Source organism: Cohnella pontilimi (assembly GCF_005049045.1).
GTDB lineage: Bacteria > Bacillota > Bacilli > Paenibacillales > Paenibacillaceae > Cohnella > Cohnella pontilimi.
This window is the reverse complement of record NZ_SUPK01000008.1, coordinates 115344-230686: the sequence shown is the minus strand read 5'-3', so window position 1 is coordinate 230686 and position 115343 is coordinate 115344. Positions and strand designations below refer to the sequence as shown.

121 protein-coding genes, 1 tRNA gene and 1 riboswitch (2 of these 123 cut by a window edge) are annotated in these 115343 nt (G+C 53.7%); of the genes, 41 read left to right on the top strand and 81 right to left on the bottom strand.

All coding sequences use genetic code 11. From position 1 onward, the window contains the following. The 4 genes from E5161_RS16875 to E5161_RS16860 form a co-directional block, all read right to left on the bottom strand. Positions 1-2355 carry the 5' portion of a vWA domain-containing protein gene (locus tag E5161_RS16875; RefSeq protein WP_136779003.1) on the bottom strand. It extends 465 nt beyond the left edge of the window, so 2355 of the gene's 2820 nt are visible here — the first part of the coding sequence; the start codon lies at positions 2353-2355; its stop codon lies off the left edge, out of view. Positions 2356-2566: 211 nt separating this feature from the next. Then, a complete protein-coding gene (locus E5161_RS16870; protein WP_136779002.1) occupies positions 2567-3781 on the bottom strand; it encodes a hypothetical protein in 1215 nt (404 codons plus the stop codon). Beyond that, positions 3762-4322, bottom strand: coding sequence for an RNA polymerase sigma factor (locus tag E5161_RS16865; protein WP_342773881.1), 561 nt, complete (start codon positions 4320-4322; stop codon positions 3762-3764). The genes E5161_RS16870 and E5161_RS16865 overlap by 20 nt, the downstream gene beginning before the upstream one ends. A gap of 105 nt (positions 4323-4427) precedes the next feature. Next, on the bottom strand, positions 4428-5213 hold the full coding sequence (locus tag E5161_RS16860; RefSeq protein WP_425456536.1) for a VanW family protein: 786 nt from the start codon (positions 5211-5213) through the stop codon (positions 4428-4430). Between the two features lie 434 nt (positions 5214-5647). On the opposite strand from E5161_RS16860, the gene E5161_RS16855 reads away from it, so the two are divergent. Genes E5161_RS16855 through E5161_RS16845 form a run of 3 tightly spaced genes read left to right on the top strand, consistent with a single transcriptional unit; the run spans position 5648 to position 8854 of the window. Further along, the gene (locus tag E5161_RS16855) at positions 5648-6283 is read left to right on the top strand and encodes a succinate dehydrogenase/fumarate reductase transmembrane subunit (protein WP_211246754.1); all 636 of its coding nucleotides are present in this window, start codon (positions 5648-5650) and stop codon (positions 6281-6283) included. Beyond that, entirely contained in the window at positions 6280-8103 is a 1824-nt protein-coding gene (locus tag E5161_RS16850) for a fumarate reductase flavoprotein subunit (protein ID WP_136778998.1), read from the top strand. Before E5161_RS16855 ends, E5161_RS16850 begins: the two co-directional genes overlap by 4 nt. Before the next feature lie 22 nt (positions 8104-8125). Next, positions 8126-8854, top strand: coding sequence for a fumarate reductase iron-sulfur subunit (locus tag E5161_RS16845; RefSeq protein ID WP_136778997.1), 729 nt, complete (start codon positions 8126-8128; stop codon positions 8852-8854). Between the two features lie 275 nt (positions 8855-9129). Here E5161_RS16845 and E5161_RS16840 read toward each other — a convergent pair whose 3' ends face one another. From E5161_RS16840 to E5161_RS16815, 6 genes are all read right to left on the bottom strand, one after another. After that, on the bottom strand, positions 9130-10728 hold the full coding sequence (locus E5161_RS16840; RefSeq protein ID WP_136778996.1) for a xylulokinase: 1599 nt from the start codon (positions 10726-10728) through the stop codon (positions 9130-9132). A gap of 440 nt (positions 10729-11168) precedes the next feature. After that, the gene (locus E5161_RS16835; protein WP_136778995.1) at positions 11169-12431 is read right to left on the bottom strand and encodes an ABC transporter permease; all 1263 of its coding nucleotides are present in this window, start codon (positions 12429-12431) and stop codon (positions 11169-11171) included. Beyond that, positions 12424-13326 carry an ABC transporter ATP-binding protein gene (locus tag E5161_RS16830; protein WP_136778994.1) on the bottom strand — a complete coding sequence of 301 codons (903 nt, stop codon included), beginning with the start codon at positions 13324-13326 and terminating at the stop codon, positions 12424-12426. The genes E5161_RS16835 and E5161_RS16830 overlap by 8 nt, the downstream gene beginning before the upstream one ends. Beyond that, a complete protein-coding gene (locus E5161_RS16825) occupies positions 13313-14245 on the bottom strand; it encodes an ATP-binding cassette domain-containing protein (protein ID WP_136778993.1) in 933 nt (310 codons plus the stop codon). The genes E5161_RS16830 and E5161_RS16825 overlap by 14 nt, the downstream gene beginning before the upstream one ends. Beyond that, positions 14232-14651 carry a GntR family transcriptional regulator gene (locus E5161_RS16820; RefSeq protein ID WP_136778992.1) on the bottom strand — a complete coding sequence of 140 codons (420 nt, stop codon included), beginning with the start codon at positions 14649-14651 and terminating at the stop codon, positions 14232-14234. Before E5161_RS16820 ends, E5161_RS16825 begins: the two co-directional genes overlap by 14 nt. Positions 14652-14684: 33 nt before the next feature. Next, on the bottom strand, positions 14685-15410 hold the full coding sequence (locus tag E5161_RS16815) for a hypothetical protein (protein ID WP_136778991.1): 726 nt from the start codon (positions 15408-15410) through the stop codon (positions 14685-14687). A 194-nt stretch (positions 15411-15604) separates the two neighbouring features. Between E5161_RS16815 and E5161_RS16810 the strand changes: the two genes are divergently transcribed. Together E5161_RS16810 and E5161_RS16805 are read left to right on the top strand one after the other, a co-directional pair. Then, on the top strand, positions 15605-17164 hold the full coding sequence (locus E5161_RS16810; protein WP_136778990.1) for an S-layer homology domain-containing protein: 1560 nt from the start codon (positions 15605-15607) through the stop codon (positions 17162-17164). Continuing rightward, positions 17157-18107, top strand: coding sequence for an RluA family pseudouridine synthase (locus E5161_RS16805; protein WP_136778989.1), 951 nt, complete (start codon positions 17157-17159; stop codon positions 18105-18107). The genes E5161_RS16810 and E5161_RS16805 overlap by 8 nt, the downstream gene beginning before the upstream one ends. A gap of 449 nt (positions 18108-18556) precedes the next feature. Here the strand turns inward: E5161_RS16805 and E5161_RS16800 are convergent, their stop codons facing one another. The 3 genes from E5161_RS16800 to E5161_RS16790 all read right to left on the bottom strand — a co-directional run bounded on the left by E5161_RS16800 (position 18557) and on the right by E5161_RS16790 (position 20403). Further along, on the bottom strand, positions 18557-18925 hold the full coding sequence (locus E5161_RS16800) for a hypothetical protein (protein ID WP_136778988.1): 369 nt from the start codon (positions 18923-18925) through the stop codon (positions 18557-18559). Positions 18926-19075: 150 nt separating this feature from the next. Continuing rightward, positions 19076-19738, bottom strand: coding sequence for a hypothetical protein (locus E5161_RS16795; protein ID WP_136778987.1), 663 nt, complete (start codon positions 19736-19738; stop codon positions 19076-19078). A gap of 362 nt (positions 19739-20100) precedes the next feature. Beyond that, entirely contained in the window at positions 20101-20403 is a 303-nt protein-coding gene (locus E5161_RS16790; RefSeq protein WP_136778986.1) for a hypothetical protein, read from the bottom strand. A gap of 252 nt (positions 20404-20655) precedes the next feature. Between E5161_RS16790 and E5161_RS16785 the strand changes: the two genes are divergently transcribed. The 4 genes from E5161_RS16785 to E5161_RS16770 are packed head-to-tail and all read left to right on the top strand — an operon-like array spanning position 20656 to position 23302. Continuing rightward, positions 20656-21342, top strand: coding sequence for a glycosyltransferase family 2 protein (locus tag E5161_RS16785; protein WP_136779086.1), 687 nt, complete (start codon positions 20656-20658; stop codon positions 21340-21342). Between the two features lie 17 nt (positions 21343-21359). Beyond that, on the top strand, positions 21360-21719 hold the full coding sequence (locus E5161_RS16780; protein WP_136778985.1) for a DUF2304 domain-containing protein: 360 nt from the start codon (positions 21360-21362) through the stop codon (positions 21717-21719). Further along, on the top strand, positions 21716-22063 hold the full coding sequence (locus tag E5161_RS16775; RefSeq protein WP_246042358.1) for an EamA family transporter: 348 nt from the start codon (positions 21716-21718) through the stop codon (positions 22061-22063). Before E5161_RS16780 ends, E5161_RS16775 begins: the two co-directional genes overlap by 4 nt. Positions 22064-22093: 30 nt before the next feature. After that, the gene (locus E5161_RS16770) at positions 22094-23302 is read left to right on the top strand and encodes a glycosyltransferase family 39 protein (protein WP_136778984.1); all 1209 of its coding nucleotides are present in this window, start codon (positions 22094-22096) and stop codon (positions 23300-23302) included. Between the two features lie 37 nt (positions 23303-23339). On the opposite strand, the gene E5161_RS20900 is transcribed toward E5161_RS16770, so the two are convergent. From E5161_RS20900 to coxB, 11 genes are all read right to left on the bottom strand, one after another. Beyond that, positions 23340-23501, bottom strand: a complete 162-nt coding sequence (locus tag E5161_RS20900; protein WP_169306724.1) for a hypothetical protein — start codon at positions 23499-23501, stop codon at positions 23340-23342. A 14-nt stretch (positions 23502-23515) separates the two neighbouring features. Further along, a complete protein-coding gene (locus E5161_RS16765) occupies positions 23516-23824 on the bottom strand; it encodes a ferredoxin family protein (protein ID WP_136778983.1) in 309 nt (102 codons plus the stop codon). Next, positions 23821-25116, bottom strand: coding sequence for an FAD-dependent oxidoreductase (locus E5161_RS16760; protein ID WP_136778982.1), 1296 nt, complete (start codon positions 25114-25116; stop codon positions 23821-23823). Before E5161_RS16760 ends, E5161_RS16765 begins: the two co-directional genes overlap by 4 nt. After that, a complete protein-coding gene (locus E5161_RS16755) occupies positions 25100-26134 on the bottom strand; it encodes an electron transfer flavoprotein subunit alpha/FixB family protein (protein WP_136778981.1) in 1035 nt (344 codons plus the stop codon). The genes E5161_RS16760 and E5161_RS16755 overlap by 17 nt, the downstream gene beginning before the upstream one ends. Further along, positions 26131-26961, bottom strand: coding sequence for an electron transfer flavoprotein subunit beta/FixA family protein (locus E5161_RS16750; protein WP_136778980.1), 831 nt, complete (start codon positions 26959-26961; stop codon positions 26131-26133). Before E5161_RS16750 ends, E5161_RS16755 begins: the two co-directional genes overlap by 4 nt. Before the next feature lie 154 nt (positions 26962-27115). Beyond that, positions 27116-27574, bottom strand: a complete 459-nt coding sequence (locus E5161_RS16745) for a DUF420 domain-containing protein (RefSeq protein WP_136778979.1) — start codon at positions 27572-27574, stop codon at positions 27116-27118. A 54-nt stretch (positions 27575-27628) separates the two neighbouring features. After that, complete coding sequence (ctaG, locus tag E5161_RS16740; protein WP_136778978.1) at positions 27629-28528, bottom strand: cytochrome c oxidase assembly factor CtaG; 900 nt, start codon at positions 28526-28528, stop codon at positions 27629-27631. Between the two features lie 94 nt (positions 28529-28622). Then, entirely contained in the window at positions 28623-28937 is a 315-nt protein-coding gene (locus E5161_RS16735) for a cytochrome C oxidase subunit IV family protein (RefSeq protein ID WP_136778977.1), read from the bottom strand. Between the two features lie 4 nt (positions 28938-28941). After that, complete coding sequence (locus E5161_RS16730; protein WP_136778976.1) at positions 28942-29559, bottom strand: cytochrome (ubi)quinol oxidase subunit III; 618 nt, start codon at positions 29557-29559, stop codon at positions 28942-28944. Then, on the bottom strand, positions 29556-31355 hold the full coding sequence (gene ctaD, locus E5161_RS16725) for a cytochrome c oxidase subunit I (RefSeq protein ID WP_136779083.1): 1800 nt from the start codon (positions 31353-31355) through the stop codon (positions 29556-29558). The genes E5161_RS16730 and ctaD overlap by 4 nt, the downstream gene beginning before the upstream one ends. A gap of 105 nt (positions 31356-31460) precedes the next feature. Further along, on the bottom strand, positions 31461-32504 hold the full coding sequence (gene coxB, locus E5161_RS16720) for a cytochrome c oxidase subunit II (protein WP_246042356.1): 1044 nt from the start codon (positions 32502-32504) through the stop codon (positions 31461-31463). A gap of 354 nt (positions 32505-32858) precedes the next feature. Here coxB and E5161_RS16715 point away from each other — a divergent pair, with 354 nt between their 5' ends. Next, positions 32859-33605 (top strand): hypothetical protein, encoded by a 747-nt coding sequence (locus tag E5161_RS16715; RefSeq protein WP_136778975.1) that lies wholly within the window; start codon positions 32859-32861, stop codon positions 33603-33605. A gap of 20 nt (positions 33606-33625) precedes the next feature. Here E5161_RS16715 and E5161_RS16710 read toward each other — a convergent pair whose 3' ends face one another. The 5 genes from E5161_RS16710 to E5161_RS16690 form a co-directional block, all read right to left on the bottom strand. After that, positions 33626-34603: a TIGR03943 family putative permease subunit gene (locus E5161_RS16710; RefSeq protein ID WP_136778974.1), complete on the bottom strand. Its 978-nt coding sequence runs from the start codon at positions 34601-34603 to the stop codon at positions 33626-33628. Then, the gene (locus E5161_RS16705) at positions 34600-35517 is read right to left on the bottom strand and encodes a permease (RefSeq protein ID WP_136778973.1); all 918 of its coding nucleotides are present in this window, start codon (positions 35515-35517) and stop codon (positions 34600-34602) included. The genes E5161_RS16710 and E5161_RS16705 overlap by 4 nt, the downstream gene beginning before the upstream one ends. A gap of 109 nt (positions 35518-35626) precedes the next feature. Beyond that, complete coding sequence (locus E5161_RS16700) at positions 35627-35815, bottom strand: hypothetical protein (RefSeq protein ID WP_136778972.1); 189 nt, start codon at positions 35813-35815, stop codon at positions 35627-35629. A 200-nt stretch (positions 35816-36015) separates the two neighbouring features. Further along, entirely contained in the window at positions 36016-36714 is a 699-nt protein-coding gene (locus E5161_RS21000) for an FHA domain-containing protein (protein WP_211246753.1), read from the bottom strand. Positions 36715-36929: 215 nt separating this feature from the next. Continuing rightward, a complete protein-coding gene (locus E5161_RS16690) occupies positions 36930-37493 on the bottom strand; it encodes a hypothetical protein (protein ID WP_136778971.1) in 564 nt (187 codons plus the stop codon). A 133-nt stretch (positions 37494-37626) separates the two neighbouring features. Between E5161_RS16690 and ilvA the strand changes: the two genes are divergently transcribed. Beyond that, complete coding sequence (ilvA, locus tag E5161_RS16685; protein ID WP_136778970.1) at positions 37627-38895, top strand: threonine ammonia-lyase IlvA; 1269 nt, start codon at positions 37627-37629, stop codon at positions 38893-38895. A gap of 3 nt (positions 38896-38898) precedes the next feature. Here the strand turns inward: ilvA and E5161_RS16680 are convergent, their stop codons facing one another. Further along, the gene (locus E5161_RS16680) at positions 38899-39876 is read right to left on the bottom strand and encodes an aldo/keto reductase (RefSeq protein WP_136778969.1); all 978 of its coding nucleotides are present in this window, start codon (positions 39874-39876) and stop codon (positions 38899-38901) included. A gap of 172 nt (positions 39877-40048) precedes the next feature. On the opposite strand from E5161_RS16680, the gene E5161_RS16675 reads away from it, so the two are divergent. The 5 genes from E5161_RS16675 to E5161_RS16660 all read left to right on the top strand — a co-directional run bounded on the left by E5161_RS16675 (position 40049) and on the right by E5161_RS16660 (position 42753). Further along, positions 40049-41239, top strand: coding sequence for an MFS transporter (locus tag E5161_RS16675; protein ID WP_136778968.1), 1191 nt, complete (start codon positions 40049-40051; stop codon positions 41237-41239). 19 nt (positions 41240-41258) lie between these two features. Further along, positions 41259-41885, top strand: a complete 627-nt coding sequence (locus E5161_RS16670) for a TVP38/TMEM64 family protein (RefSeq protein WP_342773880.1) — start codon at positions 41259-41261, stop codon at positions 41883-41885. Positions 41886-41897: 12 nt separating this feature from the next. After that, the gene (locus E5161_RS16665) at positions 41898-42221 is read left to right on the top strand and encodes a hypothetical protein (protein ID WP_136778967.1); all 324 of its coding nucleotides are present in this window, start codon (positions 41898-41900) and stop codon (positions 42219-42221) included. 90 nt (positions 42222-42311) lie between these two features. After that, positions 42312-42455, top strand: a complete 144-nt coding sequence (locus E5161_RS20895) for a hypothetical protein (RefSeq protein ID WP_169306737.1) — start codon at positions 42312-42314, stop codon at positions 42453-42455. Between the two features lie 19 nt (positions 42456-42474). Next, positions 42475-42753 (top strand): transposase, encoded by a 279-nt coding sequence (locus tag E5161_RS16660; RefSeq protein ID WP_136778966.1) that lies wholly within the window; start codon positions 42475-42477, stop codon positions 42751-42753. Positions 42754-42889: 136 nt separating this feature from the next. On the opposite strand, the gene E5161_RS16655 is transcribed toward E5161_RS16660, so the two are convergent. Beyond that, entirely contained in the window at positions 42890-43960 is a 1071-nt protein-coding gene (locus E5161_RS16655; protein ID WP_136778965.1) for an FUSC family protein, read from the bottom strand. Between the two features lie 195 nt (positions 43961-44155). On the opposite strand from E5161_RS16655, the gene E5161_RS16650 reads away from it, so the two are divergent. Further along, the gene (locus tag E5161_RS16650) at positions 44156-45070 is read left to right on the top strand and encodes a diacylglycerol/lipid kinase family protein (protein ID WP_169306736.1); all 915 of its coding nucleotides are present in this window, start codon (positions 44156-44158) and stop codon (positions 45068-45070) included. On the opposite strand, the gene E5161_RS16645 is transcribed toward E5161_RS16650, so the two are convergent. Beyond that, positions 45040-46794 carry an ATP-binding protein gene (locus tag E5161_RS16645; RefSeq protein ID WP_136778963.1) on the bottom strand — a complete coding sequence of 585 codons (1755 nt, stop codon included), beginning with the start codon at positions 46792-46794 and terminating at the stop codon, positions 45040-45042. The genes E5161_RS16650 and E5161_RS16645 overlap by 31 nt on opposite strands. 106 nt (positions 46795-46900) lie before the next feature. On the opposite strand from E5161_RS16645, the gene E5161_RS16640 reads away from it, so the two are divergent. Beyond that, positions 46901-47560 carry an NUDIX hydrolase gene (locus E5161_RS16640; protein WP_136778962.1) on the top strand — a complete coding sequence of 220 codons (660 nt, stop codon included), beginning with the start codon at positions 46901-46903 and terminating at the stop codon, positions 47558-47560. Positions 47561-47566: 6 nt separating this feature from the next. Here the strand turns inward: E5161_RS16640 and E5161_RS16635 are convergent, their stop codons facing one another. Together E5161_RS16635 and E5161_RS16630 are read right to left on the bottom strand one after the other, a co-directional pair. Continuing rightward, a complete protein-coding gene (locus tag E5161_RS16635; RefSeq protein ID WP_246042354.1) occupies positions 47567-48319 on the bottom strand; it encodes a DUF1906 domain-containing protein in 753 nt (250 codons plus the stop codon). A 145-nt stretch (positions 48320-48464) separates the two neighbouring features. Then, entirely contained in the window at positions 48465-48848 is a 384-nt protein-coding gene (locus tag E5161_RS16630; RefSeq protein WP_136778961.1) for a WGxxGxxG family protein, read from the bottom strand. A gap of 147 nt (positions 48849-48995) precedes the next feature. Here E5161_RS16630 and E5161_RS16625 point away from each other — a divergent pair, with 147 nt between their 5' ends. The 3 genes from E5161_RS16625 to E5161_RS20890 all read left to right on the top strand — a co-directional run bounded on the left by E5161_RS16625 (position 48996) and on the right by E5161_RS20890 (position 50087). Further along, a complete protein-coding gene (locus E5161_RS16625) occupies positions 48996-49349 on the top strand; it encodes a DUF2512 family protein (RefSeq protein ID WP_136778960.1) in 354 nt (117 codons plus the stop codon). Between the two features lie 71 nt (positions 49350-49420). Further along, positions 49421-49795 (top strand): 4-fold beta flower protein, encoded by a 375-nt coding sequence (locus tag E5161_RS16620; protein ID WP_136778959.1) that lies wholly within the window; start codon positions 49421-49423, stop codon positions 49793-49795. Between the two features lie 118 nt (positions 49796-49913). Next, positions 49914-50087, top strand: a complete 174-nt coding sequence (locus E5161_RS20890) for a hypothetical protein (protein ID WP_169306735.1) — start codon at positions 49914-49916, stop codon at positions 50085-50087. 57 nt (positions 50088-50144) lie between these two features. Here E5161_RS20890 and E5161_RS16615 read toward each other — a convergent pair. Beyond that, positions 50145-50220 (bottom strand) — tRNA-Thr (locus tag E5161_RS16615). Between the two features lie 361 nt (positions 50221-50581). Between E5161_RS16615 and E5161_RS16610 the strand changes: the two genes are divergently transcribed. Both E5161_RS16610 and E5161_RS16605 read left to right on the top strand, forming a co-directional pair. Then, entirely contained in the window at positions 50582-51016 is a 435-nt protein-coding gene (locus tag E5161_RS16610; RefSeq protein WP_136778958.1) for a universal stress protein, read from the top strand. 143 nt (positions 51017-51159) lie between these two features. Continuing rightward, positions 51160-52122 (top strand): SPL family radical SAM protein, encoded by a 963-nt coding sequence (locus E5161_RS16605; protein ID WP_136778957.1) that lies wholly within the window; start codon positions 51160-51162, stop codon positions 52120-52122. 81 nt (positions 52123-52203) lie between these two features. Here the strand turns inward: E5161_RS16605 and E5161_RS16600 are convergent, their stop codons facing one another. After that, positions 52204-53235 carry a phosphodiester glycosidase family protein gene (locus E5161_RS16600; RefSeq protein ID WP_246042353.1) on the bottom strand — a complete coding sequence of 344 codons (1032 nt, stop codon included), beginning with the start codon at positions 53233-53235 and terminating at the stop codon, positions 52204-52206. Positions 53236-53591: 356 nt separating this feature from the next. Between E5161_RS16600 and E5161_RS16595 the strand changes: the two genes are divergently transcribed. After that, complete coding sequence (locus tag E5161_RS16595; RefSeq protein ID WP_136778955.1) at positions 53592-54470, top strand: aldose epimerase family protein; 879 nt, start codon at positions 53592-53594, stop codon at positions 54468-54470. A gap of 46 nt (positions 54471-54516) precedes the next feature. Here the strand turns inward: E5161_RS16595 and E5161_RS16590 are convergent, their stop codons facing one another. The 10 genes from E5161_RS16590 to E5161_RS16545 all read right to left on the bottom strand — a co-directional run bounded on the left by E5161_RS16590 (position 54517) and on the right by E5161_RS16545 (position 65013). Next, a complete protein-coding gene (locus E5161_RS16590; protein WP_136778954.1) occupies positions 54517-54756 on the bottom strand; it encodes a hypothetical protein in 240 nt (79 codons plus the stop codon). Beyond that, positions 54753-56309, bottom strand: coding sequence for an FAD-dependent oxidoreductase (locus E5161_RS16585; RefSeq protein ID WP_136778953.1), 1557 nt, complete (start codon positions 56307-56309; stop codon positions 54753-54755). The genes E5161_RS16590 and E5161_RS16585 overlap by 4 nt, the downstream gene beginning before the upstream one ends. A 149-nt stretch (positions 56310-56458) precedes the next feature. Then, positions 56459-56761, bottom strand: coding sequence for a hypothetical protein (locus E5161_RS16580; protein WP_136778952.1), 303 nt, complete (start codon positions 56759-56761; stop codon positions 56459-56461). Position 56762: 1 nt separating this feature from the next. Next, on the bottom strand, positions 56763-56996 hold the full coding sequence (locus E5161_RS16575; RefSeq protein ID WP_136778951.1) for a helix-turn-helix transcriptional regulator: 234 nt from the start codon (positions 56994-56996) through the stop codon (positions 56763-56765). 151 nt (positions 56997-57147) lie between these two features. Beyond that, positions 57148-58113, bottom strand: a complete 966-nt coding sequence (locus E5161_RS16570; RefSeq protein WP_136778950.1) for an ABC transporter ATP-binding protein — start codon at positions 58111-58113, stop codon at positions 57148-57150. After that, entirely contained in the window at positions 58106-59134 is a 1029-nt protein-coding gene (locus tag E5161_RS16565; RefSeq protein WP_136778949.1) for an ABC transporter ATP-binding protein, read from the bottom strand. Before E5161_RS16565 ends, E5161_RS16570 begins: the two co-directional genes overlap by 8 nt. 12 nt (positions 59135-59146) lie before the next feature. Then, on the bottom strand, positions 59147-60061 hold the full coding sequence (locus tag E5161_RS16560) for an ABC transporter permease (protein WP_136778948.1): 915 nt from the start codon (positions 60059-60061) through the stop codon (positions 59147-59149). Positions 60062-60065: 4 nt separating this feature from the next. After that, the gene (locus E5161_RS16555; protein WP_136778947.1) at positions 60066-60995 is read right to left on the bottom strand and encodes an ABC transporter permease; all 930 of its coding nucleotides are present in this window, start codon (positions 60993-60995) and stop codon (positions 60066-60068) included. A gap of 115 nt (positions 60996-61110) precedes the next feature. Continuing rightward, complete coding sequence (locus E5161_RS16550) at positions 61111-62748, bottom strand: peptide ABC transporter substrate-binding protein (protein ID WP_136778946.1); 1638 nt, start codon at positions 62746-62748, stop codon at positions 61111-61113. Positions 62749-63501: 753 nt separating this feature from the next. Further along, complete coding sequence (locus tag E5161_RS16545) at positions 63502-65013, bottom strand: DHA2 family efflux MFS transporter permease subunit (protein WP_136778945.1); 1512 nt, start codon at positions 65011-65013, stop codon at positions 63502-63504. A 224-nt stretch (positions 65014-65237) separates the two neighbouring features. On the opposite strand from E5161_RS16545, the gene E5161_RS16540 reads away from it, so the two are divergent. Then, on the top strand, positions 65238-65849 hold the full coding sequence (locus tag E5161_RS16540; RefSeq protein ID WP_136778944.1) for a TetR/AcrR family transcriptional regulator: 612 nt from the start codon (positions 65238-65240) through the stop codon (positions 65847-65849). 204 nt (positions 65850-66053) lie between these two features. Here E5161_RS16540 and E5161_RS16535 read toward each other — a convergent pair whose 3' ends face one another. Both E5161_RS16535 and E5161_RS16530 read right to left on the bottom strand, forming a co-directional pair. Next, positions 66054-66722, bottom strand: coding sequence for a phosphatase PAP2 family protein (locus E5161_RS16535; protein ID WP_136778943.1), 669 nt, complete (start codon positions 66720-66722; stop codon positions 66054-66056). 40 nt (positions 66723-66762) lie between these two features. Further along, a complete protein-coding gene (locus tag E5161_RS16530; RefSeq protein WP_342773879.1) occupies positions 66763-68658 on the bottom strand; it encodes an LTA synthase family protein in 1896 nt (631 codons plus the stop codon). A gap of 122 nt (positions 68659-68780) precedes the next feature. On the opposite strand from E5161_RS16530, the gene E5161_RS16525 reads away from it, so the two are divergent. Next, positions 68781-69077 carry a hypothetical protein gene (locus E5161_RS16525; RefSeq protein ID WP_136778942.1) on the top strand — a complete coding sequence of 99 codons (297 nt, stop codon included), beginning with the start codon at positions 68781-68783 and terminating at the stop codon, positions 69075-69077. A gap of 39 nt (positions 69078-69116) precedes the next feature. Here E5161_RS16525 and E5161_RS16520 read toward each other — a convergent pair whose 3' ends face one another. Next, positions 69117-69908 carry an SDR family oxidoreductase gene (locus E5161_RS16520; RefSeq protein WP_136778941.1) on the bottom strand — a complete coding sequence of 264 codons (792 nt, stop codon included), beginning with the start codon at positions 69906-69908 and terminating at the stop codon, positions 69117-69119. 195 nt (positions 69909-70103) lie between these two features. Between E5161_RS16520 and E5161_RS16515 the strand changes: the two genes are divergently transcribed. The 3 genes from E5161_RS16515 (at position 70104) to E5161_RS16505 (ending at position 73357) form a co-directional block, all read left to right on the top strand. Beyond that, a complete protein-coding gene (locus tag E5161_RS16515) occupies positions 70104-71300 on the top strand; it encodes an MFS transporter (RefSeq protein WP_136778940.1) in 1197 nt (398 codons plus the stop codon). A 73-nt stretch (positions 71301-71373) separates the two neighbouring features. Next, complete coding sequence (locus E5161_RS16510) at positions 71374-72426, top strand: permease (RefSeq protein WP_136778939.1); 1053 nt, start codon at positions 71374-71376, stop codon at positions 72424-72426. Between the two features lie 16 nt (positions 72427-72442). Then, on the top strand, positions 72443-73357 hold the full coding sequence (locus E5161_RS16505) for a TIGR03943 family putative permease subunit (protein WP_136778938.1): 915 nt from the start codon (positions 72443-72445) through the stop codon (positions 73355-73357). Positions 73358-73786: 429 nt separating this feature from the next. Here the strand turns inward: E5161_RS16505 and copZ are convergent, their stop codons facing one another. Both copZ and E5161_RS16495 read right to left on the bottom strand, forming a co-directional pair. Further along, on the bottom strand, positions 73787-73987 hold the full coding sequence (gene copZ, locus E5161_RS16500; protein ID WP_136778937.1) for a copper chaperone CopZ: 201 nt from the start codon (positions 73985-73987) through the stop codon (positions 73787-73789). Positions 73988-74009: 22 nt separating this feature from the next. Further along, positions 74010-74345, bottom strand: a complete 336-nt coding sequence (locus E5161_RS16495) for a metal-sensitive transcriptional regulator (RefSeq protein ID WP_136778936.1) — start codon at positions 74343-74345, stop codon at positions 74010-74012. A gap of 126 nt (positions 74346-74471) precedes the next feature. Here E5161_RS16495 and E5161_RS20885 point away from each other — a divergent pair, with 126 nt between their 5' ends. The 3 genes from E5161_RS20885 to E5161_RS16485 all read left to right on the top strand — a co-directional run bounded on the left by E5161_RS20885 (position 74472) and on the right by E5161_RS16485 (position 76152). After that, positions 74472-74624, top strand: coding sequence for a hypothetical protein (locus E5161_RS20885; RefSeq protein ID WP_169306734.1), 153 nt, complete (start codon positions 74472-74474; stop codon positions 74622-74624). Positions 74625-74663: 39 nt separating this feature from the next. Continuing rightward, positions 74664-74852 (top strand): hypothetical protein, encoded by a 189-nt coding sequence (locus tag E5161_RS16490; RefSeq protein ID WP_246042351.1) that lies wholly within the window; start codon positions 74664-74666, stop codon positions 74850-74852. Positions 74853-75261: 409 nt separating this feature from the next. After that, a complete protein-coding gene (locus E5161_RS16485) occupies positions 75262-76152 on the top strand; it encodes a hypothetical protein (protein WP_136778935.1) in 891 nt (296 codons plus the stop codon). 75 nt (positions 76153-76227) lie between these two features. Here E5161_RS16485 and E5161_RS16480 read toward each other — a convergent pair whose 3' ends face one another. The 7 genes from E5161_RS16480 to E5161_RS16450 form a co-directional block, all read right to left on the bottom strand. Then, positions 76228-78492 (bottom strand): type IA DNA topoisomerase, encoded by a 2265-nt coding sequence (locus E5161_RS16480; protein ID WP_136778934.1) that lies wholly within the window; start codon positions 78490-78492, stop codon positions 76228-76230. Between the two features lie 192 nt (positions 78493-78684). After that, entirely contained in the window at positions 78685-79953 is a 1269-nt protein-coding gene (locus E5161_RS16475; protein ID WP_136778933.1) for an AGE family epimerase/isomerase, read from the bottom strand. Between the two features lie 52 nt (positions 79954-80005). Continuing rightward, complete coding sequence (locus E5161_RS16470; protein WP_136778932.1) at positions 80006-80833, bottom strand: carbohydrate ABC transporter permease; 828 nt, start codon at positions 80831-80833, stop codon at positions 80006-80008. Next, the gene (locus E5161_RS16465) at positions 80830-81750 is read right to left on the bottom strand and encodes a carbohydrate ABC transporter permease (protein WP_136778931.1); all 921 of its coding nucleotides are present in this window, start codon (positions 81748-81750) and stop codon (positions 80830-80832) included. Before E5161_RS16465 ends, E5161_RS16470 begins: the two co-directional genes overlap by 4 nt. Positions 81751-81776: 26 nt before the next feature. After that, positions 81777-82535, bottom strand: coding sequence for a glucosamine-6-phosphate deaminase (locus E5161_RS16460; protein WP_136778930.1), 759 nt, complete (start codon positions 82533-82535; stop codon positions 81777-81779). A gap of 15 nt (positions 82536-82550) precedes the next feature. Continuing rightward, positions 82551-83558 (bottom strand): LacI family DNA-binding transcriptional regulator, encoded by a 1008-nt coding sequence (locus E5161_RS16455; protein ID WP_246042349.1) that lies wholly within the window; start codon positions 83556-83558, stop codon positions 82551-82553. A 90-nt stretch (positions 83559-83648) separates the two neighbouring features. Further along, positions 83649-84965 (bottom strand): extracellular solute-binding protein, encoded by a 1317-nt coding sequence (locus tag E5161_RS16450; protein WP_136778928.1) that lies wholly within the window; start codon positions 84963-84965, stop codon positions 83649-83651. Between the two features lie 336 nt (positions 84966-85301). On the opposite strand from E5161_RS16450, the gene E5161_RS16445 reads away from it, so the two are divergent. After that, positions 85302-87332: a molybdopterin-containing oxidoreductase family protein gene (locus E5161_RS16445; protein WP_246042348.1), complete on the top strand. Its 2031-nt coding sequence runs from the start codon at positions 85302-85304 to the stop codon at positions 87330-87332. Between the two features lie 352 nt (positions 87333-87684). After that, positions 87685-87903 (top strand): hypothetical protein, encoded by a 219-nt coding sequence (locus E5161_RS16440; protein ID WP_136778926.1) that lies wholly within the window; start codon positions 87685-87687, stop codon positions 87901-87903. Positions 87904-87909: 6 nt separating this feature from the next. On the opposite strand, the gene E5161_RS16435 is transcribed toward E5161_RS16440, so the two are convergent. The 14 genes from E5161_RS16435 to E5161_RS16370 all read right to left on the bottom strand — a co-directional run bounded on the left by E5161_RS16435 (position 87910) and on the right by E5161_RS16370 (position 99833). Beyond that, complete coding sequence (locus E5161_RS16435; RefSeq protein ID WP_136778925.1) at positions 87910-89094, bottom strand: hypothetical protein; 1185 nt, start codon at positions 89092-89094, stop codon at positions 87910-87912. Further along, positions 89091-90602, bottom strand: coding sequence for a hypothetical protein (locus E5161_RS16430; protein WP_136778924.1), 1512 nt, complete (start codon positions 90600-90602; stop codon positions 89091-89093). Before E5161_RS16430 ends, E5161_RS16435 begins: the two co-directional genes overlap by 4 nt. A gap of 20 nt (positions 90603-90622) precedes the next feature. Continuing rightward, the gene (locus E5161_RS16425; RefSeq protein ID WP_136778923.1) at positions 90623-91363 is read right to left on the bottom strand and encodes a class I SAM-dependent methyltransferase; all 741 of its coding nucleotides are present in this window, start codon (positions 91361-91363) and stop codon (positions 90623-90625) included. Then, positions 91364-92347 (bottom strand): glycosyltransferase family 2 protein, encoded by a 984-nt coding sequence (locus E5161_RS16420; protein ID WP_136778922.1) that lies wholly within the window; start codon positions 92345-92347, stop codon positions 91364-91366. A gap of 33 nt (positions 92348-92380) precedes the next feature. Then, positions 92381-93307, bottom strand: coding sequence for a type II secretion system F family protein (locus tag E5161_RS16415; protein WP_136778921.1), 927 nt, complete (start codon positions 93305-93307; stop codon positions 92381-92383). Between the two features lie 6 nt (positions 93308-93313). After that, a complete protein-coding gene (locus E5161_RS16410; protein ID WP_136778920.1) occupies positions 93314-94276 on the bottom strand; it encodes a type II secretion system F family protein in 963 nt (320 codons plus the stop codon). 4 nt (positions 94277-94280) lie between these two features. Continuing rightward, complete coding sequence (locus E5161_RS16405) at positions 94281-95696, bottom strand: TadA family conjugal transfer-associated ATPase (protein WP_136778919.1); 1416 nt, start codon at positions 95694-95696, stop codon at positions 94281-94283. A 21-nt stretch (positions 95697-95717) separates the two neighbouring features. Next, a complete protein-coding gene (locus E5161_RS16400) occupies positions 95718-96560 on the bottom strand; it encodes a CpaE/TadZ family protein (protein ID WP_136778918.1) in 843 nt (280 codons plus the stop codon). 42 nt (positions 96561-96602) lie between these two features. After that, positions 96603-97304 (bottom strand): Flp pilus assembly protein CpaB, encoded by a 702-nt coding sequence (cpaB, locus tag E5161_RS16395; protein ID WP_136778917.1) that lies wholly within the window; start codon positions 97302-97304, stop codon positions 96603-96605. A 31-nt stretch (positions 97305-97335) separates the two neighbouring features. After that, the gene (locus E5161_RS16390) at positions 97336-98253 is read right to left on the bottom strand and encodes a pilus assembly protein TadG-related protein (RefSeq protein ID WP_136778916.1); all 918 of its coding nucleotides are present in this window, start codon (positions 98251-98253) and stop codon (positions 97336-97338) included. 25 nt (positions 98254-98278) lie between these two features. Then, positions 98279-98659, bottom strand: coding sequence for a TadE/TadG family type IV pilus assembly protein (locus tag E5161_RS16385; RefSeq protein ID WP_136778915.1), 381 nt, complete (start codon positions 98657-98659; stop codon positions 98279-98281). Continuing rightward, positions 98656-99168, bottom strand: coding sequence for an A24 family peptidase (locus tag E5161_RS16380; RefSeq protein ID WP_136778914.1), 513 nt, complete (start codon positions 99166-99168; stop codon positions 98656-98658). The genes E5161_RS16385 and E5161_RS16380 overlap by 4 nt, the downstream gene beginning before the upstream one ends. Before the next feature lie 90 nt (positions 99169-99258). Beyond that, positions 99259-99444 (bottom strand): Flp family type IVb pilin, encoded by a 186-nt coding sequence (locus E5161_RS16375; RefSeq protein ID WP_136778913.1) that lies wholly within the window; start codon positions 99442-99444, stop codon positions 99259-99261. After that, positions 99441-99833 (bottom strand): DUF192 domain-containing protein, encoded by a 393-nt coding sequence (locus tag E5161_RS16370; RefSeq protein ID WP_136778912.1) that lies wholly within the window; start codon positions 99831-99833, stop codon positions 99441-99443. The genes E5161_RS16375 and E5161_RS16370 overlap by 4 nt, the downstream gene beginning before the upstream one ends. Positions 99834-99915: 82 nt before the next feature. Further along, positions 99916-100008, bottom strand: a riboswitch (cyclic di-GMP riboswitch). Between the two features lie 469 nt (positions 100009-100477). Between E5161_RS16370 and E5161_RS16365 the strand changes: the two genes are divergently transcribed. The 6 genes from E5161_RS16365 (at position 100478) to E5161_RS16345 (ending at position 104959) form a co-directional block, all read left to right on the top strand. Continuing rightward, on the top strand, positions 100478-101305 hold the full coding sequence (locus E5161_RS16365) for a hypothetical protein (RefSeq protein ID WP_136778911.1): 828 nt from the start codon (positions 100478-100480) through the stop codon (positions 101303-101305). 139 nt (positions 101306-101444) lie between these two features. Continuing rightward, a complete protein-coding gene (locus E5161_RS16360; protein WP_136778910.1) occupies positions 101445-102539 on the top strand; it encodes a carbohydrate kinase in 1095 nt (364 codons plus the stop codon). After that, complete coding sequence (locus E5161_RS16355; RefSeq protein ID WP_136778909.1) at positions 102536-103447, top strand: pseudouridine-5'-phosphate glycosidase; 912 nt, start codon at positions 102536-102538, stop codon at positions 103445-103447. Before E5161_RS16360 ends, E5161_RS16355 begins: the two co-directional genes overlap by 4 nt. A 95-nt stretch (positions 103448-103542) precedes the next feature. Beyond that, positions 103543-103686, top strand: coding sequence for a hypothetical protein (locus E5161_RS20880; RefSeq protein ID WP_169306733.1), 144 nt, complete (start codon positions 103543-103545; stop codon positions 103684-103686). A 110-nt stretch (positions 103687-103796) separates the two neighbouring features. Next, positions 103797-104354 (top strand): DUF421 domain-containing protein, encoded by a 558-nt coding sequence (locus E5161_RS16350; protein ID WP_169306732.1) that lies wholly within the window; start codon positions 103797-103799, stop codon positions 104352-104354. A 95-nt stretch (positions 104355-104449) separates the two neighbouring features. Beyond that, positions 104450-104959: a C40 family peptidase gene (locus E5161_RS16345; RefSeq protein ID WP_136778907.1), complete on the top strand. Its 510-nt coding sequence runs from the start codon at positions 104450-104452 to the stop codon at positions 104957-104959. A gap of 131 nt (positions 104960-105090) precedes the next feature. Here E5161_RS16345 and E5161_RS16340 read toward each other — a convergent pair whose 3' ends face one another. After that, complete coding sequence (locus E5161_RS16340; protein WP_136779071.1) at positions 105091-106077, bottom strand: oxidoreductase; 987 nt, start codon at positions 106075-106077, stop codon at positions 105091-105093. Between the two features lie 162 nt (positions 106078-106239). Between E5161_RS16340 and E5161_RS16335 the strand changes: the two genes are divergently transcribed. Beyond that, positions 106240-106758 carry a L,D-transpeptidase gene (locus E5161_RS16335; protein ID WP_246042347.1) on the top strand — a complete coding sequence of 173 codons (519 nt, stop codon included), beginning with the start codon at positions 106240-106242 and terminating at the stop codon, positions 106756-106758. A gap of 16 nt (positions 106759-106774) precedes the next feature. Here the strand turns inward: E5161_RS16335 and E5161_RS16330 are convergent, their stop codons facing one another. The 8 genes from E5161_RS16330 to E5161_RS16295 all read right to left on the bottom strand — a co-directional run. Then, the gene (locus E5161_RS16330) at positions 106775-107596 is read right to left on the bottom strand and encodes a carbohydrate ABC transporter permease (RefSeq protein ID WP_136778906.1); all 822 of its coding nucleotides are present in this window, start codon (positions 107594-107596) and stop codon (positions 106775-106777) included. Continuing rightward, complete coding sequence (locus E5161_RS16325) at positions 107597-108562, bottom strand: carbohydrate ABC transporter permease (protein ID WP_136778905.1); 966 nt, start codon at positions 108560-108562, stop codon at positions 107597-107599. 16 nt (positions 108563-108578) lie between these two features. After that, positions 108579-109928 (bottom strand): ABC transporter substrate-binding protein, encoded by a 1350-nt coding sequence (locus E5161_RS16320; RefSeq protein WP_425456535.1) that lies wholly within the window; start codon positions 109926-109928, stop codon positions 108579-108581. A gap of 121 nt (positions 109929-110049) precedes the next feature. After that, positions 110050-110829, bottom strand: a complete 780-nt coding sequence (locus E5161_RS16315) for a response regulator transcription factor (RefSeq protein WP_169306731.1) — start codon at positions 110827-110829, stop codon at positions 110050-110052. A 20-nt stretch (positions 110830-110849) separates the two neighbouring features. Beyond that, positions 110850-112172 (bottom strand): ABC transporter substrate-binding protein, encoded by a 1323-nt coding sequence (locus E5161_RS16310; protein ID WP_136778902.1) that lies wholly within the window; start codon positions 112170-112172, stop codon positions 110850-110852. Next, complete coding sequence (locus tag E5161_RS16305; RefSeq protein ID WP_169306730.1) at positions 112169-113956, bottom strand: cache domain-containing sensor histidine kinase; 1788 nt, start codon at positions 113954-113956, stop codon at positions 112169-112171. Before E5161_RS16305 ends, E5161_RS16310 begins: the two co-directional genes overlap by 4 nt. A 129-nt stretch (positions 113957-114085) precedes the next feature. Further along, the gene (locus tag E5161_RS16300) at positions 114086-115033 is read right to left on the bottom strand and encodes an MsnO8 family LLM class oxidoreductase (protein ID WP_246042343.1); all 948 of its coding nucleotides are present in this window, start codon (positions 115031-115033) and stop codon (positions 114086-114088) included. 44 nt (positions 115034-115077) lie between these two features. Beyond that, positions 115078-115343: the end of a GNAT family N-acetyltransferase gene (locus E5161_RS16295; RefSeq protein WP_136778900.1), read on the bottom strand. The gene runs 322 nt beyond the window's last position; only the last 266 of its 588 coding nucleotides appear in the window; its start codon lies off the right edge, out of view — the gene reads right to left on this strand; the stop codon is at positions 115078-115080.

The following is a 115343-nucleotide window of genomic DNA, read 5'->3' as shown; positions in this document are numbered from 1 at the left end:
CACCGATGCAAGTCCGGACAGGGCGTCTGTCGCTTCATAACCGACTGTGATCGTGTCGGTCGTCTTATATTGGCTTGAGGTTAACGTCGAATCGACGATCACAGGCCCAGTTTTGTCGATGTTAATCCCGCCGACTGTGGCGGAAGCCGAATTACCTGCAACGTCTACGGCTGTGCCTGTCACGGACTGATTCGCGCCTTCCGTCGATACAACGGTGTCCGGTGTCACGCTCTGAATACCGGATGCGGAATCGTTTGCCGAGAAATGGACGGTGACGTCAGCGTTATACCAGCCGTTCGCATTCGGATCCGGCGATTTGCTGCCCGTAATGGTCGGAGGCGTCGTGTCGACCACCTGAACTTGCACCGTTTCGGACGAGCTCAGATCTCCGTCGCTTACCGTTAAAGTTACCGTGTGCGAGCCGATAGACAACTGGACGGAAGGTTTCATTCCGCTCACCGTTCCGAAATCGCCGGTCCATGTGTACGTCAGAGGGTCGAGATCAGCGTCCGTGGAACCGGAACCGTCCAACGTGACGGTTGCTCCAGCAGGCGAAGTCGCTTCTACTACAATATCAGGTCCCGCGTCAGCTGTCGGCGCGGTGTTCGCATTGACGACAATTGCACCGCTCGGCGCAGATTCGTTGCCTGCGTTATCGATCGCCGTTATCGTATACTCGTAGGATTTGCCCTTCACCAAACTCGTGTCCGTATAACCCGGAGAGGTGACCTGCGTTACAAATACTCCATCTCGGTATACGTTGTAGCCTTTTACCCCGACATTATCCGTTGAATCGGACCAGGACAGAGTGACGGAGGTAGACGTTTTGGAGGTCACCTGTACATTGGCGGGAACAGTCGGCGGGCTGATATCCGGAGTCAACACAGTAACGACATTGCTTTGTCCGGATTCGTTGCCGACCGCGTCGAAAGCCGAAACAGTGAAAGAGTAATTCGTGTTCTGAGTAAGCCCGGAAGCCGTGTACGAGGTGTCGGTGGTCGTACCGATCATCGTTCCATCTCTGTAGACATGATAGCCGGCCACCCCGGCATTATCCGTCGAAGCCGTCCAAGCCAGATCGACACTCTCACCGCCCGCCTGGACAAGAGACAGTACTGGTACCGAAGGCGCCTCCGTATCGTTGACTTGAACCGTTACGCCGTTCATGTTTTGTGCCGTCTTGTTGTTTCCGAACGGGTCGGTGTACGTGATCTGCACGCCGTCAAAATCTTTGGCTCCCGCTGTTCTATATTTCACTCGAATGGTTTCGTTCCATGGCGTAATGCTGTATTTGCCGGTTGCGTTATTTTTCTGTAAGGCGATATTTGCGATTTGCCCGGTTACCTGCACTCTGCCGTCTCCCAGCACGGACTGGGTGAACCCGGCAGGAAGGCTGACGATCTCAACACCCGCAGGGAATGTCTCGTTAAAAGTAACGTTCATCGGTAAGGTCGAACCGATTTCATTGATCAAAATATTGTTGTAGACATTATCCACTTGCAAGCTGTTCGTAACCTGGTAGTAATGTCTATTGAGTGAGGTTTCAGCTGCAGCTGCAGAGACCGCGATTTGCTCCAAAGAAGAGGAGAACACAGGGGTTAACCCGATAAAGTAAGATGTCATATTCGCAGTTTTGATTAAATTTCCTATGTTTTTGGCGTAATTAAGGGCTGTAGTTAAATCGTTTCCAGTGATAGTAGCATTGCCGTCATCCAGTTTAAATTGGGTGCCAGCGCCCCGAGTATATATATTCGGTTCGCCGTCTGTCATGACAATAATATAATTGACCGAATTTTGCGGTGTGTTCTTGAGCTGCCAATAAGCTCTGCGCATCCCGTCGCCGATATTCGTGTTTCCGTTTGCTACTAACGCGTTAATAAAGGTTCTCAAATAGGTAACGTCGCCGGTAATCGGGTCGGTCGAGTTCATAGAACGCAATGTAGTTAAATTGTTCGCATTTTCGGAATACGGAACAATACTGATTTTCGTGTTGGTACCTTCAAAGTGATCTAGAAATTTATTGGCGCTTTCCTTAAGCACCGTTAAGCTCGTTTTCCCCCCGCCCAAAAAATTACCCATACTTCCGGATACATCCAGCACGAGTGCAATGTTCTTCTGGAGCAGGTATTGCGTATCTACCTGCGCGGGGTCCAGACTGAATTCATCCCCAGACAATTGATAGATGATATCCTGCTCGGTGCCGGCTTCCACGGTAGTTTGGTTCGGATTGAGCGACCGTGTCAGTTTGATGTACTGATCCTGTTCATAGGCTGCAAATACCGGCGTTGCAAGTGAGAACAACATCACCATGATCAGAAGAACAGTCAGCAGCGGCCTTTTCCTGCCTACTTGCATTTTTCAGCCTCCTAAAAATAATAATGAGGAAATGAGAGCAACAAGAATAATACTAACAGTTGAATTGTGCGATGTTTGTCATATATTACAACCATTGGAAGATAAATTAATGACACGGATTTACAACAATGGCTTCTCGTAATCATGTCCAAAACAGCGCCATAACGAAAAAGCCAGCTAGATCAACATTTGATCTAACTGGCCTCGTAGTTCAACCATCAATATGAAATACCCCAATCACCGTTTGACCATCCACATCATATAAGGGGATATCACGACCACCTGGATGCCGATTTTTTTGCATAGCCAACGCTTCCTCAGGCGTCTTTGGCATCTCACCGTCTAAATCTTTTTTCAAAACATATCCAACTGTGCCGTCCACTCCGTATGCTCTGATTAAGTCCGGTTCCGTTTCCGGCGTAGAGGCGTCCGATGCGGATCCGTATGTCTGTCCGTTCGCATTCTTAGGGAATTTACCATTATCATACCTGAATGGATTGGGGACGAAATCCTTGTTGTTGATATAACCCGAAAATCCGCCTGCTGAACTCATGGGATACCTGTTACCGGAATACACCGGGTTGATCTGTATCGGGTTGTTACCCGGGACATCGCCAATAGCATTTCCTTGTTCGTCGTAAATTTTGGCCCCCGGTCTAAGGAACCCTTCACGAGCTTTCGACGGATCCCAATCCGTAAGCGCGGATTTCGGCACCCATTTATCCCCGTTATTCGGCGAATCGTAGGTGATGATATTCACCCTTACCCACTGTTCGAATTGCCCCGTAACTTGGACAACTTTCCCTGGTTCCAATTCAAATCCAGACGGCTTCGGCTGATCGGGATAGAGACGAAAAAAAACACGTGTATTCACGATCATTTCATATGTCGGGACGTCTTTGATTCTAACGGCACCTTCAGATGAATCCAATAGCAGATACCATCTCGGTACCCATCCGGTATGCGCTTGATCTGGAGCGACAACGGGAACAATTTGCACAAACTCGCCATCCGCTGCGGTGATCTTGTAATCCTGATTGGGATCAGCCATGAATTTCGGCGGCATCGCACCATATATAAAGTCTGGTTTCTCAACGGCACCGACTTGACCTTTCAGCTTGTATGGATGCTCATTCAACGTGTCGGCAGGCTGCTGTGTTTCTGTTTGAGAAGCGATTGGGGGTTGTGCCGTCGATTTGACTACTTGAATTGGCGCTGAAGAAATGGACAGGGCGAACACCGTGATGATGACAGCTAATGCGGAAGCTGCAGCTATTGCTGCTATGATGATCATCCCATTTTTACTTCCTCGTCGTGTCTCCGCAACACGCTGCTCAATCCGCTCTATGTTTCTCATGGTAAAAGTTTTTGTTTTTAGCGGGGCATCTCTCATCAACGAATACCAATCAGGTTGTTGCTCTGTCATACACAGTCCCCTCCTTCCAAGCAACGCTTACTTTCTGCCGAGCACGAGATAACCTTGATTTCACGGTTCCTTCCGACAAGCCGAGCAGGCCCGCGATCTCCCGTTGACTTAACTCATACCTAGCATTAAGCACCAGCACTTCCCGAAACTTAACGGGCAGATTCATGATGATCTCCCACAATTCGTTAGAGAGCGTATTGGTGAGAGCTTCTTGTTCAGCCGACGGGTGGGAGTCGCGGCGACTGACCGCCCCGACTAACACGACTCTTCGCAAAAATGTGGACCGGCGGTAGTTGAAGGTCATATTCCGAGTGATCGCTAAAAGCCACGTACGAATTGACGATTCCCCGCGAAAAGAACCGATCTGTCCATAGACCTTCAGAAATACCTCTTGCGTAATGTCGTCCGCGTAATCGGGATTTTTGGTGAGAAAGAAGGCATAGTTCCAGATCTCTTGCCCATAAGTAAGCATCAACTCCCGAAAGGCCTCCGCGTCAAACCGCTCAATGACTTTCCAATATTCCGACTCCAATGCTCTCACCCCTAACCTTTAGACACATTAAACAGGAAGTTAGTTCCATTACCACAACAAAAACACCCAAAGACTAAGTCAATGAGCGTTGACCACTAGATTAAACGCGGTTCCTCATGAAGTTCTCGACACACCTGGCTCTTGGAGCAGCGGAGAATACATCATAAGTGAATGATTTTCGGTCACATATTCTTCTCGGATCCATTCGCCCCGGACGTTGTACACGTTCCGAAATATGCGGTTATGACGCGTATACCCGCCCCAATGCTCCTGACTCATGCGATGGTCACGCTCAAACACTTCGTAACTTTCAAGCTGTGGAGCGTCCGTCCTCCATTCGCCGACAAGTTCTTCGTCCGTCAAACCGACGAGCAATTGATACGTTCTCTCCGTATCATTGCGGATTTGTAAATCCAAATAGTTATAAGAGCACGTCGCCCCGCTTCCGAACGGCTGTGTACGATTGGAATCCGGAAATACGTCATAACTGTGCCGGTGCCGCTCCGTCACCGTGAGCGGAGTGTGCAGCGTCATCCAATAGATCAAATTAGACAGCTGGCACAATCCTCCGCCTACCCCGGCCTTAAAGCCGCCGTAAAATAGCACCATACGATCCTTGTAGCCTTTGGCCTTCGTCGGTTTCCCGATACTCACCCAATATGAGAACGTCTCGCCCGGTCGAATCACCAATCCGTTCAATTTTTCCGTCGCCAAGCGGAGGTTCGTTACTTTGTTTTCCTGCAGCCACATATCGACGTCCTTCAACTGGCGATACAATGGCGTGCTATGGGTGAAAGCTGGATGCCGCAACGGCCTAGTATCCTTAAAACGAGTGAAGCGTGTTCCTCTAAACATCCATGCAGCATATCGTCTTAGCATGTAATATTGCTTGCCGAGCATTAGCCGTACGGATGAACGTTTTACCGGGGCTTTTATCAAATCTATCCACCACCCGCCTGTTCATTTTGGGACCACCATTCATCCTATGTAGATCTTCACACCTTACTCGTTAGACGCTTCAATCAAGAAGTAAGTTCCAATTGAAACGCTACATGTTTGCCGCTGATTTGGAATAAATTTTATTGTTATCCCCGCACAGCAAACACCCGATTGGAAAGGACGGAATGTCGATGACCATTTCCGATTGCTGTGGCGCCGAGACGAAAGTTGAATATCGGTCGGATCATCCTTTTGTTTATGACGACCCCTATGAGTTGTTGGTTCCGGTATTGGTATGCACCAAATGCGGAACTGCCGTCGGGTTGGATTCAAACAAGCCCCCTGAGGATTCGGCAAAATCATCCGAATGAAAATCTATGCAAAGGAGAATGGTTATGCAGTTGCAGAGGACCTTGACCCGAAGTCGCAAAGCCGACCTCATGACGGAATTGGTCCAGACGGTGAGCGGCTTGTTATTGGTCGGATTTTTGTGGACGCATATGCTTTTCGTCGGCTCGATTCTATTAGGAGTGGAAGCCTTTAACCGTCTCGCCCAGTTCATGGAACAATTTCGGCTGTTGGATGTTGCTGTGGTGTTCATCATTCTCACGGCAGGAGCTCATGTCGCGGCCGTTTTTCGCCGCATCCCCGGCCGATGGCAGGAACAAAAGATTGTATGGAAGCATGCCAAAACAATCAAACACGCGGATACTTGGTCATGGCTGTTCCAGGCTGTCACCGGCAGCGCGATGCTCGTTCTGATCATCATCCACGTGTTCATCGTTGTTTATGCCGGTATCAATGCGAAGTTAAGCGCGGATCGCGTTCACTCATGGATGCTTGGGTTCTATATCGTTCTTCTATTATTAGCGGAGTATCATGCCAGCGTCGGGCTTTATCGGGCTCTTGTCAAATGGGGGGTTGTCAAAAGAAAAAGCCTGAAAAAAGTTCTGACCTTCATCACCGTCTGCACGATCGGATTGGGACTTGTCAGTCTGTGGTTATTTTTATCGCTGGGGGATTCCGTATGAGCCGATTTGACAGCTTCACTTCAGATGTAGTCATCGTCGGGGCCGGGTTGGCAGGCGAACGCGCGGCGATTGAAGCGGCCTCTCAAGGACTCGACGTCATCCTATTGAGCTTGGTACCCCCTAGGCGTTCCCATAGTTCGGCGGCACAAGGCGGCATGCAGGCATCACTCGGGAACAGCGCCATGGGCGAAGGGGACAGTGCCGATGTCCATTTTGCCGATACGGTCAAAGGCTCCGATTGGGGCTGCGACCAGGACGTGGCTCGGCTCTTTGCGGAGACCGCACCGGTAGCCGTCCGGCAGATGGCTTTTTGGGGCGTTCCGTGGAATCGGGTTGTGGCAGGAAAGCGCATGTATGACGGAAAGGAAATTCAGGAAGATGCCGAAAAGGAAGGGTTGATCGCGGCACGGAACTTTGGCGGAACAGCCAAGTGGCGTACATGTTATACCGCGGACGGAACCGGTCATACCTTGCTGTATACCATGGACAGTGTTGTCATTAAACTGGGCATTACCGTTCATGATCGAACCGAAGTTCTGTCCTTAATCCATGACGGCATCAGGTGCAGCGGAGTGGTGGCCCGATGTTTGAGAACCGGGAAACTCCGAGTGTATACCGCGAAATCTACCGTCATCGCCACCGGCGGATATGGCCGGGTCTATGGAGCGTCCACCAACGCGATTATCAATGAAGGCAGCGGGATGTTTGTCGCATTGGAAACAGGTAAGGTTCCCTTAGGAAATATGGAAGCCGTGCAATTCCATCCCACCGGTATCGTGCCCAGTTGGATTCTGATTACCGAGGGCGCTCGCGGTGACGGCGGATATTTGCTGGATAAAGATCACCACCGTTTTATGCCCGATTACGAGCCGAACAAAAAAGAACTGGCGTCCAGGGACGTCGTTTCACGCCGTATTATGCAGCACATCCGCAAAGGATATGGTGTAGAAAGTCCTTACGGTGCGCATGTCTGGCTTGATATCCGACATCTCGGCGCCAAGCACATCAACACGAATTTGCGAGAAATCGCCAATATCAGCCGAAATTTCACCGGAATCGATCCGATCCATGATTTGATCCCCGTTCGTCCGACTCAGCATTACAGCATGGGCGGCATCCGCACCCATATTGACGGTATGGCCTATGGGCTTGAAGGATTATTCGCACTTGGTGAAGCCGCTTGTTGGGATCTGCACGGTTTTAATCGCTTGGGCGGAAATTCTCTGGCTGAAACCGTCGTCGCCGGGATGATCGTTGGAGATAAAATCGCGAATTACACCAAGGAAGCCTCCCTCCATGTTTCCTCGAGTCTCATCGAAGACCATGTGAAATTCCAGGAGGACCGGATTGACGCTTTCATTCATCAGCGCAACGGCAAAGAAAACGTCTATCAGCTTCGCCGGGAGATGGAACGAATTTTAAGCGAGCATGTGGGGATTTTCCGTTCGGAAGAAGCCTTAACGAAAGCGGTGGGCCAACTGCATGAATTGCATCAACGATCCCATCATGTGGGCCTTCGCAGCGGCGGCCAAGGGGGAGACCCGGAGTTGGCATCGGCGCTCCGAATTACCGGCATGATCCGGCTCGCTTATTGCATCGCCGCTGGAGCGCTGGCCCGCCAAGAAAGCCGCGGCAGCCACTTCCGGGAGGATTACCCCAAGCGGGATGACGGGAAATGGTTGAAACGAACGTTAGCTTACTGGCCGGTTGGAGCGGGTGAACCCGTCTTGGAGTACGAACCCGTGAAAATTACCGAATTGCCGCCTGGCGATCGGGGATATGGCGAAGCGAGCACGCAAGCGGTAAAGGCTAAATCCTAGGGTTGGAAAGCGAGGAACTCACATGAATCCGCGTCAATTGACTTTTCATATACTTCGATATAATCCGGACACTCCAAAGCAAGCACCAACGATGCAAACCTTCGAGCTGCAAGAAGAAATGGGAATGACGCTGTTCATCGCTCTGAATAAAATCCGGGAAGAACAGGATCCCTCATTGAAATTCGATTTTGTATGCCGGGCAGGTATATGCGGCTCGTGCGGCATGCTGATCAACGGCCGTCCTACACTTGCCTGCAGGACATTGACCAAAGATTTGCCGAGGGATATTTCCCTCATGCCGCTCCCGGTGTTTAAGCTTCTTGGAGATTTGTCGGTGGACACGGGCACATGGTTCAGGGACGTGTCTCTGCGAACGGAAGCGTGGATACATACGGAGAAAGTATTCGAGCCGAAAGCTCAAGAAGAAAGAATGGACAATGAAACGGCATTAAACATTTATGAAGTGGAAAGATGTATCGAATGCGGATGTTGTATCGGAGGCTGCGCCACGGCGAATATCAAACCAGACTTTATCGGAGCGGCGGGTGTCAACCGTGTATCCCGATTCATGATCGATCCCCGCGACGAAAGAGACGAGCAGCAATACTTCGATGTCGTCGGCTCCGAGGATGGCATTTTCGGCTGCATCGGCCTTATGGCGTGTGACGATAATTGCCCGATCGGAATCCCTTTGCAAGGCCAATTAGCATATGTCCGCAGGAAAATGGCGGTTGCCGGCTGGAAACGGTAACTTGCATCGTATGGATTAAAGGCACCCATGGCAAAACGACCGTTCACCCGTGGAGTGACGGGGAACGGTCGTAAAAGAATGATATGCAATATTCAATAAAGGGAATTCCAAAAAGGAGCGAAGCATCGGATGAGAACCAAAATACTATTTGGAATAAGTGCTCCTTTGATTATTGGTTTTATGGCATGGTTATTTATGTTTTCAAGTGTCTTTAACTCGAGTATAGGTCCATTAAAAAACCTCTATCCTAGCGATATGAGCAACATTGACAAAAACTAGTTCAAATATTCAACTGCGGCTCTCTCAATGGCGAGCCCCCTGGTGTAACGCTGCATGAACGTTTCAAATCCTTGTACGTCTTTAGGTTCTGGTTGAATTGTAACTCCGGCTTTTCCTGAGAACACTTTGTTGTTCAAATACTCTTCCAACGTTTCATTGTCTGTCCGATTAAGCATGAAAGAAGCTAACAAAGCTATTCCCCATGCTCCGCCTTCTCCTGCTGTTTCCATAACGGACACTGGAACATCAAGTGCTGCAGCCATAATCTTTTGCCCTACGCCGACGGTTTTGAAAAATCCGCCATGTCCTAAAATTTCGTCCAGCTTCACGGCTTCTTGTTTGAGAAGGATATCCATGCCCGTTTTTAAGGCTCCGAGGGCCGTAAACAAATGAACGCGCATGAAATTAGGCAGATTGAAATGGCTTTCCGACGAACGCACGAACAACGGACGACCTTCTTCAAAATGAGTCATGTGTTCCCCTGAAAGATAGCCATATGCTAACAGTCCGCCACAATCCGGGTCGCCTTGAAGCGCCAGGTTGTACAACGTGCCAAAAAGCTTATTCGCGTCGACTTCCATCCCCATGACTTTGGCGAACTGGCCGAACAAGCCGACCCACTCATTTAAGTCGGAGGTGCAGTTATTGGAATGCGCCATCGCAACCAGGTTGCCCGACGGAGTTGTCACGAGATCGATCTCTTCGTAAGCCTTGGATAATTCTTTCTCGAGGACAACCATAGCAAATACGGATGTTCCTGCCGATACATTACCAGTTCGCCTCGCGACGCTGTTGGTTGAGACCATTCCTGTTCCGGCATCTCCTTCCGGCGGACAAAGCGGAATTCCCGCTTGCAGTTCGCCCGTTACGTCTAGCAACTTAGCGCCTTCTTCGGTAAGCGAGCCTGCGATCTCGCCGGCAACCAATACGCTAGGGAGGATATCCTCAAGCTTCCACGGAAGCTTGTAAGATGCAATTAGCTTATTGAATTGTTCCGCCATCGCGGAATGGTAATCCTTGGTATGAGTATGGATCGGAAAAACGCCGGAAGCTTCGCCGACGCCTATTACCTTCTGGCCTGATAATTTCCAATGGATGTATCCCGCCAACGTGGTTAAGAATCGAATATCGGCTACATGCTTTTCCTCGTTCAAGATCGATTGATAAAGATGGGCAATACTCCAACGTTGAGGGATATGGAAATGGAATAAACCGCTGAGCACTTTCGACGCTTGCTCAGTAATGTTATTTCGCCAGGTACGGAATGGAGTAAGAAGTTCGCCGGCTTCGTCGAAAACCATATAACCATGCATCATTCCGCTGAACCCTATTGCTCCGACTGTCCGTAAAGTGATTCCGTATTGCTGCTTTACATCGCTAGCCATCTTCCGATAACTATCTTGTAAGCCCTTCCAGATATCCTCTAATGTATAAGTCCATATTTGATTCGAGTAGCTATTTTTCCAATCATGGCTGCCAGATGCGAGGGGGATATGATTATTGCCAATAAGGACGGCTTTAATTCGAGTGGAACCGAACTCGATTCCAAGCGTGGTTCTTCCGTTTTGAATTTCGTTTATCACGTCATGACTCAAGAGGATCCCTCCCTAGCTATTTGGTTTGGCCATAGTACGCGCCTGCGGGTATGCACAATTCCACCAATGTGCGGAAATGTTTTATATACATTTTACCAAAAGATGGTCTCTTTTGTTTCCGGAACAAAAAAACGGAGCCGTCCCTCTAGGCCAGTTTATGACTTTTTGGGACAGCCCCCTTTTTTTGTGATACAGGGTTGGCCGACGGCGGATGTGCGTAATGCTTATGAAGAGACGCGATTCACTAGGCGTCACGGCATTTGCATGTGGGGGAGGTACATGGTTTGGCACTGGTTGGGAAGACCTGAAGAATGGAACCGGGGAAAGCCGGGACGATCGAAAAGGCAGGTACGCGAATGCGTGTACCTGCCTTTTGTGCTTGACGACCCCGGTCCCGGATTATAGCTACAGAAGCTTTACGGTCCAGGTTAATCACGCAACTACACCTTATAAGCCTTCATCGCTTTCACAAGCTCTTTCAGCGACGGCCGTTTGCCGTACATGAGCACGCCTGCGCGGTAGATCTTGGCGGAAAGCCAGCCAATCGCCAAAGTGGAGACGATCAGGATGACGAATGCCAGAATGACTTCCCACCAACCCGGATTCGCCAGCCCTACCCTTAACACCATTAAGAATGGCGAGAAGAACGGGATGAACGAACATATCACGATAAGCGGACTTTCCGGATGTGTCAGGCCGAACATGGCGACATAGAATCCGACGAGCGTCAACATAGTAATCGGCAGAACCGCCTGGCCGAGGTCTTCCGTGCGGCTGACGATCGAGCCGACGGCTGCGAACAGCGTGGCGTACATGAAAAATCCGGCCAGGAAGAACAAAATCGCATAGACGATCATCGTCGGATCAATCGTATCCAACCGGATCCCCATCGCTCGAAATGCCTCTGCGTTGTGAGGCAAGTTAATGTTGACCGTCAAGGCGCCTAGAATGACCGCAATTTGCAGTACGGCAACGACGAACATGCCGATAATTTTGCCCCACATCTGGGTAAGCGGCGATACGCTCGTCACGATGATCTCCATGACCCGGGAGCTCTTCTCCGCGGTAATTTCCGTGGCAATGAGCTGTCCCGTGATCATGACCGACATGAAGAGCAGAATGACGACGACGTAGGTCAAACCGATGGCGGTATTTTGCTCTTCTTCCGTTTTGCCTGTGCCGTTCGTCAGGCTGATTTGCTCATTCTTTAACTGAACCGGCGTCTGAAGCATCTTGATTTGCGCTTCGGTCAATCCGGCGTCCTCCACGACCATTTGCGCTTTCACCGCTTGAAGCGTGGCCGACAAAGACCGTGAAGTGCCGGAGCCCAGAGCGCTCTTCGCGTGGTAAGTCACATCCGGGAACCCAGCTTCCTTATTCTCTTGGAACGTGAGGTAGCCGGTCAGCGTACCATCTTCCACCCATTGTTTGAGTTGAGCTTCGTCCGCAGAGTTCTGCAGCACCACATCCGGCTCTGGTTGGGCAGCGTATTGGATTTGCAGCTTTTGAATGATGTCCGGGTACTGTCCTGCTACATAACCGACTTGGCTGGCCTTGTCTTCTCCGCCCAGCTTGTTGATCAGATACGGCACGTTGCCGCCGACGATGACGAGAAGCATAAGGACCACAGTCGAGATGATAAATGCTTTGCTTCGCAACTTGTTCCGCAGCGTAAACGAAATAACCGTCCCGAGTTTATTCATGGCGCTCACCTACCGTTCGGATGAAAATTTCATTCAATGTCGGCTCCATCAACTCGAACCGGCGGACAGGCCCTTGTGCGAGCGCGTGCTTCAAAATATGCTGGGCAACGTCAGGCGACTGCACCGTGCATTCATAGCTGTTCTCCTGCCGCACCACTTGGGTGACACCGGTGATGGCTTCCAGTCCGGTAACTTCACCTTCTGCGGATAGAATCACACGCTCCTGCGGGAATTGTTTCTTGATCTCCCGAATTGGTCCCTGAAGAACCGGTTTCGATTTATGCATGATCGTGATGTTGCGGCACAGCTCTTCCACATGTTCCATACGATGAGTCGAAAATACGATACTCGTGCCGTTGTCGCGCAGCTCTTTCACCGTTGATTTCAGCAGCTCCACGTTAACCGGGTCCAACCCGCTGAATGCTTCGTCCAAAATGAGTATGCGCGGTTTATGAATGACTGCGGCGATGAACTGGATCTTTTGCTGATTGCCCTTGGACAGTTCTTCGATCTTCTTGTCGTAATATTCGGGCACTTGAAATTTGTCGAGCCAATGCTTCAAATTGGTCTCCGCATCTTTGCGGGACATGCCCCGAAGCTGGGCCAAGTAGATGATTTGGTCGCTCACCTTGATTTTCGGATACATGCCTCTTTCTTCCGGCAAATAGCCGAGCATGGAAAGCTGTTCCTGGCTGTAGATGTTGCCGAAATACCGAATGTCCCCGTCATCCGGGAAAATGAGTCCGAGGATCATGCGCATCGTGGTCGTTTTGCCGGCTCCGTTCGCGCCGAGCAGGCCATAAATTTCGCCTTCCGACACTTCGAAGCTCAGTCCGTTTACAGCCGTTTTGTCGCCGTACTGCTTGACGACCTGTTCCACTTTAAGCGGATTCACTGTTGTTGTCCTCCTTTACAATCAAACAGTTCAATATATCTTCCAATTCCATGCGCCGGCTTTCGAGCACATGGAATCCGCAAGACTGCAAATACCCGTCTTCCTTCCCCATCGCGTCGGTTTCGACCCGGCAAAGGCCTGAACCGGCGTAGGAAGCCTGACGCCACCCGGGGAGCTTGGCGAGCAGCTCCAAGTCCTTCTCGCCCCCGGCCGGTCCGCGAATGAGCAGCGACCGCCATTCGTCGAACAACCGGTCTTTCTCGAACAATCCGAGAATCCGGCCGCCGTTCATAAACAAAATACAGTCTGCCATCCGCTTCACTTCCTCCGTTACGTGACTAGATAGGAGCAAGGTGCGATCGCCGGGTTCCATGTAACGTTGAAGCTCCTCCAGCATGATCTTCCAGGCGAACGGATCAAGACCGGATGACGGTTCATCCAATAGAAGCAGCTCCGGCTCATGCGCCATCGCCACTGCCAGCTCTGCTTTGCGGCGCATGCCTTTGGACAACTTGGACAACGTCACGGTGTCGTCAATGCCGAACCGGCTGAGCAGCTCCCGGTAACGGATTTCGTTCCAGTCCGGGTACCACAAGGAAGCAAAACTCGCTTTCTCCCGCGTCGTCAGGCGATCGTCTCCGGGGTGAGGATTTTCCGCCAGAAAGCCAATTCTCGCTTTATAGGTTTCGGACGAATCCGGAAGCACCGGAGACTCCAGTACAAAGGCCGCCCCTTCCCGGATCGGCTCCAATCCGAGCAGCGTGCGGAACAGCGTGCTTTTGCCGGATCCGTTCGGACCGACAACCGCCGTGACGAGACCGCTTGGGATCTCGGCATCCAGTGGGCCGAGCGGATGGCCGGCTCCCTGTGTTCTCACACCTTCCAGACGGATCGCCCGCTGATCTTTATTCCCGGTCATCTTCGGAATCTCCCCTTTGCTCAGAAGATTTGGTCCTCATAATCTGTCGAAAAGCATCCTCGATCTCTTCGATCGTGCAATGGAGCGCGAGACCCGCTTCTACCGCCTTCTCAAGCTCTTCCATCACGCGGGTTACGCGATGACGGTCCAATTCGGCCGTCTCGACCCGGGCCACGAATGTACCCGCTCCTTGACGCGTACGGATCAAGCCTTCATGCTCCAGATCCTGGTACACCCGCCGTATCGTAATCGCACTGCATTTTAAGGAAACCGCCAGCTCCCGGATGGACGGAAGCGCCGTCCCTTCCTGCAGCTCTCCGCCCAGGATGAGCCCGCGCAGCTGCACTTCGATCTGATGATAGAGGGGTTCCGGCCGTTGTTCGTCAATGCGGATCGGCAGCCGCACAGGGCCACCTCCTCTCTTCACTACGGCATTCCCTTAAAAAACGTAAGGTCTGTTCCGCATTGTTCTCAATGTCATCCGATAACCGGCATACCCGCAAGCGCCCGCTATCACGGCAAACACCGGCAGCCAGCCGTATTGCCCGGACTCGATCAGTTTTAAGGTTTCGCGAAACAATTGCACATCCGCCAATCTGCAAATCACAGCGGCAGCGACGCATAGGAGGATAAACATCAGGTAGCCTTGGACATACCGCTTACCACTGGTGCTCAACTCCAGCCATACCAAGACGGTATTCACCACAACGGAATAGCAAATCCAGATGACACCCACCGCAGCCAACTGCATCGGAGAAACCAGTTCCTGCAGCCCCGGCGAAAGAGCATATTGTAAGAACAAGAACGGAAAGCCGATCAGCGGAAGCTGAAACACGGATTGGAGCAACCGCGCTTGCACGATTGACGCGAGTGGAATGGGCATCGTGCGCCAATGAGCGATTCTCCTCGTATAGACGTCATCGCGCCAAATCGCGAAAGAAGTGCGGTTCATCAAGCACCCGAAAGCGGGAAACGTCATCAGGTAAAGCCAATCGACCAGCATGTTCATCGCCCATAGGGGCTCGTTCTCCGTAAGCAGATACTGCAGGTTGAACGCAATGGATCCTCCCACGTACATGGCGAACAGGAAGGTGATCATCACGCCGATCCAATCTCTTTTCCAACCGAATCGGGCAATCGTCCATACCGCTTTCCAACCGGTCATAGGGCTCCTTTCCTCTATGCCGCTCGTTCTCGTGTCGGCACAAAATTGTTCAGGTGTGTATGTAGATATACACACTATACATTAAACTTTTTTAATCGTCAATTCTATCACGAATGGGTAGGGTGGAAGTCGAAAAATAGTAGAATAGAAGAATCACAGCACGCTTTACCCACAAGAAAGGTGAGTGAAACAGCATGATTCGAAATTTCGCCGCTAGAACTGCCATCTTCACGATGATATTTTCGATTCTGGCGTTACCGAATTTGAATCCGGCCTCGGCCGCAGCTGACGAAACGGATAGCGGACTCCCCGTCCGTACCGCGCAGCAGATCGCCTCTTTATGGAAGCAAACGATGAACCCGAAAGCCGATTTCAACAAGCCGTACATAACGGCGCCTTCGGTGGCCAGTCCGTATACCCCGGGGTCCCTTCGTCCCGAGTATGTGCAGGACGGCGTCAACGCGCTCAACTTTTACCGCTTTATCAGTGGATTGCCCGCGGATTTGTCGGCGGATGGCGACCTCAATCTGAAGGCGCAATACGGGGCGGTGCTGCTGGCGTCCGAGGGCAACTTCGGCCATACACCGCCGCAGCCGAAAAATATGACGGACGAATTCTATCAAAAAGGCTACGAAGCGACGAGCACCTCCAATATTTACGCTTCCTATGGATATAATGATCATATCTTGTTCCATTCGGTTCAATCGTATATGGACGACTCCGATACGACGAACCTCGATCGGGTCGGACACCGGCGCTGGATCCTTAATCCGCCGCTTAAGAAGGTGGGAATGGGACTGGCGAAAGGGAAGGACGAATTCAGTTATACGGCGCTGAAAATTTTCGACAAGAGCCGTACGGAAACGGTAGACTATCACTATATCGCCTACCCTGCGCAGGGACCGTTTCCCGTCGAGGTATTCGAAGCGGATCATGCCTGGTCCGTGAGCCTGAATCCGAAAGAGTACGGCAAGCTTTCGCCGGACTCCGTATCGGTAACGGTCTTACGTCTTAGCGACCGCAAAACATGGAAGCTTGGCGCGGCCAACCGCAATGTCACCGCCAAAGGCGCTTATTTTAACGTAGAGAACAGTAATTATGGCACCGGCCCTGCGGTCATTTTCCGTCCCGACGGAGTAGGTAAGTATAGCGCGGGTGACACCTATCAGGTGCAGATTGAAGGTCTGAAGGGGATAGACGGCTCCTCCAAGCGGATCGCTTACACCGTTCGGTTCATGAGCGCCAAAGCGGACCCGCAACAACCGGCGTCTAAGTTCACCGACACGTCGCGCCATTGGGCGCGAAGCACGATCGATTGGGCGGCAGAAGCCGGCTTTGTGAGCGGATACCCGGATGGAACTTTCAAACCCGAGAACAAGGTGAGCGAAGAGGAATTTCTCGCCATGTTCAGTAAAGCGAACGGAGCCAAAGTCGACACCGCAGGAACCTCCGTATGGTCGGATGGCTATTACAATTTCGCTTTGCTGCATGGATTCAGCTTGAAGGGCCTGATCCAAGCCAAGTCCAAGTCGCTGCCGATCAACCGCACCTCCGTCGCCGAGTTGCTTGCTTCGGCAGCAGGCAACCCCCTGAAAGGGAATGCCGCGATTCAGTACATACTGGACAAAGGCTACTCCAAAGGCAAAACCGCCGCCACGGTGGAAGGCTATAAAGGCTCGGATAACTTGACGAGGGCGGAAGCGGTGCAATTTATCAAGAACGCGCTCGACGCGAAATTTACTTTACCTGTGTGAGAGGAATGGACGCCACTTGAAACGCCGAAATCCCAGCACGAAAACTTCCGCCGGCCGAACGCCGCCAGGCGGAGCTCCAGCTTCCCGCTCCTTCACGGTACGGGAACCGGCGGAGCTGCTGTCCTTTCTGTTCAGCGTACATCCCGGCCAAGGACGAAACGCCGTCAAGGCGATGCTCTCCCGCGGGCAAGTGTCGGTGGGCGGCAAAAACGTCACCGCCTACAATCATCCGCTTCAGCCCGGCGACGAGGTCACGGTGCGCAAGGGAAAGCCGCCTGAGACGGTGCGATTCGTCGGGATGGCGATTTTGCATGAGGATGAGGACGTCATCGTCATCCGCAAGGACGCCGGGCTGCTGTCGATCGCCACGGCCGAGGAGAAAGAGCTGACCGCATACCGGCAGCTGACGGACTACGTGCGCAAGCAGGATCCGCGCAGCCGGATTTTCGTCCTGCACCGGCTGGACCGTGATACCTCCGGCGTCATGATGTTCGCGCGAAGCGAGCAGGTTCAGCAAAAAATGCAGGCAGATTGGCATGAGGTTGTCCGCGAACGCACCTACACGGCGCTGGTGGAAGGTCAGGTTCGCAAGCCGGAAGGCACTGTCGAATCCTGGCTGAAGGCCAACGCGGCGTTGAAGGTGTACTCCAGTCCGACACCGGGCGACGGTCAGCATGCGGTGACACATTACAAGGTGCTGCGTTCGAGCAAGACGTACTCGCTGCTTGAGGTCCGGCTGGAAACCGGCCGCAAAAATCAGATCCGCGTGCATATGCAGGACATCGGCCATCCGATCGCGGGAGATAAGAAATACGGAGCCAAGACGAAGCCGATCGGCCGGCTCGGCCTCCACGCCAGCGTGCTCGCCTTCGTGCACCCGTCGACCGGGCAACTGATGCGGTTCGAGTCTCCGGTGCCGAAAGCCTTTTTGAGTGTGTTTTAAAGAAATCGAGTAGGCTCATGCGCAATTACATGGGCCTCTCACAGAACCGGACGTGCGGATCGTCGCATCCGGCTCCTCCGCGATTATCCCCTCTGGGGATTGCTACATCCAAAGATCGATGAATATTACCGATCAGACCCTCATCATTAGAAAACTCACGTGTTGTTTTCTAACGGGTTTCCTGTCCCGCCTTCTATCTTTTTCTGTAACTCCCACACGAAAGCACCTTTTATACCCGATATCCCCTGCATTTTGGTTTATAGAAGTCCACGCAGTCGATCTCGTTGTCGAGTCCGATGTTACGTATGCCATTCATACCTAATGACTTATTTTATGAACAAGCGTGCGAATTCGTCTTGAATGAATGGACATGTCCATGATCTTCATGCAAATAAAAATAGGGAGATACGATGTTAATCGTACCTCCCTTATACTAAATTTGAACCAAATTAACTCGGCCATATTTTTCGTTGTATGGATCCATTACTCAGATAAACTTCGTTTACTTCTCCATATTTCGTTCTATCTATAGTGATGTTAAAAGTATCGCTTTTATTACCGAAAGCGAAGGAGCTTGCTTTTATTTTAATATATAGTTTTTTGTCTTTTTTACTAACGGTATAACCAGTGTATTTTGCGGCACTCTCGGCAAAGTTTCCTGCTATAACAGTTTCCTTAGCACTCACATGAATGTTTCTTATAACCACATAGTTTGGATTTATTACCTTCGAGACAAACGATAAAAAAACAAATCCAAGTACTAACACTAACAGAGCTAAAATAACTGCTAAAATGATCCTTCTCTTGTATATAGGCATATATTTTCACCTCTGATCCAATTAAAAAGATTAAGGACACCTCTATATGGTATATCGCATCGCGATCGTACCAGCCTGAGGTGTCTCAAAATCTTAATTTTTTAAAGTTGCGCCACAATTCAGTTTAGATGTCTTACTAGCTAACATTGATTAATATTGTGTGCTGCGAATCGGAGATGCATATCCATTGCCATAATAAACGAGATAGTCATACGAAATGGAACGGTTCGTGATGTATCCAGACTTTGACTTGATGGAATCTCGCAATGCTGTTGGTGTATTAAGCGGTGCGCCGTTACTAACTTGCATATTTGAAGGGGCCACTGAGTTCCAAACATCCTGCGCAAAGGATGAACAGTTAAGTAAACCAGTATAATAATCATGGCTAGCAATGTAATTATTTACAGTACTCAATTGACCAGAATCTAGGTCCATTGAAAGAGATACACGGCCGCTGTAAGTTGAATGCGCTTGGAAATTGAATTTGGATTCTAAATTATACCATACCCCACTATGTTCACTCTTATTACCCCATGTTCCAACCGAAACCGTTTTATATTGCGCAATACCTGGTAACGTGCCAACAGTAATACTTGTTGTTTTGTAGTTGGTAATAGTTACCCAAGCATGTCCATCATCGCTAGCTGGATTCCCAGCTGGTGAATCAGAAACAGCATAAATGGTCAATTCAGCGACAGCACCAGGGTTGACTGTCTGCGGAGTTATAGTGGACGCAAATACAGATAATGGGGAAAGCACAGTCATTATCGCTAGCACAACCATGGCGAGTAACTTCTGTTTCATAAATTTCATTATTAATCCCTCCAATATTTTATTGTACCGCGAACATTTCTGCACGACCGACCTCGCTCGACACAAATACTCTCGGGTATTGCTATCTTAAAACGTTTTCCTACCACCTCTTGTCTAGTATTAAATTTTAAGTAACTTGCCGGCTACAGCTCCATATTGCTCTCAATTGAAAATATTAACAATAGCAATTTAGTCTATAATTGTCAGATAATCCTGTCGGATTCAGTCGATGATTTAGGGCTGTTTTATCCCTCAGGTTTTCAACCGAAAGTCCGAGCGCCCGATCCCCATATTCACGCAAAAAAACGCCCTGAAGAGCGTTTTTGTGTTCGTGGAACATTCGAAAAAACCGTACGTTCTGATCAAAAGACGATCTCCCGTTTCTTCTGTCTTGCTTGGTTATTCACATTCACCAGAATCGGAACGCCACCGCTCTTGCTCCTATTACCGTTCATTTCACCAGTCTTAATTCCGGCTTTTTCCGTTGGTTCTCGACAGCTTCGCGAGCGCACTACTCCATAATTGAACCAAGCACTCTTGCGGCAATTGTGGGCGGCGGATGCAACCGAAACCGCCGAAGACGCGGTTACTTTCGCCGATGCCGGCACATCCCTGTCGACCGGTTTCTCGCATGACACCAAGACCGCCGCCGCAAGCATAATCATCGGGATTACCCCTCTTATCCGGCCTCTGAACATATCATGATCAACCTCCTTCTCCAATGTGAGCGGCATTTTAGGTTTCTACTCCCTCAAAATAAGGTTAAATGTTTATGTACCTTTCTCCGTACATTTTTCGAGAAATTCCAATCAGGAACTTAACATAAAAAAAATAACTGGAGAACAATGCTCTGACGATTAAGGTACATAGTGAAAGGTAGTGGGTCGAAGGAGGCAGTGTTCTTGAACTCGGAAAAGATGAACGTATGTATTATTATCCCAGCTTATAACGAAGAACGCAGCATTTTTCAAGTCATTCGCCGAATTCTGCAGCTCCACCCCGACTTTACCGTCCTCGTCGTGAACGACGGATCGTCCGACCGCACGGAGCAAGTGGCCAAATCCGCAGGCGCGCATGTCATCACCCTCCCGCAAAACCTGGGCATCGGAGGAGCGGTACAGACCGGCTATCGCTATGCGGCCGCCAGAGGCTACGACGCGGCGGTTCAAGTGGATGCCGACGGACAGCATAAACCGGAGGAACTGGACAAAGTTTTGGAGCCGATTCGTCTCGGCGAAGCGGATATGGTCGTAGGCTCGCGGTTCGTCGAACGAACAGGCTACCGTTCTTCCGCCGGCCGCCGTACCGGCATCGTCATTCTGTCTTCTCTCGTCACCTTATTCGCGCGCCAGCCGCTCAAAGATGTCACTTCCGGCTTCCGGGCGATCAACCGTAAAGTGATCGAGATGTTTGCAGAGGATTATTCCACCGATTATCCGGAGGTCGATTCTCTGATCCTGGTCAAAAAAGAGAAGTTCCGCATCAAGGAGGTACCCGTCGAGATGGAACAGCGCCAATCCGGCCGCTCGTCCATCACTTCTTTGAAGTCGGTATATTATATGGTCAAAGTTTCGCTCTCCATCATGATGAAAAGCTTTCGCTAGACAAAGGAGGATTCCGGGTGGAGAAGGTTCAAATCGTTACCATGGCGCTTAGCCTAGCGCTGTTGGTACTCGTGCTGCAGCTAATTCGCAGGCGGTATTTAAGAGAACAATACTCGCTGCTGTGGCTGTTTTTTTGTGCCATCATCCTCGTTTTTTCCCTGAACACGAAATTGCTCGATACGACTGCCGCCCTGTTGGGCTTCAAATATGCGCCTTCCTTGCTTTTCCTTGTGGGCATTACGCTTTGTCTGCTGCTTATCCTTCATCTGACGGTGGTCGTTTCCCGGCTGGCGGAACGCATTGTCCGGTTGACCCAGGAGCTTGGAATCATGAAGCATGATCTGGAGAAATATGAGCAAGGAGCCGACCGGCCATGATGATATATTCCGCCCTGCTGCTGAATATCGTGCTTCTCGTGACCGGTCAAATCGTTTGGAAAATCGGTCTTTCCAAAGCGGGCGGTCTGCAAGCGGACAACTGGCTGCAGGTGATGTTCTCCCCGCTCATTTTACTGGGCATTGTCATTTACGGCATCGCCACCGTGGTGTGGCTTTTTGTTTTATCGCGGCTTCCGCTGAGCATTGCCTATCCTCTGCAGAGCTTTGCCTTCATTATTGCGCTTCTGGCCGCTCTGCTGCTGTTTCATGAAACCATTCCGCCGAATCGTTGGTTCGGCGCTCTCGTGATTCTGGCCGGCATCACCGTGCTCAGTTGGAAATAACGCCCCTTTGGATGTTGGAGGTCAACCTTCATGAATAAAAAATGGCTTTGGGCTGCTTTTGCACTCGTTTTGCTGCTTGCCGCCTTTTTACGCATCGATTTCCTCCGGTCCGTTCAACATGTCATCCCACACGATACGTATAACTATGACATCATGGTACGCCAATGGATCGAGACCGGCACATACGCCTATAAAGATACGAAGCCGAACGCCCAAGTGACGCCCGGCTATCCGCTCATTATGGCTGCGGTGTACAAAATGGTCGATTACCGCATACACGATCCATTTCCGTATTTAAGATACTTAAATGCAGCGCTCAGCATGGGCACCCTCGTTCTGCTCTTCCTGATGGCCAGGCGCTGGGCGGGCGATCTTACGGCGTTGCTGACTGCTTTGTTCGCCGCCGTGTATCCTTCTTTCGTATGGACGAACGGCGCAATCCTTACCGAGGTTCCCGCGACATTCATGCTCACCGCCTATTTATATGTTCAATTGATCGCGTTTGAATCCCGCAAACTCAGACACGCACTCCTTGCAGGTTTGCTGCTCGGCGCCACGGCGCTGATCCGTCCGGAGTTCATGCCGTTATTCGTGCCATTATATTTGTTTTACTGGCTTCAGACGAAGGACCGCCGCTTTTGGAAGCCTCTAGCTGTCACCCTGGCCGGACTCGCCCTTATCATGTCTCCCTGGTGGATTCGTAATCTCGTCAGCCTGGATCGGGTCGTCTTGACGGCTACGCAGACCAACCCTTTCGCGGCCGGAACGTATCCGTACAAAAACTGGGATGACGGGCTCGTCGACCGGCACGGCAAAACCCAGAAGCAGGTGGCTATTGAAAGACTGAGAGTCGGATTTACGGAGCACACGGGACTGTTCCTCAAGTGGTTTACGATCGGCAAGCTGGAATATACGTACGGGAAACCGTTCTTTGGCGCCGGACATCGTCCCCAATATGATGTTCTTTCTAAGCGAAACTTTTATCATCTTTTCCTGATTTTCTCGGGACTGCTAGGCATGCTGCTCAGTCTCCGCAAATGGCGGGAACCGTTGACGCTGCTGTTCGTTGTCGTGGCAGTCATGTCATGCGTTCGGCTGTTGTTCATACCGGAATACCGGTACAATTTCACCGTCATGCCGCTGATCATCCTCTTCTCTGCCTACGCGGCCGTGAGCGTGTGCCGGATGGCCCTATCGCCGTTATCCCGCATAGCGGCAAAAAAAGAAGCGTTCTCGTGAACTCACGGGACCGCTTCTTTCTTTGCCTCGTTCCATTTCACGGCGGAGCTTCTTGCTTGAGCAGCGATTCGCCCCGCTCCCAGCTGCTGAAATGGTCCTCCCACACGATGTGATACAGGTTCTCCTGTACTTCAAGAATGATGCCTTTGGAGCCGTCCGGTACGTACACCACCTGATCGCCGACATTTAGCAACGCCATGCCCGTCACCCCCGTTAGCCGAGTCGAAACACGATCCCGTGACCGCCTTTGGGATATACCCATTTGATGTTCTGATGAGGACAGCCGATCCGGCAGCTTCCGCATTCGTGACAGCCTTCGTAGCCGACGTGCATGCGGATATCCTCCCATTTGTACACTTCCGCCGGGCAAAAAATGGTGCATATTTTATCGGGGCAGCTGGTGAGGCACACTTGGGGATCCATGACGTGGAGGTGAGACTGCGTATCCGCGTTAAAGCGCAGCAAGTACTGCTTCTCTTCGATGGTCGCCGCTTTAGCGGGCGCCGCCTGCGTCTCGCTCATTTCATCACCTTCCAGGCCCGGTACACGTCCCGGGCAATTTTGAACTTCTCCTTCGCCGGTCCGATCTCGCGCCAAATCTGTTTTTGCTTTTCGCGTTTGGGTGTGCCGTCGACCGTAAGCATTTTGCTGGCTGCCCGGTTCATCATCGGAATGTACTGCTCGAAATATTGCGGGAACTTATCAAAATGGTGCGTAGCGTCCTTGTACTTTTTCATGTCCTGTCCTACGAAACTGTCCATCAGCTTCTGCCGGTAGGCATCAAGTGCCTGCTCGGAGTAGTCCCCTCTCTCCCGCGCGGCGATGATCGTCTCCGCCGCCAGCCTGCCGGAAGTCATCGCCAAATTAGAGCCTTCGCGATGGATCGCATTCACGAGCTGCGCCGCATCCCCGACCACGAGCACGCCGTCGCCGGCCACTTTAGGCATGGACCGGTAACCGCCTTCCGGAATGAGATGCGCCAAATACTCCTGCGGCTCCGCGCCTTGAACATACGGACGAATCATCGGATGATTTTTCACATATTCGAGGAGTTCGTAAGGCTTTATTTTATGCTTGATGAGACCGGAAAGTAACGTTCCGACCCCGAGGCTGAGCGTGTCTTTATTGGTGTAGAGAAAGCCGGTGCCGAGTATGCCCTTGGTCGCGTCTCCGAACAGCTCGATCGTGCAGCCTTGGCCTTCCTCCAAATTAAACCGGTCCTCGATGATCTTTTTGTCCAGCTTCAGAATCTCCATCGTGGCCAGCGCCACTTCGTCGGGCCGGAATTCCTTGTGGAAACCGAGCGACTTGGCAAGCAGAGAGTTCACGCCGTCCGCCAGCACGACGACATCCGCGTACAGGTCGCCATCCGGGCGATCGGTGCTCACGCCGACGACTTTGCCGTTCTGCACGATACACTCGAGCGCCACCGTTTCGCAGATCAACAGTGTCCCTAGTTCCACCGCTTTTTGGGCGAACCATTGGTCGAACTTGGCCCGCAGTACCGTGAAATTGTTGTAGGGCTCTTGCGCCCACTCCATGCCTTTGTACGAAAAGGTGACGGCCGACGTCTTATCCATCATCATGAACCGCTGCTCCACGATCGGACGCTCAATTGGCGCTTCCTTGTGGAAGTCCGGGATGATGTCCTCCATCATTTGACGATAGAGGACGCCGCCCATCACATTTTTGGAGCCGGGGTACTCTCCCCTCTCCAGCAGCAGTACCTTCACCCCCGCTTTGGCGAGCTCATAGGCGCACGCGGTTCCCGCGGGGCCGGCTCCGACCACGATCGCGTCAAACTTTTCCGGCATTGACCTCTTCCTTTCTCCCCAACGCGGATTGGAACCCTTCGATGAGCATGGGGACGATCTCCATGGCGTCTCCGACGATTCCGTAATGGCACGATTGGAAAATGGGCGCTTTCGGATCCTTGTTGATGGCGATAATAAGTCCGGAGTTCTGCATGCCGACAAGATGCTGGATTGCTCCAGAGATGCCGATAGCGAAATAAATTTTAGGCGTCACGGTTACACCGGTCTGCCCGACCTGGTGATGGTGGCCGATCCAGCCGGCTTCCACCACGTCGCGGCTCGCGCCGACCGCCGCTCCGAGCGTTTCGGCGAGGGTATGTATGAGCTGGAAGCCTTGGGGACTGCCGAGTCCTTTGCCGCCGGAGACGATGATGTCGGCTTCGTCAATGCGCACCCTCCGGGTGGTCGCCCGCACGATCTCCAACACTTTGGTCCGCACATCGGTTTCCTTCAAGGGAATGCTCTCGGCAATAATTGTGCCGGTGCGGCCCGGTTCACGGGGAAGTGCCTTCATCACCTTGGGCCTGACGGTCGCCATCTGGGGACGGTACTTTTTGCAGAGAATCGTCGCCATAATGTTGCCGCCGAACGCCGGCCGGCTTGCCAGCAGCAGTCCCGTATCCTGTTCGACGTCCAACTGGGTCGTGTCGGCGGTCAATCCTGTCGGCAAATCGGTCGCCACTGCGCTGGCCAAATCTTTTCCGGTCGAGGTGGCGCCGTACAGCAATATTTCCGGTTTATGCTTCTCCACACAAGCGAGCATGGCCCGCATGAAAGCTTCTGTCCGGTAATGACGATAAATGGGGTCATCATAGACAAACACTTGGTCCGCGCCATATTCGAAAGCCGTTTCCGCCAGGTCCGTAATGCCTTCTCCGATCAGAACGCCGGACAGCAGCGTCTTCCGTTTATCGGCCAGTTGCCTTCCCGCACCCAGCAGCTCCAGCGATACGGGAGCGATGCCGCCGTCCTTCTCCTCCAGGAACACCCACACGCCGCGATAATCGTCGAAATTCATGAGGCGCCCCCTCTCGATTCGAACAATTCTTTGCGCTGGAGTACAACATCAAGCAATTGTTGAACTTGCTGCGGCGGCGGACCTTCGAGCATCGTGCCCCCTTGCGGTTTGGCCGGCGCCCAGACCGAGCTGACGATTGTGGGTGAGCCCTTCAATCCCAGCTGCGTCCGGTCGATATCCGGCAGATCGTTCACCGACCAAATATGCGGCTGGTAACGAGCGGCTCGCAGCACGTTAGGCATAGACGAGTAAGGCACTTCATTGATCTCTTTCTCAACTGAAAACAGGCAGGGCAGCGTAGAGCGAATCACTTCGTAGCCGTCTTCCAGCTTGCGATGGACAATGACGTACCCTTCTTCTTTGTTGACCTCGGCTACCTTCTTGACCGACGTCAGCGGCGGAATGTCGAGCCTGCGGGCAATCCCGGGGCCGACTTGGCCGGTATCTCCGTCGATCGTCATTTTGCCGCAAATAATCAGGTCGATCGGACGGATGGCGGCAATTTTCTCAATTGCTTTGGTCAACGCATAGCTGGTGGCGAGCGTATCCGCACCGGCGAATGCACGGTCGGTAATCATATAGCCGTCGTCCGCTCCGATTTCGATACATTTTTTGATTGCCTTCACAGCAGGCGGAGGACCCATCGTGAGCACGGAAACGACACCGCCGTACCTCGCCCGCAGCCTCACCGCCTCCTCCACCGCGTGCGAATCGTACGGATTCAAAATCGCAGGTGCACTCGACCGGTCCATTGTGTTCGTTTTCGGATTCATCTTGATGATCTTCGTATCCGGCACCTGCTTGATGCAGGCGACGATATGCAGCATTCCGGCATCCCCCATTCCCGATTCGGTTCCTAGGCTACTATTGCTAATATATTAGGCAACCTTGGCGAACATGCGGAACTGCGTGTCCAATTGTCCAAAGCACGAAAAAAAGCCAACCCCGAATTACCTCAGAGTTGGCTTCCTTCTCATCCAATCAGAATATCGCATCTATGAGCGGCTTCGTATGACCGCCGGGGTACAGCTGGTAGAGCAGAATGTAAACCGTGATGCCCGTTATCGCTGTTGCGAACCAGATCACGGCGGTGATCCGTCCCCATTTGCGGTGCTTGGCGAACCGCTCGCGGAAGGCCAGCACCAGCGTTGTAATACCGAATACTGCGGCAATCGTGGCGAGCGTGATATGGAACAGCAGGAAGATGAGATAGATGGTCTTCAGGCTTTCCGGTCCGCCCCATTCGGTGTTTCCTACGAATATCGTACGGGACATATAGATGATGAAGAAAATCAAAGCGGCGATTGCGGCCGCAATCATCGTGTTGCGATGAGCGTCCCTTTTCTTGCGAATGATCAACGCCCAGCCGATCGCCACGAGAATGGCGCTGATGGCGATAAAGCTGGTGCTGATGGCCGGCAAAACGTCATACCAAGACATGAAAGAACCACCCGTCCAATTGACATGTAAATACACACGCAAACTGTTTATATTTTATACGATCTCCGCCGCATCGTCCAATGACGGATCGTCTTCCGCAGCGCGATCCCGTTTATACCAGCCCATGAAAATGACGAACAACGCACCGATGTTGATGAACTCCTGCAGGAACTTCATGACGATCCCGCCAAGCTGCTGATCCGCCTCCACCGACATCAGGTTGAAGAACGCCGGGCCTTCGAACTTCGCCAGCAAAGCCGACGGATCTCCGGAGACGCAATATCCCATCGCCTTCGCCCATACGTTGGGATCGCTATACACGGAAAACAGAGGCTCCCCGGCAAAGATGATCAACACGCATGCGGGCGTCAGCAGCAATCCGTTAAGAAACACGAATCCGAGCCGCCGCAGCGAGCTGAGCCGCGACCATTCCGGCACTGGGCAAGCGATATGCCACCAGTTCATCATGGCCGCAATCAGGAGCAAGACATAAAAGAAAGCGTGCGCGGTGTAGTGGACCATGATCCAATCGTGAATATTCGGCATGTGGTAGAACGAGAACAGCAGGTTAAAGAAAAACAGCCCGAACAGCGGATTCATCAAGAAGCGCAACGGACGCCAGAAGGAACGGGCGAACGCCCATCTCCACAGCCAATCCGGAATGCCGTACAACAGCATTGAGGGCACGATGAAGTATGAAATCGCCATGTCGGTCATGTGAAACGTAAACATCATATGACCGAGCATGCTGAGCGGACCGCCTTGGGCCAGGTACAGCAACAGGACGGCCAGCAAAAAAGTGATCTGTTTTTTCATCGGTACCGGCGAACTGCCCGCGAAGTGCGTCCGCCAAGGACCGACGACAAATGTATAGAGAACTCCTGCCGCCATCATGAAGACCATGAGCACCGGGCTCCATAAATCGCGGAAAGAGAAATATTCCAATCCCCACATCTAATCGTGACACCACCTTTCCAATCATGTTCCGCAAAATTCAAAAGAGAGGCGGAACAGGCCCGCCTCTCTTCAGTTCGTTAAAACCGCGGAATTACCACCAAACCCAGTACACTGCAGTGATGACAGCCGTGAAGACGACAAATACACCGGCTACGATCGCGATGATCGGGAACAGATGCCCCCGGTCCTTCATATGCATCCAGAAAGCCAATTGCACGAACACTTGAATGATGGCCATGGCCACCAAAATAATGTAAGTGAACGTCGTGTTAATATCTCCCGCAGCTACGGCTGCGAAGGCGATAATCGTCAACGCGAGGGACAGCACGAAAGCGACGATGTGCTTCTGCGGACCTTCCACCCGATGACGTTTCACTTCTTCCGAAGACGAATGGTTACTCGCCATGAGATTATCCCACCTTTCCCATCAAGTACACTACGGTGAAGATGAACACCCATACGACGTCGATAAAGTGCCAGTAGATGGCGGACAAATAAATTTTCGGCGCGGTTACGACCGTCAAACCTTTTTTGAAAATCTGCGTAATCAGCAGTCCGATCCACAGAACGCCGAAAGCGACGTGTGCCCCGTGGAAGCCGACCAGCGTATAGAACGATGAGCTGAAGGCGCTCGTCTTCATGTTATGTCCTTCGGACACGTAAGTGTTGAACTCGGTAATCTCCAAGCCCAAGAACGCGAGGCCGAGCAAAATCGTCACGAGCAGCCATCCGATCATGGCCTTCACCTTATTATTGTGCATGGCCTGAACGGCGAACACACTCATTAGGCTGGATGTGAGCAGGATCATCGTGGCCGCGAATATCATCGGCAGTTCGAACAGGTGCGACGGATGCGGACCGTCGAGCACCTGGTGGCGAAGGGCGATGAATGCGGAGAACAGCGTTCCGAACAGTACGGTTTCCGCTCCGAGGAAAATCCAGAAGCCCAAAATTTTATTGCGGCCTTCTAATGTGGCTTTCTCCGGTTCGTGCGGAAGATGGCCTTCTGCGTGTTGATGTGCGCTCATGCGTGCACCTCCTCATGTTCCGGGTCGATGTGGAAGCCGTGATCGTCAAACACCGAGCGGAGGAACATGCAGGCGAACGTGACCGCAAGACCGCCGATCGTCGCCAGCAGATTGTCGTACATGAATCCGAAACCGGCGATAAACAATCCGATACTCATAATCAGCGGAAGAATCGACGGAGAAGGCATATGGATCGGACCGACCGGCTCGGCAGGCGTCATTTCCGTTTTGCCGTCCATCTTCTCTTTCCACCAGGCATCAGCGCCGCGTACGAGCGGGGTTTGCTTGAAGTTATACTCCGGCGGCGGCGACGGGATCGTCCATTCCAAAGAACGTCCGTCTTCCCATGCGTCGGCTTCCGCGTTGCGCGGTTTCAGCCAAGTGATAATGACGTTCGTTACGAATACGATGGTGCCGATCCCCATGAGGAACGCGCCGATCGAGCTGATGAGGTTCATATTGTCCAGACCCTGGTTCGGCAAATAAGTCCAAACCCGGCGCGGCATCCCCAGCAAGCCGAGGAAATGCTGCACGAAGAAAGTCAAATGGAAACCGATAAAGAACGTCCAGAACGTGAGTTTGCCGAGACCTTCGTTGAGATGACGGCCGAACATTTTCGGCCACCAGTAATGAAGACCGGCGAAAATACCGAGAATCAAACCGCCCACGATAACGTAGTGGAAGTGAGCGACGACAAAATAACTGTCATGATACTGGTAGTCGGCCGGCGCTGATGCGAGCATAACGCCCGTAACGCCGCCCATGACGAAGGTCGGAATGAAGCCGACGGCGAACAGCATCGCGGTCGTATATCTGATCGAACCGCCCCACAACGTGAACAGCCAGTTGAAAATCTTGACCCCTGTCGGCACCGCAATCAGCATCGTACCGATGGAGAACAACGCGTTCGCAACCGGGCCGAGGCCTGTGGCGAACATGTGGTGAGCCCATACCATGAAGCCCAGGAAGGCGATCAGCACGAGGGCGAACACCATGGAGCTGTAACCGAACAAACGTTTACGGGAGAATGTGCTGACGACTTCGGAGATGACACCGAATGCCGGCAGGATCAAGATATACACCTCAGGGTGACCGAATATCCAGAAGATATGCTCCCAAAGCACTTCGTTACCGCCGGTGCCGGATTCGAAGAAATTCGCCCCGAACAACCGGTCGAACATCAATGCGACCAATCCTACCGTAAGTACCGGGAAAGCGAATACGATCAGCACGGACGTAATGAAGATCGCCCAGGTGAACATCGGCATCCGCATGAACGACATGCCCGGCGCCCGCATGTTGATGATCGTCGCCATGAAGTTGATGCCGCCGAGCAGCGTACCGATACCTGCAATCTGCAAGCCGATAACGTAGTAATCCATGGCCCGTGAACCATTAAACGTCGGACCCGACAGCGGAGCGTAAGCCGTCCAGCCGGCGTCCGGAGCCGATGCGTCGAACCAGCCGAGATTCAGCAAAATACCACCGGCGAAGAACGTCCAGAACCCGAGCGAGTTCAGGAACGGGAAGGCGACGTCGCGCGCGCCGAGTTGAAGCGGTACGACCGCATTCATGAGCGCGAACAGCATCGGCATCGCCGCAAGGAAGATCATCGTAGTTCCGTGCATCGTAAGTAATTCGTTAAACGTATCGGCTGCGACGAAATCGTTCATCGGCTTAAGCAGCTGAATCCGGATCATGATCGCTTCCGCTCCGCCAACGAGGAAAAAGAAAAATCCCGCGATCAAATACAATATGCCGATCTTCTTATGGTCTACGGTCGTAAGCCAATCCATCAAGCCGCGGTAACGCTTGACCGTATGCGTGTGCGCATGGGCATCGTGTGCCGTGTTTGCAGCGTGTGTAGACAACTTCTCGGACCCCCTTCGTTACCCGCCTGATTAGTAGTTAAGTTTATATCCCGCCAAATATTTGGCGATGCCGTCGATTTCCTCGGGCGTCAATTGGTTGTCTTTCGCGCTTGGCATCGTGTTGCCCGGCTTCACCTTTTGCGGATCGGTGATCCACGTTTTCAGGTTGTCAACCGTTACTTGTTCCCGGTTATTCGGATCCGAGTCGTTGTACAGAATGCCGCCGAACGTTTCGCGGCCTCCGACACCCGTCAAGTTCGGAGCGGCATGTGCGCCTTGATCGCCCACCGCGTGGCAGGTCAAGCATTTGGCGCGGAAAGTTTCCTGGATGTGCGCGTCTGCGGCAACTTGAGCCGGAGCTTTCATAGCCGCAATCCAGCGATCGAACGATTCGGGACTGACCGATTTCGCTTTGAAATCCATCAGGGAATGGGAAGGTCCGCAAAGCTCCGCGCATTTGCCCCGGTAGATGCCTTCCTTAGGGAACTCCAGATACATGCGGTTGGTCAGGCCCGGGTTGGTGTCCATTTTACCGCCGATCGAAGGGATCCAGAAGGAGTGCTTCACGTCGGCCGAGACCAGATCGAAAGAGATTTTCTTGTTGGTCGGAACGACCAGCTCTTGTGCCGTCGTTACGCCATAATCGGTGTATTCGAATTCCCACCAGTAAAGATGGGACGTCACTTTCACGTGAACGGCATTCTTGTCGTGAGAGTAATCTTTGGCCAAGCCGAATACTGTTTGGATCGTAGGTACGCCCAGGATGAGCAGAAGGACGAGCGGAATAACCGTCCAGATAATTTCCAGCGTGTGGTTTCCTTCCACCTGCTTCGGTATCGATTTGTCGCCCTTCCGGCGACGGTATTTGATCAATACATAAATCAAGATCGCAAATACGACCACAACGACGAGCGTCATGATACTGATGGAAAGTTTAATCAGATCGTATTGCTTTTGCGCTACCGGCCCTTGCGGATTCAGTGCGGAAAGGTCGGCCCGTCCGCAACCCGACAAAAGCAGCGCCAAACCCGTCAAAAGCGGAAGGATGCGCTTCATAACGTACTTCAGATTCATCTTATCAACCCCATTTGACGTTTTCGCGGAACCCTAAATCACTCTAATCAAATATAAAGATTCGGTCATCTGTTTGTCAATGTTCACAACCGAGTTCACAAATTGTTCTCAAAACTGTCAAATCCACGCCGTTCTAAGGATTTCCCGCTTCACGGAGCTTCCGGCGAGGCCTTGTACCCTTCGGTCGGAACCACCTGCTCCTCTCATCGTCCGAGAACAGTACCCTCCATTCCCTTTCTCATCTTTTTACCAAACGAGGAGCGTTTTATGTACCGGACAGGACGCATACAATCGCGCCGGGGGCAAACGCTACAAACAACCGCATTCGCTCATTCCCCCAAGGAGGGTTGTCCGATGTTCTTGTCCCGGCTTGCCCGCCTCACCGGCGCACTCGTTCTGATCGGCTGTATGTCCGCCTGCAATTACCAAGATTATCATTCAAAAAGCTTGCAGGACTACGGAAGCCGGCAGCGCGACGATCCCAAAACGGCGCGCGTCCGCTCGTTCGGCAACTACTCCGCCGATCCGGGCCGCCACGAAAATCAGTACTTCGAATACAGCGCGGATTTATCCCGGAGAGTGTCCGGGCTTCCCGGCATCTACACGGCGCTCGTCTTCGTCACGGACCGCAACGCCTATGTGGGCATCATGACCGACTGGTCCGCTACCGGAACGAAAGCCCGCGGGGGCCGGAATCTCACGGAGCAGGACAACAGCGGGACGATGGAAGGCGTATATGACATCAACAGCGGCAGCTCCAAATGGGATAACCGCCAGCTCGCGACCCCTTACAATTCTTATTTTACCCATAAAGACGTTTCCGACTTATCCAGCGAGCTCCGGCAAACGATCGGGGACACGATCCGCCGGGCGCATCCGACCGTACAGGAGGTTCACGTCTCGGGCAATCGCGAATTTGTGAACCAGCTGGTGGAGTTCGCCAAATTGTCCTGGGCGGGCCGCTCGCTGAACGAGGTGACGCCTCAATTTAACCAGCTCGTTCGGTATATGTTCGGGATGGGCCATGAAATACCCGTTCCGCTTTACGAGCATGACGGCGATTCGCCGGGAGGCGTCGGACCGGAACCGCAGGCGCGTTAAGCTTTTTTCTTCCATATATATTAGTAATTGCGATATACGTAAGGATCTTTCGGCGCCGGAATGGTGTGCCAATCCGTCACTTTCAGGACCGGAATCGTTTGTTTGAAGGGTGGATATAACTGCGAAGTCAGCGTACCCGAAACATGCACCCATTCATCGTTCTGCAACACCGTATTTTTCGGAAACTCGGCAAGCATCCCGAAAACCCCCGAATCTGCGGCACAATGAATGAAACCGAATCGGAAAACGAAATAGTGGCGGTCGTCCGCTTGTTCTCCGATGTACGCAAATCCGTCGAATGAAACCGTCCGCCCCATAAATTCGCCGGGATAGTTGTAGATGACCTCCAGGCCCTTCAAATAGTTTTGATCCGTCAGTTGAATTTCCTTGAGGCCGGCAAACTCGGAATGCTCCTGGTTTTTCACCTCTTCGTAACCGTCGCTTCCGTAATACACGCTCGTGTCCGGCTTGAGGAACTGGTGCTGTCCGGGGTTGTCGGCCGAGACGTCGATCCCTTTGAAGGCGAAGCCTTTGGCTTTCACAAAGCTGGAATCCAGCGTCTGCACAGGCAGGAAAATGCCGGTGAAAATCGGGACGATCAAAATGACGACACTCAGCATCTTTTGCCACCTGGGGCCGCCATCGTGAGAATGCCCATGGTCGTGCCCGTAAGGATCGGCGTGCTCGTGGCCATGATGCTCATGTGCGTGAAGCGAGTGCACGTGATGCACATGGTCGTGTTGCGCGTGATCATGATGCGCATGGTCATGCTCGTGCTCGCTGCCCATTTCCCCGACGGCCGCTTGTTTGCGGGCCTCCGCTTCTTTCTCCTGACGATAGAAACGAACGAATTCGAACGCGCTCAAAATAAACAGCAGCGCAATGGCCGTAAACGACAGGTAGGCGTATTTCGTGTTGATGTATTTGTTCAGGTTACCTTCTACATGGATGAGTGTGAACATCAATGCGAACCCGAACAGGATCAGAAATCGGCTCATCCGACCAACCTCCCGACGATCAAAGATCCGATCAGCGTGAACACGGTGACGAGGGCAATCAGCACGGCGACGAATTTACCCTTGAAAGCCGCCATAAGCATCAAAGTATTTTTAATGTCGATCATCGGCCCGTACACCAGAAACGCGGACAGTGCTCCCATCGAGAAAGTGCTGCGGAAAGACGAAGCGATGAACGCGTCCGCTTCCGAACATAGCGACATCGTAAATGCCAGTCCCAGCATGACCAGCGACGCGGTGATCTCATTGTTTCCCAAATGAAGCAGCGAAGAAGTCGGAATGAACGTCTGCATGCTCGCGGCGATGAAGGCTCCGAACACAAGATATTTACCCACGGAGAAAAACTCGTCGATTGCATGCCGGAATACGTCGGCGATTTGCGTCCCGACCGGCCGTCTGGCCGCCGGCTCGGGCATGTAACCGGGCTCTATGGCCGCCGCGGCTTCCAACTGCGCCTTCGGCTGGCGCAACGGCAAATCGGGAAATAGGAAGCCGACGATGACGGATACGAGGAAAGCGACCGCCACGGCCATTCCGGCACGAATCGCCACAACGTTCCAGTCGTTCCCGAACGCCACGTAGGTCGAGAACAGTACGATCGGGTTAATGACCGGTCCGGTCAGCATGAAGGCGATGCCGGCATTCAGCGGAACCCCTTTGTTCATCAACCGTTTCGTAATCGGAACGATCCCGCATTCGCAGGACGGAAAAAACACCCCGATACCGCAGCCGAACAAGGACGAAACGATGCGGTTCCGCGGCATCAGCCGGGCAATCCATCGCTCGGTCACGAACGTCTGGATCAACCCCGAAATGAGCACGCCGACCAGGATGAATGGTATGGCCTCCATGACCATGCTCAGAAAAATGGTATTCAGCTGCAACAATGTTTTCACGTTATCTCACCCGGTCTCATCATACTGCGTCCCGCATCTGTTATCAAAGTAAAAAAAGAGCCGACACAGCGCCGGATCCCGTCCGGTTCTTGTCGGCTCCGCCCTCGGCTTAGGAAGCCGGGGAGTTTAACTTAACCAGCTCGCGTTCCACGAGCATGGTCAATTCGTCTTCATATCCACCTGTGATGCGATATTTCCGGATGTAATCTTTTACAAACTTGCGCGGATCTTTAGGGCGAAAAATTCTCGTCAGTTCTCTCAAACTTTCTTGAACTTCGTTGTGGCTACGTTTGGCCATGCTATTCCCTCCCAGTGGAATGGATTCCGCACCGGCACCCGGCAAAGAAGCCCGGCACGGAGGCGATTACGCCACCCGGAGAACCCCATGAATACGGTTCGCCCTTGCAAGTTTCGATTTCTCCGCCACAGGGGGCAGAACATCATCTTTGCCTGCTCTTTCCCAGTATACCATTTTTCGGACGGGGGTAAAAGAAAAACTCATTCCCGCACCTCGAACCAATGCACCGAACCGGACAGCGAGAAGCGCTCTCCCGAGCGCAGTTCGTAACGCTTCCCGGGCTCAAGACGCCGGCCCCCCGGGAGATACGTACCGTTGGAGGAGCCGTGATCCTCCAGCAGGAACAAGCGGCGGCTTTCTTCGAACGTCAGCGTGCAATGCCTGCGGCTTACTTCTCCGATTTCAACCGGGAAGACCACTGAGCATGCCGCCGGATCCCGGCCGATCGACACTCCCCCGCCCGTAAGCCGAAAGCAGCTGCCGGCGAAGACGCCGTCCACGCCGCATACCCTCGGCTCCCCCGCAATTTCCGGCTCGGGAGACGCCGGCTTCAGGCCCACGATGTCGAGGGGGATCGTGTAACTCGACGGTTCATCCCGAGGCTCCGCGACCGCCCCCGCCAACATGGCAGGTTCGGCTTCGGTCCATACGGCCGCGGCCTTCTGGTCTCGTCCTCTCGCCGTCATTTGCAGGAAGGCGATTACCGCTCCTACGGCGATCGCGATCCCGATGCCTAACGCGGCCGCCAAGGAAAAAGGGCCCACGGTCGCTTGCGCGGAGGCCGGCCGTGCGATGCCTCCCGCCGCCTCGACGGACTGCTGCAGCAGTGCGCTGCAGCCCAGGAACAAAACAAAAATCGTTCCTGTCCGAAACAGACGGCGAGTTATCGACCATGTCATCTTTTTCCCCCTCTCCCTTTGAAATGAATCATCGCTCGGCAACGTGAGCACCCCGGCTTTCCCCGCAACGGATTATATGTGGTTGTAAACGCTTTCCGAACTGTTTAAAAAAAGAAAGGCTTCGTTACTTCACCTTTCAATAAGTATAGCGAAATTGCCGGTAACCGGCAACGAAAGCCGAGCAAATTTTGAGTAAAATTTAAGTTTGGATCGTGCTATCGGATCAGTTGCCTTAAGTCCTCAAGAGTCGGCTTTTGGAAGGCGATTTTCACCTCATGATCCCCGAACGCCACATTTTTGATTTTAAGCGGCTTCGGGAGCTGTTCGCCGATCGGCAAGGCAATGTTCTCCGCCAAGGAAGTCGGCAGGCTGATGTCCTTCACCCTCACATCCGTTACGGTTCCTATAATATCCGGGTCGTTCCACGACAGAAGATAAGTGACGCGCAGAGCCGCGGTCACCCGCTGCTTCCATTTCAGGCTGTAGTCCGCCGTGAGGATGTTTCCGGACAAGCTGAACTGCGCTCCCTGAACCTCAATGTCTTTGCTTCTCCGCGGGTTTCGGGACAGAGATTCCTTGATCACGTTGTTGATATCTTCTTCGGTTAGCACCAGCTCAAGGGACCTTCTCTCGACCATGCTCAGTACCCGTTGCTTGACCGGAACCGGACGGTGCTCAAGGTTCAGGCCGATGTCCGGGCGGATATAATACAGGGTGCCTACGGCCCCGGCAACGCAGAAGAAGAGGAGCAGAAACAGACCGATGAACAGCTTTTTCAAAACATAAAACCCCCATTTTTCACAATTGGGCGCAAATGGCGGATTGACACCCTAATCAGGAAATAGTAGCTTTTTTCATATCCTTAAATTTTCGCCCGATGATTGTTTAACGCCACGAAGGAAGGTGCATCCGATGCCGTTCCCCGAATCCAATTCCCGAATTCCTCTTGCCGATGTGCTGAACGCTCACCGGATTTTGCAGGAAGTGATCGTTCCGACTCCTTTGCAAGCCAACCGCGGCTTATCCGCTAAATATGATTGTAACGTATTTCTGAAACGTGAGGACTTGCAGGTGGTTCGATCGTTCAAAATCCGCGGCGCCTACAACTTGATCTCTTCGCTGCCGGAAGAGGAACGCCGTCGCGGCGTCGTCTGTGCGAGTGCGGGCAACCATGCTCAGGGTGTAGCCTTCTCTTGCCATGCGATGGGCATTCCCGGCATTATCTACATGCCGGCCACCACGCCCAGGCAGAAAATTAACCAGGTGAAGCTGTTCGGCGGCGACTATGTGGAAGTGCGTCTGACCGGCGACACTTTCGACGACGCCTATGCGGAAGCCATCCGGCTCAGCGAAAGCGAAGGATTGCCGTTCGTCCACCCGTTCGACGACCCGCGCATCGTCGCAGGCAACGCCACCGTCGGCAAGGAAATTATCGAAGCCGGCGTCCATCCGGTGGACATGCTGATTGTGAGCCTCGGCGGCGGAGGCTTGGCGGCCGGCGTAGCTTCCTACGTCAAAGAGGTCAGCCCCTCCACCGAAATTATCGGCGTCGAGCCGGAAGGCGCGCCTTCCATGCTGCGCGCCTTTGAACAAGGCGAAGTCGTGACGCTCGACGAGATCGACAAGTTCGTGGACGGCGCCGCGGTCAAGCGAGTCGGCGAGCTCACGTTCTCTATTTGCCGCGACTTGCTCGATGAAGTGCTCACCGTACCGGAAGGGCTGGCCTGCTCTACGATTTTGGAGCTGTACAACGAACATGCGATCGTGGCCGAACCGGCCGGCTCCTTGCCCGTGGCCGCGCTGTCGCGCATCGATCCGGACCGGCTGAAAGGCAAAAACGTCGTCTGCCTCATTAGCGGCGGGAACAACGATTATGACCGGATGCAGGAGATCAAGGAGCGGTCTTTGATCTACGAAGGGCTCAAGCATTATTTTATGATTAACTTCCCTCAGCGGGCTGGCGCCTTGCGGGAATTTCTCGACGATGTGCTCGGTCCGAACGACGACATCGTTCAATTCGAATATACCAAGAAGCATAACAAAGAGAACGGCCCGGCCCTCGTCGGCATCGAATTGAAGAGCCGGGAGGACTACGAGCCGCTGATCGGCCGGATGACGGCCAAAGGATTCCGGTTCATGGAACTGAACAAGGATCCGTTGTTGTTTAACGTGTTGATCTGACCGTCACCATGCGTACGCCTTCGGCGCGGCTCCCCCGGGTCCGGGGAAGATTTCGTCCAAGCGCGCCATTATGCCGGCATCCAGATTCACTTCCAATGCGCGCAGGCTGCGTTCGAATTGCTCGAGCGTCCGGCAGCCGAGAATCGGCGTGGTCACGGCCGGTTGATGCAGGAGCCAGGCCATGGCGATGACATCTTCCTTCTCGCCGATTTCCGCGCATAACTTCGTGAACGCCATGAGCTGATCCCGGTGCCGCTCAATGCGCTCCCGCTGCTGTACGCTGCGTAAGCCCACGTCCGGACGAAGCGCATTGCCGCCCAGCAAGCCGGCTTCGAGCGGCGCCCACACCATGAGCCCGATTCCCAGTGCCTCGCACGCGGGAAGCACCTCCAGCTCCGGCAGACGGCACAGCAGGTTGTACTTGTGCTGCTCGGAGACGAGCCCCACCATGCCACGAGCCTTCGCTTCTCCCTGGGCGACGGCCAAGTCCCAAGCGGCGAAGTTGCTGGAGCCAAGATAACCCACCTTCCCCTGCTGCTGCGCCAGTTGCAGCGCGCTCCAAATCTCATCCCAGCTTACGCTGCGATCAATGTGATGCATTTGATACAGCTCGACATGGTCGGTGCCCAACCGCCGGAGAGAACCTTCCAGATGACGGCGGATTTTATACGCCGAAAGCCCGGCTTCCGCGTTCGGCCCATCGAGCGGATCGTTCATCCGGCCGTACACTTTGGTCGCCAATACGGTGCGCTCGCGGCGGCCGTTGCCTTGGCGGAACCAGCGGCCGATAATTTCCTCCGTCAACCCCGAGTTGATCCCCCCGTACCCGTTCGCGGTGTCTATGAAGTTAATACCCGCATCAAGCGCCGCATCCAGTATCCGGTGAGCTTCCCGCTCTTCCGTATCCACGCCGAAATTCATCGTACCCAAGCATAGCCGGGATACCCGCATGCCGGAACGTCCAAGCCTCGTATACTGCATATGCCAAGTCCTCCTTCTCATCCCTCTGGTCGGTATCTACCCGAAAAAGGATCGCCGCCAAACACGACAAGCAGGTTTTGTTTGGCGAATATTCGGCGATTGTCTATAATGAGCAGAGGCTTCCGAAACGATATTGGGCTGATAACGTAATGCATTTGAAGGAGTACCGTCCATGAACACAGCTCCGGTCAAACAACTGCGCGAATCGCATATGCTTTTGTATATCGTCATTCTTTTTTTGGTCGAATTTGTCCGCGGCGCGGCGTTGATCAGCTTCTTGTCCATTTACGGACATAAGGCGCTGGGCCTGAACCTGGACGTGATTGGCGCCGCGATCACCGCCGCTTATTTAACCGACACGGCGCTCAAGCTGGCAATCGGGTATTTGCTGGACAAGCTCTCAGTGAGAACGGTCGTGAACGGCGGACTGTTATGTTCGCTCGCCGGCATCGCCGTTTTGGGCTACGCGCAGACGCCATGGCTGTTTATCACCGCAGCTGCTGTGTACGGAATCGGGATTTCACCGATTTGGATCGTTTGTCTGACCCGCATTAAAGAAGAAAGCCGCGGCGTGCAAATGGGCTTTCTCTACACGATCTGGCTGGTAGGCATGGGCTCTGGGCCGGTCGTCATCAATTTTATTTTGGATTACAGCTACAGCTGGGCGTATTGGACGCTGCTCGGCATTTCGATCGCCGCTTGGGTGTTGTCGTTTTTGCTCGTCTCCGTCCGGGAGATGCACATCGACCGCGTGCCTTTCCGAGAGCAGCTGTCCATCCTGGGCTCGCGGCTTCGGGAGATGAAGGTGCTGCTTCCGGGCATGGTGCTGCAAACGCTCGGCGCCGGCATGCTGCTTCCGATTTTGCCGACTTTCGCCTCGCACAGTCTGGGCATGACGCCCAGCCAATATTCATTGCTGCTCACCGTGGGCGGCGCTTTTACGGTGATCGGTCTGATTCCGATGGGACGGTTGGCCGACCGCTTGGGGAAAAAATGGTTCCTGGTCGTCGGATTTCTCATTTTCGGCATCGTGCTGTATTCCATGACCCGGCAGCCGTCGATCGGCCTGGCATTGGTCTGCGCGCTGATCTTGGGCCTCTCCTACGCCGCCGTGCTGCCGGCTTGGAACGCACTGTTGGCGGCTTATGTGCCGGCCGGGCAGCAAGGGCTCGGATGGGGCGTGTTCTCCACCGTGGAGGGAGTAGGCGGCATGATCGGCCCTTACCTGGGCGGAATGCTGGCCACACAGTTCAGTGAATCCTGGGTCGTGCGCGTGGCGGGCACGTTGTTCGTTTTGATCAGCTTGTTTTACGTGTTTTTCCCTTTCCGGCTGTTCCGGGGGGAGAAACCGGTTGTTCCGTAACGGGGAAGGAGAAGAACGGATGAATATGGCGGATTGGCTGTCCCTGAACTGGGAACATTGGGGCGCCTATTTGAAAAATTTGAAACTCGAAGACATTCAGGCGCTGATGGACCGCTACTCCGCCTTGGGGCCACTTCCCGGCATTTTTCTGCCCTTTTTGGAGGCGCTGCTGCCTTTTTTGCCGTTAATTGTGATCGTCATCGGAAATTCCGCCGCCTACGGCTTGTGGCCCGGCTTTTTCTATTCCTGGATCGGCGTCTGTCTGGGCGCCATGGCGGTATTCATGATTTCCCGGTGGTTCGGCCGCCGTTACGGGGAGCGCATTCGGCAGCGTTTTCCGAAAACAGAACGTTTCTTTACGTGGGTGGAACAGAAAGGCTTTACGCCGATTTTTCTGCTGTCCTGCTTCCCGTTCTCTCCTTCGGCGTTAGTCAACGTATCGGCAGGCTTGTCCAAAATGCCGCTTCACACATTTATGACGGCCATTATACTCGGCAAAGCCGTCATGATCTTTACTTTGTCGTTCCTCGGCTATGATCTGAAGGCGATGGTCGAGCAGCCTTGGCGCATCGGTGTGGCGGTTGTCTTGTTATTTGTGATGTGGTTTGGCGGCAAAAAGCTGGAGGCCCGTTACGGAGCCGATTGAGGAGGTGCGGAAATGTCCGCTGTCGCGATATGGGGATATGGGATCACCTCCGTAGTTCTGCTGTTTCTGCTTGTCGGCATGTTCGTGCTCATTCGGGCGATGTCCGACCCGTCGGGCCGTTTTCAAGAAGTGAAAGAAATGATGGACGCGATGTTTAATACCCCCGCCTTTCTGCGCCCGAACGGTTCTGAACAAGGGGCTGAACCAACCCGTAACGAAGCGGCCGCGGCGAGCGCCATGCACGAGCCTTTCGAAGACGAATGTCCCGCGTGCCGGGAAAAAGTGACGCACGAGAACGTCGAATGTCCTTCGTGCGGATTGAGGCTGCTGGGCTGAGGCTGAGCTGCGGGAACGGACTTGCGGCATAACCGGCGCGGCGGTGTGGCACCCTATCCGGGAAGCAACCGAAAGTGAGGAGGCAGCATCATGTCCGACGAGCAGCCGTCCGCAGGCCAGAAGAAGGCCAGCGCAGCCCAATCCCGCGCCGACGAAACCGGCGCCGGCAAAGAGCGAGCGAGCAAGATGCAGTCCAGGGCCGACCGTGCCGCTTATCCGAAGCATGGATTATAAGGACGGGAGGCGCTGATAGATGAGCGAAGAAAAGCGTCAAATGTTTCCGATGTCCGGCGAACATGTGGAAGTGGACGGCGTCTATAAGAACGAGTGGGGCTACGAGATGGAGATGGCCCGAGGCGACGTGTTTCCCGCGGACCCGGTGCTCGGCGACACCGAGTGGCAGCTGATCGAATACAGCTTCGAAAACCACCACGACGGCCGCACCGACCCGCGCCTCGTGCCGCAAAAAGACAGCGAGGAAAAGGCGGAAGGCAAAATCACCCACCCGCGCCGCCGTTTGAACCGCTCTTAAACCGACCGGGATGCCGGTCGGTTTCTTTTTTGCCGTTATTGGCGACGGTGAGCAGAGGTTCGTGTGAGTAAGGCTGTGCGACAGCTTAATTGCCCGCTCATCCCGTGAATCGTTGCCACACAAGCAAGGGCATCCATCAGTCGGATGCCCTTGGGTCGATTTCGCCGATCGACACCGGCTCTTCTCGTTGGAGCCACCGTTCGATGAGCTTGTCCAGCCGGCGCAGCCGGTCTTCGTACGAGAATAAGGAACTCGTCAACACAAGCAGCCTGGCGCGGGAGACGGCGTCCGTCTGCTCGGAGCGCTCGGCGATCATGTCGGTCAGCAGCGCCGTCGCCTCATCCGGAGGTGCGGAAGCGTTGGCGCCCGGTTTCAACTGCCCCTCCCACTTCCACATCAGCAGTTCATGATATCCGCACAGCGCCTCGATCTGCCGGTCGATCAGACGGTTCCACGCTTGTGCCGTGGGAATCGCGAAGTAATGCTGTTCGACCGCCTCAAGCAGCGCGAGGCCTTGTTCCAAAGCTGCCATCATGCCTTTATAAACGACGAGCAGCCTTCCCCGCGCCACACGTGCTTCGGCTCTCCAAACCCGTTCCTCGGCAAACAGCTCGTAATATTCCTGCAGCTGCCGCAGCTGCTTTCTGACACGTTTCAGCTCGTCGCGGAACACGTTTTCCTTGAGCTCGTTCGATATGGCCGTTCTCAGCAGGCGGGACAGTGACGACTGCGCATCCTGCACGAGCTTAACGAACCGCTCGCGATGACGCGGCGGCGCCACCGCCACATTGACGGCGAACGCGGAGAGCATCCCGGTCATAATGGCCGCGAACCGGTCGAGCGCGACGTTCCAGCCGGTCTGGCCGCGGGCTTCCATAATGACGACGACCGTCACGAGCGTCAGCCCGATCGTTTCCTCGGCTTTCAACCGGAGGCACAGAAGGATAACGCAAATGCATACGAGCCCTACCGCGATCGGCTTGTTGCCGATCAACCATACGGCGGCCACCGCGACCGCCGCTCCCAGCATGTTGCTTTGCACCTGCTGGAGGAGCTCTTTCCAAGACCGGTAAATGGAAGGCTGTATCGTAAAAATCGCCGCCACCGCGGATATGATCGGAGAATTAAATCCGGCAATCGTGGTGGCCACCCATAGGGCGACCGCCACCGCGAGGCCTGTTTTCAACACGCGCGCTCCAACCGTCATGGCGACACCACCTCCTCGGCGTCCCAGCGCGTGTACGAGTCTAAGTTTTTCAGCAGATGGGACACACGCGTTCCTCCTAGCCGGCTGTCGGTTGCCACTCATTATAACACGATGTGTCATGAATCCGCTTCCCCAATGCGACTCCAGTCCTTATAATGTAATCAAGTCATGGGCATCAAGGAGGAACATAGGCGCTTGATCTTATTTGTGGTGAATTTAAGGTCCGGCAACGGCCGGGGGGAACGGGTTTGGCGCACGGTGGAAAATGAGCTGAACCGGCGCAATATCACATTTGCGAAAATTGTCGGGGCTTCTTCGGAGGAAGCGCTTCGGCAGGCGGAGGACATCATTCGGAACCAGCCTGTCCGGGCAGTCGCCGCCGTCGGCGGAGACGGCACGCTGCACAGCATTTTGCCGCTGGCCATCGAGTATAATCTGCCGATCGGCGTCATCCCCTGCGGTTCGGGCAACGATACGGCTCTCGCGTTCCGGCTGCCGAAAGATCCGGTCGCCGCGCTCGATGTCCTCTTGGCGGGTGACGCCCAGCCGGCGGATTACATGAAAACATGGCGGGACGACAGCGACTCCCACCCTTCTTTGATCTCCGTTGCCATCGGCTTGGACGGCGCGGTTGCCGAAGACGTGAACGGATCGCGCTATAAAAAATGGTGCAACCGCTTGGGCGCCGGGCCGCTGGCGTACATCATCGGTCTGATCCGCATGCTCGCGGTGTATCGGCCCCAAACGATGACGATTACGATAGACGGCGTTCGCCGGGAAATCCCGAACGCCTGGCTGACTGCCGTGGCGAATCTTCCCACCTACGGCGGAGGACTCAAGATTTGTCCGGATGCTCGGTCAGACGACGGGCTGCTTCATGTATGCGTGGTTCACGATTGTACGGTGCTGCAGCTTCTGCGCGTTTTTCCCACGGTGCTGCGAGGCAGCCATGTCCGTTCCCGGTTTGTCACGATGCTGAGCGGACAAGAGGTGACTGTGGAAGCCCCCGAACCACTGCTCGCTTACGGTGACGGGGAACCGGCAGGCACTACACCGCTTAGAGCCGAGATTGTCCCGGGTCAGCTGCTTTTTCTCACTTCCTCCGGATAACGGTAAGGGAGAATCACTTCGAACAGCGTACCTTGGCCGATCTCGCTCTTCACCTGGATGCGTCCTTGATGATTATCCACGATTTTATAGCTGACCATGAGACCGAGACCTGTGCCTTTCTCCTTCGTGGTATAGAAAGGTTGTCCGATTTTGGCCAAATGCTCTTCGTCGATGCCTGGTCCTTCATCCTGAAAGCGGACGGACACCGTGTCGAGTTGTCGCGTGAGCTTGATCCGGATAGCCCCTCCGTCGATCATCGCTTCGATGGCGTTTTTGATGACGTTAATGAAAACTTGCTTTACTTGATTTTCGACCCCGTAAATCCAGAGCGGCTCCGTGCCGTACTCGGCCTCGATCATAATATTATGCAGGATGGCCTGCGTCTCCAGCAGCGTCACCGTATCCCGCATCATGACCCTCAGATCGTGGTAAGAAAGCTGGTATACCTGCGGCTTGGACAGCATTAACAGCTCGCTTACGATGTCTTCGATGCGGTCGAGCTCCGAATTCATGATGTCGTAATAAGTGCCGTTGTTTTTGCGGCCGGAGGCGATGAGCTGTAGGAAACCTTTCAGGGAAGTCAGCGGATTGCGGATTTCGTGCGCGATGCCTGCGGCCAGCTGGCCGGCTACATAGAGCTTCTCGGAGTTGACGAGCAGCTCTTCATTTTTTTTACGTTCCGAAATGTCCCGGATGATGACCTGGATGGCCGGCTCGTTATCGAGCGTGGAGATCGTTTCCACCACTTCGGTATGTATGATATTCCCCTTCAGCGTAAGCCATTGCTGTTCGACCGGACGGCCGCTTCCCGTAAAAATCAGGCTGCTCAACCTCATGCGAACCGTATCATGGCCTTCGTCCGGAAGAAAGGAATAGATGGATTTGCCAAGCATATCCCGCGGTTCTTCCGCCTCGAACATTCTCAAGCCCGCCTCGTTCACGAAACGCCAGCGGTCCCCTTTGAAAATCGCGATCGTGTCCAACGAATTTTCCACCACGAGCCGATATCGTTCATCCAGTTGATTGAGTCTTTTATCCACGTACCACGTGACGAGCGTGAGCATCAGGATGAACAGGGCTCCAATACCGACAATTAACGCAAGCAGATTGATATCCTGATTGACCCCATCCGACGAATGCTCCGAATAATAATCGGCGACCATGGCTTTCATACCCAGCAGTTGGACCATGACGGCCGATAAACCGAGCAGCAGGCTCGAAGCCCACAAATGCAGCCGGAACCGGCATTCCGCGGTCACGAACGAACCGAAAGTGCCGGTGAACAAGGCGAAAAGCGACAGCAGAACATAGCCTGGCCGAAAAGAGAGGTGATCGATCGGCTGGGCGAAAAAGCTGAAATAGGTCATAAATCCGATCCCGAACGCCAGAATGGCGCTGCCGAGCGGAAGACGATAGCGGAATACCTCGTGAAACGTCAGCATGACGAAGGCCATCAGGGAGAAGAAAATAATGAAAAACAAGCTGATCGGCATATTCCAGCCAAAATATAGCGGTTGGTCGCCCGCGATCACAAGCACGAAATGCTTCGCCCACATACCCACACCGAATACCAATGCTCCGCCGCTCAGCCAAAACTGGCGGAAGGTTCCGTTCGTCCGCTTCAAATTGCCCAGGAAGTTGAACATGGTATAAGATGCGAGTGTGCTGATGAGCAGCGCCAACATAAAGAAAAACGCGGTCCACCATGTCACGGATCCAAACATTGTTCATCCCTCGCAATTCAAATGACAGAATCGGTTTGCTATTGTACATTCGACGGTTTCGGTCAAATTCCTTTCCAGTATCGACCAAAAAAGGAGACTTCCCGACATGAATCAACACACGGAGGAACGATTCGACGTATACGACAAATTAGGCAACCCGATCGGCACGGCTACGCGGGAAGAAACGCATGCCAAAGGATTATGGCATCATACCGTTCATTGCTGGCTCGTAAGGCGCGGTGAGGACGGCAGGGCCCGCATCTTGTTTCAGCGGCGTTCCGCCTCTAAGGATACGAATCCGGGCGGCTACGACATCACGGCGGCCGGTCATCTTTCCGCAGGCGAAACGCCGCGGGAAGCCTCTAGGGAGTTGGAGGAGGAGCTCGGCGTCCGCATTCCGTTCGAGAAGCTTGTCTCCTACGGAACGATCCGGGAAGAAGCTGCGGGAGAAGCCGGCGGCAAACATTATATCGACCGGGAGGTCAGCCACGTTTTCGGTGCGGTTACGGAGTTGGAGCCGCGACAGTTCCGGCTGCAGGAAGAGGAAGTGAGCGGGTTGTACGAAGCGGATGCGCTTCGTCTGATCGCCATGATGGAAGGTTTGGGGACGACGGTAGAAGCCAGGGGAGTTCTTCTGGAGGGCGGTAAAATAAAACCGGACACCGTAACGGTCACGGCGTCCGAATTCGTATCGCGGGATTATGGGTATTATGTCGGCGTGTTTGGATTTTTACTTAAATTGGCGGAGCAGCCGCAGAACGACTGAGCAACGTCACGGCTTCACTTCCGGTTGACCGGAGACTCGGCGGACGACGTTGGCGAGCCTATGAATCTCGTCCTTGTCCGTCTGTGTCTTCGCAGCCGCCCATGTCGCCTGCAAAATCCGGACAAGGGCATCGGCGTCCGCCTTGTCCAGCCGGTTGTCGGACGCGGCGGCTTTCGTGTTCCACCATCCTTCTTGACCGAAAGACTGATTGAGATCCATCGCAATGCCGTCTACGCTGACATTCGTTTTGTATTGATGAATATTCGCAAAAGGGCTCTTCCGCCCCCGGCTCCAGGCGTGCGTTTGCCAAAAATGACTGCATACCTTGCGTTTGGCCATCTGCTCGACGACCGCATAGGAGCCGTAGACGCCGATTCGATAATCGGGCACTTCGGCCGCGGCCGCTCTCAAGTACGCTTCAATTTCGTCATACTGTTCCGGCCCGGCATCGTAATCAACGGCGAAATAAATAGCGCTCCCGGCCGGCTGTCCGACCGTGTGGGCTTCCCGGCAGGCCAACGCGCCGTCCGCGTGGCCGGCCAAGGCTCCGCCGGCAGAACGGCGTGCCGCGGTCTCGAAGACAGATACGATTTGCATGCCGGCCGCGGTAATCGCCTCCGCTTCCGCGCGCGTCAGCCGTTTCCAATCATAGCCGGCAGGAACCAGATACCGGGCGGCAAATCGATATCCGTGCGCTGCCAGCGCTTGGGCGGATTTGGCGGTGAGCGGCATGGCGCAGTCTATTCCGGAAGTCATCATGATCCCCCGCTTTCACATTGTCTTCCTCCTATAACTAACGCTTGTACTTCTCGGAAGGTGACAATCGACCGCAGGGATTATGCAAAAATAAGTAACCCGCCGGGTATCCGGCGGGTTTCCGTATGCTGCTGCTTCGTTGAAGTCGTCAGCGTCTTTCCGGATTTCTGTTCCGCATGCCGGCAAGACCGATCAAGCCGAGCAGACCGAGCCAGCCCCAATTGTTTCCCCGGTTATTGTCCGCGGCAGTGGTGCGATAGCGGTTGCCGCCATAATTCATGTTGTTGTCCGTGTTGCCATAACCCGAGTAAGTGTTGGTTCCATGACGGTTATTATTGTTCCCGTACGTGCCGTAGTTGTTGGTGCCATATGCCGTGCCCGTCGTCGTTCCGGTCGTCGTTCCGGCGGTATAGCCGCGGGTGGTGCCGGTGTTCCCGCCCATGCCGGTGGTAGTCCCTTCCGCAAAGGCCGGAACCGCCAGCATCAGCGAGATACTTGCGACCAACAAACCGCTTGTGATCTGCTTTTTCATGTTGTACCCACCTTTTGAACGATAGATTTTATCCCTCCTCTAAGGTGTCCCTCCGCCCTAAACTTATGCGCAGGAATATTTTCATGGAGGTGCGTTCATTCTAATGTAACGCCGGGGATTCGTTCGGTCGCCGCAAGAGGAGGGATCATGTTGAAGTTTCTCGCCAAGTGGGTGCTCAATGCCAGCGTGGTGGCGCTATTACTGTATCATTACGTGGCCGGAATCACATTATTGACCGCGCTTCTCGTATCCACCATCTTTACCGTCGTCGCCTATTTTGTGGGGGACCAACTCATTCTCAGGGCCTCCAACAATACGGTGGCGACACTCGCGGACGCCGGGTTGTCGATTCTGTATCTTTGGATGCTGCGCTACTTTCTCGGCTGGGACCTCAGTGCCGGAGAAATTTTGATGATTTCCGCTATATTGGGCTTAATGGAGTGGATCATCCACCGGTATATCCTGAAACCCGACACTTTCGTCATCGATCCTACAAAATAATACAGATTTCTTGAATATCCGCCCAACTCCGTATATTCTTAGTTTAGACTTTTATACGGAGGCTTACTCCCATGCTCCAAGCATTGTATGACCGGTATTGCACGCATGTTGCCTGGCTCGAGCGGAACCGGTATATATACGACACGGATATGAATTGGCTGGCTTTCATTCATAACAAACATCAGGTTTGGACGAAAGGTACCGTGAGGTGGGCTGGCACGATCAACGGAGTCATCTGCTTAGATCAGGAAGGGAAAGTGGTCGCGTGGGGAGTCGGACAAAAAATCGCAGGCGACCCTTCGATCCAGAAGAAACCCAAATACGTCCCGAAACAGCCCCCGGAGCCTGCCGGCGTGCTCCGCCCCCTTCTGCCGAACCCGCCGATCCCGGGAACCCCGCTTCTCGGTTGGTCTCCGCTCACCTTTGAAGAATGGATCAAACCGTAAGTGGAACCCGCCTGCAGCCGCAGCGCGGGTTTTTTCGTGCCAGTATGACGCAACGAAATGAATAGCTGAAGGCGTTCCTCCTCACAATAATCGTGTAGAAACCAAAGGAGGCTGCGGAATGCCGGAAAACAATCCCACGAGCAACCATGCATTCACCAACGACTATGATACGGCAATGGAAGGTCCGTCTAAACCGGGTATACCGGAAACGGAACGCGCGAAGAACGGCAAGGATCCTCTCGATCCCGGATACGACAAACACCTTGACGGTCCGGTCAGCCCAAGAACGTAGCGGTAACATACAAAAAACGCGGCCCCTGGAGGCCGCGTTGCTTTTTTATTATGTAAGTGGTGCTGATGAAGGGATTCGAACCCCCGACCTACGCATTACGAATGCGTTGCTCTACCAGCTGAGCTACATCAGCAAGTCACCTTTCATATAATAGAGATTTCGCGGGCAAAAGTCAAGAATATACCGGCTGGTTTTTTGTGGAGATTAGATGACTTGAGCTTTGTCCTTTTCACCGGGCAGCAAGCTCGCCATGACGCTCGGGACGCGGTCGCTGTCAGCCGAAGTCGAGAAGCCAAAGCCGCTGATCATCAAATGCAGCTGACGCGAAAAAGTGCACCGTCTGGAAGGAGAGCTGCGCTGGTACGACTCCGAACCAGGATCCGTTTTGACAGTTGAATTTCCGGCCTAATCGGGCTTAATGCCGTTCTCCTCCGCCTCTTCGTTTCAGACTTGTTTTCGAATGGGTAAAGGGTCTCAACGAAGGAGGGGTTTCCATGTCGATGCAAACCATCCTGCTTGCTTACGATGGGTCCGATATGTCGAAACGTGCGGCCGCGGTCGCCGGGGAACTTGCAGGGCGAATGGCGTCCAAGGTCGAAACGGTGCATGTACTGGAGCTGCCTCGGCCTGTGCTCACTGTCGAAACACCGGTTACCGTTCCCCCGCAGTTGGAATCGGAGTTCCGGGAGGCCGGCAAAGCCATCATGGAAGAAGGCCACAGACTTGTCGGTTCGACGGCGGACGGCGGCGCCAATCTTCTTCAGGGACCGCCCGGAGCAGCGATCGTGTCACGTGCGGAGCAGATCGGCTGTGATCTGATCGTGATCGGCCATCGCGGTTTGTCCGGTTTCGAGAGGTTTTTCCTCGGCAGCGTCAGTGAATATGTGCTCCGGCATGCCCCATGTCCGGTCTTAGTGGTGAAGGAATAACCGAAGGTGCAATGTCAAAACCCGCCTTTCCGGAGCGATCCGGGACTGGCGGGTTTTGACATTGCACCTATTCGATCCCTTGGGTATACTGAAACAAGAACAAATGTTCGTTTCTTGTTCCCGCGGGAGGTATACTTTCCATCATGCGAAAGATCACATATGAACCGATCCGTTCGAAATCGGTGCTCAATCCGGTAAAGGCACCTTCCATGCCTTTCGACTGGTCCTTGAATCCGTATCGGGGCTGTCAGCACGGCTGCAGCTTTTGCTATGCCCGAAGCACGCATACGTTTATCGGAGAATCCGCGGATGACGCTTTTCAAAATCATATTTTTTGGAAAGAAGACGCTCCCTCGATTTTAAGGAGCGACCTGAAAAGAATGGCCGGACGTCTGCCCGCGCATGTCCAAATCGGTACGGCCACCGATCCCTATCAGCAGCTGGAGGGCAAACAAATGCTGACGCGCCGCTGTCTAGAAGTACTCGCCGAGTTCGGGGTGCCCGCCAGCATTACGACCCGCTCGCCGCTCGTCTTGCGGGATCTCGATCTGCTGAAGCAAATGCCCGGTTCGTCGGTCAACTTCAGCGTGCACACGATGAACCCGGACATCTGGCGCACGTTCGAACCCTCTACGCCCGCTCCCCGTCTCCGGCTGGACACGGTTCGTAAGCTGAACGATGCCGGTATACGGGCAGGCGTATTCATGGCCCCTATATTGCCGTATTTATCGGACGATGAAGAATCCGCGGAGAAGCTGATCGCTTCTTGTGCGGAAGCCGGAGCCGCACACGTGATGCCTTCGATTCTTCGCCTGGCCACGCCTGAAGTGAAACATTGGTTTTTCTCGGTTCTGCGGGAGAATTATCCGGAACTGACTGAGAAATACGGCGAGCTCTACTGGCGTTCCGGCTACGTTCCGGATTCCTATAAGCGGCCGCTATTGCAACGGATCCGCGGGCAGCTCGCGGCGAGGAAACTCAGCGAATTCTCCGGCGACCCCGAGAAGTATCGAGAGAAGGCAAGAAGCAAGCAGCCCGAGCCGCCGGCGAAGTCGAAGCCCGAAGCTGCCGCCCCATGTGCCCCGGTACAGCTTACGTTGTTCTGAGGATGATTCGCAAGAATAGGTAGCACAGGACTACTATACAAAAAAGAGCCTCCTGAAAGAAGCTCCTCTTTGCGTAGGATTCTACCACTTGCCGGGGTCGATGTCCGACGGTTTTAAACCTGCCCAGATGTTCGGCACGTTAACGGTTGTAGGGTCTTCGAACACGAGAAATGCGGTAGGCAAGTACCTTTCTCCATACTTGGAGGAAGGTTGGTTCACGATTTCGCCGCGTTCGTCAACCAGCACGGTGGACGATCCGCCGTCCAAGTTGGCGGCGATGACTGCCCCGTGCTCCAGCATGATTTCCTGTGCGTCGTACAAAGTTGCGCCGATGCTGTAACCCGGCTGCCGGCCGTCGATCAGGAGGAACAAAATCGTTCCGTCCTCTTTTTGCCCCATCACCGAGCGTGGAGCGATACCCCAACCCTGATTCCGATTTTTAATAAGGCCTTTTCCATTCACGATAATGCGGGGCGAAAAGCTGACCGCTTCCGAAATGCCGAGATCCATCAGCTCCTGAATCGTATAACGTCCGGCGATCATTTTGCCGTTTTTATCGAGACCTACAATTTGCGTGCTTTTGGCGCCGCCAAGTCCATCGTAATAAATTTCCCCCTGGCTGATCACAATGCCGATCGGCTGGAATCCGTTACCTTTCCAGTTCGGATCCGCGAATCCTCCGGCGTTCACACCCGCGAGTGCCCCCGTCCGCTTCACCATGCTGGTAACTTTCTCGCCTTTGCCGGGTTTCAGCGGCACGACAAGCCGGATTTTACGCGGATCGCGGACGGTCAGCAAATAGCCGCGGAATCCTTGTCCGCTCACTTCTTCGATGGAAGTAAGCGGGAGCTCCTCATTGTCCGGTACAGCGGGAGGCGTCTGGATTTGATGGTTATCGCGCTCGTCGCCCATCTTGTCAAACGATTGCTGATAGTCGGCGACCCGCTCCTTTAATCCTTCTTCTCCGATAATATATTTGGCCCAATCGCGGTGTTGAGTCGTGATAATCGTGTCGGCGATCATGTATCGGAAAGTCGTCCCCGATGGGGTCAGGAAAAACCAGCCGGCGAACAAGACCGCTGCTGTGAATCCTAACCAAAACAATGTTTTCACCAACCGCCACAAGCCTGACCGGCGCGGTTTACGACGGGAAGCTTTCTTTCTCGGAGCTCTGACGGGGACGCCGCCCGTTCTTCTGTTCCGAGAGGGTGTGGTCTGTGTTGTATAGGACGGCAATAGTTTCACACTCCCCATTTTGCTAGCTTGCCAGCTTGTTCTTACCCCCATTATACGGGTGAAAACGCCACCAAGTTGCGGTAAATATTGGGGATCGTCAAAGGTTCCGAATGTACGACATCATTTCCCAGGAAATGAGGAAATTCGCCCACATCGGATAGCGGTTCCGGTTGAGACCTTATTTCTTCATGATATACTTAGAAAAAAAGTTCCAGCCGGAGGAGTGGTTATGGATGGGTGCAGCCCCGCGTTATGAAGTTACTTCTTTCGACGATCGATATACGATTTACGAATTGATCGACCGTCACACCGATTCCCGTGTACAGCTATGCCCGGAACGGGGAGGGATCGTCATCGGCTGCCGCCTGAACGGCCGCGAGCTGCTGTATCTGGACCGCGAAACTTTCAATGACCCGAATGCCAACATTCGCGGGGGCATCCCCGTCTTGTTCCCGATCTGCGGCCAGCTCCGGGAGGGACGGTATGAGTGGGAAGGGCACGTTTACCCCATGAAAAATCATGGAGTGGCGCGGACTTCCGTTTGGGAAGTGGAGCAAACCGGGGCCAATCACACATCCGCGTGGATCACCTTGGTGCTCAGAAGTAATGAAGAAACGAAGATCTCGTATCCGTTCGATTTTGAACTACGCTTTACTTACCGGCTGCAAGACGAGCAGTTGTCCATCGAGCAGAGCTACAGCAACCGTTCCGGTCAGCCGATGCCGATGGTTACCGGGTTTCATCCCTATTTCGCCACCGGGAACAAACACCTGCCGTATGAAACGGACGCCACCCGTTACCTCGACTATAATGACGGGCAAACGAAAACATTCCAAGGGAGCGTGGATCTCGGCCCCTTGAAAGAATCGGTGGCGCTTCTTGATCCGGCCAAGCCGGAGATCGCATTCCCGCTCGCCGGGGATACGCAGGTGCGTTTGCGCTACAGCCATCTGTTCCGGTTCGTCGTCATCTGGTCGGTACAGGGCAAACCGTTCGTCTGCGTCGAGCCTTGGACGGCCTTGAACGAAGCGTTGAACGACAAGAAGGATCTGCTCATGGTCCAGCCCGGTGATACGCTGACCGCGGAGCTTCATATTTCTACCGGATCTTAAAAAAAGGAAAGGAGCGCACCCGCCGGGGTGCGCTCCTTTCCTGGGATTACATATCCTCTGCCGATTCATACTTTTCCTCGCTCGAGGAACGGTGTTTCGTCGCGTCTTTATCCTGTTCCTCATGCTGCTCCATCTTCACATCTTCCACTGGAATCGGATCCACATTTCGTTCGCTTTCGTACATATCGAACAAGCTTTGGTTCTCCGTCGGGTACTGTTCCGGGTTGTCCCGGCTGCCCGTCGGCCATATTTTCGGTTTTTTCGGCTCCAGTCGCTCTTCACTCATCGTTTCGCAGCCTCCTTCGTTTCCTGCAGCATTTTCAGCGGCTCGACCGCCGGTCCTGCCATCACTTCTCCATTGGCGTTAAACCGGGAGCCATGACAAGGACAGTCCCAAGACTTGTCGCCGTCATTCCAATTCACTTCGCAGCCCATATGCGTACAAGTCGCGTCAAGCACGGTTAACCGTCCTGCCGGATCGCGATAGGCGGCGGCTTTTTTGCCGTTATATCGAATCCATGCGCCTTCTCCCGGCTCAAGATGCTCCGGTTTCTTCAGCATCCAGTCCAGTTTCCCCTGTACATATTGCTTCGCAACGTCCGCGTTTTGCGAGACAAAAGATTTCACGCCTCCAGCGGAGACGGATCGGTTCGGATCGAACAGTTTGGCGTACGGATTGTCTGCTCCCAGAATCAAATCCTTGAGCAGCATAGCTGCAGCTGTGCCGTTCGTCATCCCCCATTTGCGGAACCCGGTCGCCACGTAACTGTTCGGATATTTGGAAGTCGCCCGGCCGACATACGGCAGCTTGTCCAATGTGACGAGATCGTGCGCGGACCAGCGGTACAGAACATCCGAGACATCAAAATGTTCCTGCGCGAAACGGATCAAACTTTCGTACCGTCCGCTCGTGCATTCGCCTTGCCCCGTCTTGTGCGATTCTCCTCCGATCAACAGAAGCTTTTCGCCGTCGTTGTCGATGGTGCGGACGGACCGGTTCGGATCATCTACGCTCAGATACATACCGGTCGGCACATCTCTACGTACTCGAACCGCCAACGCATAGGAGCTCTCTGCGTGCAATCTTGCGAAATACAGCCCGGTTTCGAAAATGGGAAAATGGGAACACGAGACGACATGCAGACAAGTGATCTTGGGACCGTTCTGGGTGACGACAACGGAAGGCTCGCCTTCCTCCACCGTTTCGACAACCGTGTTCTCGTAGACGAGACCGCCCCAACGAATGAATTCTTCCAACAGGCGGGTCAAATATTTGACCGGATGGAACCTGGCTTGGCCCGGCATGACCACAGCGGAACTGGCGGTCACAGGCAGCGGAATGCCGTCTTCCAGCCTGCCGGGAATGCCTAGCTTCTTATACGCCTCATATTCCCGTTGAATCGCGCGGATGTTGTCTTCTTCTATCGTATATAAATAAGCATCTTCTTCCGTGTAATCGCAGTCGATATTCATCCCCTGCACCATGCTGCGAATAAATTCCGCTCCGTCACGGTTGGCCGCATAATAGAAGTAGACGAGATCCTGACCGAACCGATCCATCAACTCATCGTAGATCAATCCGTGCTGTGCGGTAATTTTGGCCGTCGTATGCCCGGTGGTGCCGTTCAGCAGCCGTCCCGCCTCGACCAGCGCGACCCGTTTGCCCTCTCTGGCGAGCAAATAAGCGGTCGTAATGCCGGTTATGCCGGCTCCCACCACCGCAACGTCTACCGTCAAGTCTTGCTCCAGCTTTCCGAAAGCCGGCCGCTGGGAAGAAGCCAGCCAGAACGACACGGGGAAACGGGGCATCCCCTCTTCAGTCCTGTTTGCAGCGCTCATCTTTGCACCCCTCCTTGCTCTTGGCGAAATAAAACAAGCTACTCCTTATTACACGGCACGAAAAAATTAAATCCGCTGCTCCCGGACTGTTGAAGAACCGTCCAAACGCAAAAAACCGCCCCAAGAGGGCGGTCCCGAACCGTTACCGATCAATATTTTCTTCTGAGCACGAGCAATGACAGCGTTCCTGCAACCATCGACAAGCCTATGATCGACACCAGCATGATTTTAAACCACTGCTTCGTAAAATACAGAGAACCGTCAAGACTCAACAAAACGGCAATCCCGATCACCAAGGTGCCGAACATGATATTCGTGCATTTTAACGAAATCAATTTCCCTCTCTCATCTCCGCCTTCTCTTTTATACCACCACCATTGAAGACAAGCGGATGCGAAGGTAAGTGCCAATACAATTACGGAGATCGTGCCGTTCAGCACATTCATGTCCATGCTATTCCTCTCCCTCTGTACGCGTATACTGAAAAACCTCATTGATGTCCTTGCCAAATAGGTTCGCGAGTTCAAAAGCAAGCACAAGCGTCGGTGTGTACTTGTTTTTTTCCAATGAGATGATCGTTTGACGGCTTACCCCGATTTTTTCCGCCACATCTTTTTGCGTCCAGCCTTTTTCCGCCCGCAAAACAACCAGCCGATTCTGTAATCTCTTTTTAGGATCAACACCCAATCGTAAATCACCTCATGCATAGGGTAAAACAATTCGTACAAAAAGTAAAGTCATTTTTACTTTTTGTTATGCCTTTTTTACTTATGCGGCAAAAAAATAGGCACGACACGAGGTTGGAATCGCCTCGCATCATGCCTATTTTGCAATCGAATCAGTTATACAAATGGCAAGCGGTAAAATGTCCGGGTTCTACTTCCTTGAACTCCGGCATCGCTTCCGCGCACTGCGGCATCGCAGCCGGGCAGCGGGTGCGGAACGGACAACCGCTCGGCGGGTTGAGCGGGCTCGGAATCTCGCCCTGCACAATAATTCGCTCGCGCGATTTTTGCAGCTCCGGATCCGGAATCGGAATCGCCGACAGCAGCGATTGCGTGTACGGATGCAGGGGCTTCGCGTTAAGCTTCTCCGAAGTGGCGACTTCCACCAGCTTCCCGAGATACATAACCCCGATGCGATCGGAAATGTGCTTCACCATCGCCAAATCGTGCGCGATGAACAAATACGTCAGGCCGTGTTCTTTTTGCAGCTTCTTGAACAGGTTGACGACCTGCGCCTGAACCGACACGTCGAGCGCGGAAATCGGCTCGTCCGCGATAATGAATTGCGGCTCGATGGCCAGCGCGCGCGCAATCCCGATCCGCTGGCGTTGACCGCCGGAGAATTCGTGCGGGAAGCGGTTCGCATGCTCCTCGTTCAAGCCTACGGCGTCCAGCAGCTCGGCAACGCGCGCTTTCCGCCGCTTGGTGCCGGTATGAAGGCCGTGAATATCGAGGCCTTCGCCGATAATTTTACCGACCGTCATCCGCGGGTTAAGCGATGCGTACGGATCTTGGAACACCATCTGCATTTCCCGGTTAAACTTGCTTTGTTCTTTGCCGGTCAGCTTCTGGACGTTCTTCCCGTTAAAAATGATTTCCCCGCCTGTCGCCTCATACAGACGAATGATCGTGCGGCCGGCCGTCGATTTGCCGCAGCCGGATTCACCGACCAGACCGAACGTTTCGCCGCGTTTCACGGCGAAGTTCAGGCCGTCGACGGCTTTGAGCACGCGGCCGCCGCTCAAGTTAAAATGCTTCTTGAGGTTTCGGACCTCCAGAATATTTTCTTGTTCAGCCATTGGAGCGCACCCCCACTTCAATCGGACGTTCTACCTTCGGCGCATCGGGATGCTGAAGCCAGCAGGCGGCACTGTGCGTGTCGGATGCCGTGAAATGCTCGGGATCCTTCTCCAGGCATACTTTCATAGCATACGGGCAGCGAGCCGCGAACGCGCATCCTTTCGGCGGCGCGAATAGATCGGGCGGCGTGCCCGGAATGGAAGCCAGATCGCTGTTCGAATCGCTGTCGAGACGAGGAACGGAACGCAGCAGGCCCCAAGTGTAAGGATGGCGGGGATCATAGAAGATCTCGTTCAACGTTCCCTGCTCGATTACTTTCCCAGCGTACATCACGATGACTCTCTGCGCCATCTCGGCTACCACGCCGAGATCGTGCGTAATCAGAATGATCGAGGTTCCGGTTTTCTCCTGAATGTCTTTCAGAAGATCCATGATTTGTGCCTGAATCGTCACATCGAGCGCGGTGGTCGGCTCGTCCGCGATCAGAAGCTTCGGATTGCAGGCGAGCGAGATCGCGATCATAACGCGCTGGCGCATACCGCCAGATAATTCATGCGGATACTGGCTCAGCCGTTCAACCGGATTGGACATGCCGACCAAGTTGAGCAGCTCAATGGCGCGCTCGCGCGCTTTTTCCTTGCTGCTTCCTTGATGCTTGCGAACGCCTTCCATAATTTGTTCGCCGATGGTCATCGTCGGATTCAAGGAAGTCATCGGATCCTGGAAAATCATCCCCATCTCTTGCCCGCGGAGCTTTTCCATATCCGATTCGCTGAGCTTCGTAATGTCATGCTTGCCGTCAAACATAACGGAACCGTTCTTGATATAGCTTGGAGGTGTCGGAACAAGCCGCATGATCGTTTGGGCGGTTACGGATTTGCCGCAGCCGGATTCCCCCACGATGGCGAGCACTTCCCCTTTGTTCAAAGTGAAAGAGACGCCGCGAACGGCCTGCACTTCACCAGCGGACATCTTGAAGGACACTTGCAAATTGTCGACTTCGAGGATCGGCTTGCTCATTCGTCAGCCTCCTTATTTTCTCATTTTCGGATCGAGGGCGTCGCGAAGTCCGTCGCCCAACAAGTTAAAGCTAAGCAAAATCAAGCTGAAGATCACCGTAGGAAACAGCAGCCGGTGCGGGTGGTACCGCATGACGCCGGCTCCGTCGTTCAGCAGGTTGCCGAGCGATGCCAGCGGCGGCTTGACGCCGAGGCCGATGAAGCTCAGGAACGCCTCTACGAAAATCGCCGTCGGAACGACGAACGTAATTTGAACGACCACAACACCCAGCACGTTCGGGATCAAATGCTTTGCAATAATACGCCAGGATTTCGCGCCAAGGGAACGAGCCGCAAGCACGAATTCCTGCTCCTTGAGCACGAGCATTTGTCCGCGGACAAGCCGCGCCATTGTGACCCATCCGGTAATGGCATACGCCAATATGATGGAGGTGACGCCCGAACCGAGCACCATCATCAGCAGAATCGCAATCAGCAGATAAGGAATCGAATAGATGATTTCGATAAACCGCTGCATGAAGGCGTCCACTTTGCCGCCGAAATAGGCGGAAATACTGCCGTAAAGCACGCCGACCACGAGATCGAGCGCGGCGGCCACAAGGCCGATAAAGAGCGAGATCCGTGTCCCCCACCAGATGCGCGCCCACATATCCCGTCCGAAGTCGTCCGTTCCGAGCCAGTACTTCGAGGACGGCGCAAGATTCGTTTCCTTGAGGTGCTGTGTCGCGTAAGAGAACGGGGTAAGCATCGGACCGATAATGGCGAGGAGGAACAGGATGACCAAAATGATCAATCCGCCCATCGCCAGTTTATTTTTTCTCAAGCGCCGCCAAGCGTCGGCCCAATAGTTCAGGGAAGGCCGGACAATGGCTTCGGCGTTTGTCGTTTTCTGAGCCGGTTGAAACATCTCTTTAGAAATGGATTCCATCGCTTTACTTCCCCTTTCCTAAGCGAATTCTCGGATCGATGAGGTTGTACGCGATATCGGTCAAGAACATCACGACGACGAGGACTCCGGCATAGAACAAGGTCAATCCGGTAATCAACGTGTAATCGTTGGAGAGAACGGAAGTTGCAAACTGGTTGCCGAGACCGGGAACCGAGAAAATTTTCTCCACGACCAGCGTGCCGGTCAGGACGTTAACGGCGATCGGTCCCAGAATGGTGACCACCGGTAAAATCGCGTTTCGAATCATGTGTTTTCCAACAATCGTTTTTCTGGATAGGCCTTTGGATTTAGCCGTTTTGATAAAATCCTGGTTCATCACTTCGAGCATGGATGCCCGCATCATACGGGTCAAAATCGCAATGGTTCCCAAAGACAACGCCAGGGCCGGCAAAATGCGGTATTCGGGCCCCAGCCACAATCCCGCAGGCAGCAGGCGTAATTTCACCCCGATATAGTACGAGAGCAGCGGTCCAATGACGAACGAAGGAATCGAAATCCCGATCAAGGCGACGATGGAAGCCGTATAGTCCCCGGCTTTGTTGTGCTTCAGTGCGGCGACGATACCCAAAAACAAACCTACAATAAGAGCTATAATCAAGGACTCAATTCCGAGTTCGAAAGAAGCCGGAAATGCGGTTTGAATGACGTTCACCACAGAACGCGTCGGATACTGATAGGACACCCCGAGGTCTCCTTGCAGAACGTGGCCCATATAAGTCAAATACTGTTCCCAAACCGGTCTGTCCAAGCCGTATTGCTTGATCAGAATCTGCATGCTCTCGGGAGGCAGTTTGGTTATCGCTTCACCGAAAGGATCTCCCGGCAGCAATTTCATCAGGAAAAAGGTGAGGGACACGATGATCCACAAGGTGATCACCATATACAGCAACCGGCGCAACGTATATGTTAACACAAAGAAAATCCTCCCTTCCCATTAACATGAAAAGAGACCGTCCCGAGCAAACAAGAACGGCCCTCTTCATGCAATGCATTAGCTTAATTATTTCAAGCGTTTCTTCAGCTTAAGCTTATTCGAAGTGAGCCCATTTCCACTCGAAGTCCGGTCCGTAAGGAGGCATGATCATGTCCTTCAGCTTCGGATTGACGACGAACGGAGTGGAGCGGAAGTAAATCGGTGTAACAGCAGCTTCGCCCATGAGAATCTTCTCGGCTTCTACAAGCATATCCGAACGTTTCTTCAGATCTTGCTCGGTTGAAGCGGCTTTTACGAGCTCAGTGTATTTGTCGTTCTCCGGTCCTTCCCAATCTTGGGTGTTGAACGGACCGCCCTTGAGGTACATATCAAGCCAGGTCATCGGATCGTTATAGTCGGCGCCCCAACGGGTGCTGACGATCTGATATTCTTTAGCCAACTCTTTTTCCAGGCGGTTTTTGTGCGGCATCGGGCTTGCCTCTACCGTTACGCCCAGGTTTTCTTTCCACTGGGAAACGACGAACTCCAAAATTTTCTTGTCGTTCTCGTTATCGTCGCCGATGATGGACAGCTTCGGCATCGACGAGATGCCGGCTTCCGCCAATCCTTCGGCCAGCAATTGCTTCGCTTTCGCCGGATCGAACTTCGGCGCCAGGTCGCCTGCGAGTTTACGGAACTCTTCGCCGTTGCCGTCGAGGTTGCCGTTCGGAACGTAACCGGTAGCAGCTACAGAACCGTTGCGCAGTGCGGTGTCTACGAGACCTTGACGGTCGATGGCCATGGAGAACGCTTCGCGGACTTTCTTGTTGGCGAACGCCGGAACTTTCTTGAACTGGAAGTTCAGATAGCCGTTTACGAGTTCGCTTCTGATTTGCAGGTCCGGTTTGCCTTTGTAAGCAGCCATTTGGTCGCCTTTGACTTCGGCAACGTCGGTAGCGCCCGTTTCATACAGGTTCAGACCGGTGCCGGTGTCTTTCACAACGTTCAGCGTGATTTTTTTCAGCTTCACGTTGTCTTTGTCCCAGTACTTGTCGTTCTTCTCGAGGACGAGCGTTTGGTCGTGCTCCCACTTCGTCAGCTTGAACGGACCGGCGCCGATAACTTTGTCGGCGTCTGCGCCGCTCTTGTCGCCCAGCGGGTCTACGAAGTCTTTCTTCTGCGGGTAGAAAGTCAAGAACGAGAGCATGGAAGTAAAGAACGGAACCGGGTGGTCCAGCGTGATTTCCAGTGTTTTCTCGTCGATCGCCTTCGCGCCGAGATTTTTCTTCGCTTCTTCGATAGCGGCGTTGTCTTTGGCACTCATAATCGCTTCGCCGCCCTTAATCCAGGCCACAACGAACGCATAAGTCGCTTTCGTGTTCGGATCCAGCGTGCGCTGGAAGGAGTAGACGAAATCGTTCGCCGTTACCGGCGTGCCGTCGGACCAAGTGATGCCGTCGCGCAGTTTAATCGTATAAACAAGGCCGTCATCCGAAACTTTCGGGAAATCCGCCGCGAGAGCCGGTTGAGGTTTCATGTCTTTGTCCAAACGATACAGACCTTCGCTGATGGCACCCAGCAGCGTGAACGCTGCGGAGCTCTCCGCGATCGATACGTCCAATGCAGGCGGATCGGCGCGATAGTTCGACACCAGTTCGTCTTTACCGGAGCCGCTTTTGCCGCCACAAGCCGCAAGGGAAGCGCCGATTAAGGAAATGACAAGTGCGGTGCTGAAAATCTTTCTTAACTTCATCCCCTAAACCCCTCTCATCAATTTCGTTCGATGGCAGTCGCGAGCTTCATGTCGATTTTCGCGCTGTCTTTTTGTAGGTCACCGAACAATAATTCAATACTACTATCAATACGAATGATCCGCAATCATGTATTTTTTAGATGTCACCTTATCTCACGTAGTAAAGAGATGGAAATTTACCATAATCTAACCGTAAGCGGTTACATAAGCGAAATTTTATAAATATCTTCGAATACTTTGATTTTGAAGTACCCTAGCGAATTGTCGAAAAACCTTAGTTGAACGACACTCTCTATTCCAAGCAACCGAGCGAATATTCATTATGTGAATAAAAATGCATAGTTATCACAAAACAAGCCAAATTTTATTTTGTTGATTCATTTTCCTATTCATTGTGTAAGATACGCCTGTTTTCTGTATAATATATCTCTTGATTTAAATGAGAGTTGACATAATCAGCTTTTATATTATATAATAGCTATTCGTAGAAAGTAACCCACAGATTTTTCCTCGTACGAGCAATATTCCTCCGTTACTCGAGCACATTCCTTAAACTATCTCATGATCAGACGGCTGCTGGAAGGAACACGAACTCTCACTGGCGCGGCCTAGGAGCCGCAAGAACGATGGAGAGGCAGGGCTATCGTTGTTTTCGTGCAAGTGATAAAAGGAAAAATCACGCGGTTGCGCTACCATACAAAAGACCCCCGAGAGCTTGCTCATCGGGGGTCGTCCATTATTGCGGCACTTTAGTCATACCATAAGATGAGCCTCGGCGCCTTCCGCACCGTCCTTTCCTTCGGAAGCGGCCCGCTTGGGCCGGGACAGCATGAAGCCAAGGAGACCGCCCACGATCGCTACATAAACCAGAATCCCGAACGTATGGCCGAACGCATCTGCGTAAAACGGCCGAATGTCCTTAACCGGCGCTTTTTGTGCCGCGATCAGATCATTCATGCGAGTCGTCATTAGCGTGGTCAGACCTGCGACGGCAAAAGACATGACCACTTGTTGCGCCGCGTTTGTAAGTGAGGTAACCCGGCCGACAAGGTTTTGTGGCGCGGACTGGATCAGATGCGTATTGAGCGGCATCATGAACAGACCCATGCCAGCACCCAGCATGGCGAGCGGCAGCATAATCGCCAGATCGCTAGAGTCTGCCGATATATTCGACAGGAGAATGGCGGCAACGGTGGTAATCGCCATACCGGCAAATACAAGCGGACGAGCGCCGAATTTGTCGGAGAGTTTGCCGCCGAGCGGCATGAAGAGTCCGGAAGCCAGCGCCTGCGGCAGCATGAGCAAGCCGGTCTTGATCGGCGAATAGCCTTGGGATTGCTGCAGGAACAGCGGAACCATGAACAATGTGCCGAACATCGCCATTTGGGAAATCCATTGTACGACGATGCCTTTGGTGAAATTACCCGAACGGAATACGCGAAGCTCCAGCAGCGGATTTTGGCGTCTGAGCTCGACTATAATAAACAGGATGAGCGCCACGGCTCCGACAATCATGCCGGTAATGGTCAAGCTGTCCGTCCACATCGGTTTATGGGTGACCGGATTCGGTGTTCCTCCCCTGGAAACGCCGTACACCAGCGCGGCGAACGCGATGGGAGCCAGCACGATGCCGAGCATATCGAGTCCGGGAACCGATTGACGGGCAATGTTGGGCAGCGTGCGCAATCCAAGCAGAATTCCGATGACGCCGATCGGAAGATTCAGCAGAAAAATCCACTCCCACGAGGCGTTCTGCACGAGCCAGCCGCCCAGCACCGGGCCAAGCGCCGGTGCAAGCAAAATCGGAACGCCCATCATGCCCATCACTTGGCCGACTTTGTCAGGCGGAGAGAGCCGGTAGATGAAAGCCATAGCAATCGGTGCCACCACTCCGCCGCCCAGTCCTTGCAGCACGCGGAAGACGACAAGCATTTCCACGGAGTTGGCCAAGGCGCACAGGCCGGAGCCGATCGTAAACAGGCCGATGGAAATGAGAAAAACACGCTTCGCTCCGAACCGGTCCGACAGCCAGCCGGCGAGCGGAATAACGGCCGCTTGAGCGAGCGCATAGCCGGTTACCGTCCACTGCACCAACGACATGTTGGTTAAATGGAATTCCTCCATTAACTTCGGCAGCGCGACATTCACCGCGGTACCGTCCAAAATTACCATGAAGATCCCGATGATGATCGCAACCAACGGGCCCATGATTTCCCGCATGGATAACGTGCCTCCAGCGGGGGTATTACCGGATGTTGACGACATGGATATCCTCCTATCCTAAATACCGCTTTCCCCTCGCGCAGCCTCTCTGCCGTCCGAATTGACCGCCTGCAGGTGCGAGGGTACAATAAGGACATATATGGGCGCTGCCAGGAGAAACGAATGAGATAAACGGACAATTGTCCGTTTTCATTTTGATGTTACCGGACAATTGTCCGGTTGTCAATCCGAAAACAAGCTAATTTTGGAATCGAGAGGTGGGAATCATGACAGTTCGTCAAGAACGAAAAGACGCGGCGGAACATCGAAGAAAAATATTGCAAACAGCCGAAAAGCTGTTCGACGAACATGGCGTGAACGCCGTGAGCATGCATCAAATCGCCAAAACCGCCGGTGTCGGGCAAGGTACGCTATATAGACGATACGCCCACAAAGGAGATCTGTGTCTGGATCTGATCCAAGACTTCAGCCGGGAGTTCATGGAACAGATCGAGCGTTATTTGAAGAAAAATGAAAACCTGAGTCCGCAAGAACGGCTCGGAGCCATCCTCGACCTCTGGATCGACATGATCGAGAAGAAGGCGGAGCTGATCATGACGGTTCAAGCTCATCAGATGATGGAGGCGGAGGAAAGCCGGGCGGCTACCTTCTTCCAATCGCCGCTTTATTCTTATGTAAGGCAGCGGATGTCGGAGCTGCTGGCGGAAATCGCGGCCTCCGAATCCGGTGCGCAGGCCGACCCGACTTTAACGGCTCATGCGCTGATCTGCGCCTTGGCGCCACACGGTTATTTTCATATGAAGCAGGAAAAAAATTATTCGACGGACCAAATGAAACAAAATTTTCGGCGTCTTTGCCGTATTCCTCCCCAATTATAGAACATACGTTCGTAAAGGTCAAATATCAATAGCCAATATCACTATAATGGTAGTTTAACATCTCAGTTGAGATTGCATTTCTTTTAGATTGCTAAATGTTATTTCTCCGATTCCTGCGAAAAAGGCGTCCTGAGGTAAATGGATATTCAAATCCCTAAAAAGAGGGCTGTCCTTCAACTGTGAAGGACAGCCCTCTGTCGCGCCTCAGGCGCCATACGTTCTCTTTTCCTGCCGATGTTGACGCGCCCGCGATTCTCTGACGGACACCTCGATCAGCATCATCACGGCCAGCCACACTTCGACTAACAAGATACCGGCCACCGCGTCCAAAATGACATGCTGCTTCACGAACAAAGTGGACAGGATGATCAGCGTGGACATGGTCGTGATCAGCGTGACGTTCCATTTGTTGCGGAACGAGCTGGTCCATACGAGCCTCATGACCATGTAGCTGGAGAAGCAGTGAATGCTTGGGAAGCAGTTAAACGGCAAATCCCGGTTGTAAATATAGCTCACCAACCAGGTGAACGGATCGTCGACGGTCACCAACGGGCGCGGCACCGTCGTTTGAAACACCGAATAGATGAGATAACAGGTCAGCGCACAAACGATATAAGTGAGGAGCCCCCGGTAGTAGACGGTGATGTTCTTCCGGAAAAAGTATACGAGACACACATAAATGTAGAAAATCCACACTGCATACGGAGCGGCGAAAAACTTCACGAACGGCGTCGCGCGGTCAAGTGCCGTGACCAGCATGTACACTTCCTGGTCGGGCTTGTTGATCCATTGATACATCAGCCCGAGAAACGGGAATACCAGCATCAACGCCAGCGGGGCGAATTTCCTCCAATCGATGTTACGCAAACTCACTTCAGTTTCTTCCCCTCTTCAATCTCTCTCTGTATGGTAGTTAATCGTGCTTGGGTAAACTGTTGACATAGCTGTCGGACATCCGGAGCAGCTGCAAGGCTCTGCGGTATTGGTCCTCCGTCACGTCGGAGGAAGCCGCGGACGCTCCGTCGAACGGATACTTCGTGCCGTCCCGGAAGTTTTCTCCCGGTACGAATATTCCTTTGTCATAAACGAAGGATCCGGACGGCAGATAGTAACGCTGTGGCAGCAGGTTGGACGGCTGATTGAGCAAATCCTGACCGAAATGAATGTGATCCTTAAGTGAGATGCCGAGCAGGTTGGCCACCGTCGGAAAAATATCCGCCTGCCCGCCCAACTGCGTCAATACCTGCGGTTCCATGCTCGGAACAGACATCAGCAGCGGGATGTTCATCATCTCCGTGAACCGGTACTCGCGGCCGCAAATTTCTTGCATCAAATCCCGCTCGTGCCCGTCAAGCGAGTAAATCGGAAGCCCCATGTGATCGCCGTAGAGCACGATCACGCTCTTGTCCCAAAGGCCGGTCTCTTTAAGCCGGGCGATGAACTGGCCGAGCGCATAGTCCGCATAGTTCTGGGCCGTAATGTAATCGCCGACCAATGTGCCTTGAAAGCGGTCGGGCAGCTGGAGCTTGACTTTGCCTTCCGGAATATTAAACGGATGATGGGACGACATGGTGATCAGTTGAGCGTAAAAAGGTTTGCCGGACTCGCTCATCTCTAGCAATTTATCGGACGTTTTGCGGTACAGCACTTCGTCGGAGGAACCGAAAAACACCAGGTCATCGTCTCCGAAATACTCTTTGTCATAATATCGGCCGAAGCCGAGCGCTTTGTAAAGCTCATTGCGGTTCCAGAACTTGACGTCGTTCGTATGGAACGTCGCCGTTTCATAACCGTTGGCTGCCAATACTCTCGGCATGCTGGGAAGCTTCAAGCCGCCGTAATCCTGCGAAGCCGCTCCGTACGGCGGAATCAAAAACGACGTGTTCACTACGAACTCGGCGTCCGCCGTATTGCCCTGCCCGACCATTTGATAGAAATGCGGAAAATACAGCGACTCCTTGACCAGCTTGTTCAGGTTCGGCGTAAGTTCCACTCCGTCGATTTCCGTATTCAGGAGAAATTTCTGGAGAGCTTCCACTTGAATGACGATGAGGTTTTTCCCTTTGGCCGTCCCCATGTAAGCCGGCGCGGCAGGCTCCTTGATGCCTTTCGCCTTGGCGACCGCTTCCGGGGTTACGTCTTTGGCATCCACGGCGGAATCCTTCGAGCTGGCGTAAACCGCGTAGGCTTCGTAATTGAGAATGCCCATTTGTTCCGCCTGCTTCAGCTCATTGACGCTGTCCCGGTTTTGCCACACAATGGCCAAGCAAGCGACGAGAGACAAAGCAAAGACGGCAACGGCAACCTTTTTCGGCTCCCGCACCGCGAACTTCTTGCTCCATTGGCGGAAGCGCCGGCTAAACGCCATTAAAATCAGGAACGCCGCGTTATCGATAAAAATAAGAAGAAAATACGGATGCAAAAGCGAAAAGACGCTGCCGCGGACTTCGGTCACTTGACCGACCTGCTGCAAAGCATGGTACGTCACAATGACGCCGAAGTATTTGTAATACATAATTACCGCGAAATAGATACAGGTCATGACGAGGTTGGCTGCCACATATACGCCGAATTTCCGTCTCGGCGCCAACCATTCGATCAGCGCGAACACCACCCATAAGGACGGAAGACCCGTTATAAGAGGAAGCCATGGGGAGCCCCCGTTGTAGATCACGAATTTGGCTAAGTATATTTTGAGAAGCATGATGATGGTGAAGAAGATAAACGGCTTCGCAAGCCAGTATCTCCATCCTTGCTGTCGTACCGTGCCGGTCTCCCCCTCTCTCTTTGTCTTCAGCCGACCTTCCAAGCCTTATCTATTATATATGAAGCGGCACCGGCAAGGAAGGGAAACTGCCTGGAAGGCACCTAAAGGTTGGCTAAAGCGAGAGCACGGCATATAATGAAGCAAAATGAAAAGGAGTGACCGTGTTGACCATCCGCTACACACGAGCCTATGACCGGATTTTGGACGACTTGTCGAATGCTTTGGCAACGATCCCTAAATTTTATGAAGCGTTCGAAATGAATGATACGGACTGGAACGAATTGGACGATAACGAAAAAGACGTCTGCATCCGCACGCTGGCCGACGACGTATTCTATCTGCTGGGCGCCGAGCCCTCCGCAGCCGTAAGCACCGGATCCGCCGAGTATGATGCCGGCCACGGCGTCATCAAGGTGACGGCCGGACCGCAGCTCGTTCACGTCGTCTCTTTGCGCGAATAAATCCACGATATTCGGCGGAGACGCGGAATAGAACCGACATTACCCGACGAGCAGGGATTCGGCGCCGTCGATGTACACAGCGGTGCCGGTCACAAGCGAAGACCGCGGCGACGCGAGGAACAGCACCAGCTCCGCGACCTGCTCCGGCGAACCCGGTCCGTGCTGAAGCGGCATCTGCCCTTCGGGATATTCCACCGGAATTTTAGCTTCGTTGGCTTCATCGGTAATTTGGGTGTTCCGTCCGATATTCGTCCGGATCGCGCCCGGACATATCGCGTTCACTCTGATTTTGTATTCGGCGAGCTCGAGAGCCGCCATTTTCATGAACGCGACTTGCCCCGCTTTGCTGGAGCTGTACGCGCTCGCCCCCGTATTGGAGAAAACCCGCGTCCCGTTGACCGAGCTCGTGATGATGACGCTGCCTCCCTGCCGTTTCAAATGCGGAACCGCATATTTGACCGTCAAAAATGTACCCCGCAAGTTGATCCCCAGCGTTTGGTCCCAATCCTCGACCGAAAGATCTTCAAGCGTCGTCCAAGTACCGTTGATGCCCGCGTTGGCAAACACGATATCCAGCCGGCCCCAACGCTCGATCAACTGCCGCATGCCGGCTTCCACAGACTCAGCGACAGCCACGTCGGTTTCGACCACCATCGCTTCTCCGCCTTCTTGCTCGATTTCCTTGCGCACCTGCTCCGCTTCCTCCAGGTTCCGGTCCAGCAGGCAAACCTTGACGCCCTCCCGGGCGAGACGCTTGGCCGCTCCCCGTCCGATTCCCGAACCTCCGCCGGTTACCGCCGCCACTTGGCCTCTCATGCCCGTATCGTTCATGATGATCCCTCCATTGGTATGTTTCCCTGAAAAGAAAGTCTTATTGTTTTTGTACCTTTCATGCCATCTTTGACGCACCCGCGACTAATCAGCGGGCGTTCGGGTCATACTCGGAAAGTATGCCTTTGTTGACCGGAGCACCGGAAACAGGCTTCCAGAAGCGGAAGCCTGTCTTTTTTATCAGGAGGAATCCAAGTGGAATCGAGCAAAAAATGGGATCTTGCCTCCATCTCCACGATCCCTCTGACCATGACGCTGGCGAATTCGATGCTGATCCCCGTCTTGCCGGAGATCCAAAAAAAGCTTCTGATTTCCCCTTTTCAAGCCAGCCTGATCATCACCGTATACGCCGCAGTCTCCATTTTTTTCATTCCCGTCGCCGGTTACTTGTCCGACCGCTACGGCCGGAAAATCGTCATTCTTCCCGGACTTATGATCGTCGCGATTGCTGGAGGGGCAGCGGGCTGGGCCTCCGTCGCCATGGATAAACCGTACCCGGTGATTATAGGCGCCCGTTTACTCCAGGGACTCGGAGCAGCGGGATGCTTTCCCGTGGTTTTTCCCCTTGTGGGCGATTTGTTCAAACGGGAGGAGGACGTAAGCAGCGGCCTGGGGATCGTGGAGACGTCCAACACGTTCGGCAAAGTGCTCAGCCCCATTCTCGGTTCCTTGCTCGGTTTATGGGCTTGGTATATGCCCTTTTGGGCAATTCCGGTATTCAGTCTGCTGTCCTTTGTCATGGTAGCGTTTCTGGTGAAAAAGCCGAAAGTAGACGATGAACGGGAACCCCTGCATCCACGGCAATTTTTGAAGTCCATCGGTGACCTATTCCGCAAACGCGGCCGCTGGCTGTACGGAATACTGGTCATCGGCGGCATCAGTATGTTTCTCCTTTTCGGCGCGTTGTTTTATTTGTCCGAATCGCTGGAAGACCGGGGGATGCATGGCGTGACCAAAGGCTTGGTCCTCGCGGTTCCGCTGGCCGTCCTTTGCACGGCTGCCTACTTGACGGGAAGATGGATCGGCGACAGCAAGGTGCGCATGAAATGGATCAGCACAATCGGGCTGGCGATCGCGACCGGAGCGCTCGTCGTCATTGCCGTTGCCGCGAGCCAATCGACGTGGTGGCTGATCGGCATGCTGGCCGTCTGCGTGCTTGGACTCGGCGCGGCGCTTCCCTGCCTGGACGCACTGCTTACCGAGAGCATCGGCAAGGAGCAGCGGGGGACCGTGACGTCCATCTATAGCAGCATGCGGTTTATCGGGGTTGCCTCCGGCCCGCCTGCCGGCGCTCTGCTGATGAAATCCTCGATGGAGACGCTGTTTTTCGTACTGGCTGCCTCTTGCGCGCTCGCCTGCCTGCTCGTCTTATTCACGATCCGCCCCAAATAACTTGTCTATATACCGGTCCCCTTGAATATCGTATACTGATTCCTAAGCAGTTCGATCAGGGAGGGCCGCGATCTTGCCTCAATCTGTGTACCGCTGGACGTTAAACCTGCTTACCGCAGGGTGTCTGATTTTCCTGTACCTGATTTTCACGAACCGCGCGGTTCCGTCTTTGTCTTGGCTTGCCGCTTTCCAGCCGGAACAGTGGCAGAGCGTCAAGACCGTATTCGTCAGCATTTTCCTCGAGGCGCTTCCGTTCATACTGCTCGGAGTCGTCGTGTCCTCGGCTCTTCATTTGTTCGTCTCCGATTCCTTGATTCGCCGGATCATCCCGAACCACCCGATTCCCGGCGTCCTTCTCGCCTGTCTGCTCGGCGTATTGCTGCCGGTGTGCGAATGCGGCATGATTCCGATCGTGCGCGGTTTAATCCGTAAAGGAATGCCGGCCTATCTCGGCATCGCCTACATACTCGCCGCTCCGATTTTGAATCCGGTCACCTACGCCGCTACATACATGGCTTTCCGGACGCAGCACGAAATGGCGTACTACCGCATGGGCCTTGCCTTTGTCGTAGCCGCCGCGGTCGGTTGGGTTCTTTATCTATTCCTGAAGCGGGACCCGTTGAAAGCGGAACCTCCCGCGCATGCGCATGACGGCCATCACCATGATCATCACCACGGACATAGCCACGACCATGAACACCATCATCGAGGCGGAAACAAAGTACTGCAAATGTTCACGCACGCCTCCGACGAATTTTTCGAAATGGGCAAATACCTGGTCATCGGCTGTTTCCTGACCGCCGTCATCCAGACGTTCGTCAGCCGGGGTGAATTGGTCTCGATGGGCGGCGGTTTGATCGGCTCCCATTTGCTCATGATGGGATTTGCCTATATCATCTCGCTTTGTTCCACATCCGACGCCTTCGTCGCCGCCTCCTTCGCCGGAACTTTTTCCAAGGGCGCGCTTCTCAGCTTCCTGGTGCTCGGCCCGATGGTCGATTTCAAAAACACGCTCATGATGCTGGCCGTCTTCCGTACCCGCTTCGTCGCCAAGCTGACCGTGCTCATCGTCGTGTTGGTGCTGGCTGCGTCCATCCTGCTGGAAAAGCTGTTCCTGCCATCCTGAACTTGAGGTGAAGCCGATGCTACCGTCGATCAACCTGCGTCATACTTTGCATCATTTAATCCGCGCACTGATATTGGGCGGCTTCGCTTTCTATATCATCCGTCTTGTGCAGAATGACAATTTGACCTTGTATATCGCGCCGCGCATGACAATTTACGTCAAACTCGCCGCCATGGGCATGTATGTGATTGCCGCCGTTCAATTGTATGAGGCAATCCGTGCATGGAACGGTAACCGGGACGAGGTTTCCTGCGATTGCGCGCACCCTTCTTCCGGCCCGGTATGGCGGAGCGCCGGGATGTACGCATTGTTTGTCGTCCCTCTGCTCACAGCGTTCGTAACGCCCGACACGATTATCGGAAGCTCGATGGCCGGCAAGAAAGGCATCAATCTGTCCGCTTCCTCGGCGTTCAAGCAGCAGGTCAAGGAGCCCTCTCCTTCTCCCGCTCCTGCCGAACCTTCCACACCCGCGCCGACCGGGCTTGATGCTCTGTTCCCGGCCGATCAGTTTTCCGAGTCCTACGCGAATTATGGGAAGAAAATTTATGGGCAGCAAGAGATCATCGTCACGGAAAAAAGCTACATGGAAATTTTGACGACGCTCGATATGTTCCTCGACCATTTCGTCGGTAAAAAGCTGACCATCAGCGGATTCGTCTACCGGGACGAGTCAACCGGCAGCGACCGGTTCATTCTCGGCCGGTTCGCCGTACAATGCTGCACGGCGGACGCTTTGCCGTACGGCGTCATGGTGGTTGGTACAGAAGACGCACAATACGCGAAAGACACTTGGCTGACCATAACCGGAACGCTGGGGAAAACAACCTACAATGGCCGTGAAATCATGAACCTGAAGCTGGAGAAAGCCGTGAAAATCAAACCCGCCGACGACCCATACGTGTATCCGGATTTGGATTTCGGTCTGAATTGAGGAGCGGCCGTTATCCTTCTCTCCTCAATCTTACAGCGACTCCCGACCCGACCACGCACATCCCTAAGTCAGTCACACTATCTTACAGCGGCACCCGACCCGACTACGCACATCCCTAAGTCACTCACACTATCTTACAGCGGCACGTCGTGGCCACGCACATCCCTAAGTCACTCACACTATCTTACAGCGGCACCCGACCCGACCACGTACATCCATAAGTCACTCACACTTTCTTACAGCGGCACCTGACCCGACCACGCAAATCCCTTAGTTAGTCACACTATCTTACAGCGGCACCCGACCCGACTACGCACATCCCTAAGTCAGTCACACTATCTTACAGCGACACGTCGTGGCCATTCTGGCGTATTAAAAAAGCCGATGCCCTGAAGGCATCGGCCTGTTTCACTGATCGAAAGGCTCACTTCAAACTACGTCGTAGCCTTGATCTTCGATCGCTTCCTTGATCGCTTCGAGCTTCACTTGGGAATCATCGTAGCGAACCGCCACTTGTCCGCTTGCCAAATCCACTTCGGCGGTGCCTCCGAGGTTCTTTACCGCGCCCTCCACCGATTTCACGCAATGCCCGCAGGACATTCCTTTTACTTGCAGCGTCACGCTTTGCATGTCCAATTCCTCCCTCTCCGATTTATTTCATCAGCTTATGGACCGTCGTCAGCAGTTCGTCGACCACTTCGGTTTCGCCGGACTGGATACGCTCCACAATGCAGCTTCTCATATGGCCTTCCAACAGCAGTTTGCCGACACTGTTCAAGGCGGATTGAATGGACGCGATTTGGTTCAGTACGTCGTCGCAGTAAGTATCTTTCTCAATTAACCCTTTGACGCCCCGCACCTGACCTTCGATCCGGTTCAGTCGGTTGATTAGGTTGGCCTTCATCTCATCGGAATGATGGCTTTTTCTGACCGGCTGGCCCCCGCCTTCACCGCCGTGAATATGGCACGCCGATTGTGTTTGCTCCATCCCTCTCACCTCTGTGCCTCCATTTTAATATACCCCCATGGGGTATGTCAATCGAACTTTTTCCGTTTGCATAAATCATCCTGCCCCGGGAACGATAGGAACATTCCGGCCGAAGGAGTGTTCTATGTGGTAGACCGAACAGACGCAGAGCAGCCCACGATTGCCCCCGGCGTGGATGAAGCCCAAACCTTGGAGGCCGAACCCACCGAGAAAGAAAGAAAACGCGGCGATTACACTGAGGTGACGACGCTTCATCTCGACCGCACGCCTGAAGATTAATTCCGTGGACAGGCGGGATCCTGTCCTAGGGGTGTGCTCATGAAAATGCAAAAAATAAACGCGCTGTTACATCAACTGTCGCACGATTATTTGCTCATTTCGATTGCGGCGGTTTTATTTTTTGGGGTGAAGACGGTCGCCGCATATCTTACCTACAGACACTATAATCGGAAGCTCAATAGGCTGGAAATGATGCTCCGGGACTTAACCTCGCGATCGAAAGAGTGAATGGCAAATCCAGAAGGACGCCCACACAAAACCAAAACAATATCCCTAAAAGCGCAGTTACAAAAATAAATCTGAAGTTGACGATGTCCGTTAACCCCATAGCTGCTTTGATGCCGTACTCGACGTTTGAAACCAGATTAGCAGCAACCTGGTTGTTCCCTTCACCGGCTCCATGTTGGGAACTCAAGTCGATAAACACCGAAAAGATAACCAAAATGAATTGGATTAGTGGCAACCATAACGAGAGCCTCAGTCTCAAGAGATGAACACACCCTTTTATCTTAAAAAATGCTGGACTTTGCAACCCGGATCTCGTCTAACGAGTCTATATTCATGATAGCGCTTAAGCAAGCTTGTGACACAGACGTCGAGGTTGCGCGTATCTCAATCCCGAGCTGGAGGGAATACGGTGAGAATAACGTTGTGTATCGTCATCCTGTTTATCGGCATTTTGAGCGGATGCACGGAAGATAAGCCCACAATAGCGCAAGAACTTAAAAACCCGGACTTATCGAGGATTCAAAGCGAGAATAAGGCCCTTCATGATCAAGTCATCCAACTTCAAGAACAACTGCAGGCCACCCAACAAAAATACAACGATCTGCAAATGAGTGTACAGTCCAGCATGGCCGCACAACAACCGCTCGCCACCCAGTATCCGGATATTGCCGACCTGACTTCCGTACCACAGCTTCAGAAGATTGAAATCAGAGACGCCAAAGGCTCGAAAACCATTACAGATCCCGACTTGCTTAACAGCGTATCGAATCTGTTTGTGATCAAGGATACAGCCCCTCTTGGCAGCCCGCCGATTGCGGACATCGAACCGGTCGATTATTTGCTCACGACTGCTAATGGGACGGTAAAGGTAAGCCTCGTAAAAATGGGGATTGTATCCTTCGACGATCTTTATCCCGGCGAAATTTATAGAGTTGAGAACGACGCCTATCAACTCGCAAAAGCATTCATGAGCAGGCCTTCTTATTTGGGCAAAGAATCCACGGTTGAAAAAATGGTAAACAGCGGACTTCTAAAAGTCGATGACAAGTATGATGTGTGGGCGGCCGGACGTATACGTCTGATCGCTTTAGCTTTCTATGATGCTCATAAAACCGAAATTAAAAAGCCGAAAACATTATCGCAGGCACGGATGAAAATGACGTTTTATTATTTTGGCAAAGAAATTCAAATGAACCTATACGACGGAAAAGTTGAAATTCAGGATGGTACTCTTGAGCAATGGTTTGATCTGAAGCCCGAAGATATTGAACAGATCCGAGCAGGATTTTCTGCAGCCTGACTCTAACGTATAAAAACCACTCTCAAAACTCCTTCGCGGGCAGTTTTCTGAGAGTGGTTTTGTGTGAATGCCTGACTATACGCGTTCCCACGTCAATTCGCCTGTCGCCGGATCCTTCAGCAGCACTCGTCCTTCCACGGGGTTGCCCGCCTCGTCCTGCAGCTTGAGCTTGGCGGTTTTGCCTTTGTCGATCAGGCTGCGGATCATCGCATCGGTCAAGTCCCGGCCGAAGCTGTTTTTCCAGATGACGAATTTGCAGCCGGCTTTATATTCGCTGCAGCCATAGCCTTTGCGCCCCATGAAGATATGGCCTCCGCACCCGGGCCGCGGACAAGGTGCAATCGTTCCGGCCGGGCCGGGCGCGGCGGTTGTCGCCTTCTGCGGCGCAGGCTTGGATGGGGAGGTGCTGCCGCCGCTTCGCTTGCGGGAACCCGCTTTGCCCTTACCGCCCGCAGCTGCTTCCGCAGGAGCGAACGCCGCTTTCGCCGCCTGCCGCTGATTGCGCACCCGGTCCACAATCAGAGACGCGAACTTCTTCACATTTGTCATGAACGTGTCGGCCGAAGCTTGTCCGCGGGAAATCTCGTTCAGCCGGCGCTCCCATTGTCCGGTCATTTCCGGCGATGCGAGCAGCTCCACACCCGCTCCGCGGATCAGCTCGATGGCCGTCCGGCCTTTGCGGGTGAGCATGAGCTTCTTGCCTTGCATCTCGATATAGCCGACCTGCTTCAGCCGTTCGATCGTTGCCGCCCGGGTGGCCGGGGTGCCGAGGCCGGAATCCTTCATCGCATCCCGCAGCTCTTCATCCTCGATCTGCTTGCCTGCGCTTTCCATCGCCTTCAGCAAAGTACCTTCGGTGTAATGCTTGGGCGGCTGCGTCTCTTTCGCCTTCACCTCGGCATCCGTACAGGTGACCGGAAGGCTCGCGTCCAGCACGAAAGGCGTCTCCGTCTCCTCGGCTTCTTCCTCTCGTTCTTTGGCCGAATCCCCGTCATCCTTTGCGTTCTTTTTGCCGCCCTTTCCGCCGCCGCTGTCCGCCTGGTCCGCATAAACGACTTTCCAGCCGGCCGCCAGCCGCTCCTTGATGGTCGTCTTGAACCGCTCGCCCGCCGCCTCGGTCATCACCGTATGCACTTTATACTCCGCCGGAGGATAGAAATGCGATAAAAACCGCCGGACGATCAGGTCGTACAGCTTTTGTTCCTCAGGACTTAACGTCCCGGGTCGCTTATACGTAGGCATGATGGCGTGGTGGTCTTCCACCTTGGAAGGATTGCACAAGTTGCGGTTGCCGGTGTGCACCAGACTTTTATTCGCGCCTTCCACGAGTGCGTTGTACGCCGAGCCGCGAAGCGACCCGAGTACACGGTGCATTTCCGGGATATTTTGCTCCGTTACGTAGTTTGAGTTCGTCCGCGGATACGAAATGACCTTATGTTTCTCGTACAGCGCTTGGGCGATGTCGAGCGTTTTCTTGGCCGAGAATCCGAACTTGCCGTTCGCGTCCCGCTGCAGCAATGTTAGATCGTACAGCTTCCACGGATACTCTTTCGTTTCTTTTTGCTCATAGGATTCTACCTTGGCAGGGACACCCTTCACTTTGGCGGCGATGCTCTCCGCTTTGTCCGGGTCCGTGATGCGGTCGCCCTGCCACAAGCCTTTATAGACCGTCGCATGCTGCGTAAATACGCCGGACACTTCATAGTATTTAAGGGAATCAAAAGATTCGATCTGCAGCTGCCGGTCATAAATCAAGGCAAGAACCGGCGTCTGCACGCGCCCGACGGACAGCAGCTCCCCGTGTTTGGTCGTAAAAGCGCGGGAACCGTTCATGCCGATCAGCCAATCCGCTTCGCTTCTGGCGCGGGCGGCCGTCGTGAGGTTGCCGTACTCGGCGTCGTCCTTCAGCTCGTCGAACCCTTTGCGAATCGTCTCGGGTGTCAGGTCGGAGATCCAGAGGCGCTTCACCGGCTGCCTCAGCCGCAAATACTCCCGGATCAACGAGAAAATATGCTGTCCCTCGCGCCCGGCGTCGCAAGCGTTCACCAGTTCGCCGCAGCGGGTTGCCAGCTCTTTGATGACGCCCAGCTGATCCTTCGTGCGGGGATTGGGAAGCAGTCGGAACGATTCCGGAATGATAGGCAAATCGTCAAGCCGCCATTTCTTGTACTTCTCGTCATAGTGATCCGGCTCGGCCAATCCGATCAAGTGGCCGATCGCCCAAGTGATGACGTAACGCTCCCCTTCGAGGTAGGACCGTCTGTTCACCGCCTTAGGTTCGATAACGGCCGCGATATTGCGTCCCATATCCGGTTTTTCGGCGATAACGAGCGTTTTCAAGTTGGTTTACCCCATTAACTGATTTGTTGTCCTTGTCCGTTCGGCACAACCGTCTCCCGAAATGAAGAGCACCTCATCAAAGCAACACTTCGCGTGTTTGGCCTTTGTGAGGTGCTTCCCCGGTTTACAGTTGCTCTTATTATGAGACAGTTGTCTTTTGGCTGTCAATAGTTCGAAAACTACTTCCGTCCGTTAAAGCGCGCCCAGACCGATCCGCTCCATGACCTGAGTGCAAGTTAAAATATTTTTCCCGGCATGAAATTCCGGATCCTGAAATTTGCAGGCTGGAACGATGTCAACCGGCAAACCTGTATCTCCGTCGATGTTCTGAAACGGTCCGAAATTCGTTTTTTCGTTCATATACATACCGAAATACGCATTGTGCGCATCGACGTACTTCTCCAGAAACAGTTCTTCCTTCGTGCATTCGTAGCCAAGCAGAAGCCCAAGCATCGTTTCAGGCAAAATCCACCAAGGCATGGTGCGGTTGACGGGTTGTCCGGAAACGGCTTCGAACGATTTGAACATGCCCGGATGCTTGCGGTTCCAGCCTTTCTCCACATTCCATAGCAGCAGCTTAGGGGCCAATCGGCGGATTCGTTCCGCCAGGCTGCCGAACTGCCCCGCCTGGACGGCGAGCCTTGCGAATTCCAGGGCGAAGCTGCAAAATTCCACGGAATGTCCGGGATCGACGATATAGTCGCCGTTCTCACCACGCAGCGGTTTGCCGTCCAGCGAAGCGAATTCCACGAAAGCCCCGGCCTCTTCGGCATAGTGCGCATCCAGCAAATGCTCGGTCAAATCAGCCGCCATCTGCAAATAGCGGGCGTCGCCCAGCAGTTTGTAGAAATCGTTGGCGGTATCCAGCGCGATCGAATACGGATTTTCGAACAAACGATCCTCGAAGATGGGGTCCGGTTCGGGCACAAACCGGTTGGCTTTCAGCGCATCGATCGCTTGATCGAACAAGTTCACTCCGAGTGCGACCAGCCGCTTGTCCTGAACCCTCGCCCCATATTCCACGAATGCCAGCGCGCCGTACAAGTCGCTGTAGCTTTTATAGCCTTTCGGACAAGGACATTGCGTCTGTTTCTCCATCCCGCTGCGTTCAGCCAGAAACGGAATATGCCCGTCGTTCAGCGCCAGATGCTTCTCCAGCCAGCTGACCGTATGGCCGGCGAACGCCATCAGCTCGTCTTTGGCATGCGGGAACGCATCGGCAAAGCGGCAGAAGGCGCTCACGCCTCTGCCGTTGATCCAGCCGTACGGAAGATTGTCTTCTTCCGCAAACTCGATGCCCGTAATCGAATTATAACCGGTATGCACGCCGGGGAAATCGGGATGCTTGCGGAACCGGCCGATTAAAAATGCCGCCCGAATGTCCAAATACTTAAGGTAAGCTTCCGCCGCTTCTCCGTCAACATCCCGGGCGCGGCTTAACGAATGAATCGGAAAGTCCATGATGCTTCCGCCCCTTTGATCCCATAAATTCCCGCGTCTGCGGCCGAGTCCGTCATTTACCGCCCGTCATGCTGATGCTCTCGATAATGTGCCGGCGAAGCAGAAGGTACACAGCGAGAATCGGAATGATCGAAATCAGCGACGCCGCCGAAATCATCGTCATATCGACCGTGAACGAGGATTGAAACACGGCAAGTCCCAGTTCCATCGTAAACTTCGACTGGTCGCCGACGACCAGCAGCGGCCAAGTAAATGCGTTCCACGCTTCGATAAAGGCGAAAATGCCGAGAGCGCTCATCGGTCCGATCATCAGCGGAATGACGATTTTGAAGAAAATGCCCCAATCCGACAGCCCGTCGATTCTGGCCGCCTCCATCACTTCGTCCGGAATTTGCTGCACGACATTTTGCCGGATGAAGAAAATCCCGAAGCTGAGGACGAGGTAAGGCAGCACCAGACCGCCGAATTTGTTCAGCAAATCAAGCTTCTGCATCTCCAGATACAGCGGAATCATATAAATTTCGAACGGAACGATGGCCGTCGCCAAAATGACGGCGAACAGGAAGGCAAGTCCGAAGTAACGGTACTTCGCGAATATATAGCCGGAAATAAGTGAGGTAAACACGATCGCCAGGGATGACAGCACGGCCATCTTGACGCTGTTCAGAAAATACAGATGGAACGGTGCCGCTTGAAACACTTTCGTGAAATTGTCGAAGTTGAAATGCTTCGGAATAAACGAAGGGGGCCACGTGTTCAATTCGTTCACCGATTTGAACGCCGTCGAAATCATCCATAGAAAAGGAATGATCATGATGAGCGCCCCGATGAGCAGCACCGTAAACACCAGAGCATTCGTGAGCTTCTGTTTGCGCTTCATCGTTTCATCCCCTTTCTGGATGTCTTTTTATCCCGAAGCAGCATCAGCTGCAGCGCAGTCAGCACGAGGACAATCAGGAACAGAATGACGGCTTCGGCAGCCGCATATCCCATTTTGTAAAAGCGGAATCCGCTCTCGATCATATCGTACACGAGTACGCGCACCAAGTGGCCCGGCGCGCCCTGAATATCCGACGCCAAAATGTACACCTGGCTGAATACATTGTACCCCTGGATCAATGTGACCGTAGAAACGAACACAGTAATCGGCTTAAGTAACGGCAGGGTAATATGCCAGAAGGCCTTAATGCCCGTTGCTCCGTCGATGGAGGCCGCTTCATAGTTTTCTTTGGAAATCCCTTTCATCCCGACGAGGAAAATGATCATGTTATAGCCGACCATTTTCCATACTGTCAGCATGACGACCGAAAAAATCGCCAGATTCGTGTCGATGAGCCAGGCTTGCGCCGGCACGCCGAAGAACGACAGGAAGTAATTGAGCAGCCCGTGGTTGGAATCGAGAATCCATCTCCAGGCTACGGCAACCGGCACCATCGGCATAATATACGGCAAGAAGTACAGCGATTCGAACCATGATTTGAAACGAACGCCCCGGTCCAGCATCGCCGCGATGATGACGGCGAACGGTACGCTGAAAATGAGTACGCCGAACGCAATCAGCGATGTATTCCGAATGGATTGGATAAACGTATCGCTTGAAAATAACTCCTTAAAGTTGTCCAGCCAAACGAACGGCTTATGGGCGGAAATCAAATCCCACTCGAAAAAACTGATATACATCGTTTGCACGATCGGTATAAATCGCAAAACGGCATACAGGATGATGATCGGCGCCAGCGCGAGGATGACGAACCAATGCCCGGACTTCAGCCGAGGCTTCCTGCGAACTTTCTCCATGCTTTTATTCCCCCTGAATGCCCCAATTACAGCAAGGATGCACTTTCTTCGTCCAGATACATGCGGCACTCCCGGGCATTGCGAAGAATCGACGCGGGACATTCTACGGAAATGGGGCCATGCACAGTATCTTTGACCGCCTTCTTCTTTCTGTCGCCCGGCACTGTGCAAAAAATCGCAGAGGCGGATAGAATGGCGGGAATCGTCAAGGTTATGGCCGTCGTCGGCACTTGCTCCAGCTTGTCGAAGCAGCCGTCGTTCACTTGCTGTACCCGGCTCGTTTCGTCCAGCTCTACTTTTTTCACCAGGAACGGGTCCTGGAAGTCGGCCACGTGGGGGTCGTTAAACGCGATATGGCCGTTTTCCCCAATCCCAATGCAGGCAATATCGATCGGTTGTGCGGCCAGCAGCTCCGAATACCGTAAGCATTCGCGATCGGCATCATTCAACCCGTTAATCCGGTGAAACAGTTTCGGTGTATGGACGCTGAAAATACGATTTTGCAAGTAGGTGGAAAAACTCTGGGGAGCGTTCTGCGGCAAGCCGACATACTCATCCAAATGAAAGCATACGATACGGTCCCATGGAATATCGTCCGACTGGCTGCGGAGCGAGTCGAGAAAATCATTCTGCGAAGGCGCTGATGCGAGCACCAACGTTACCGTTTCTTTTTCCTGGAGCAGTTTCTTTAATTGCGCTTTTACGTCCGCGGCGACCGCGTCTCCCATTTCCCGGCGAGTCGGATAGGAAAGAACAGTTAGATGGTCAATGGTTAGTTGTTTCATGAATAGGGCCTCCTGTTATGGCGAAAACAAGTTTTTCACTGATGCACGTTCCACCAGCTTCAAGTCGTACTTAACGTACCTAAAATCGCTGTCATCCCGCTGAAAAATCCGATCGAACAGCCTCGTACCCATCGCTTTTCCCGCTTCGTAAGTCGGAATCGATACGCTGGAAAGCGGAAACGCCGTCGTATCGATATCGTCAAACCCGATAACGGACATATCATTCGGCACATTCAAACCGGCAGCCATGAACGCTTTGATAACGCCGATTGCGATGACGTCGTCAAAACAAATGAGCGCAGTCGGGCGATCGTCTGATGCAGCCAGACGCCTCCCAATCTCCTGGGCTTCCGCCATGCTGCCTGTTTCTTTGAAAATCAAGGCTTCGTCCGGCACAAGACCGTGTTGTTTCATCGTGTCCAGGAATCCGGTCAACCGCTGCTTCGACGCCTTCGATGTCTTAAGGCCACAGACGAACCCGATCCGTTCATGTCCTTTGGAAATTAAATGCTGGGTCACTTGGCAGCCACCGTCGTAATCGTCAAATTCGAACGTGTCGCACGACAAGCCGGGGATTTGGCCCAGCGTAACAAACGGCATGCGCTTTCGCTTCAAATCGAAAATATGATCGAAAGACACTTCCTCCAGCAAAGGGACAATGACTAGCCCGTCTACCCGTTTCCGAACCATCGCTTCGATATGGTCGATTTCCAGTTCCTGATTCTCCCCGCTGCTGCAAAGGAAAACCGTGTAGCCGTGCTCGATCGCTACCTCTTGAACACCTTTCGTAATATGATTGTAAAAAGGGTTCGTAATATCTTTAATGATCAGGCCGATTGATTTCGTCGAACGGGAGGACAATCCTTTGGCGATTTCGTTGGGGATGTACCCGTGTTCCTGAGCGAGTTGCATCACTTTTTTTCGGGTTTTTTCAGAAAATCCGGTTTTTCCATTTAAGATTCCGGATATGGTGCTTTTAGCCAGTCCTGTTATTCTCGCTAGATCGGCGATCGTCGTGTTCAAAACAGATTCTCCCCCCAATCATCTATGAGAGTATGTATCCCCTCAACAAGAGGGGATACGATCAACTCTCATGGAGGAGATTCAATTGCCTTATTCGGCCAGATCTCCTGACTTTTTCAAAATCTCATTCGTTTCTTTCGCACATTCATCCAGGAAATCCTTTATTTTTTGCGGGTTATCCACGAAGCTGGCATCCGTATAGCCTTTCGTCATCAGTCGATCGGCCAATTTGGTTTGGATTTCATCGTATTCAGGGAGAGAAGGATACATTTGCGCGTCTTGATGCGCCGGGAAGAACGCTTCGAACTGCGGATACTTCACGAACACGTCTTTCAGATCCAGGTCTTTGCGAACCGGCAGCCAGCCCGTCATCGTCATCAGATTTTTCTGACTTTCCGGCTCCATCAGGAATTGAAGGAACTTCCACGCCATTTCTTGCTTGTCTTTGTCCGCCGTGGTGACATAAAAATTGTCTTGCTGTTCGACGTTGGCCGCCAGCGGAGCGGTACCGTAATTCAAGTTGGGTGCTTTCGCCGCCGTATCGATGACGACATTGGATTCCCGAAGGAAGAAGGCTGTAGCTCCGGTTTGGAACGCCTCGGTGTCATGCTTGATTTTGGCATCGTCCGTATGATACTTAAACAACATATCGACATACATTTTTAAAGTTTGATAGCCTTCTTCGGTATTGTAGTTCGCTTTATATTTGCCGGGCGAAACTTCTTTGATGATGCTGCCGCCTCGCTGCGCCAGCAAGATCCAGAACTTTTCCGTGACACCGCTTCCGCCTCCGCTTATACGAAGGCTTTGTCCCGAGCGAACCAGGTTGCCGGACGCGTCGGATTTCGCGAGCTTCTGGGCGTATTCTAAAAATTGATCTATACTTTTCGGCGGTTCGGTCAAACCGGCTTCATTGAACATATCTTTGTTATAGAAAATAGCGTTTGCGTTTTTGAACACCGGCAAGCCGTAGGTTTTACCGTCCGGACCCAGGTTTTTGACATACAGATCCGGGAATGCGCCGGAATGGGCGAACTGGCCAACATTGTCCGGAGCTTGCTGCAGCAAATTCGCATCTATGTAGCGGTAAGACAACGAATGGTTCATGGTGACGATATCAGCAGCGCTTTTAGAAGGAAGAGACGCCGCCAGTTTTTTCTCGAAATCGCGGAGCGGATAGGACGTGACTTCAATCGTGACATTCGGATTCGTCTTTTTGAAATCTTCCGCGGCTTTCTTCACCCACGGGTCCAGTTCGGAATAACCGGTCCAGAAAGACAGCTTGACGGACTTGGAAGAATCGGAGCCTGTGGATGACTCCCCGGACTTGTTGCCGCATCCCGTCAAGAGCATTGCGATCGTCAATACACCGATAAATGCAGCGAGAATCATTTTTTTGGTTCTCATGCAAAAAACACTCCCCTTGTTTGGTTAAAAACCTTCCAGAACAACAACACTTCCGTTTGAACCGGTTCAAATTTGATTGAAAAAAAATTGAACCGGTTCAAATTTGGCTGAAAAAAAACGGCAGGCCATTAACCCCCCTTTTACCTGAAGCGCTTTCAATTGATGTTTGTATTGTAATGCCACGTTACCCATATCGTCAACCAGAAAATTCTATTAGCTTTCAATATCCGTCCCATCCCTTTTTTAATGCATGATTTCGTGGGCTGTGGTACTTTGATTATGATATGAAGTTCGAAAAATGGCAGACGGAGAGTGAGAGATTTGGAGCCTACCACGGTGCGATACGCTAGATCGGTATGTCCGCTGGATTGTCCGGACACGTGCAGCTTGAGGGTAAAATTCGAAAATGACCGCATCGTGGCGGTGGACGGTAACCCGGATCATCCCGTCACGCAAGGCGCCATTTGCAATAAAGTACGAAATATACCGGATCGCGTCAACCATCCGGACCGATTGATGTATCCGCTGCGGCGGGTAGGGCCGAAAGGCACCATGGGGCCGTTCGAGCGGATCAGTTGGGAAGAGGCATATGACGAGATCACGAGCCGGATGAAGCAGTTGATCGAGCAGCACGGCCCCGAATCGATCATGCCTTACAGCTTCTATGGCAATATGGGTGTACTCAACGCGGAGGGGATGGACCGCCGGTTTTTCCATCGTCTCGGAGCGACCCGGCTGGACCGGACGATTTGCAGCGTAGCGGGCAACGTCGGATACAACTATACGATGGGCACAAGCGCGGGCATCGACGCGGAAGACACCGTGCATTCGAAGCTGATTTGGATTTGGGGCGCCAATGTGGTGTCGACCAATATGCATCAGGTCGTGTACGCGACAGAGGCGCGCAAGCGCGGTGCGCGGATCGTACACATCGACGTGCACCGCAACCGCACTTCGGCATGGGCGGACGAATTCATCGCCGTGCGGCCGGGGACGGATGCCGCGCTGGCGCTCGGCATCATGCACGTGCTGATCCGGGAAGGTTTGACGGATTCGGCATACTTGGCTGAACACACGATCGGGTTCGACGAGCTGGCTGCGGAAGCCGCACAATACTCGCCCGAGCGGGTGGCGGAAATCACCGGCGTGCCGGCGGAAGACGTCGTGCGTCTGGCTCGCGAATACGGCACGACGTCTCCTGCCTACATCCGAATCGGCAACGGCCTGCAGCATCACGACAACGGCGGCATGGCCGTCCGCACAATCGCCTGCCTTCCGGCGTTGACCGGTCAATGGGCCGTTAAAGGCGGCGGCGCCATCAAGAGCAACAGTATGTATACAGGTTTGAACGCCGAACGGGTAGAACGGCCGGACTTGCTGCAGAATCCCGCGACCCGCACGGTCAACATGAACCAGCTCGGGCAAGCTTTGGCGATCGAAGATAAGCCGGTGAAATTCTTGTTCGTCTACAACTGCAACCCCGCCACGGTCGCTCCTGACCAAAACCAGGTTCGGCGCGGCCTCATGCGGGATGACTTGTTCACGGTCGTACACGACTTATTTTTGACGGACACGTGCCGGTATGCCGACATCGTGCTGCCTGCTACGAGCCATTTTGAAAACTTGGATATATTCGGCTCATACTGGCACTTGTATTTGCAGCTTCACGAGCCGATTTTGAAGCCGATGGGCGAATGCAAATCCAACTTCACCTTGTTCAAGGAGCTCGGACTTCGCATGGGCTTCGAAGCCGAAGCATTCGATATCACGGTGGAACAGATGATCCGGGAAGCGCTGGACAATCCGGCGAATCCGTATTTGGAAGGCATCACGTACGAAGCGCTTCAGGAAAAGGGCTGGATGAAGGCGGCGCTTTCGGGCGGCTCAATATTCGAGGAGCGGATTCCGACGCCGTCGGGCAAAATCGAGCTCGCTTCCGAGCGGATGCGGCTCTCCGGCATGTCGCCGGTTCCGACGTACACCCCTGTCCGGGATGACGATGACACGCTGCCGTTCCTGCTGGTGACCGGTCCGAACCACAACTTCCTCAACTCTACTTTTGCGAATCAAGAGAAGCTGAAGCGGATCGAGAAACGGCCGCTGCTCCATATGCATGTGAACGACGCGGCAGCATTAGGTGTCGTTTCCGGTGATCGTGTGCGCGTATGTAACGGGCGCGGAGAAGTGCTGATCACGGTAGACGCGGCGGAAAATGTGCTTCCCGGCGTGCTTGTCACGCAAGGCCTGTGGTGGGAGGAAGGCAACGAAGGCGTCCAAGCCATCAACACGCTGACCTCCCAGCGCCTCGCCGACATGGGCGGCGGAGCCACGTTCTTCTCCACCAGAGTTACCGTAGAGAAGTTATAATCATGGCGATGGAGCGGATCCACCAGTTGCGTAGTAGCCGTGTGCTACCTATTTGCGCCGATCGGGTGGGTCCGCTCGTTGTTTGGTAGCTGTGTGCTACTTTTTGCGTCGATTGTTAGTCAGTCAGAGTGACTAAAGAGCACAGACAAACGAGAGTACGTCGATTGTTAGTCAGTCAGAGTGACTTACACTTGCGGCGCGGCGGGAGTGCTCACAATGAAAGCCGGGAACCGCATCAGCGGCTTCCGGCTTTCAGCATAACGCCGTCACCCTATCGAGGTCACTCGCCTGCCTTCGAAGCGAGAAAATGGTACAATATCAAAATGCAAATTCCAGCAAGGAGGCTCACTTAATGCCCGCCGTCAATCGCAAGCTGCTCACCGACGCCGATTTTCAAGACGCCATGGAGCGCCAAATCGGCATCCGGGTATTCGAGCGCGATCACATCGTCCATTCGGGAGGCGCGATTCTTCGGTTCGACGAACGATCCGTCGTCATCCAAGCCGGCGTCAGCGACCTATCCTACTTCACTCGAACCGCCTGCGAATTTTACGAGCTGAAGAAGCGATAGCCGCCGCTAGGCCACGAAACCCTTTACTCGCAGCCCTAAAAGAACAATTACCGAAAAAATTACCCATACGAGGAGCGTTAAATAGTTTACAAATTTGCGAGCCAGGATAAAACGGGAACCCGAACGCAGATCTGCGCGCATCACGGCACGGTCCGATTGTTGTCCCATGAAGATGAAAATCGGAAACGCCGGTAAAAAATATCGCATAAAACCGTGTGTGGCAATTTCAAAGGATAGGTTCAGTTGAGAGGACAGCGCCATCGTAATGACGCCTGACGTAAAAATAACCTCGGACCAGATCACGTTTGCACCTTTACGCCATAAACGAATATTGGAGATGATATAACCGACAAAAATCGTAAACAAAATGAAATGCAAAATCGTGATGTAGTCAATGTACCGTATTTCATGCCATTTCTCGATGGACCATACGATGTCTTGGTAGATTGGAAAAAAAGGAAGCGCCGAATGGCGTCCGTAATGCGGTCCCATGACCTTCAAGAACAGCAGCGGATCTCCTCTGGTCAGCCAGAGATAACCGGGATACATAAAAAACATCAGACTGCTCGCGAACGCCCAAACAACATCCTTAAGATCCAGTTTTCGACGGATCAATCTTTCCAGAAAAAAAGCGAGCGGCACCCATACTCCGACCATTCTGGAAAGAGCCGCCAGCCCTCCAATCAAGTACGCCGCTTCTCGCTTCTCCTCGCCCCAAAACCGAAAAGCCAGCAGCGCCAAGAACAGAAAGAAGCTTTCCGTGTAGAAAGCGCTGAAAAAATACGTCGACGGAAAAAACACCAGAATCGCCTGTGCCAAAACCCTGGTTCTTTGCCCAATCCCTCTCTTCTCCATTAACTGGTCCAGCAGCCAAAGCGAGCCGAGAAAGAATAGGTTTGACAACAGGAATCCCGCCCAATAAATGCCGATTCCCGTTACTTCGTGAACTCCCCGGACAAGCAGCGGAAACAGCGGGAAGAAGGCGGTTAACCGGTCTTCTGCATAACCTTCCAAAGCGATTTGCTTATAGTTATAGGAATCATAAATGATGAAATGGTCTAATATCGGATTTTGCATCTGGATCTGGTTATCCATGTAGTTCATGTGTTCCGGTTGACCGACAAGCAAGAACAAAGAAATCAGCAACCGGCTGGCCAAAAATAAAACGAGAACCTTCTTGAATGCTTTCATCGGTCTCCCCCGAACGCCCGCAGATCCCAAACCTCGCCGAAACTGCCCGTAAAATCGGGCTCACGAAGCTGCTTTCTCACGTCCTCCTGCTCCACCTTCTTCAAGGAATTGACAGTCTCCTTCGGATCCGACAGCGGAAGAATCAGAAAATCAGGCCGGTCCGCTCGAATCACATCCATCAAATAACCGGAGCGGAAGCCGTTATAGGAGCGTTCGAACGCCGTCCACCCTTGCACGCCTTTGGTCGAATCCAAGATGAAAGGGTCGAATCGGCCGTCCGCGAGCACATCTCCACCCCTGAACATCACATATCCCGAAGCATCATACGTAGAGAGCACTTTCGGGCGCTTTCCGGAGTCGTTCATTTTCAAAATGTAATCCATCTCTTCAACCGGATACTGGGTCACGGGCTGCTCATACTTGGCGAACATCTCCGTCGAGAAATTGATCATCAAGCCCAGCGCGAGCAATGGCAGTACGACTTTGATCCGCGTGTAAGCTTCAGGATTCCGGAACACGGCCAGCCGCTTAAATCGGTCGACGACAACAGCCAAATAGTACGGAAGGAACAAGATCAAAAATAAGAACTGTTTGTAGCTGGCGAGACCGAGGTACATCATTCCGATAAAAAGCATGAGCCGAAACGGACGCAGCGGCTTGTCTCTTAAGCTGTACATTGCGCACAGGATAAAAAGGACCACGATCGCAAACGCGGGGAAATTGCTGGAGAAAGCGACGGGCCGCCACTCGAGAATCAGAGCCGTAAACGGGCTGTCCGACAACGTCACGAAATACGTCAGGCTCTTCCATCCGCCGAAATTTGCAAGCCCGCCGAGGACCACCAACAACATGGCGATCGCGTCATATCGGTTCAGCTTTTTGAGCCAAATTCTTTCCGCTGTCTGCATACCGAGAAGAACTGCGATCACCGGCCATACCCCCGTATGGACATTCGCGAGAATAAGCGAGATGATCCCGAGCGCCGCAGCCTTCCTCACATCGGCACCCATGGCGAACCGTCTGAGCCAGACGGCGAACCATACGACCAGCCCGGCAGATATCATTTGGGGACGAATATTGAAATACGCGTAGTAAACGAAAAAAACGAGACAAGGAAGCACCAAAAAACCCAAAAGAGGGTGCATGCGAGGGAGATCCGCCTCTTGTCGCGAAACCTCCATCAGCCGATACAGCCCCCACGTGAGCATAAATACCGACAACAGCGTCAACAAATGAAGGCCGGCCCAGCCCCCCGCTTCGTACAATGCTCCGGCGATCAGCTGAAACCCGGCTTCATGCGGCACATACGGGAGGTTGTCTCCGGCGAACGTATGGATCGCCGTGTCGAGCACCTTCCCCTGACGCAGCATTTCTTTTCCGAGCTCGATGTGCCAGAAAGTGTCGGGATCATTGCGGGAGGAACCGGCGTCCAGAAAAATAAACACGGAAACAAAGACGACGGCGAAAAGAAGAAAGACGATATTTTGCTGTCTGCTCAAAGTTTGCATGGACGGCCCCTTCAATCCGGCTATACTTTTTGACCGATCGCCACAATGGAGACGCCGAACGGCAGCTTCGCACGCTTCAATAGATGCCTCTCGCTGGACATGATCCCGGCAAGCAGTTTGTTGAGGAAAGTGGACGGCATGGACAAGTCGTCGGTTTTACCCGAAATTCTCAACTTCTTATGTAATATCCGTACAGCCGCGATGGCAGGAAACAGCCAAGTATTGAAATAGCTCGCGTACTTCGGCTGAAGATTGCACTGTTTCATTTTCCCGGTCAGTTCATTTAAGCGGTATCTTCTTTTGTGATGGTGCGATTCGTCGTGGCTGCTCCATAGGAATTGGAAAGCCGGAACGGTGATGAGCAAACTCCCTCCGGGCTTTAACTTTGCCGTCAACGTTTCAAGAGCCCCCAAGTCGTCTTCGATATGCTCAAGTACATCAAGCAGCACGATCAGGTCGAACGATTCATCGGCAAAAGGAACCTGGTCGGGCAAGCTGCCGAGATAGACCGCTTTACCGCTTTTGGACTGGGCGATTTCCGCCGCACCCTGCTCCATTTCGAGCCCCATGACCTCGCAGCCCATACGGGACAGCAGCTCCAGGTTGCCTCCGGTTCCGCAGCCCGCATCAAGGATTCGGGATTCCGGCCCGAGCGAGTCGATATGCGTACGCATGACGCTTTCGATAACGTTCCGCCGGCCGACAAACCACCAGTGATCCTGCTCCAATCGGTCCATTTTCCAATAGATCGTTTGCTCCATTTAGTTGACCCCCTCCAGACGGGATATTTCTTTCCCGTCTTCGAGACCGGCCTTGCCTTGAACAAAATACAGCGGCCGGCGCTTCGACTCATTATAGATCCGCCCGATGTACTCCCCGATGACTCCCAATGTGGTGAGCTGGACGCCGCCCAGGAACAGAACGGTTACCATCAAAGAAGGATAGCCGGGCACCGGATTGCCGTACAGCAGCGTGGAGGTGAACAGATAAAGCGCAAAAGCGATCGCGAACAGCGAGATGCCGAAGCCTAAATAAGTCGCCACCTGCAGCGGCATGAAGCTGAAGGAGGTGATCCCTTCGACGGCGAAATTCCACAGCTTCCAATAGTTGAACTTGGTTCGGCCCGCGTATCGCGGCTCTCTCCGGTAAGTGACGCTGGTTTGACGAAAGCCGACCCAGCTGAACAGCCCCTTCATGAACCGGTGCTGCTCCCGAAGCTGCTTCAGGGCGTCGACGACCTTGCGGGACATGAGGCGGAAATCGCCCGTATCCTTAGGAATCGGAATCGGCGTCAGTCGTTTGACAAACCGGTAAAACAGGTGTGCGGTCGCTTTCTTGAGCAGAGTTTCGCCGTCCCGCCGTGTCCGGGTGGCGTACACGACTTCGTAGCCTTCTTCCCATTTGGCGATAAGCTCCGGAATCACTTCCGGCGGATCCTGCAAATCCGCGTCGATCGGGATGACCGCATCGCCGCGGCAATGGTCGAGTCCGGCCGTCATCGCGATTTCCTTGCCGAAATTGCGGGACAGATCGATGATTTTCACCCGCTGATCTTTGTCACGGAGGCTGTAAAGCTTGTCCAGCGTATCGTCCCGGCTTCCGTCATTAATGAACACCATTTCATATCGGTAACCGGTCTGGCTCATGACCCGCGTCATTCGGAAATAAAATTCCAGGATGTTCGGGCTTTCGTTATAGACAGGCACAAGAATCGAAACGAGAGATCCCTTCGCCGTTTTTTTCATACCGTCACCCCCGCTTTGCTGTTGCGATGACTGCTATTCGCTGAACGTCTGGATGAACTGAATCGCTACCGGTCCGAGCAGGACGATGAACAGGCTGGGGAAAATGAACAACACGAGCGGGAACAGCATCTTGATCGGCGCCTTCATGGCCGCCTCTTCCGCCCGCTGCTTGCGCTGATCGCGTACTTCCTCGGATTGGATCCGCAGCACCTGCACCATGCCGATCCCGAGCTTCTCCGCCTGCAAAATACTGCTGATGACCACGCGAAGCTCATCGACCACGACCCGCTCCTTGACTCCGGTGAGCGCTTCGCGCCTCGTTTTGCCGAGGCGGATCTCCTCGAGGCAGCGGCGGAATTCGGTTGCCAGCACGCCTTCCTTCTTAGAGATCAGCTTGCTCAGCGCGGCATCGAAGCCAAGCCCGGCTTCCAGGCTGACGGTCAGCAGGTCCAGCACGTCGGGCAGCTCCCGAAGCGCCAGCCTGCTCCGGCTTCTCGTTTTCAGCTTCAAATAATAACCCGGGAGAACCGCGGCGATCACGATCGCCGCGAGCAAAAACGCGATCGTGCCGCTCAAGCCGATTTTCAGTATGGAAGCATAGAAGAGAAACACGCCCGGAAGCGCGATAAACACCGTCAATTGCGCGATCCGGAAGTCGACCGGGGACATACCGAACGGCTGTCCGGCCTGCAGCAGCCGGATTTCCAGCTTGGCCGCCTGCCTCTCCTCCAGCGTCCGGCTGAAGCCGCGGCGAAACTCCTTCCATACCGGATGGAGCAGCCGGCGCATCAACGACGGTTCCCGCCCCTCTTCCGGATGCGAAGCCACCGTCTGTGCGGTCTCCACGCCTCCCGTGATATGGGCAAGCCGCCTCTTCATCGCGGTGGTGCGCTCTTCCCGCATAGCGAAGAACGCATAAACAAGCAGTGTAACCGTAAGGCAAAACGTTGCGTACACCATGGAAGATCACACCTCGATCGTCGTAATTTTTCGGATGAGCACAAAGCCGATCATGCCGGATATGAATCCGGCCACGACCATCCCGATCCCGATCGGATGCTGGAACAGCGACCCGATGTAATGGGGGTCGATCAGAAAAAGCACGAAGCCGAGTGCGATGGGCAGCAGCCCGATGACGATGCCGGAGAGCCGTCCTTGCGAGGTCAGCGTCGTGATCTGGCGCTGGATTCGTCCGCGGTCGCGGATCGTCTGGACGATCGTCTCGAGTATGGTCGCCAGATTTCCTCCGATTTGGCGCTGAATGAGGATCGCCTGAATCATGAGATCCAAATCCTCGCTCGGCATCCTTTCCTTCCAATCGTTCAGCGCATCTTCCATCGTGGTCCCGTACTGCATCTCCTTAAGCACCGTTTCCGCTTCATCGCGGATCGGTCCGTCGGACTCGTCGACGACCGTCTTCAAGGCCTGGGCGAAGCTGAAGCCGGCCCGCAGCGAGCCGATCACGGTTGTCAGCATATCCAGAAGACCTTCGTTGAACGCCTTGACCCGTTCCTTCCGCTTCTTCCCGATCCAGAGACGGGGAAGCATGAAGCCGACCACAGCGCCGACCGGCACGAGGAAGATCTGACTGAATAACAAATAGCAGAAACCTCCGCAGAACGCGGTGCAGATCCACTGAAACATCACATATTCTTCGGGTTTCAGCGGGACGCCGGACATGGCCAGCATCGTCTCGATCCGTGCGCTCTTTTTCTTGGTCAGCACGCGTTCGCGGACGGTCTGCTTATAGAGACTCATGCGAACGAGCAGGTTGAATTTTTTACGGCCGAGCTTCTTCTTGTCGTTCAGCTCAAGCAGCCGGTTCATCCGATTCTTCAGTCGTCTGTCGGACAGGAACAGCAGCTGCAGCACCGCGCAGAACAACAGAAAGCTGCTCAGCGCGAACATGGCCACAAGAATCCAGATCATGGCTTCACTCCTCTTCGATGAACACGGAAGCCGGGATGTGAATGCCCGAGGTTTCCAGCCGCTCGTAAAATTTCGGACGGACGCCCGTCGGCACCAGCTTGCCGATGATTTTGCCCCGTTCGTCCACGCCGGTCTGCCGGAAGCTGAAAATATCCTGCAGGACGATGACGTCCCCTTCCATTCCTTGCACTTCGGTAATGTTCGTAATTTTACGGGTTCCGTCCTTGAGTCTGGACTGCTGGATAATGACATCGACCGCTCCCGCAATTTGTTCGCGGATGGCTTTAACCGGAAGGTCGATGCCGGCCATGAGCACCATCGTCTCCAGACGGGATATCATGTCGCGGGGACTGTTGGAGTGACCGGTGGCCAGCGACCCGTCGTGACCGGTGTTCATGGCTTGCAGCATATCCAGCGCCTCGCCGCCGCGAACCTCCCCGATGACGATGCGCTCGGGGCGCATCCGGAGCGAGTTGCGGACCAGATCGCGGATGGTAATGGCCCCTTTGCCTTCAATGTTGGCCGGGCGCGATTCCAGCGAGACGACGTGCTCCTGCCACAGCTGAAGCTCGGCGGCGTCTTCGATCGTAACGATCCGCTCGTCGCTCGGGATGAACGAGGACAGCACGTTCAGCGTGGTCGTTTTTCCCGAGCCGGTACCGCCGCTGACGAAAATGTTGAGCTTCGCCTTGACGCAGGCTTCCAGGAAGATCGCCATATCGCGGGTCACCGTGCCGAAGTCGATCAAGTTCTCGATCGTGAACGGATCTTTGGAAAACTTACGGATCGTGACCGTAGGGCCTTTGAGCGCCAGCGGAGGGATGATGACGTTCACCCGCGATCCGTCCGGCAGGCGCGCGTCGACCATCGGAGAGCTTTCGTCGACTCGGCGGCCGATGGGAGAAACGATTTTCTCGATGATATTCATGACATGCTCATCATCCCGGAACTGCACGTAGGACAGCTCGATTTTGCCGCCCCGCTCCACGTATACCTGGTTGGGACCGTTGACCATAACCTCGGTGATGTCCGGATCGAGCAGCAGCGGGTTAATCGGGCCGAAACCGGTCAAATCGTGGGTCAGCTCTTCCACCACTTTTTTACGGTCCACTTTGCCGCGGAACGATTCGTCCTCCGACATGAGCTGAATGGCCATGGCGTCGATTTTCGGAATGATGGACTCGACGTCTTCGTCCTTGAGGTCGTTCAGGATTTGTTTGTGCAGCTTGTTCTTGAGCTCTTGATACTTGGAGATTTGAGCGGGCTCTTTGGGTCTCGTATCGGTGCCGCGAATTTGCCGGAACGTCGTGATCAGATCTTTCTTCGGCGTCCTCTGTTGCGCGCTTTCCGCCGATTCGCCCTCGGGGACGTCGGCGCCCGATTGAACCGTTTTGGCTTGAACCTTATCCAGAAGACTCATCGGAACTCTCCTCCTCGGGGGTCATGGTGCGGTGCTGTGCTTCGTGAACAGCCGCTGCAGGAACGTATTCGGCTTTGGCATGAACACCGAAATTTCACGGCGGGAAATGAGCTGCTCCGCCATTTTGAACACGGCTTTCGCCAAATCCGTTCTCGCATGGTTGGAGACGAACGGGATGCCGATGTTCAGCGACTGGGACACCAATTGATATTCGTTGGGTACGAAAATGGAAGTCTCAAAGCCGAGAATGTCCGACACGTCCGACGCCTTGATGACGCTTTCCATCGTCGAACGGTTGATGACCAGCTGAATTTTCTCTCTGTATCCGAGCACCTCGAGCGTCTCGAGCATCAGTCTCGTGTTCTTGATGGCCGTCATTTCGAGTGTCGTGAGAATAAAGATTTGATCCGCTTTTTCAATGAATTGAAGCGTCTGCTCCTGAAGCCCGGTGCCGGTGTCCACGATCAGACAGTCGTGCTGCGCCGTGAGCAGGTCGCACGCGCGGTCGATCACGCCCGGTTTGATCAAATCGGCGAATTCCGGACGCTCGGGCGCCGCCAGCACCTTGACCCCGCTGCTGTGATGGATCAGAAAGCCGGACAGCGCGAAAGGATCCATCGATTCGATGTCTTCCACGACATCCTTGATCGTGAAGGTCGGGTGAAGATCGAGCGCAAGCGCGATGTCTCCGAATTGAAAATTCCCGTCCAGCACACTGACTTTAATATTCTTTTTGGTCAGGGCAACCGCCAAATTGACGGTAAGTGCCGTTCGCCCGACGCCGCCCTTGGCGCTGCAGACGGCGATCATCTCTCCCCGCTTCCCGCCTTGCCGCCCGTCTTCCGTCTTCTCCGCGTGGTTCATCGCTTGATCCTCCCGTACCCCATTGCATATTTCCAAACCTGCTTACGGTTTCTTTTGCTCCTGCTTCGTCCCCTGTCCGTCGACAATCCGGCTGTGCAGCATCAAGCTGACGAATGCGTCAGCGTCTTCATCGGCGTTAATCGCTTTAACCGCGTCCGCCGGCTTTAGCTCCAGCGTAACCTGCGCATATTCCGTGTAAGGGGTGTCCGCTTGGGCTTCCACCATCCGTCTTCCGATGGCGAGCACCGGCACGTCCTCGAGCAATACTTGGGAAAGGAGCGACTCCGTCGCTTTATCTTTTTTGGAGTACACGAGGTCAACGTGATCGCCCGGTTCGATCAAGTTCGAAACCGACTGTACGATATTGACCCCGACCGATACCGCCCGGTATCCTTCCCGTACTTTTTTGGAGACGAACAGCGCTTCTTCTTTTTGCTCTTTCAAGTGATGCGGGAGAACGACTTCACCGGGCACCAAATGTACCGCGGCCACTTTCCCCTCGGCGGCCGCCGGATTCGCCAGCGCGGACGACTGGGCGCCGGTGTCCGGCACTTGCACGACTTCCAGCATGCCCGTTGTGATTATCGTATTTTCGGGTATGTCCTGCTTCGCGGCCAGCACGCTTTTGAGCTTTCCGTTCGCTGCTGCCGGGGCTTCTTTGAACTTTTGCATGTAATCGAAGAAAAGCACGGTCGTTGCAATACCCATCAACAATGCCGCAAACAAAATGATTTTCGATCTCATCGGGGTCACCTGTCCTAGGAGAGATATGGAATTATTCGACTAACCGGATGGCGAAAGCGCCTTTGTCCACAGCGCCGGGCTTGTAGAACCCGGTGTCGGGCCTTTCGATGAACATGCCCCTGATTGAATCGTCGTTGCTGGACATTGGCTCTAAAATGTAAAAAAAAGCGAAACCCGTAACTTCAATCTGTTTCATCTGATTCGAAGTCTGGTTATAAGGCCTATAAACCGGGATTAAAATCACGCGTGGAGAATCCCTGTGAGAATAGTCGCCGGGAGGATAAGGATCCGAATCGATGCGAAGCTTGACGCCTTCCCGCGTCTTGCCGGCGATGTTGCCTGTCTGCGTATCGATAATGTTGCCGATTGTAATCTCGTTGGCATAACCGTATTTCAAATTTTCCTCGTAGGTGGAAGCTCCGGGTCCGCCTAGCGCCAGTACTCCGAAATAACCGGTGTTGGAGTTCCCGCTGTCTACTTTTAGGTTATACGGGGTGTTGTACTTCAGCTCGATCGATTCGTCGATTCCGAGCGGCGCGGCTCCAACCGCGCTTCCCATTGGCAAAATTTGAGCGGCGGCCTCCACTTGTACGGTTACGCTCTGTTTGCCCAGCAGCCGGCTGAAAGCGAGTGGCACCTTTTTGCTTAAATGCACGCGGACGGAGGACTTCATTTCAATATCCGCGCCGGTTAAACTGGATTGCTCTTTATGCCGTGACAGAATATCGTTCAAGACCGCTTCCACCTTCGACCGGTCGCTCGTCAACTCTTGGGCGCCGGACAATGCTGCCGCGTTCGCCGCCTTTTGTAAGTGGCTTTTGGCCGCATACATCGTACCGCCGTCCACGACCAGCCCGGCGACGGTGAGCAGAAGGATCAGCGCGAAGCCGGCCAGCACGATCGTGCTCCCCTGCTGTTCCCGGATCAACCTTTTACATAGCCGAATCATGCTACCACTCCTTCGCTGCCGAGCTTTATTCCACCCGAATCGTCGAATCGGCTGAAAGGACGGGGGCCGGTATGATTTTCGTCATAATCGGCGTAATGAAGGGCAAGGAATAAGTGAGCTTGACCGTGACGTTCTGACCCGCTTTCCTTGCCGACTGTGTCGGAGTAATGGTCACATTCATCGTGGAAGCATCCCCTATGCGCACATGACTTTTCGCATAAGCGACGATTTCCGCGTCTGTTTTGCCCAATCCTCCGAGTCTTACCGATTCCTGTGCCGTCATGTTGAGGCTCACGAAGCCGAACAACAGGCGGCCCAAATCGACGATGCCGCATATGAGCAGCAACAGCAGCGGAAGCAGCAGGGCGAACTCGACCAGCGACTGCCCTTTCTGTTCCTTGATCATCCCGCTCCCCATCCTTTCAGAACCAAACAGGCGACAGATCCACCCGCAATCGCGACGCCATAAGGATAGGCGCCGGAAGTCCAATGTCCCCGCAAAGACGGCTTCACCCCGACCCGAAGGCAGAGCAGCACGAATCCGATGTAGCGAAGACGTTCTCTGATTCCATTTTTGAATAACACGACGAAGACAGCCATGATCGCTCCCAGTAACGCCATGTAGATAGAGGTAGCAAATACGAACCCGACTCCCTTTAGCGCTCCGACCAACGCCAGAAGCTTCACGTCGCCCGCTCCCATTCCGCCCAGCAGGTAAGGAAGGAGCAAAATGCCCAGACCCGCGGCAAAGCCGAGCAGCGCTTGCCCCAGGCCCGTCCATCCTTCGGTTAAAGCGTGTACGCCGATGGCGAATATGAGAGATGGAAAAATGACGAGGTTGTAGATTTTCCGGCTTCTCAGATCGGTGACGACGCAGACGGCCAGGACGAACAGCAGCAAAATATCAGCCCACACGACGGTGCCTCCGTTTCAAAAAACGCTTGCGGATTAAATGAGGCCGTACGTTGAATCAACGTACGGCCTTCTCCAGGGTAACCGCAAAGATTAGCCCAAACCGTTGACGCCGGTAGATACCGTATTGTTCGCTTTCGAGAACAGGGCAACAATTTGTCCTCTCAGAGCGACCAGAATGCCCACGACCGCAACCGCAATCAGACCGAGTACGAGACCATATTCCGTCATACCTTGACCTTGCTCTTCTTTTACCAGACGTACGAGTTTGTTCATCATGTTTTTTTCCTCCTAGATTTGGGTTCTAAAATCGTTGTTTGCTTGCTTGCGATAATATCCGCCGTTTGACCGACACGCACATCGGCTTCTTCCAGCGATCCCGCCGGCAGCTCGATGATGGAATGCGTACCTTGAAACGACTGCCCGATTCTGCCGGGACGTAATCTCGGCTCCATGCCGACGATCCGACCGAATTCGTCCAAGTGGAGTACGTCGATCGAATACTTCATAAAGAAGGAATGCACCGATCGGCAAGGTCGAATGTGCAAGCCGGTTCCTTTCGGCAGCGATTTCGTCAGCATCAGCCCCCGGAATCGACGGAAGAACGTGTCAGCCAATTCGATCCGGTCGGCCAGCTGGCGTCCGCTTTCCCGAATGACCAGCCTCATTCGAAGATTTCACCCCCTATTGAAATGGAAAAAACCCACCTTTTTCCCGAAAGGAGGGTACGAAAAAAAGCTCCCCTGATCTTTCGGCGGCTGGCTGGCATAGGCGCGCTCACTCGCGCCGTTAGCCCCTGTAGCTTTGCGTCACCGGTTTTCACCGGGTTTGCCTTTGTCGTGATCCGGCGGAGCTTTGGGCTCTGCGGTTCGACGCTTTCATCATAAGCCGTGGAATAATCTTCCTAGAATCCGTCGAAATAATCAATTTTCTGAACATTCAATATAAGAACAGCGACACACAATCGACACAAAAGGCTATTAGGTCTAAAGGCCTGTTTTCGGGACGTATCGATGGGGTATGGCAAATTGAGTGTGGGTATGGATGTTTATTTTCGTACCATAAAAAGGAAAATATAGCTTTGTTGGGAAAAATGCCTTTTCAATGGGTATTCGAGCCAATAGGCCTAATCCACCCCTGTCTTATGTCCTATTCTCGATCACGGAATTGCCCTTGACATCGCTGGACGAAGTCGGTTATATTGAATGCAAATAAACGAACGGCTGTTCGGGAAGCACCCGTAAGAGAGGCGATGGCGCCTGTCTTGCGGGTGCTTTTTTTATGCGGGCGGCCGTTCCGGGGAGGATTATAAATGAATTTAAAAACGTGTAAAGTCGCAATAGCGACGGTGCTTATGCTGGTGATGGCGTTATGGGTGCCGGTTATGGCGTTAGCCGCGGCTCCCGAGTTTACCGCTTTGCAGAAGCACGAGTTCGAAAAGACCGCTGCCGGCGCCGACAGCCAGCTGGCGGAGAGGCTGACCGGCCAATATCGGGACTATCTCTCCCTCGCCGAGCAAAGTCGCTCGTGGGAGCAGCAAACCGGCGCTCTTCATTATCGCAACGAGGATCGTTCGGCAGATGTCCGTAAGCGGATCATGCAAATCAACTCCGCCAAAATCAACACGCTAAAGCTCTCGGTCGAGAACGCCAAAAAGCGCTATCAGCCTTTATTCGATTTATATACCTCGGTGAATAAGCAATTGACCGCTGCAAGGAAGCTTAAAAACAAAACCCTGACCTCCGTTTTGTCGGCGCAGGCGGAAAGCTTGAAGCTTTCGGTCGAGGCGGCGCGGGCGGATATCAAGGGGAAACAGCTGGCTTTGGCTTCCGCCCGTGATGCCGCAAATGCTTGGATGAAGAAAGTGCGCACCACGCTGTCCGGGATCGATCCGCTCAAGAAACAGTACAAAGCCCTGAAAGAATCCGTGTCGGTTTTACAAGACAACCGCTCGTTGACTTGGAAAACCTTGACCCAAGCGGTCAAGAAACGCGATGCTAAGGCCGCTTCGGAGCGTTTCGCCGCCGTGAACGGACTCACTGTCCAGCTGCTCGGAAAGCTGCAGCAGATGCACGGCTTGGAGGTTCGAATTGCGGACATTATCGCGCAAGCCGAGGCTCAGCTCAAACAGGCCGGATAAGTCAACCTGCAGGCAAGTAGGAACAATTTGGAGTTCATAACTTTTGTCCATTTCATAGACAAGTGTCCGATGGTTTCCTATAATAAGCTTCATGATCCATGAAGACATTGGAGATGCTGAACAAGGAAAGGAGCAGTTTATGGATCGCGAAGAGCAAATTATGGAGTTGATTCGTCGGAATCCTTTCGTCACGCAGCAAGAAATCGCTGAGAGTATCGGGATTTCGCGCTCCGCCGTCGCCGGTTACATCGCTGCACTGACGAAGAAGGGGATCATCCGCGGACGGGCATACATCCCCTCGGATACCGCCTCCGTGCTGTGTATTGGCGGCGCCAATCTCGACAGCAAAGCCGCGGCGAAGCAGCCGATCCGGATGGCGAGCTCAAATCCGGTGAACGTCACGCAGTCCTGCGGCGGAGTCGCCCGGAATATTGCCGAGACGCTGGCCCGCATGTCGGCGAAAGTTTCTCTGATGACGATGGTCGGGGACGACAATGCCGGAGCCTGGGTGTTGGAGGAGACGAAGAACCGGGGTGTGGACACCGGCTCGTCGATGGTCATGCCCGGTGATAAAACCGGCTCCTACACGGCGGTCATCGATCACGACGGCGAGATGGTGCTGGCTTTTGCCGATATGGACATATACGACCGGTTCACTCCCGCGATGCTTCGCGAGCGTTGGGCGCACGTCGCCGCATCCAAACTGGTCATTGCCGATACGAATTTGCCCGCCGACACACTAGCGGAACTTATCGGCCGTTGCGGCGAACACGGCATCCCTCTTCTGGTCGACCCCGTGTCATCGGAAAAATCGAAGAAACTGCCCGAGAAACTGGACGGAATTACCGCCATTTTTCCCAATGAGGAAGAAGCATGCGAGATGACGGGATTCCGGTACGGCGATTCCCATAATCCCGAGAAGCTGGCGGAAGCTTTGGCAGCACGCGGCGTCCGCAACGTATTTCTGACGCTCGGGGGTCGAGGAGTATGGTATTTCGGACAAGAGGGCAGCCGGCACTTCCCGGCGATCCCCACCCGAGTCGTCGAGGTAACGGGAGCCGGAGATGCGTTCGCCGCCGGGATTGCATTTGGAATGCTGCACGAACGCGGCTTCCAGGAGTCATGCCGGTTCGGCATCGCGGCCGCCCACTTGGCCCTCCAGACGTCCCATTCCGTAGCGGACCGCCTGAATGAACAGCTTTTGCATCAAACCGTGAAGGAGAAATTCGAATGAAATCCGCACATCTTACATTTACAGAAGAAGTCCGCGACGCGCTGGAAACGAACAAACCGGTCGTCGCGCTGGAAACCACGATCATTTCGCACGGTATGCCGTACCCGCAAAATATCGACATGGCCCGCAAGGTCGAACAAATCATTCGCGATCAAGGCGCGGTTCCGGCCACGATCGGCATCATGGAAGGCAAAATCAAAATCGGCCTGACGGAGAACGAACTGGAACTGTTCGCCACCCGCCGCGACATCGAGAAAGTGAGCCGGCGGGATTTCGCGTACATGCTCACTTCAGGCAAAATCGGCGCCACCACCGTGGCCGCCACCATGATCGGCGCGTCCCTTGCGGGCATCCAAGTGTTCGCGACCGGCGGCATAGGCGGCGTTCACCGCGAAGGTGAAGTCACGATGGACGTATCGGCGGATTTGACGGAACTTGCACAAACGAACGTGGCTGTCGTCTGCGCAGGGGCCAAATCGATTCTGGATATCGGCCGTACGCTGGAGTATTTGGAAACGCACGGAGTACCGGTCGTAGGCTACCGCACCGACGAATTTCCTTCGTTTTATTCGCGGCAAAGCGGCTATGGCGTAGATTTCCGCCTGGACAGCCCCGAAGAGGTCGCCCTGATGCTCCAACGCAAATGGGAGCTCGGCATCGACGGAGGAGCAGTGATCGCGAACCCCGTTCCAGAAGCCTCCGCGTTACAGCACGGCGAAATCGAAGGTGTGATTCGGCAAGCGCTGGATGAAGCGAAGGAACGGAGAATTACGGGCAAAAAAGTAACACCTTTCCTGCTGGACCGCATTAAGCAGTTAACGGGCGGCCAAAGCTTGGAAACGAATATTGCGCTGGTTTATCATAATGCCGAGGTAGCCGGCCAAATCGCGGCCGCGCTCAAACGCTAAGCGTAAACGGCCGCCGCTTCGGTTGCTGAATAGGCCCGGTCATTTCATCTCATGATACCTGTGTGAACGAAATGCCCGTGCTTGGAGGTGATGAGATGACAGGCCGCAATAACAAGCCCGATAACGACGGGCCGGCAGCGACTCCCTCCCGGTTGGACCAATTCGGCGGCAAGCTGGCGGAGGATACAGGCTCCAAACCGATGAACCGCAAGCCGGTTCAAGGCCAAGATAGATGCTAACACAACCCCCGGCCCCCCGACTTCAGGGAGGCCGGGGGTTTTTGCCGTGCGGAAATCGTATCCTTTTGGGGCATAATACCGGAAACAGCTTCGAAAGGAGCGGTCGGACCATGTTTCAGTTTGCATATGAAGCAGTGACCATCATATTGAGCGGTTTCATCCTGCTCCGGATCGCGGGCAAAAAGGTCATGGCGGAAATGACCCCTCTGGAGATGGTCACCGTGTTAGCGATCGGCACTCTCATTGGACACGCCGTCTCGGAGAATGCATTATGGAAGACCCTCGTTTGCATCGTCATTTTCGTTTTGATCTTGTTTCTCTTTCAATATTTAGCCATGAAATACCACTGGATTGAGCGGCTCGTCATCGGTCGGCCGATGCTTGTTATACGCGACGGACAAATTCTGAAAGAAAATCTGCACAAAATGCGCATGACGATGGAACAAATGGAACTGAGACTCCGGCGGAAGGGCATTGCCAGACTCTCCGACGTGAGGACGGCTGTCATCGAGGTAGACGGCCGGCTCGGCTATGAATTGGTAGACTCCGCAATGCCGTTAACCCGCGGCGAGGCGGAACAATTATTAGCGCAGTTGAACATGAAAATGCCGTCTTCGGATGGCAATAAGCACCAGCTTTTTAGCGAAATCAGGCAAACCCGCAAGTAATTTGGAAGTATGAGAATCGGCTTAGATTCCCCATATAAGCTACCAAGCATGTTATCCTTGTCCTCGAACAACAATCTCACGTTAGGAGGACAAACATGAAATTCACATCTCTTGTCAAGAAAGTCATTGCAGCCGCAGTGCTGGGCTTGTCCCTTATTACGGTTGAGATCGCCGGTTCCGGCACGGCATTCGCTGCCACGTCCGCTTCGACTACTTCGTCCATGCAGAAGGCGTACGACATTATAGGCGCAGCCAAATCCGTTCAAGGCAAAGTGCGTTACAAATTTGGCGTGAACAATCCGCAAAAATTGATTTTCGACTGTTCCTCGTTTACGAAGTATGTATTCGCTTCTCAAGGGGTTAAACTGCCATGGAGTTCCCGGGCTCAGAGCACGACAGGCAAGTACGTCTCGAAAAGCAATTTGAAGCCGGGCGACCTCGTGTTCTTCAGCGTCGGTACTCCGGGTAAAGTGAATCATGTCGGCATCTATATCGGAAACGGCAAATTCATTCACAATACGATCGGATCCAACGTCAACGGTGTTATCATCAGCGATTTGAGCAAATACAGTAAACGCTATATCACAGCAAGACGCGTACTGTAATAGGAAACAAAAAAAGGAGCCCCGGGCTCCTTTTTTTGTTTTGCAGCTCTATTCTATCGCTTGGTATCGTACGCCTAAAAGCAGGGTTAAAGAATAACAAGAGGAGCTTATCGCGCCCCCCGAGCTTGCATTCACACCTTCACCAGAAATCTGCCGCGGGATTGACCTTGCAATAGTGCCGTAACCGTTTCCGGTATCCGATCCAGCGAAATCTCCGAGTACATACTCTCCAATACCCCCGGCTTCCACTCCGCGGCCAATCGCTCCCAGACCGTCCGACGCAGATCCATCGGCGTATTCGCCGAATCAATGCCGATCAGCTTCACCGCTCTCAAGATAAAAGGGAACACCGTTGTTGCAAGCTCGGCGCCGCCCGTTAATCCGCTGGCCGCGACCGCCCCTCCACAGCGAATGCTGCTCAGAATGGCGGACAGCGTTTTTCCTCCTACACAGTCGACCGCGGCGGCCCACCGTTGTTTGTCCAGCGGACGCGGCTTTTCCGGAATCCACTCGTCTCTCGACACCACTTGTGCCGCTCCCCATCGCACGAGCTCGTCTCTCATGTCCGTTTTGCCGGTACTTGCCGTCACCTCATACCCTAGCCTGGACAAAATCGCCACCGCCATGCTGCCCACCCCGCCCGATGCGCCGGTAACAAGCACTGGTCCGGCGTCCGGCGCAACACCGTTCCGTTCCAGCTCATGCACAGACAAGGCTGCCGTGAACCCTGCAGTCCCAAGAATCATCGACTCCTTAAGCGAAAGCCCAGCTGGACGTTTGACCGCCCAAGCGGACGGAACTCTGGCATATTGGCTGAACCCGCCGAAGCGCGACACGCCGAGCTCGTAGCTCGTTACGATCACTTCGTCCCCTTTTTGGAACCGTCCGTCCTCACTAGATACCACAATACCCGCCAAATCGATACCCGGTACGAAAGGATACGTTTTGACGATGTTGCCGTTCGGGATACAAGCCAGCGCGTCCTTGTAATTCACACTGGAATACGCGACCTCGATCAACAGCTCGCCCGCCGGCAAATCTTCCAACGTTAGTCTCCGGATTCCGACTGTAAATTGATTTTCGGACTGGTCGGCAACCAGCGCTTCGAACGATTCCATCATCACCCTAGATCCCTCCCGATACGATAACTCGTGCTTTCTCCATTATAACCCTGCTTCCGGCAACTGTATGAAAAAAAGCACAGTCCCAGGCTATGGGAAGTGCCTTTTCTTGCAAACCCGGCATATAGATAAGATTCAAAGGGGGAGAAAACAGCCGACATGAAAATGAAACTCGCATTCCTGAGAATCGCCGTCATGATGTTATCCCTGCTGCTGCTCGTTCCCGTCACCGCCGCCTACTCCGCAACAGCTGTACAAGCCAAGCAATTATCCGGCAAATATGCCGAATTCAAGCAATTCATCGTCATCCGGAAAGACCTGAACCGACTCTACTACTACGAGCAAGGCAAGCTTGTGAAATCGTTCAAGGTCGCCACCGGGCTGAAGTCCTCTTACACACCCAAAGGGCTGTTCACCGTTCACGAGAAAGTGAAGAACAGACCGTGGTACAAAGAAAAGATTCCGGGGGGCGATCCGAGAAATCCGCTGGGAGACCGCTGGCTCGGGCTCAAAGTCACCATCAACGGGAAAGTATCCTACGCCTATGGTATCCACGGCACGAATAACGAAAAATCCATCGGTAAATACGTTTCGAAAGGCTGCATCCGGATGTACAACAAAGATGTTCACTGGCTTTATGATCAGATTAAAACCGGAACGCCCGTCCTCATTCAATAACGGACGGGCGTTTTTTTTACCCCTTAATCGAGCCTGCCAGCAAACCTCGCACGAAGTAGCGGCTGAGCAGCACGTACACGAGCAGTGTCGGCAGCGCTGCGAGAAGCGCTCCGGCCATCTGGACGTTCCACTGAACGATCTGGCTGCCGGACAAGTTTTGCAGAGCGACCATGATCGGCTGCTGCTTCTGCGTGGTTAAAGTGACCGCGAACAGGAACTCGTTCCACACGCTGGTGAACTGCCAGATGCCGACCACCACGAAACCCGTCATGGACAACGGCAGCATAATTCTACGATAGATCCCGAAAAATCCGGTTCCGTCGATCCGCGCCGCTTCCAGCATCTCCGTCGGGATCCCGACGTAGAAATTCCGGAACATGAGTGTACAGATCGGCAAGCCGTAAACGATATGGACAAGAACCAATCCCGGAATCGAATTATACAGTCGGATCGACTGCATGAACTGGATCAGCGGAATCAGCACGCTTTGGTAGGGAATGAACATCCCGAACAGCATTAGCGCAAACAGTAAATTGGAACCTCGGAAAGTCCACTTGGACAATACGTAACCATTCATGGATCCAAGCAGAGACGAGAGCACGGTCGCCGGAATGGCAAGGAGGAAGCTGTTTCGTAAGTTCGGGACAAGCTTCGTATAGGCTTCCTTATAACCCGAGAAATCCAGCGCGCTCGGCAGCCGCCACATTTGATCGAGCGTGATTTCTTTGACACCTTTTAAGCTGGTGATCAACATGACATAGACGGGCACCAAAAATAAGGCGGCCAACACGACAAGCAGCGAATAGAGCAAATAGCGCGATACGGTTCCTTTCGGCATCTAGCTCCTCTCCTTTCGGAAGCTCGATACCAAATACGGTACGATGAGCAGCGACACGAGCAGCAGCATGATCATCGCGATGCCTGCACCCTGTGCATAATGGTTGCCGCGGAATGTGGTCTCGAACATGTACACGCCCGGAACGTCGGTGACGAACATGGCGCCGGGTCCCGTCATCGCGTATATCAAATCGAAAATTTTAAGCGAGATATGCGCAAGTATGATGATCAAGCTCATCGAAATCGGCTTCAGCTGGGGCAGGATCACTTTGCGGAAAATTTGCCCCTCCGTCGCGCCGTCGACACGCGCCGCTTCCCGCAGGTCGTCGGAAATCGAACGCAAACCCGCAAGATACATGGCCATGGCGAATCCGGACATTTGCCAGACGGCGGCGAGCACCACGGCGATGATGGCGACCGGCAGACCGAAGTCGATGGCCCCCAGATGCACTTTGGGCACGATATCGGTGCTGGTAAACCATTTGGGCAAATGGGACACGCCCAGCGATTTCAAGACCAGGTTCACGCCGGTCGTGGGGTTGAGCACCCACTGCCAGACGACACCCGTAACGATAAAAGAGAGCGCCATCGGAAAGATGAACACGTTCCGGAAAAATGACTCTCCCTTAATTTTCGCATCCACCATTCGGGCAAGAAATAACCCGCAAAGCATCGTAAGTCCGATAAACAAGATCGTGAAAGCGAGCGTATTCCGAAGGTCCGATTGGAACCGGAAATCTTGAAACAGGAACTTGTAGTTGTCAAAGCCGACGATATGCATCGATTTCACCAGCGTGTTCCAGTTGGTGAGCGACACATATCCCGTCCAGGAAATAAAACCGTAGACGAAAATCGCAATTGCGATCACAGAAGGCAGCACCATCAGAATCGGAATCGCTTTTTCGGATTTTTGCACCATGGCCCACACTCCCGTAGGTGAAGCAGGGCCAGATGCGAACGTCCTCATCTGGCCCTATGATTCGTTATTGGATGCTGGAAGATTGTGCAGCTTTCAACGCTTTCAACGCTTGATCCACATCGCCGTTGGTCACGAAAATGTTGATCGCCTGGTTCGCCTGCGTCGTGAAGCCTTCCGGAGCGGCGGAGCCGTGCGCCATGGAAGGCGCCAGTTTCGCCGTTTTGAAGTCTTCGATCGTCTGCTGCCCGTACACGTCGTATTTCGATTTGTCCGCATCGATGCGGGCCGGGATCGAGCCTTTCAGCGGGTTAAATACGTCTTGACCTTCCACGGAACCGAGCACCTTCAGCCATTCTTTGGCGTTGGATTCGTTCTTGGCACCTTTCGGAATCGCGAACGTGTCCGTAATGACCATGAACATGCCGGTCGTGTTCGGCGTCGGAACCCATCCGAAGTCTTTGTTCGCTTCAAGCTTAAGATCCGTCGTAAAGTAGCCCTTCGCCCAGTCGCCCATGATGTTCATGGCCGCTTCGCCTTTGGCCACCAGTTGAGCCGCGTCTTGCCAGTTGCGGGCCGCGTGGTCCTGATTGATGTAGCCGAGCATTTTCTTAAACGTTTCCAGCGATTTTTTCACTTTCGCGTCATCAAAGGGCAATTGGTTGTTCCAGAGCTTCTTATAATCGTCAGGACCCAGTTCGCCGAGAAGGACGTTCTCGAATACCATGGTCGCCGTCCAGGGCTCTTTGTCGCCAAGCGCGAGAGGAGTGATGCCTTTCGCTTTCAGTGCGTCAGCCACCTTGAAGAACTCATCGAAAGTCGTCGGAGCTTTCAAGCCGTTGTCGTCAAAAATTTTCTTATTGTAGAAAATCACGTTGCCGCGGTGAATGTTGACCGGCACCGAGTAAGCTTTGCCGTCTTTGCTGACAAGATCGATCAGGTCTTTCGGGAACTTATCTTTCCAGCCTTCGGACTCATACAAATCATTGACGTCGATAACTTTATCCGCCGCCACCCAGCCGGTGTTCAGCTCGGCTCCGCCGTGTACCTGGAACGCATCCGGCGGATCTCCGCCCTGCATGCGGCTTGCCAGTACAGCTTTGGCGTTCGTGCCTGCGCCGCCTGCCACCGCAGCGTTGATGACTTCAATTTCCGGGTGCTTGCCGGAGAATAACTGAATCAGGCCTTTCAGACCCGCTTCTTCCCCCGCTCCCGTCCACCAGCTGAAAATTTCGACTTTACCGCCGCTTGCCGCTTGAGAAGCCGGCGCACTCGCGCTCGCCGAAGGCGAAGCAGAGGGCGAGTTCGAAGCGGACGGCGACGACGATGCGTCGCTGTTGCTTTTGCCGCCGCATCCGGCCAGCAGCATGCCCGTCAAGGCAACTGCGGAAATTACAAGACCCGCTTTACGTTTCACTTCCATACCCCTTTCGATCTTCCTTTTATGAAAGCGTTTTACACTACAATCATAAAATGAAAAGGGTTATGCAGAAAACGCAGCGGGTCTATCTTTTCTTCCGATTTTTTGCACAAATCGGTCAGCCGCGAAAATAAAGATTCCGGTACTCGCCCGGCGACATTCCCGTATTTTTCTGAAACCATTCGCTGAAATAGCGGGGATTCGGATACCCGACCGCCAGTCCGACTTCATAAATTTTGACCATATCCTGCGTCAGCATCGCGCGGGCTTTCTCCAGCCGGATTTCCATCAGCAGCTCGACGAACGATTTGCCGGTCTCTTGCCTGAATAACCGGCTTAAATAGTTCGGTGTAATAAACAACTCGGCGGCCAGGTCTGAAAGGTGCAGATCTTCGTGGTAGCGGTCGGAAAGCAGCTGAAGAGCTTTCTTGATGAGGTAGGAACTCGGCTCTTCGGCCGGTTCGGCAGCGGGAGCGGTCCGTTCGAAGCTCTCTTCGTGCCGTCTTTTGGCTTTCAACAGCGAAGCTTCAATTTCTTCGACCTCCGTCGGTTTGAGCAAGTAGTCGATGGCGCCTAGTCTTAGCGCTTCTTGCGCGTACTTGAAATCGCCGAACCCGCTGAGGAAAATCACCTTCACCTGCGTCAAATCCGGCCTGCCGGCCCCCCGTTCACGCAGCCGCGACAGCAATTCCAAGCCGCTCATGTTCGGCATCCGGATGTCCGACAAAATGATATCCGCCGTTTCCTTCTCCAAATAGGAAAAGGCCTCCGTACCGTCCTTGAATGCACGTACCAGTTCGATGCCGAGCTTGTCCCAGTCGATATGCTCGCTCAATCCTTCTCGGATCCACTCTTCATCGTCGATGATGATCGCCCGGCACTGCCGATGATTCTCCATTTTGATCACCTTCCACTCCTTCATCTCGCCGTTAGCCGATTCAGCTCGTTCGTGGCCTGTATGAACGCGTCACTCGGTTTATTGTTCACGGTAAACACTTTCGCCAAGGCATCCTCCACAATCTCCACCATTGAAGGGTAATACGTGACGGCCGGCTCCGATTTGGCGTATTTCATGCTCTCCAGAATCAGCTGAAAATCAGGGCGGGTTTCACGATATGCAGGATCGGCAAGAATCGACCGCCGCGCTGGTACGCCTCCGGCTTGGGCATAGAGGGCTCCTCCCTTCTTGCCGGTGGCATAGGCGAGAAATTTCCAGGCCCATTCCTTGCGGGTGGAGCTGGCATTCATGGCAAAAGTCCATGCATGCTGGAACGGAACTCTTCGAATTTTCCCGTTGGGGCCCTTCACGCCCGGAAGGAGCGCCGCCTTGATCTGATCGCGATAAGGGCTCTCCGTGTCGGAACGGATCATTGGATAGGCGGCGTTCCAGTAGGGAGCGGCCATGGCGATCTCACCGGACAAGAGTGCGTCCCGAGTTCGCACGAAATCCCAATACACCAAATCTCCCGGTACGAGCCTATTCTTCACCAGCCGTTGGATGTATTGCGCCGCTTCAATCGATTTGGCCTCGCTCAGCATCGAACGGCTATTCCCTTCGCTCAGGAAATCGCCTCCGAACGTCCAGAGCAGCGAAGCGAATATTTTCGTTCTTTCTTCCGGCACGACTGCCGGCATGGCCAATCCCCATTTGGTCGGGGACGCGGTATTCCGGATTTTGGAAAACTTCTCTGCGAGCGCATACACTTCATCCCAGGTTTGAGGAGGTTCCGGAATCAGGTCGCCTCGATAAAACAGAAAATGCGTGCTGATGTCGGTAGGCAAGGCATAGATGGCATCTTGGTAACGATAAACGGACAGAAAATCATCCAAATCGAACGATGGCCGATCCGTCAGGGCGGGGTTGTCGATGTACGGATCGAGCGGCGCGATCGCGCCTGCGGAAGCCAACTCCGCGATAGACGTATTCGGCACGAAAACCAAATCGAACGTCTCCGATCCGGCCAACAGTTGGGTGCCCACCGTCGTAAAGTAACCGTCCCGGCCGACCTCGATGAGATCTACTCGGATGCCCGTCTCCTCCTCGAACGGCCCTAGAAGCTGCCGAAGGGCGGCGGATTCCGTTCCGGTACGAATCAGGACTTTGATGGAAGGCGGCGGGGTGCCCGGCGTTTCCGCCTCGACCGAGTTACGGTCCAAAAACACAATGCCGCCAAGCGCCCAGACCAGCATTAATCCGAAAGCCAACGCCAGCCACACATGTAGTTTGAATCGGTTTTTCATCCGGCCGCCTCTTTCGTGGCTAAACTTTGGTACGGAATACTCACGATGACCAAGGTTCCTCCTTCGGGGGCTTGTTCCACGGATAGGCCGAACTCCGGCCCGAAGGCCATCTGAATCCGGTTCTGCACATTCCGCAATCCGACGTGAGCGCGCTGGGTCTCGTCCTGAAGCAGACTTGCTATCCGCCGTACATCGACGGGAACTCCCGAATTGTAGATCCGAATGGTAACCCGTTCACCTTCCCGGCTCGCGGTAATTGTAATATCTCCGCCTTCGGGGAGGTTGGAAATCCCATGTTCCAGTGCATTTTCGACCAGCGGCTGCAAAAGGAGAGGAATAATCGCTGTATCTCGGGCAGGCGGATCGATAAGGATCGTATGCCGCACCCGATCTCGGTATCGGAACGATTGGATCTGCAAATAATTCTCCACATGCTCCAGCTCTTTTTCAAGCGTCGTCCATTCCTGCCCTGAACTCAGCGTAAACCGGAAAAACTTGCCGAGTGCAGCCACCAGCTTGCTGATCGGCTCCGCTTTGTGCTTTTTGGACATCCAATACATCGTGTCGAGCGTGTTATACAAGAAATGGGGATGAATCTGCATCTGCAGCGCCTGAAGAAGCGCTTCCCGCTTTTCTTTTTCCTTCCGTTCGTTCTCCTGCATCAGCTGCTGGATCCGCTCCATCATCCGGTTGAAATTCCGCTGCAGGATGCCGATTTCGTGGATGGATCCTTGAATGTCCCGCACCTGCAGGTGGCCGATGGACGAGTAGGACATTAAGCGGGCGAGTTGAATGACGGGCTTGGACAAGGCAGTCGCCAGCAAAACGGAAATGATGATAAAAATGACCGTTCCGAGCACCGCCATAATCAGCAAATATTGCAATATTTTTTGGTTGGCGCCGAGAAGCTCGCCCATCGGCACGACCGCCGTCATTTTCCAGCCGCTGATATCGGATGTGACGTAAGACAGCAGCCACTTCCCCTGCAGCTTGACACTGCCGCTCCCTTGTGAGGGCAATGACTTGACGGCGTCGCGGATTTGCCGGTTTTGCAGCAAAGCGGATTCCTGCTCATAAATGATGTCGCCCTGCGGGTTCGTGACCAACAGCGCGCCTGTCGAGCCGATATGTACGTTCTTCAGCGAATCCGCGAGGAACCGGTCGTTGAACTGTACGAACAAATGGCCCCGCAGCGTGGAGAAGTTGCTGTCGATCAGCCTGCGGGCGGCCACGACCGAATCGCGGACCGACGTTTCAAACCCGCTGTCGGAACGAAAAGCGGCTCTCCGGTCGCTGAACCAGTTCATTTTGAGCGGCCTGCTGGCGATTTGTTGGATGATGTACCGGTAATTTTCTTTGTCCATTTGCTTAGCCCATTGATAGGTATTGTCGGTGGACAGTACGATCCGTTCGGGCGTGACGAAATACACAGCGCGGATATGATCCAGCCGGCCGCGGAATAGATCGAAATACACCATCTGCTGAAATTTGCGGTTGGCCTCTTGCAGTTGGTACGGCGTATGAAGAGGACCCTCTAGGAAATCCAGCTGCTGCTGGTACAGAAGCGGCCACGTAAGGCGGTCGATCTCCGTCAGGTTGGCGTCAAGCGCTCTCTCGGTTTGCTGAACGGTTTGGGACAGGTATTGGCTGACCTGGCTTTGGAAGATTTGGTTTTCTTTCGTATAGATTACGAAGGTAATGACGACCATCGGGAAAATCATGAGCAGCAAAAAAACCGCAAGCAGCAAGGTGCGGATCGATATCGGCTTGGACAACGAAAACATGAGGTCCCCCTTCGCTGGGTCCTGCATCCCCATTATGCAATCGCTTCCAAAAGTATAGCATAAAAAACAGCCGGCGGCAGACCGGCTGAAACTGATGCGTCATCTCAGGTAAGTGTTGTTCGTTTAAGCCTACCACACTTCTCTCGCGATCAGCTCATAGGAATGAATACGCGCGCGGTAATCCGGGATCATCGTCACCAGCATAAACTCGTCAACACCGTATAAATCGGATAATTCCTGCAAACGGTTTGCGATGGAAGCCGGCGTACCGATCAGCAGCTTGGTTTCGAAGTAAGGTGCGGCCTCCCCATCCTGCGCGTCCTTCCTAAATAATGCAGCACCGGAGGATGCCAGGCGTCTGGCCTCCTCCTCCGTTTCCGCACATACCGCTCCCATCGTGACGATCGACTTCGGTTCCGGGAAGAGCGGCGAAGGAACAAATGCTTCCCTGTACGCTTTCAAAACTTCATCGCCTGCTGTATCACTCATAAACTGGCCGAATACGTAGCCCGTACCGAATTTCGCTGCGTACTCCGCACTTTTCCGGTTGGTGCCCAGCATCCAAATTTCCGGCGGAACGGGTGGGTTCGGGCGGGCGCCGACGGGTTCACCTTCATACATATAGCTGCCCATCAGCAGCTCCGTAATATTTTTTAACTTATCCGGCGTCTGCCGGACATTTTCCAGGAAATTTCCGCTCAGCGCCATACTCACGTGCGCGGAGCCTCCGGGAGCACGTCCCAAACCCAAATCGACGCGCCCCGGAAATAAGCCCGCCAGCAGCTGGAAGCACTCGGCCACCTTCAGCGGCGAATAATGCGGCAGCAACACGGCGCCCGATCCGATGCGGATGCGTTCCGTTTTCGCACCGATATAGGCGAGAAGCACTTCCGGAGCGGGACAAGCCAGCTTCGGCATGTCATGATGCTCGGCCGCCCAATAGCGGGTATAGCCGAGAAGCTCCGCCGCCTGCGCTAGCTCTGCCGCCTGGGCCAATGCGTAAGTATCTTCCCGTCCTTCGAATACGGGAACCAGATCCAGAACACTCAGCTTCAACGGTTGTTTTACTTTGATCACTCCTTCTTCGGCCACATCCCTTTCAGCAGCTCGATATCCAACTTCTATGCCTCCTTGTGCTGCGTCATGAAGCGCTCCAGCCGCGCTTTCACCTCCGGCCACTCCCGGTCGATAATGCTGTAATAAACGGTATCGCGTATGTAACCGTCCGGCAAAATCATATGGTTGCGATGAATGCCTTCCTTCACAGCACCCAGCCGCTCAATCGCCCGTTGGGACCGCGTGTTGCGGGTGTCCGTCTTCAACTGCACCCGTATTGTGCCCAACGTTTCGAAGCCATGCTTGAGCAGCAAATATTTGCACTCGGTAT

Bases quoted from the DNA above. Each gene is read 5' to 3' on its own strand.
- E5161_RS16870 (WP_136779002.1), bottom strand. From the start codon at position 3,781: ATGACAGAGCAACAACCTGATTGGTATTCGTTGATGAGAGATGCCCCG.
- E5161_RS16860 (WP_425456536.1), bottom strand. From the start codon at position 5,213: ATGCTCGGCAAGCAATATTACATGCTAAGACGATATGCTGCATGGATG.
- E5161_RS16855 (WP_211246754.1), top strand. From the start codon at position 5,648: ATGCAGTTGCAGAGGACCTTGACCCGAAGTCGCAAAGCCGACCTCATG.
- E5161_RS16850 (WP_136778998.1), top strand. From the start codon at position 6,280: ATGAGCCGATTTGACAGCTTCACTTCAGATGTAGTCATCGTCGGGGCC.
- E5161_RS16845 (WP_136778997.1), top strand. From the start codon at position 8,126: ATGAATCCGCGTCAATTGACTTTTCATATACTTCGATATAATCCGGAC.
- E5161_RS16835 (WP_136778995.1), bottom strand. From the start codon at position 12,431: ATGAATAAACTCGGGACGGTTATTTCGTTTACGCTGCGGAACAAGTTG.
- E5161_RS16825 (WP_136778993.1), bottom strand. From the start codon at position 14,245: ATGACCGGGAATAAAGATCAGCGGGCGATCCGTCTGGAAGGTGTGAGA.
- E5161_RS16815 (WP_136778991.1), bottom strand. From the start codon at position 15,410: ATGACCGGTTGGAAAGCGGTATGGACGATTGCCCGATTCGGTTGGAAA.
- E5161_RS16810 (WP_136778990.1), top strand. From the start codon at position 15,605: ATGATTCGAAATTTCGCCGCTAGAACTGCCATCTTCACGATGATATTT.
- E5161_RS16800 (WP_136778988.1), bottom strand. From the start codon at position 18,925: ATGCCTATATACAAGAGAAGGATCATTTTAGCAGTTATTTTAGCTCTG.
- E5161_RS16795 (WP_136778987.1), bottom strand. From the start codon at position 19,738: ATGAAATTTATGAAACAGAAGTTACTCGCCATGGTTGTGCTAGCGATA.
- E5161_RS16790 (WP_136778986.1), bottom strand. From the start codon at position 20,403: ATGATTATGCTTGCGGCGGCGGTCTTGGTGTCATGCGAGAAACCGGTC.
- E5161_RS16785 (WP_136779086.1), top strand. From the start codon at position 20,656: ATGAACGTATGTATTATTATCCCAGCTTATAACGAAGAACGCAGCATT.
- E5161_RS16775 (WP_246042358.1), top strand. From the start codon at position 21,716: ATGATGATATATTCCGCCCTGCTGCTGAATATCGTGCTTCTCGTGACC.
- E5161_RS16770 (WP_136778984.1), top strand. From the start codon at position 22,094: ATGAATAAAAAATGGCTTTGGGCTGCTTTTGCACTCGTTTTGCTGCTT.
- E5161_RS20900 (WP_169306724.1), bottom strand. From the start codon at position 23,501: ATGGCGTTGCTAAATGTCGGCGATCAGGTGGTGTACGTACCGGACGGC.
- E5161_RS16765 (WP_136778983.1), bottom strand. From the start codon at position 23,824: ATGAGCGAGACGCAGGCGGCGCCCGCTAAAGCGGCGACCATCGAAGAG.
- E5161_RS16760 (WP_136778982.1), bottom strand. From the start codon at position 25,116: ATGCCGGAAAAGTTTGACGCGATCGTGGTCGGAGCCGGCCCCGCGGGA.
- E5161_RS16755 (WP_136778981.1), bottom strand. From the start codon at position 26,134: ATGAATTTCGACGATTATCGCGGCGTGTGGGTGTTCCTGGAGGAGAAG.
- E5161_RS16750 (WP_136778980.1), bottom strand. From the start codon at position 26,961: ATGCTGCATATCGTCGCCTGCATCAAGCAGGTGCCGGATACGAAGATC.
- E5161_RS16745 (WP_136778979.1), bottom strand. From the start codon at position 27,574: ATGTCTTGGTATGACGTTTTGCCGGCCATCAGCACCAGCTTTATCGCC.
- ctaG (WP_136778978.1), bottom strand. From the start codon at position 28,528: ATGTGGGGATTGGAATATTTCTCTTTCCGCGATTTATGGAGCCCGGTG.
- E5161_RS16735 (WP_136778977.1), bottom strand. From the start codon at position 28,937: ATGGCGAGTAACCATTCGTCTTCGGAAGAAGTGAAACGTCATCGGGTG.
- E5161_RS16730 (WP_136778976.1), bottom strand. From the start codon at position 29,559: ATGAGCGCACATCAACACGCAGAAGGCCATCTTCCGCACGAACCGGAG.
- ctaD (WP_136779083.1), bottom strand. From the start codon at position 31,355: ATGGATTGGCTTACGACCGTAGACCATAAGAAGATCGGCATATTGTAT.
- coxB (WP_246042356.1), bottom strand. From the start codon at position 32,504: ATGAATCTGAAGTACGTTATGAAGCGCATCCTTCCGCTTTTGACGGGT.
- E5161_RS16715 (WP_136778975.1), top strand. From the start codon at position 32,859: ATGTTCTTGTCCCGGCTTGCCCGCCTCACCGGCGCACTCGTTCTGATC.
- E5161_RS16710 (WP_136778974.1), bottom strand. From the start codon at position 34,603: ATGAGCCGATTTCTGATCCTGTTCGGGTTCGCATTGATGTTCACACTC.
- E5161_RS16700 (WP_136778972.1), bottom strand. From the start codon at position 35,815: ATGGCCAAACGTAGCCACAACGAAGTTCAAGAAAGTTTGAGAGAACTG.
- E5161_RS21000 (WP_211246753.1), bottom strand. From the start codon at position 36,714: ATGACATGGTCGATAACTCGCCGTCTGTTTCGGACAGGAACGATTTTT.
- ilvA (WP_136778970.1), top strand. From the start codon at position 37,627: ATGCCGTTCCCCGAATCCAATTCCCGAATTCCTCTTGCCGATGTGCTG.
- E5161_RS16680 (WP_136778969.1), bottom strand. From the start codon at position 39,876: ATGCAGTATACGAGGCTTGGACGTTCCGGCATGCGGGTATCCCGGCTA.
- E5161_RS16675 (WP_136778968.1), top strand. From the start codon at position 40,049: ATGAACACAGCTCCGGTCAAACAACTGCGCGAATCGCATATGCTTTTG.
- E5161_RS16670 (WP_342773880.1), top strand. From the start codon at position 41,259: ATGAATATGGCGGATTGGCTGTCCCTGAACTGGGAACATTGGGGCGCC.
- E5161_RS16665 (WP_136778967.1), top strand. From the start codon at position 41,898: ATGTCCGCTGTCGCGATATGGGGATATGGGATCACCTCCGTAGTTCTG.
- E5161_RS20895 (WP_169306737.1), top strand. From the start codon at position 42,312: ATGTCCGACGAGCAGCCGTCCGCAGGCCAGAAGAAGGCCAGCGCAGCC.
- E5161_RS16660 (WP_136778966.1), top strand. From the start codon at position 42,475: ATGAGCGAAGAAAAGCGTCAAATGTTTCCGATGTCCGGCGAACATGTG.
- E5161_RS16655 (WP_136778965.1), bottom strand. From the start codon at position 43,960: ATGACGGTTGGAGCGCGCGTGTTGAAAACAGGCCTCGCGGTGGCGGTC.
- E5161_RS16645 (WP_136778963.1), bottom strand. From the start codon at position 46,794: ATGTTTGGATCCGTGACATGGTGGACCGCGTTTTTCTTTATGTTGGCG.
- E5161_RS16640 (WP_136778962.1), top strand. From the start codon at position 46,901: ATGAATCAACACACGGAGGAACGATTCGACGTATACGACAAATTAGGC.
- E5161_RS16635 (WP_246042354.1), bottom strand. From the start codon at position 48,319: ATGATGACTTCCGGAATAGACTGCGCCATGCCGCTCACCGCCAAATCC.
- E5161_RS16630 (WP_136778961.1), bottom strand. From the start codon at position 48,848: ATGAAAAAGCAGATCACAAGCGGTTTGTTGGTCGCAAGTATCTCGCTG.
- E5161_RS16625 (WP_136778960.1), top strand. From the start codon at position 48,996: ATGTTGAAGTTTCTCGCCAAGTGGGTGCTCAATGCCAGCGTGGTGGCG.
- E5161_RS16620 (WP_136778959.1), top strand. From the start codon at position 49,421: ATGCTCCAAGCATTGTATGACCGGTATTGCACGCATGTTGCCTGGCTC.
- E5161_RS20890 (WP_169306735.1), top strand. From the start codon at position 49,914: ATGCCGGAAAACAATCCCACGAGCAACCATGCATTCACCAACGACTAT.
- E5161_RS16610 (WP_136778958.1), top strand. From the start codon at position 50,582: ATGTCGATGCAAACCATCCTGCTTGCTTACGATGGGTCCGATATGTCG.
- E5161_RS16605 (WP_136778957.1), top strand. From the start codon at position 51,160: ATGCGAAAGATCACATATGAACCGATCCGTTCGAAATCGGTGCTCAAT.
- E5161_RS16595 (WP_136778955.1), top strand. From the start codon at position 53,592: ATGGGTGCAGCCCCGCGTTATGAAGTTACTTCTTTCGACGATCGATAT.
- E5161_RS16590 (WP_136778954.1), bottom strand. From the start codon at position 54,756: ATGAGTGAAGAGCGACTGGAGCCGAAAAAACCGAAAATATGGCCGACG.
- E5161_RS16585 (WP_136778953.1), bottom strand. From the start codon at position 56,309: ATGAGCGCTGCAAACAGGACTGAAGAGGGGATGCCCCGTTTCCCCGTG.
- E5161_RS16580 (WP_136778952.1), bottom strand. From the start codon at position 56,761: ATGGACATGAATGTGCTGAACGGCACGATCTCCGTAATTGTATTGGCA.
- E5161_RS16570 (WP_136778950.1), bottom strand. From the start codon at position 58,113: ATGGCTGAACAAGAAAATATTCTGGAGGTCCGAAACCTCAAGAAGCAT.
- E5161_RS16565 (WP_136778949.1), bottom strand. From the start codon at position 59,134: ATGAGCAAGCCGATCCTCGAAGTCGACAATTTGCAAGTGTCCTTCAAG.
- E5161_RS16560 (WP_136778948.1), bottom strand. From the start codon at position 60,061: ATGGAATCCATTTCTAAAGAGATGTTTCAACCGGCTCAGAAAACGACA.
- E5161_RS16550 (WP_136778946.1), bottom strand. From the start codon at position 62,748: ATGAAGTTAAGAAAGATTTTCAGCACCGCACTTGTCATTTCCTTAATC.
- E5161_RS16545 (WP_136778945.1), bottom strand. From the start codon at position 65,013: ATGTCGTCAACATCCGGTAATACCCCCGCTGGAGGCACGTTATCCATG.
- E5161_RS16540 (WP_136778944.1), top strand. From the start codon at position 65,238: ATGACAGTTCGTCAAGAACGAAAAGACGCGGCGGAACATCGAAGAAAA.
- E5161_RS16520 (WP_136778941.1), bottom strand. From the start codon at position 69,908: ATGAACGATACGGGCATGAGAGGCCAAGTGGCGGCGGTAACCGGCGGA.
- E5161_RS16505 (WP_136778938.1), top strand. From the start codon at position 72,443: ATGCTACCGTCGATCAACCTGCGTCATACTTTGCATCATTTAATCCGC.
- copZ (WP_136778937.1), bottom strand. From the start codon at position 73,987: ATGCAAAGCGTGACGCTGCAAGTAAAAGGAATGTCCTGCGGGCATTGC.
- E5161_RS16495 (WP_136778936.1), bottom strand. From the start codon at position 74,345: ATGGAGCAAACACAATCGGCGTGCCATATTCACGGCGGTGAAGGCGGG.
- E5161_RS16490 (WP_246042351.1), top strand. From the start codon at position 74,664: ATGAAAATGCAAAAAATAAACGCGCTGTTACATCAACTGTCGCACGAT.
- E5161_RS16475 (WP_136778933.1), bottom strand. From the start codon at position 79,953: ATGGACTTTCCGATTCATTCGTTAAGCCGCGCCCGGGATGTTGACGGA.
- E5161_RS16470 (WP_136778932.1), bottom strand. From the start codon at position 80,833: ATGAAGCGCAAACAGAAGCTCACGAATGCTCTGGTGTTTACGGTGCTG.
- E5161_RS16465 (WP_136778931.1), bottom strand. From the start codon at position 81,750: ATGGAGAAAGTTCGCAGGAAGCCTCGGCTGAAGTCCGGGCATTGGTTC.
- E5161_RS16460 (WP_136778930.1), bottom strand. From the start codon at position 82,535: ATGAAACAACTAACCATTGACCATCTAACTGTTCTTTCCTATCCGACT.
- E5161_RS16450 (WP_136778928.1), bottom strand. From the start codon at position 84,965: ATGAGAACCAAAAAAATGATTCTCGCTGCATTTATCGGTGTATTGACG.
- E5161_RS16440 (WP_136778926.1), top strand. From the start codon at position 87,685: ATGCCCGCCGTCAATCGCAAGCTGCTCACCGACGCCGATTTTCAAGAC.
- E5161_RS16435 (WP_136778925.1), bottom strand. From the start codon at position 89,094: ATGAAAGCATTCAAGAAGGTTCTCGTTTTATTTTTGGCCAGCCGGTTG.
- E5161_RS16430 (WP_136778924.1), bottom strand. From the start codon at position 90,602: ATGCAAACTTTGAGCAGACAGCAAAATATCGTCTTTCTTCTTTTCGCC.
- E5161_RS16425 (WP_136778923.1), bottom strand. From the start codon at position 91,363: ATGGAGCAAACGATCTATTGGAAAATGGACCGATTGGAGCAGGATCAC.
- E5161_RS16420 (WP_136778922.1), bottom strand. From the start codon at position 92,347: ATGAAAAAAACGGCGAAGGGATCTCTCGTTTCGATTCTTGTGCCTGTC.
- E5161_RS16415 (WP_136778921.1), bottom strand. From the start codon at position 93,307: ATGGTGTACGCAACGTTTTGCCTTACGGTTACACTGCTTGTTTATGCG.
- E5161_RS16410 (WP_136778920.1), bottom strand. From the start codon at position 94,276: ATGATCTGGATTCTTGTGGCCATGTTCGCGCTGAGCAGCTTTCTGTTG.
- E5161_RS16405 (WP_136778919.1), bottom strand. From the start codon at position 95,696: ATGAGTCTTCTGGATAAGGTTCAAGCCAAAACGGTTCAATCGGGCGCC.
- E5161_RS16400 (WP_136778918.1), bottom strand. From the start codon at position 96,560: ATGAACCACGCGGAGAAGACGGAAGACGGGCGGCAAGGCGGGAAGCGG.
- cpaB (WP_136778917.1), bottom strand. From the start codon at position 97,304: ATGAGATCGAAAATCATTTTGTTTGCGGCATTGTTGATGGGTATTGCA.
- E5161_RS16390 (WP_136778916.1), bottom strand. From the start codon at position 98,253: ATGATTCGGCTATGTAAAAGGTTGATCCGGGAACAGCAGGGGAGCACG.
- E5161_RS16385 (WP_136778915.1), bottom strand. From the start codon at position 98,659: ATGATCAAGGAACAGAAAGGGCAGTCGCTGGTCGAGTTCGCCCTGCTG.
- E5161_RS16375 (WP_136778913.1), bottom strand. From the start codon at position 99,444: ATGATGAACAAACTCGTACGTCTGGTAAAAGAAGAGCAAGGTCAAGGT.
- E5161_RS16370 (WP_136778912.1), bottom strand. From the start codon at position 99,833: ATGAGGCTGGTCATTCGGGAAAGCGGACGCCAGCTGGCCGACCGGATC.
- E5161_RS16365 (WP_136778911.1), top strand. From the start codon at position 100,478: ATGAATTTAAAAACGTGTAAAGTCGCAATAGCGACGGTGCTTATGCTG.
- E5161_RS16360 (WP_136778910.1), top strand. From the start codon at position 101,445: ATGGATCGCGAAGAGCAAATTATGGAGTTGATTCGTCGGAATCCTTTC.
- E5161_RS16355 (WP_136778909.1), top strand. From the start codon at position 102,536: ATGAAATCCGCACATCTTACATTTACAGAAGAAGTCCGCGACGCGCTG.
- E5161_RS20880 (WP_169306733.1), top strand. From the start codon at position 103,543: ATGACAGGCCGCAATAACAAGCCCGATAACGACGGGCCGGCAGCGACT.
- E5161_RS16350 (WP_169306732.1), top strand. From the start codon at position 103,797: ATGTTTCAGTTTGCATATGAAGCAGTGACCATCATATTGAGCGGTTTC.
- E5161_RS16345 (WP_136778907.1), top strand. From the start codon at position 104,450: ATGAAATTCACATCTCTTGTCAAGAAAGTCATTGCAGCCGCAGTGCTG.
- E5161_RS16340 (WP_136779071.1), bottom strand. From the start codon at position 106,077: ATGGAATCGTTCGAAGCGCTGGTTGCCGACCAGTCCGAAAATCAATTT.
- E5161_RS16335 (WP_246042347.1), top strand. From the start codon at position 106,240: ATGAAAATGAAACTCGCATTCCTGAGAATCGCCGTCATGATGTTATCC.
- E5161_RS16330 (WP_136778906.1), bottom strand. From the start codon at position 107,596: ATGCCGAAAGGAACCGTATCGCGCTATTTGCTCTATTCGCTGCTTGTC.
- E5161_RS16325 (WP_136778905.1), bottom strand. From the start codon at position 108,562: ATGAGGACGTTCGCATCTGGCCCTGCTTCACCTACGGGAGTGTGGGCC.
- E5161_RS16315 (WP_169306731.1), bottom strand. From the start codon at position 110,829: ATGGAGAATCATCGGCAGTGCCGGGCGATCATCATCGACGATGAAGAG.
- E5161_RS16310 (WP_136778902.1), bottom strand. From the start codon at position 112,172: ATGAAAAACCGATTCAAACTACATGTGTGGCTGGCGTTGGCTTTCGGA.
- E5161_RS16305 (WP_169306730.1), bottom strand. From the start codon at position 113,956: ATGTTTTCGTTGTCCAAGCCGATATCGATCCGCACCTTGCTGCTTGCG.